Source organism: Aureimonas frigidaquae (genome assembly GCF_001463905.1).
In the GTDB taxonomy this organism is placed as follows: domain Bacteria; phylum Pseudomonadota; class Alphaproteobacteria; order Rhizobiales; family Rhizobiaceae; genus Aureimonas; species Aureimonas frigidaquae.
The window spans coordinates 54,133-166,130 of sequence record NZ_BBWR01000017.1 but is presented as its reverse complement, the minus strand read 5'-3'; the positions used below and the strand labels follow the sequence as shown (position 1 = coordinate 166,130).

Genomic DNA, 111,998 nt, shown 5'->3' with positions numbered 1-111,998 from the left:
GGTCCGGCGGACCATCGACAATCATGAACGGGCTGGATCCTCGTCGGAACGGCAATCACGAAACGATCACGCGGACGAGCTTGGCACGTATGAGCAGTTGCAACAAGTCGGGCTACGCCTTCCGCCGTAGGAATGGCGGCAAAGGCCTTGCTACTGGGCTGTTGCGGCGATGATATCTTCGATCGACATGGGCGCTTCGACCATTGTGCGTTGCACCGAAGCGGCACGCGACGGGATGGCGGCAACGCGGGTGACGGGCACGGCCGCAGTTGCGGCGGCTGCCGCGGCGATGGTGCGCGGCGCAAAGCGGGGCAAAGGCCGTTCCTGCAGCATGGCCTGCGTTTGCGTCGGGTTGCGGCGCTTTTCGTAAAAGGCGTTGCCACCTGCAATCGCGACATAGTGCATGTTGTTATAGGGGTAGGAATAGCCCGCCGTGTGGAAGAACAGGGCGTTCCGGCCGACGCCACCATGCCGGGCCCCGCGCATGACCTTGCGGGCCGTCGCCTCCGCCAGCTCACGGCCCGCCCCCATGGGCTTGGACAGAACGCCCGGCGCGAACTGGTTCTTCTGTCCGACGACGCCACAGACCGTCGTCGGGTATTTGCCGGAATTGACCCGGTTCATCACGACGGTTCCGACGGCCACCATCCCCTCCTCGCTGGAGCGGTTGGATTCGAAATACATGACGCGTGTCATGCATTCGTGCTCGGACATGCCGACCTGCTTGACCGAGGCGCAGCCGGAGACCAAGGCAAGAATGGACAGAGCCAGAATACGCGGGGCGACACGCTGCATGTTGGTTTTAGCATCCGGGGCCAGAAGACTGCGCCTGACCCTACGCCTGCAGCCTTAACGGCGCGTTGACGAAGACCCGATCATTTGAGCGTTTCCGCCGCATCGACGATGCGGAACGAGACTTGCGGCCGGCCCTGATAGTGATCGAGCGATACCGAGCCGGCCAGATGCAACGGCCTGTCGCCGCCGCCGAGCAACCGTTCGCCCAGCGGCGTGCCGGCCGCCCGGAAGGCCACGGCCGAAATGCTGGCGCCATCGGCCGCCTGGAGCCGCGCGCGCACATGCCCTCCGGCGCCGAAGGGCTGCGCACCGGCAATGCGGTGCCGCGGCAGGGCGAAGACGGGTTGTGGGTGGCCCGATCCGTAGGGGCCGGCCTGATGCAGCGTTTGCGCCAGCTCCACCGTCAACCCCCTGGCGCTCAGCGCGCCATCGAGCCGCAGCCCGTCCGCGGCACGCAGGGCGGCAACGCGCCCTTGCGCGGCGGCCTGCGCATAATCCCGGAAATCTCCCAGCCTATCGCGGCGAATGGTCAGGCCGGCCGCCATGGAATGACCGCCGCCCTTTTCTAGAATGCCGCGATCGAGCGCGCCGCGTACCAAGGCGCCCATGTCGAAGCCTGCGATGGAACGCGCCGAACCGGTGCCGCGCCCGGCCCCGTCGAAGGCGATGGCGACGGCCGGGCGGTTGAAGCGCTCCTTCAGCCGCGCGGCGATGAGGCCGACGATCCCGGGGTGCCAGTCCGGCTGCGCCGTCACCAGGACGGCGGGGCCGTCTCCGGCGCCCATCTCGGCCAGGACTTCGGCCTCCGCCTGGTCCAGCATGGCACGCTCCATGTGCTGGCGCTCTTCGTTGAGCGTGTGGAGGCGCGCGGCGATATCCTCGGCATCGTTGGCATCGGTTAGCGTCAGGAGGCGGCTGCCGAGCGCAGCATCGCCGATCCGCCCGCCCGCATTGATCCGCGGCCCGAGCAGGAACCCCAGATGATGGGCCGAGATTGGCCCGGACAGGCGCGCGGCACGCGCCAGCGCCGCAAGGCCGGGATTGCGCTGGGCGCGCAGGACGTCCAGCCCCCGCACGACGAGCGCGCGATTGAACCCGATGAGCGGGACCACGTCGCAGACCGTCGCCAGCGCGGCGAGGTCGAGCTCCTGCAACAGATCCGGCAGGTCGGTGCGGCCCTTGGCGCGCAACTGACGCGATACGGCCGCCAGTGTCAGGAACACGACGCCGGCCGCGCAGAGATGCCCCTGCCCCGACAGGTCGTCCTGCCGGTTCGGGTTTACGATGGCATGGGCCGGCGGCAACTGTGCCCCGACCTGGTGATGATCGAGGACGACCACATCGGCCCGGCCGGCCACGGCCGCGATGGCATCCGGGCTCGTCGTGCCGCAATCCACGGTCACGATCAGGCTGGCACCGGCATCGGCAAGCGCGCGCATGGCTTGCGGGTTGGGCCCATAGCCTTCGGCCAGCCGGTCTGGGATGCGGATCGGCGCATCGATGCCGAAGTGGCGCAGATAGCGGTGCAGCAGCGCGGCCGATGCCGCGCCGTCCACATCGTAATCACCGAAGATCGCCACCCGCTCGCCCGACGCGACGGCGCGGGCGATGCGGGCGCTGGCCGCGTCCATATCGGTCAGGCTGGCCGGATCGGGCATCAGCTCCCGGATGGTCGGGGCCATGAAGCGTGCGGCATCCTGTGGGGCCACGCCACGCGCGGCAAGCACGCGGGAGACGAGGTCCGGCAGGCCGTGCGCCTGGGCCATCTGAGTTGCCAGGGCTTCCGAGCGGGCATCCAGCGCATGCAGCCAGCGGCGGCCCGCCAGGGATGCCTCGACATTCAGGAACAGGCGCTCGGCGGTGACGTCCAGCATCAGACCCCGAACTTCTCCTTGTCGTAATGGCGGGCGCGGATGTGGCGGACCGTCCGGGAATAGGAGCGCATCACCAGCGTATGGGTTTCGATCCGGTTGCCGTAAAGGCGCACGCCGTTCAACAGGTTGCCGTCGGTGACGCCCGTCGCCGCGAAGATGACATCGCCCCCGGCCAGGTCGTCCAGCGTGTAGATGCGATAGGGATCCTGCACACCCATCTGTTCGGCGCGCGCACGACGCTCGTTGGTGTTGAGCTGCAGGCGGCCTTCCATCTGGCCGCCCATGCAGCGCAGGGCAGCGGCGGCCAGCACCCCTTCGGGCGCGCCGCCAATGCCCATATACACGTCGATCCCGGTCTCCTCGGAATCCGTCGTGTGGATGACCCCGGCGACATCGCCGTCACCGATCAGCCGGATCGCCGCGCCGAGGGTGCGGATTTCCTCGATGAGCTGCGCGTGGCGCGGCCGGTCCAGGATGCAGGCCGTGATCTGGGCCACCGGCACGCCCTTGGCCTCTGCCAGGGCGGTCAGGTTCTCGGTCGCGCTGCGCCGCAGGCTGACGACGCCCGGCGGGTAGCCCGGGCCGATGGCGATCTTTTCCATGTAGACGTCGGGCGCGTTCAGGAGGCTGCCCTTGGCGGCCACGGCGATGACCGTCATGGCGTTGGGCAGGTTCTTGGCGCAGATGGTCGTGCCTTCCAGGGGATCGAGCGCGATATCGACGGCCGGCCCGTCGCCAAGCCCGACCTCTTCGCCGATGAAGAGCATGGGCGCCATGTCCCGCTCCCCCTCGCCGATGACGATACGCCCGGCGATGTTCATGCGGTTGAGCTCCCGCCGCATGGCATCGACGGCGGCCTGGTCGGCCGCCTTCTCGTCACCGCGGCCACGCCACATCGCCGCCGCGACCGCCGCCCGTTCCGTAACGCGCGCGATCTCGATGGACAGGACACGGTCGAGCGGATTGTCCTTGTCGGTCATGAACCCTGTCTCCCTGCCGGCTCCGGCGTCCTCAGGCAAGCGTTTCGATGCGGATCATCCGGGGTTCTTCCCGCAGATGCCCGTCACGGCGCACGGCTTCCAGCGCTTCGCGCACGGCCGCTTCGGTGGTCTCGTGCGTGATGAGGATGACCGGAGCGACCGGGCCGTCCTCATGGTCCTTGCGGCGCTGAACGATGGATTCCAGCGATATCATATTGTCGGCCATGCGGCGGGCGATGGCGGCGAAGGCGCCGACCTCGTCGGCCACCTGAAGGCGGATATAGTAGCCACCCTCATGCGCCCGCATCCGTGCACGACGATAGGGCTGCAGTTTTTCGCAGGCAATGCCCAGCGTGGGCACGGTCTTGCCGGCCGCCACGTCGAGTATGTCCGACAGGACGGCCGAGGCCGTCGCCGCGCCGCCGGCCCCCGGGCCCGCCAGGAGGACCGAGCCGAGAAGATCGGTATCGACCGCAACGGCATTGGTGACGCCGTCGACCCGCGCCAGCGCGCTGTCGGCGGGAATCATGGTCGGGTGGACCCGCTGCTCGATCCCCGTTTCTGTGCGCTGCGCCACCGCCAGGAGCTTGATCCGGTAGCCGAGATCGGACGCCGTCCGGATATCCTCCAGAGAGATGGACTCGATCCCCTCGATAAAGATGGAGTCGAGGTCGATCTCGCAGCCGAAGGCGAGAGAGGTCAGAATGGCGAGCTTGTGGGCGGCGTCGAAGCCGCCAATGTCGAAGGTGGGGTCCGCCTCCGCATAGCCGAGCGCCTGCGCCTCGCGCAGGACGGTGTCGAAGTCCACGCCCTCGTGTTCCATGCGGGTCAGCATGTAGTTGCAGGTGCCGTTCAGAATGCCGAACACGCGGGATACCGCGTTGCCACGCAGCGATTCCCGCATGGTCTTGATGATCGGGATGCCGCCGGCCACCGCCGCCTCGAAGAGGATCGTCGTGCCATGCCGCTCGGCCAGGCGGGCCAGCGCCACGCCGTGATGGGCCAGAAGGGCCTTGTTGGCGGTGACCACCGGGAGCCCGCGTTCGAGCGCGGCCGTCACGCTGGCAAGCGCCACGCCCTCGGCTCCGCCGATCAGCTCCACGAAAAGATCGATATCGGCCTCTGCGGCCAACCGCACGGGATCGTCGAACCACTCGACGTTCGACAGATCCACGCCACGGTCACGGCTGCGATCACGGGCGCTGACGGCGCGGACGGTGATGGCGCGGCCGATCATGTCGGTGAAGTGCTCCCGCCTGCCGGCCAGAATGCGCGCGACCGATGCGCCGACGGTACCAAGCCCGGCAAGGCCGAGCTTCAGGGGGCGATCCATCATGATCCTCTACGTCTGAAGGCTTCGAGGCGCCGCCCCGAAGCCATGTCGTTCCAATAGGGCCGGCGGTGGAAACGCCGCAGGGCGGCAGCCACCAGCCATGCCGGGTCAGGCGCCGGCCGCCGACACCTTCTGCCCCGCATTCTCCTCGCTTGCAAGGAACCGGCGGATATTGCGGGCGGCCTGGCGGATCCGGTGCTCGTTCTCCACCAGGGCGATGCGCACGAAATCGTCGCCATGCTCGCCGAAGCCGATGCCAGGCGCCACGGCGACGTCCGCCTTCTCGATCAGGAGCTTTGAGAATTCGAGCGACCCCATGTCCCGGTAGCGCTCCGGAATCGGCACCCAGGCGAACATGGTGGAGGACGGCGGCGGAACATCCCAGCCCGAGCGCCCGAAGGATTCCACCAGCACGTCGCGGCGGTGGCGGTAAATGTCCCTCGCATCGCGCACAATGTCGTCGCCCGCGTTGATGGCCGCCGCGGCCGCCACCTGGATGGGCGTGAAGGCGCCGTAGTCCAGATAGGATTTCACCCGCGCCAGCGCCGCGATGAGCCGCTGGTTGCCGACGGCAAATCCCACGCGCCAGCCCGGCATGGAGAAGGTCTTCGACATGGAGGTGAACTCCACCGCCACGTCCATGGCCCCCTCGACCTGCAGCACCGAGGGCGGCGGCGATCCGTCGAAATAGATCTCGGCATAGGCGAGATCGGACAACAGGATGATCTCGTGCTTCTTCGCGAAGGCCACAATCTCCCGGTAGAAGTCGAGGTCGGCCTCGTAGGCCGTCGGGTTGGAGGGATAGTTCAGGATGATGGCGATGGGCTTGGGGATGGAATGGCGTACGGCCCGGTCCACCGCACGCAGGAACTCCTCGTCCGGGCGCGCCGGGATGGAGCGGATCGTGCCGCCCGTCATCAGGAAGCCGAAGGCGTGGATCGGATAGGTCGGGTTCGGGCACAGGACCACGTCGCCCGGCGCCGTGATGGCCTGCGCCATGTTGGCGAAGCCTTCCTTGGAGCCCAGCGTGGCGACGATCTCCGTATCCGGATTGAGCTTCACACCGAAGCGGCGGGCATAATAGCCCGCCTGCGCCTTGCGCAGGCCGGCAATGCCCTTGGATGCCGAGTAGCGGTGGGTGCGCGGATCGCGAATCACTTCGCACATCTTGTCGACGACGAAGGACGGCGTCGGCAGATCGGGATTGCCCATGCCCAGATCGATGATGTCGACCCCGCGGGCGCGCGCCGCCGCCTTCTTGCGGTTCACTTCCTCGAAGACATAGGGCGGGAGTCGTCGGACCTTGTGAAACTCTTCCATCTGGCTTGTCCTTGCGCCGCTTTCCTGAAGGGGTGCCCGGCCATCCACGGGGACGGCGATCACGAAGCTGACCGGGGTTACGGGGCTTCGTCACGGCGCCGGTCGAACCGGCATCTGCCCCTAATTCGCGTTGGCCTGTCCGGCTGCCCGCACACGGGCCGCGGTAGCCTCGAGCTCCGCCACGTTGCGCTGGTAGGTGGGCCCGGAGGACGGTGCCGACCCGCGCGTCGCTGCGTCGGCGTAGCGTGCGCGCGTCTGCGCCACCGTCTCGTTGGAGACCTGCTGCGTGGCGGCGGAGGGGTAGGCGCCGATGAGCGGGTAGCCATTCGCGTCCAGCCGCTGGGTCGACGGGCCGGGCTCCAGCCTGTCCAGAACGGGAGATACACGCAGCGGCTCGTCGTTCTGCGGCAGGTAGCTCTGGCAGGCGGCGAGCATCGGCATGCAGAGGATCACCCCTGCGGCCAGATACCGTCTCGTTGCCCGTGCCGACATGGCAGCCCCCTTGCGCGCTTACCCTTCCATAATCCGGGAGAGGGCAAGCTGCAAAGCCGAAAAATTTCGGAGCCGCCGCGCCGACATGGCAGAATGGCGCTCCCCGGCAGGGCGGGTGCGCGCTATAACCCCGGAGGGGGCCGCGCGCCACGGCAACGGGAGATGGTCATGGCCGATGCGACGGACAAAACGCAGGATGGTGCGCAGGCCTGGACCGTGCGTGATCCGGAAGCCTTCGCGCTGAACATGGCGCGGGCGGTGGAGCAGGCCGGAAAGGCCGCCTCCGCCTGGCTCGCCCCGCGCGAAGGCGGGACGCTGAACGATCCGACGCCGGCCATCTACGAAGAGGCCGTGTCCAGCCTTTCGGAAGTGGCCGCCTACTGGCTGTCGGAGCCGAGCCGCGCCTTCGAGGCGCAGACCCGGCTGATGGCCGGTTTTTTCGGCCTTTGGGCGCAGTCGGCGCAGCGCCTGGCCGGCGACGACACGCCCGCCGCGCACGACCCGCTCGAGCGCGACAAGCGCTTTTCCGACCCCGAATGGCGGCAGCATCTCTTCTTCGACTTCCTGCGGCGCGCCTATGGGCTGACTGGCAGCTGGGCGCGGGATCTCGTCACGCGTGCCGAGGGCCTCGACCCGCAAACGCAGGCGCGCGCTCGCTTCTACCTGAACCAGCTTCTGAACGCGGCCTCCCCGTCCAACTTCGTGGGGACCAATCCCGAACTCTACCGGCAGACCCTTCAGGAAAACGGCGAGAACCTCGTGCGTGGCATGACCATGCTGGCGCAGGACGTGGCGCGCGGCAAAGGCACGCTGCGCCTGCGGCAGACCGCATCGGCCGATTTTGCCGTGGGCCAGAACCTCGCGCAGACGGAAGGCGCGGTGATTGCGCAGAACGCGCTCTGCCAGATCATCCAGTATGCGCCCAAAACGCCGACGGTCTTCCGGCGCCCGATCCTCATCGTGCCGCCCTGGATCAACCGCTACTACATATTGGACCTGAACCCCGAAAAGAGCTTCATCCGCTGGATGGTGGAGCAGGGCCACACGGTCTTCGTCATATCGTGGGTGAACCCCGATGCCAGCCATGCCGACAAGGACTGGCTGGCCTATATCGAAGATGGGATCCTTTTCGGGCTCGACACGGTCCGCGCCGCGACGGGCGAGGACAGCGTCAACGCCATCGGCTACTGCGTGGGCGGAACGCTCCTGTCGGCGACTCTCGCCTTGCTGCGGCGGCGCGGCCGGGATGGCATCGCCACCGCGACACTTCTGGCGACGCAGGTCGATTTTGCCGAGGCGGGGGAGCTTCAGGTCTTTGTGGACGAGAAGCAGATCGCGGCCATCGACGCCACCATGTCCGGCACGGGAACGCTCGATGGCGGCCTGATGGCGACCGCCTTCAACCTCCTGCGCTCGCAGGAGCTGATCTGGCCCTATATCGTCAGCAACTACATCAAGGGCACCGAACCGCCGCCCTTCGATCTTCTGTACTGGAATTCCGACGCGACGCGCATGACGCGGGCGAACCACCTGTTCTACCTGCGCAACTGCTACCTGGAAAACCGGCTCTCCCAGGGCCGGATGGAGCTGGACGGCGCGCCGGTCGACCTGTCGCTCGTCGACATCCCCATCTACAGCCTTGCCGCACGAGAGGATCATATCGCGCCGGCGCGCAGCGTCTACACGGGCACCCTCGCCTTCGGCGCACCGGTGTCCTTCGTCGTGGCCGGCTCGGGCCATATTGCCGGCGTGGTGAACCCGCCGGCGCGGGGCAAGTACCAGTTCTGGACGGGCGAGGCCCCGGCCGCCGGCACGCGCTTCGATGACTGGCTCGGCGCGGCGCAGGAACATCCCGGCTCCTGGTGGCCGCATTGGCAGGACTGGATAGCCGGGCATGCCGGGGAACGGGTCGATGCGCGCGCACCCGGCATCGACGGCGCGGTGCTGGAGCCCGCGCCGGGCCGATACGTGCGCGGGGCTTGAAGCCGGTCGTCATCGGTGCGACATGGGTGAGCAACGCTCGGTGCACGGCATGCGAGCGATGCCCGAGAGAATGCTGGACGCCGTATGATCACCTACCTGGACGCCGAAGCCAATCCGCAGCGCAATACCGGCTCGATCCGCCTCTATGACGAAGCGGCCTTCGAGGGGATGCGGCGGGCCTGCCAGCTCACGGCCCGTTGCCTGGACGCGCTGGCCGACATCGTCCGGCCTGGCCTGCCGACACAGGCGATCGACGATTTCGTCTTCCGCTTCGCGCTCGACAATGGCGCCCTTCCGGCGACGCTGAACTATCGCGGCTACATGAAGAGCGTCTGCACCTCGATCAATCATGTCGTCTGCCATGGCATTCCGAACGAGAAGCCGCTCAAGGAAGGCGACGTCGTCAACATCGACGTGACGCTGATCGTCGACGGTTATTACGGCGACTCTTCTCGCATGTACCCTGTCGGGCGGATCAAGCGCGCGGCCGAGCGCCTGTGCGAGATCACCTATCGCTCGCTCCAGCTGGCGATCGAGGAAGTGCGCCCCGGCGCGCATCTCGGCGATATCGGCGCCGCCATCCAGGACTATGCGGAAGGCGAGCGCTGCTCGGTGGTCCGCGACTTCTGCGGCCACGGCGTCGGCCGCCTGTTCCACGATGCGCCGAACGTCCTGCATTACGGCCGCCGCGGCGAAGGCGCGGAGCTGCGCCCGGGCATGATCTTCACCATCGAGCCGATGATCAATCTCGGCCGCCCGCATGTGAAGGTCCTGTCGGATGGCTGGACGGCCGTCACACGCGACCGTTCGCTGACGGCGCAGTACGAGCACACGGTCGGCGTGACGCAGACGGGCTGCGAGGTCTTCACCTATTCGCCAGCGGGGCTCGACACGCCCGGCATCGCTCTCGACCCCGTCAACGTCTGAGACACGGCCCATGGCCAAGCGCGTGAAGCCCGGGGTCGGGGAAGCGGTCGGCTATCCCTTCATCGGCCGGCCCCTGCCCGCCGACACGATGACGGCCGAGCCGCCAGCACCTCCGGAGCCGAACGACGCGCGGCCGGAAGTGGCAGGCGATGCCCCCGCTGCCGAGCCGCACCATGTCGGACACCGGGACAGGCTGCGCCAGCGTTTCGCGCAGGCCGGACACGCTGCCCTTGCCGATTACGAACTGGTCGAGCTGATCCTGTTCCGGTCGATCCCCCGGCGGGACGTAAAGCCCTTGGCCAAGGCGCTGATCGCGCGTTTCGGCGGCTTGCCCGAAATCGCCGGGGCGAGCCTGGAGCGGCTGATGGAGGTGGAGGGCATCGGCCATGCCACGGCGCTGGACCTGCGCATCGTATCGGCCTTCAACCAGCGTGCGGTGCGGGCGGCCGTGCGTGGCCGTGACATGATCTCCTCCAGCCGGGAGCTGATGCAGTATCTGCAGGCCGATATGGCCTTCCTGCCGCGCGAGCATTTCCGCATCCTCTATCTCGACAATCGCAACGGGCTGATCCGCGACGAGATCCAGCATGCGGGCACGGCCAACTTCACGCCCGTCACCACGCGTGAGATCATCCGCCGCGCGCTGGAGCTTGATGCGGTGAGCATGGTCCTGTGCCACAACCATCCGTCCGGGGACGTCACGCCGTCCATGGCCGACATCGAGAAGACGCAGGAAATTCTGGAAATGGCGCGCGCCGTGCAACTGCGCGTGCACGACCATGTCATCGTCGGCCGCGGCAATGCCTACAGCATGCGCCAGGAAAGCCGGTTGAAGTCCCTCTTCGGCTAGGACCCGCCGCAAAGGCGGGCCCTCTCTTGCCTGTCACTGCACGCTGTACTGCGCGGCGATCCGCAGCTCGCGCGGGCGGATCAGGCCCTGATGCATCACCCGCACGGAGTGGATCGTGGCCTGAACCTCCGCCCGCCAATGGTCCAGGAAGCGGTGGAGCCGCGGGAATTCGGGCGCCAGATCCTCGAATTGCCACAGGAAGCTTTGGAGGAAGTCCGGATGGTCGGGCATCCGGTACAGGACTTCGGCCGTGGTGGACGAAAATCCCTCGAGGAGTTTGACGAAGGCAGGGTCTGCGACGCGACTTTGCATGGACAATGGCGCTCCTTTCCGTACCAGGCGGCGCGGGCCGACATGCCCGTGCCGGTGCAACGCTGCCCCCGGTTTGGAAGAGCTTAACCCCTTCAGCGGGGCAGCGGGTCCATGTTCCGTCAGTTCACGCCATTGGGCAAGAGGCCACCGCTCGCAAGCGCGGCGGCATGCGTATCGACATCGAGCGAGGCCGGCGGGCCGATCTCCACCTGTATGAGATCGTCCCTGCCTTCGAACAGACGCCGTGCCCCGGCATCGCCCGTCAGCCCGTCGACGGCCGTCTCCAGGCCGGCTGGCAGGATGACCGGGTTGCGCAATGCGCCGCCATCCGTCGCCACGGTGATGCGGCCCGGCCGAAAGGCGGCCTTCAGGGCGAGAAGATGCTCCGCAGTGATGCGCGGCATGTCCGCCGGCATGATGAGGATGCCGTCCATGCCCGGGCATGCGCTCGCAAACCCCAGCCGGACGGAACCCGAGAGGCCGTCCGCATAGGCGGCATTGACGATGCAGGCGACCGGCAGATGGCCGATCCGCTGCGCCATGGCATCCGCCCTGTGGCCAAGGACGACGACGACGCGCTCGAACCGTGCGGCGACGACGTTGCCGACGACATGCTCGATCAGGCTGGTTCCGTCATAAATAAGATCGAGCTTGTGATGCGGCGCCATGCGGAGCGATCGGCCTGCCGCCAGCACCACGGCGGCGATGCGCGGATCGTCCGTCATGCCGTAGGAGTGGCAGCGGGCTTGGCGCGCCCGGCGCGGCGCGCGCGCACCAGCGATGCCAGGATCGACACGGCGATCTCGGCCGGCGTCAGCGCCTGGATGGGCAGGCCGACCGGCCCCTCGATCCGCGCCAGGACCTCGTCGCAAAGGCCGGCCCGGCTGAGCCGCTCCAGGCGGGCGGCATGCGATTTGCGGCTGCCGAGCGCGCCGACATAGAAGGCGCCGGCCCTGAGCGCAGCCGTCAGGGCCGGGTCGTCGATATCGGGCGTGTGGCTGAGCGCGACGAGCGCCGTGGCCGCATCGAGCGGGCGCTCTGCAAAGCGATCCAGCGGCCAGGCATCGACCACGCTGTGCGTTCCGAAACGGGCCGTATCTGCGAAAGCGCCGCGCGGATCGACGATCTCGACGTCGAATCCGGTGAGCTCCGCCATGGGCGCAAGAGCCTGGGCAATATGCACCGCCCCCACGATGACGAGCCGTGGATCGGGCTCGTAGACATTGATGAACACATCCTCGCCCGGCAGCGTCGCACATGTGGCGCGCTGCATGCGCGCTTCAGCAATGGCGCCTGCAAGCGGGTCGGTGCCGAAATCGCGCTCCAGCACCAGGCGGCTCTGCGCATTGGACAGGGTGGTGACGACCGCCGCGGTGCGGCGCGCGCGGCGCTCGGCGTTCAGGCGCAGAAGAAGCGCATGATCCATCAGGCCAGCTTTTCAACCAGAATGCGGATACGGCCCCCGCAGGCAAGGCCAGCCTGCCAGGCGCGCTCATCCGCCACTCCGAATTCCAGGACGCGCGCCTGGCCACTTTGGATCACGTCCTGCGCCTCCACGATCACCTCGGCTTCGACGCAGCCGCCGGAGACCGAGCCTTCGAAGGCGCCGCTGGAATCGATCAGGAGATGGCTGCCGGCCGGGCGCGGCGAGGAGCCCCAGGTCTCCACGACGGTTGCCAGGGCAAGCCCATGGCCCTTTTGTGCCCAGCTCTCGGCAATGTCGAGTACGTCCATCGGCTGCCCTTTCCACTTGGAAGGGCCGTCGTGGCCCCTAGAAGCGGTGAAACTGGCGTTCCTTGTAAAGAAGGCCAGAGGCGCCGGGCATCACGTGCAGTCCCACGACTTCACCGAACAGGATGCGATGGGTGGCCACGGTGGTGGATTGCGTTACGCGGCAGTCGAAGCTCGCCAGCGCGGCCGACAGGACCGGCGCGCCGGTCACGAGCGGCTGCCAGTGGCCGAGCGCGAAGCGCTCGTCCTGGGCAAGCCGCCCCTCCCCCGCAAAGGCGCGGGCGATCGGCTCCTGATCGGCTTCCAGCACGTTGACGGCGAAGACACCGTTTTCGGCAAAACGCTCATTGGCGGGATTGGAGCGGTTCAGGCAGACGAGAAGCATGGGCGGCTCGTCCGATACCGAGCAGACGGACGTCACCGTGGTGCCGCGCAGTCCGAAGGGGCCGTCCGTGGTGACGACGTTCACCGAAGCCGCAAAATGGCTCATGGCGTTGCGGAAGTCGAAGCGATCGATCAAGGGGCCTGTCAGCAAATCCATTTCCAAGTCTCCCCTGGCACGGCCTGGCCGCATAGGCCATTGGCGGGTCTGTTCCGCCAGACGCTTGCCCCGGGAATTACAGTGGGTTGTTTCCTTCGCCTGCGCAACTTGCCCTTTCGGTGGATCGGGATGTCCGTGGGCGGTAGGTCTTGTCCTTTGCTCGATCATGCTTTCAGCATATACCGGCCGGATAATCCAGCATCGCAGTTCCGCTATCGCACCCGCCCCTGCGCGCAGAGAGACCATCGCCAGAGCATGAACAGGTTTCACCTCACGCTTGCCCTTCTGCCATCCCTGATGGGAGCCGCCCTGCGCGATGCTCCGGCGGCCGAGATCGGCGTGGCCGCGCCCCTGTCCGGCCCGCAGGCAACGCTCGGGCGCCAGCTTCTGGACGGCGTGCGCGCACACGCCACCGGGGTGGACATCCTGCCGGTCGATACGCCCTGTACGGCGGAGGGTGGGCAGGATGCCGCCCGACAGTTGCAGGCGGCCGGCGTGGCGCTTGCCATCGGCTTTCTCTGCACCCAATCGGCAGAAGCCGCCTTGGCGCCCCTGTCGCAGGCCGGCATCCCGACGCTTCTGGTCGGGCCACGCAGCGCCCGCCTGACCGCCGAGCGTGACCGCCGCGGGCTCCTGGTTTGGCGTCTTGCGCCCCGGCCCGGTGCGGAAGCTGCCGCCATGGCGCAGCTGATCGCCGAAGACTGGGCCGATGCGCCCTTCGGCATTCTGGACGACGGGTCGATCACCGCACGCAACGCGGCAGACGAGTTGCGCGGCCAGCTTGCGCGGCTGGGCCTCGAGCCCGCTTTGTCCGAGACCTACCGCCCGGCGGAAGACCGTCAGGTGACGCTGGCGCGCCGCATCGCGCAGAGCGGTGTAAGCCGGCTCGTCGCGCTCGGCACGCCGGCCGACACGGCCATCATCCTGCGCGACGCGGCCGCGCAAGGGCTGGAGCTGGCAATTCTGGGCGGCGAGAACCTCCTTGACGAGCCGGGTGATATTCCCCTGCCGGACGGCGTGCGTGCCGTGGCCCCGCAGGGTTTTGCCACCATGCCGGCGGATGATGCGGCCGAACGGCGCGAGGGCTACGCCCTGCAGGGTGAAGCGGCCGGCGCGCTCGCCCGCGCGGCCCTGGCGCAGGGCGATGTCGCGGCCGCCCTGTCCACGCTCGACCTTGCCACCCCGCTCGGCCAGATCCGCTTCGACGCCGACGGAGAATCGGGCAAGCCGGACTACAGGGTGCTGACGTGGCGGCAGGGGCGGTTCGTGCCAGAGGACAACGGGGACGGCGCATTATGAATGGTTGGATGCCGGGCCCGCGCAACGCGCTCATTGATATTGCCGGCATCGCCGTCGGGCATGCGCATGACGAGGCTTTGAAAAGCGGCGTGACGGCGATCCTCTTCGAACGTGCCATGACGGCGTCCGTCGCCATCCATGGCGGCGCGCCCGGCACGCGGGAAACGCCGCTTCTGGATGCCGAAAACCTGGTCGCGGGCATAGACGGCATCGCCCTGTCGGGCGGCTCCGCCTTCGGGCTGGATGCCGCATCGGGGCTGCAGGCATTCCTGCGGGCGCAGGACCGTGGCTTCGAGGTGGCGGGAATGCGCGTCCCCATCGTGCCGGGGGCCATCCTGTTCGACCTTATCAACGGCGGAAACAAGGATTGGGGCCTGTTCCCACCCTACCGCGAACTCGGGCTTGCCGCCGCCGAACGCGCCGGTGCCGATGCGCAGACGGGCTCCATCGGCGCGGGCTACGGCGCGACGACGGCGGTCTGCAAGGGCGGGCTTGGCACGGCGTCGATCCGCCTGCCGAGCGGGGTCACGGTTGCCGCGCTGGTGGCCGTCAACGCGGTCGGCTCGCCGCTCCTGCGCGGCACGCGGCATTTCCGGGCCGCCGCCTTCGAACTCGGGGCCGAATTCGGCGGTCTTGGGCGCCCGGCCCGCGCGGTGCAGGATGTGGGCGCGCCGGCCACCAAGCTGAACCCGACGCCAGGCGGCAACACGACCATTGCCGTGGTGGCGACCGATGCGGTCCTGGACAAGGGCGGCGCCAAGCGCCTTGCCGTCGCCGCTCATGACGGCTTTGCCCATGCGCTCTGGCCGGCCCATACCGATTTCGATGGCGATCTCGTCTTCGGTGTGGCGACCGGCGGCAGCGGCATCGCCCCGGATGCGGTCGGCCGGATCGATCTCGGCGCCGCCGCTGCGGCCACCATGGCGCGGGCCATCGCCCGCGGCGTCTATGCGGCCACGCCCGCCCCGGGCGACCTCACGCCCACCTGGTCCATGCTGCCGCCCTGAGCGCCCCTGCGGCGATTGAGGCCGGGCGCGCTGTCTGTTAGAGAGCGCGGACGCCCTCCCCTGTTAAAAAAAGCCAGAGTTGCTCCGCCGATGATCCCTCGCTACTCCCGCCCCGACATGGTTGCCGTCTGGTCCCAGGAAACCAAGTTCCGGATCTGGTTCGAGATCGAGGCGCATGCCGCGGATGCGCTGGCGGAGCTCGGCGTCATCCCGGCCGATGCCGCCCGCACCATATGGGAAAAGGGCAACGCGGCCGAGTTCGACGTCGAGCGGATCGACGAGATCGAGCGTGAGACCAAGCATGACGTCATCGCCTTCCTGACGCATCTGGCCGAGTTCGTGGGGCCGGATGCACGCTTCGTCCATCAGGGCATGACCTCGTCCGACGTGCTCGATACATGCTTCAACGTGCAGCTCCAGCGCGCCAGCGATATCCTCCTGGCCGATCTCGACGCGCTCCTGGCGGCGTTGAAGCGGCGCGCCTTCGAGCACAAGGACACGGTGACCATCGGCCGTAGCCACGGCATCCACGCCGAACCGACGACCTTCGGCATCAAGCTCGCCCTCGCTTATGCCGAGTTCGACCGGTGCCGCGCGCGCCTCGTGGCCGCCCGTGAGGAAATTTCCACGGCCGCCATTTCCGGCGCCGTCGGCACCTTCGCCAATATCGACCCGCGGGTCGAGGAGCATGTCGCCAAGGCCATGGGGCTCAAGGCCGAACCCGTCTCCACCCAGGTCATTCCGCGGGATCGCCATGCCATGTATTTCGCGGTGCTCGGCGTCATCGCCTCATCCGTCGAGCGGCTGGCGGTCGAGATCCGGCATCTGCAGCGCACCGAGGTGCTGGAGGCGGAGGAGTATTTCTCGCCCGGGCAGAAGGGCTCCTCGGCCATGCCCCACAAGCGCAACCCCGTTTTGACCGAAAACCTGACCGGGCTTGCCCGGATGGTGCGCTCCTATGCCTTCCCGGCCATGGAGAACGTGGCCCTGTGGCATGAGCGGGACATTTCCCACTCCTCGGTCGAGCGCATGATCGGGCCGGACGCCACCATTACGCTTGACTTCGCCCTGGCCCGCCTGACGGGTGTCATCGACAAGCTGCTCGTCTATCCCGAGCGGATGGACCGGAACCTCAACCAGTTTCGTGGCCTGGTCCACTCGCAGCGCGTGCTCCTGGCCCTCACACAGGCCGGCCTTTCGCGCGAGGATTCCTACCGGCTCGTGCAGCGCAACGCGATGCGCGTCTGGGAACAGGGCGCGGATTTCCTGACCGAGCTCCTGAACGATGCCGAAGTGCGTGCCGCCCTGTCGGAAGAGGAGCTGCGTGAAAAGTTCGACCTCGGCTACCACACCAAGCATGTCGACACGATCTTCACCCGTGTCTTCGGGACTGCCACGGCCTGACCATCGGAACCATGGCGGTTTTGCGGCGTTTTGATGGAAAGCCGACCCATTCGGAGCCTATCGCCATGGCCCTTCAATCGACCTTCCTGACCAGCACCATCGTTGCCGTCACGCTTCTGGGCCTGGGCCTTATCTAAGGCTGACAGCCCGGCCGGCATTGCAAAGGGGGGCCGCCAACGGCTCCCCTTTTTATTGGCGGCCCGATCCGCCCTCAGGCGGAAAGGCGTTCGTCTTCGGGACGGTCCGGCGTATGCGTGGGGAGCTTGAGCGTAGCCTGCGGCCCGTCGATATCCATAACCAGCATCTGGTGGTCGGAAAAGGGCATATCGATGATGCGCACCTTGCAGCGTTGCTCGAGTCCGCCCGATACAAGGCACGGATCGAGGCTGGCGCGCCAGGGACCCAGGCGGAAGGTGGGGCCGAGCCCGGCATTGAGGTAGGTGAAGCGGCCATCGCGCAAAAGCGGCTCGAGTTCGCGCGCACCGCCGAACATGTTGAAATCACCCGTGACGATGGTCGGCGTATCGCGCTCGGCAGCCCATTGGGACAATTGTTCGAGCTGGCGGGCCCGCACGCGCCGCAGGAGCGAGCAATGGGCCAGGAGCACGCGCACGCCCGGCAGGTCGATATCGTAGACAAGGCGCTTCTTCCCGTCGTCGAGGTAGCGGGCGGTGAACGGCAGGTGGCCGGTGGCCAGGAAGGCGCTGGATTTCCCGCGGGAGACCGAAAGGCGACGGAAACGCCGGTCGGCGCTGTACTTGCCATCGATGCGCACGGTGCGGTGGTGATCCTCGCACAGGATCGGAAACTGGTCGAAGAAGCCGTTGGTGAGCGAGCCTTGATCGATTTCCAGGAAACAGGACAGATCGGGCTGCAGCTCGCGCAGGCGCGTCTTCAGGAACTGAAGCGCCCGCACCTGCGCTTCGCGAGGGGTGAAGATGTGGTGATGGACCCGCCCCAGATGGTGCCGGATCGATCCGTCGATGTCACGCGCGTAACCGAGATTTGCGTAGACGATCCGCACCGGCGCTCCTTCCACCCCGAAGATACTCAGCCGGCACAAGCGGCAGCGGGTCAGATATTGTCCCCGGACAGTGGCAATTCAACGTCCGATCGCCGCTTCGCACCATGCCTGCCCCATTTTCCTCCGCCTCGGCACGACCCACATATGCCCCCGAGCGCATGAGAAACGGTACCGATGCAAGCCGACGCACAATTCTGGTCCTACTGGTCCATCGCGACCGGCCTTATCAACTGGGCGATCATCTTCGGAGCGCTCATCTACATTCCCTTCCGGCGCTCTCCCACGGCGGCGCAGGCCTGGATGATCCTGATCTTCTTTCTGCCGATCATGGGTCTCGTCCTCTACCTGATCCTCGGCCATACCGAGCACCCGCACTGGCGCCGCGACCGGCTGGCCAGGCTGCCGGCCATCCTGCGCCGGGCCATGGGCGAACTGTCGCTCGATGAGACCTCCGGCTGCGAGGATCTGGCGCCGCGCCATGCCATGTCATCGGCGCTCGTGCAGCGCCTGGGCGGCCAGCCCTGCCTGTCGGGGAACCACGTCGAGCTCGATGCCGAATATGACAGCGTGGTGGACCGCATCGTCGCCGATATCGATGCCGCCCAGCATCATGCCCATCTGATGTTCTACATCCTGATGTTGGACGAGGCCGGCGAGCGCGTCCTGTCGGCGCTGGAGCGGGCGGCCGCACGCGGGGTCACCTGCCGCCTTCTGATCGATGCCGTCGGATCCTCCGCCCACCGCCGCAGGATCGCCCGGCGGCTGAAGGACAGCGGTGTCGCTCTGCGCATCATACTCCCCTTGCGCATCTGGCACCGCGGCACGCGGGCGGACCTGCGCAACCACCGCAAGATCGTCGTGGTGGACGGGCTCGTGGGCTGGGTCGGCTCGCAGAACATGCATCGCAGCGAGTATGAGCCGAGCGTCTTCTACCGCGAGGTCATGGCGCGGGTCGTCGGCCCCGTCGTCCTGGAATTGCAGGCCGTCTTCATCGGCGACTGGTACCTGGAGACGGAGGAGGATATCGGCTCGCCCGACCTCATGCCCTTCAGCGGGCCGGGCGATCATGCGGGCAGCATGCGGGCCCAGGTGCTGCCGACCGGGCCGGACTATCCCGGCGCGCAGGTCGACATCCTGTTCACGGACCTCATCTTCAACGCGCGGGAGCGCGTGGTGCTGGCCACGCCCTACTTCATCCCCAACGAGCCCTTGCTCCAGGCCCTGCGCACGGCCGTCTCCAAAGGCGTGGACGTGACGCTTTACGTCACCTACACGACCAACTCGCTCCTGGTGGATCACGCGCAGCGGTCCTATTACGACGAGCTTCTGGCCGCCGGCGTGCGGGTCATGCTGTATCGCGAGCGCTTCCTGCATGCCAAGCACCTGTCGATCGACGACGACATCGCGGTGATCGGCTCGGCCAATATGGACCGCCGGTCCTTCGAGCTGAACTCCGAAGTGACGCTGCTTGTCTATGACCGGGTGCTCGTCCAGCAGCTTCGGCGGATCGAGGGGGACTACGCCTTGAAGAGCCACCGGCTGGACATGGGGGAATGGCAGGCCCGCGGCTTCCTGCCGCAGTTGGCCGAGAACGTCACGCGGTTGATCAGCCCGCTTCTCTAGACGCTGGCGCCGTCTTGACTTTGCTAGCCCGGGCGCACATCTGCCGCCCTATGCGCGTATCAGAAACCGATATCCTCATCGTTCCGGGTTACACCGGATCCTCCGAGCAGCACTGGCAGACCCGCTGGGAGCGCAAGCTGTCCACGGCGCAGCGCGTTGTCCAGGCGGAATGGTCCAAGCCCGTGCGCGAGGACTGGACACGCACCGTGGCCGATGCGGTCAATGCGACGCACAAGCCCTGCGTGATCGTCGCCCATTCACTCGGCGTGGCGGCGGTGGTGCAGGCCATGCCCCTGTTCCAGCGGCCCATTGCGGGCGCGTTCTTCGTCGCGCCGCCCGATGTCGCCAATCCGGCGATTCGCCCGCAGCATCTGATGACCTTCGGCCCCTATCCGCGCGATCCGCTGCCCTTCCCCTCCGTGGTCGTGGCCAGCCGGAACGATGAATTCTCCAGCTTCGAGGCGGCCGAGGACATCGCCGCGGCCTGGGGCTCGCTCTTCGTCGATGCGGGCGAAAGCGGCCATATCAACGCGGCCAGCGGCCACGGCCCCTGGCCCGAAGGGCTTTTGACCTTCGGCAAGTTCCTGTCGCACCTGACGGCGCCACCGCATCATCACTGACGCGGCGGCGGCCGATCAGTCCGCCAGCGTATCGGACAGCGCCTTCAGCCCTGCACCGAAGATCCCCAGGTCGGAGGATATGGTGACGAGGTCGCAGCCGAGCGCCCGGGCGCGCCGGGTTTCGGGTGCGTCGAAAACATAGAGCGCGGTGAACTTGCCCGCGTCCCTGGCGCGGGCGGCAATGTCGGCGATGGCGTCCTGCACCTGTTGGCCCGCATGATCGAGCCTGCCGCCGCTCAAGGCGATGGACAGGTCCGAGGGGCCGATGAAGACGCCATCCAGCCCCTCGACGGCCAGGATCTCGTTCAGCGCGGCATAGGCGGCCGGCGTCTCGATCATGGCGAAGGCCAGTGTGTCATGGTTGGCCCGCTGGAAATACTCCGCACCGCTCGCATAGCGGTGGAGTTGCACGGCCCGCGTCGGCCCGTAGGACCGGCTGCCGAGCGGCGGATACTTGGCGACTGCCACCAGCCGCCGCGCATCTTCGGCCGTTTCGATCATCGGCAGGATCACCCCGGCCGCACCGAAATCGAGCACCCGGGACACCAGCGGGTAGCCGTCGACGGGAACGCGCACGATGGCAGGCGTGCCCATATGGGCGGCGAGCTGGATTCCAGCCGCGACGCTCGCCTCGTCATGCATGCCATGCTGCATGTCGAAGGCCACGGCGCCGAACGGACCCTGGAGCAGCCGCTCCAGGATGATCACATCCCGCATGGAGGACCAGCCGGAAACGATGAAATCGCCGCCGGCCAGCCGTGCCCGAAGGCCGCTCGCCCCCATGATCAGGCGCTCTTGACCTGGGCTTCCGCTTCCAGGAGCAGCTCGTCCATCCGGCGGCGGATCTGATGTTCCGACTGCGTGACCCCGGCGGCGGCGAAATCGGCCACGATCTTGGCTTGCACATCGGCATCGCCATGCGATTGGAGGTCGGCCTTCACGACGTCCAAGGCATAGGCATCGGCCTCTGCTCCCGACAGGCCGAGCTTCTCGGCGGCCCAGAGCCCCAGGAGCTTATTGCGGCGTGCCTCGACCCGGAAGCGCAACTCCTGGTCATGGGCGTAGCGGCTTTCGAATTCCTGCTTGCGATCGTCGAATGTCATGCGGGAGCACCCTTTTCTGTCGGCCGATACGGGCCTGCGCGTCCGGTATTTAGAGGATGCCCCCGGCTTTTTGAAGCGCGGACGGACTTGCGGGGCGCCCCGGCAGGGAAATTCCGGGTAACGATTGTGAAAATGCGTCATTTGGTCTATGCAGCGCCCTGAGATGGTTTTTCCCGCCGCAGCCTCCCAAAGCGGCGCATCAGCACGATCGAGCAAACGCAAAATGACACGTCGCCGCCGGATCTACGAAGGCAAGGGCAAGATTCTCTATGAAGGCCCCGAGCCGGGCACACTCGTGCAGTTCTTCAAGGACGACGCGACCGCCTTCAACAAGAAGAAGCACGAGGTCGTGGACGGCAAGGGCGTCCTGAACAACCGCATCTCGGAATATATCTTCAGCCACCTGAACCGGATCGGCATCCCGACGCACTTCATCCGGCGGCTCAACATGCGCGAGCAGCTGATCAAGGAAGTCGAGATCATTCCGCTCGAAGTGGTCGTGCGCAACGTGGCGGCCGGCTCGCTGGCCAAGCGTCTGGGGATCGAGGAAGGCACCGTCCTGCCCCGCTCCATCATCGAGTTCTATTACAAGGCCGATGCGCTGGACGACCCGATGGTGTCGGAAGAGCACATCACCGCCTTCGGCTGGGCGACGCCGCAGGAAATCGACGACATCATGGCGCTCGCCATCCGCGTCAACGACTTCCTGTCCGGCCTCTTCCTCGGCGTTGGCATCCAGCTCGTCGACTTCAAGATCGAGACGGGCCGCCTCTTCGAAGGCGACATGATGCGCATCATCGTGGCCGATGAGATCTCGCCCGATTCCTGCCGGCTGTGGGACGTGCAGACCCAGGACAAGCTGGACAAGGACCGCTTCCGCCGCGACATGGGCGGACTGGTGGAAGCCTACCAGGAAGTGGCCCGGCGCCTCGGCATCATGAACGAAAACGATCCGCCCCGCCCTTCCGGGCCGGTGTTGGTCAAGTGACGCCAAGTCCTGCGTCGCGATCGGCGCCGGCTCTCAAACTCGTTTACTCGCAAGGCAGGCTGAAACAGTGATCAAGGCGCGTATTGTCGTCACCCTGAAAAACGGCGTCCTGGACCCGCAGGGCAAGGCCATCGAGGGTGCGCTCGGCACATTGGGCTTCGACGGTGTCGGCGGCGTGCGCCAGGGCAAGGTCTTCGACATCGAGCTGGACCGTACCGACCCCGCCGCGGCCGAGGCGGAGCTCAAGGCCATGTGCGAAAAGCTCCTGGCCAATACGGTCATCGAAAACTACGCAGTCGAAATCCGCTGATCGGGCGGCGCTCGCCGCCGCCTGCGTGCCCGGAGCTGAACAGCCATGAAATCCGCCGTCGTCCTTTTGCCCGGCCTGAACCGGGACCGTGACATGATCGCCGCCCTGACGCGGATCGGCGGCACGGCGCCGCTGACCGTCTGGCAGACGGATGTGGAGATTCCCGCCGTCGACCTGATCGTCATTCCCGGCGGCTTCTCCTTCGGAGATTACCTGCGCTGCGGCGCCATCGCAGCGCGCTCGCCCGTCATGCGCGCGGTGGCCGATAAGGCGCGTGCCGGCGTTCCCGTGCTCGGTGTCTGCAACGGCTTCCAGATCCTGTGCGAAACGGGCCTTCTGCCCGGTGCCCTGATGCGCAATACGAGCCTGAACTTCGTCTGCCGCGAGGTGAAGCTGAGCGTCGTCAACGCCAATACGCGCTTCACCACGGCCTATACCGAGGGCCAGGTCATCCGTTGCCCCGTCGCCCATCACGACGGGAACTACTTTGCCGATCATGACACGCTGGAGCGCCTGGACGGGAATGGGCAGGTCGTCTTCCGCTACGCAGAAGGGACCAACCCCAACGGCGCGGTGCGTGATATTGCCGGCATCGTCAACGAGGCCGGCAACGTGCTGGGCCTGATGCCGCACCCGGAAAACCTGATCGAGCCGGAGCATGGCGGCACGGACGGCCGCGGCATTTTCGAAAGCGCCCTCGGTCTGGCTGGACGGGGCCTGGCAGCGTGACATCCGCCCTGCGGCCTCTCCTCCTCTGCGCAACCGCGCTGATCCTTGCGTCCTGCGGGGCGCCCCAACGGGAAAGCCAGCTTGCCCGGCCCGCCGAACCGGCGCTGAAGGTGATGGAGCGGATCGCCCTGTCCGCGCGTGACTGCTGGTTCCGCGCCAAGGACCCGGCCTTCGCCGGCTACAGCATGGCGCCCGAACTCGATTCGCATTCCGGCCGCCCGCGCTTTCTGATCGTGCCCGCGCGCAATCCGGGTGGCCTGCCGCTTCTGGTCGTGGAAGGCCAGGGCACGCCGGCCCGCATCCAGACATTCGGCCCGCTCCTGAACGGCCCGCAGGGCCGCCGCATCGCGGCCGATGTGGCGCGGTGGCAGGCCGGCACGCGAAGCTGCGACAATGCCTGACCGGGCGCGGTCGGCGCTGGCCCTCGCCATGGTGGGTGCCGCCCTCCTGACGGGCTGCGCCGCAACCCCGGTGCGCGGTATCGAACCGCCCCTCGCCGCGCCCGCGCCGAGCCGGATCGAGAGCCGCTACGCGCTCGAGACGGCCCGCACGCTGTATCGCGGACGGGCGGTCGAACAAAACCGCGTCTTCGTCGACAGTCCGGCCGGACCCTTCGGGATCTGCGTGCGTGCCCCCGGCGCCAAGGGATACGAGCATATGCTGCTGGTCCTGCAGCGGCGTATTGTGGATGATTACATTCCGCAGGCGGCCGACGACGTGCTCGTCCTGCGGGGTCTCCAGGACACAGCGCCCTGCCGGCGCCTCCAGACCGGCTGGGTGTCCGGCCGCTGACGGACGCCCCCGTTCATGCCGGACGGGACATGACAGACACTCCACTGATCCGCCGGCCGCGTTGCCGGGGGGATGCGCCAACCATGCTGCAGGAAGCTCGTGCCGATGACCGACACACCCATCACGCCAGACCTCATCGCCGCGCATGGCCTGAAGCCGGACGAGTATGAGCGCATTCTCGGCCTGATCGGTCGCGAGCCGAGCCTGACCGAGCTCGGCATCTTCTCGGCCATGTGGAACGAGCATTGCTCCTACAAGTCCTCCAAGCGCTGGTTGCGGACGCTGCCGACGCAAGGCCCCCGCGTCATCCAGGGACCGGGCGAGAATGCCGGCGTGGTCGATATCGGCGATGGCGACTGCGTCGTCTTCAAGATGGAAAGCCACAACCACCCCTCCTATATCGAGCCCTATCAGGGTGCGGCCACGGGCGTGGGTGGCATCCTGCGCGACGTCTTCACCATGGGAGCGCGGCCTATCGCGGCCATGAACGCGCTGCGCTTCGGTGCGCCCGATCATGAAAAGACCCGTCATCTGGTGGCGGGCGTGGTGGCCGGCGTCGGCGGCTATGGCAACAGCTTCGGCGTGCCGACGGTGGGCGGCGAGGTCAATTTCCATCCGCGCTACAATGGCAACTGCCTGGTCAACGCCTTTGCGGCGGGTCTGGCGCGCACGGATGCGATCTTCTATTCCAAGGCGGAGGGTGTCGGCCTTCCCGTCGTCTATCTGGGTGCCAAGACGGGCCGCGACGGCGTCGGCGGCGCCACCATGGCATCGGCCGAGTTCGACGAGAAGATCGAGGAGAAGCGCCCGACCGTGCAGGTTGGTGATCCCTTCACCGAAAAGTGCCTGCTGGAAGCCTGCCTCGAACTCATGCAGACTGGGGCGGTCATCGCTATCCAGGACATGGGTGCGGCCGGCCTGACCTGCTCGGCGGTCGAGATGGGCGCCAAGGGCGATCTCGGGATCGAGCTCGATCTGAACGCCGTCCCCGTGCGCGAGACGGCCATGACGCCCTACGAGATGATGCTGTCGGAAAGCCAGGAGCGCATGCTCATGGTGCTCGAGCCGGCCAAGCGGGACGTGGCCGAAGCGATCTTCCGCAAATGGGGCCTCGATTTCGCCGTCGTGGGCCGGACGACCGACGATCTGCGCTTCCGCATCCTGTTCGACGGCGTCGAAGTCGCCAATCTTCCGATCAAGGAGCTGGGCGACGAAGCGCCGGAATACGACCGCCCCTGGGTGGAGCCGGCACAGCGCGAAACCATTGCCGCGCAGGCGGTGGCCGAGCCGGCCGACTATGCGGCAGCGCTTCTGACCATTCTGGGCTCCCCGGACATCGCGTCCCGCCGCTGGGTCTTCGAACAGTATGACACGCTGATCCAGGGCAACTCGCTGCAGCGGCCGGGCGGCGATGCCGGCGTGGTGCGGGTCGACGGTCACGAAACCAAGGCGCTCGCCTTCTCGTCCGACGTCACGCCCCGCTATTGCGACGCGGACCCTTACCAGGGCGGCGCGCAGGCCGTGGCCGAATGCTGGCGCAACCTGACCGCCGTCGGCGCGGAACCCCTGGCGGCGACCGACAATCTGAACTTCGGCAACCCTGAAAAGCCGGAGGCCATGGGCCAGTTCGTCAAGGCGGTGCAGGGTATCGGCGCCGCCTGTTCGGCGCTGGACTTCCCCATCGTATCGGGCAACGTCTCCCTCTACAACGAAACGCACGGCCAGGGCATCCTGCCCACGCCGACCATCGGCGGTGTCGGGCTGATCGCTGATCGCAGCCGCACGGCGCGCGTCGACACGCTGGCAGAGGGCCAGGCACTGCTTCTGATCGGCGGCATGGGAACGCATCTCGGCGCCTCCATCTTCCTGCGTGAGATCGCCGGCAGCGAAGCCGGGGCGCCGCCGCCGGTGGACCTTTCCGTCGAGCGCCGGAACGGTGATTTCGTCCGCGGCCTCATCGCTTCGGGCCGGGTGCGCACCTGCCACGATCTGTCCGATGGCGGCATGGCTGTCGCGCTCGCCGAACTGTGCATGGCGTCGGGCGTCGGCGCCTCGATCAGCCTGGGCGGCGGACCGCGCCATGCCGAACTCTTCGGCGAGGACCAGGCCCGCTACATCGTCGCGCTCGGCGAGGAAGCGGCCGATGCGGTCATTGCAGAGGCTACGGCAGCCGGCGTCCCGGCAATGCGGCTCGGCCGTGCGGGCGGAAACCGCCTCACGATCGAGGGTGTCCTGGACGTGGCCGTGTCGGACATGACCATCGCGCATGAGAGCTGGTTCCCGAACTACATGTCGGGTTCGGGCGCCATGCGTGACGTTGCGGCCTGAGGCGAAGGGCTTGCCGACATTGCGGGCACGGCTTCGAATGCCTATCCTTTACGGGATGGGGTCGGGCCGACCCGGCCGTGCCAGCCGCTGAAAGGGAGTTGCAATCCATGCCAATGAACGCCCAGGACATCGAGAAGATGATCAAGGACGGGATTCCGGATGCAGTCGTCACGATCCGCGACCTTGCGGGCGACGGCGACCATTACGCGGCTGAGGTTGTGGCAGAGAGCTTTCGCGGCAAGACGCGGGTGCAGCAGCACCAAATGGTGTATCAGGCCCTTCAGGGAAACATGGGCGGTATCCTGCACGCGCTGGCGTTGCAGACAAGTGCGCCCCGACAGGAAGACGAGGCTCGGAGCTGAAGATGAGCGGTATTCAGGAATGGATCGACAACGAAGTGAAGACGAATGACGTCATCGTCTTCATGAAGGGCACCCCCGCCTTCCCGCAATGCGGCTTTTCCGGGCAAGTGGTGCAGATTCTGGACTATCTCGGCGTGGAGTATAAGGGCGTCAACGTCCTTTCCTCCGACGAGTTGCGCAACGGGATCAAGGAATACGGCTCCTGGCCGACCATTCCGCAGATCTACGTGAAGGGCGAATTCGTGGGCGGCTGCGACATCATGCGAGAGATGTTCCAGTCGGGCGAATTGCAGGATTTCCTGAACGGCAAGGGCGTTGCGACCGGCAGCAAGGAAGCCGCCAACGGCTGAACCGTCAAAGGTCCCCATCAAAAGTCCATGACAGTACGAAGGGCGGGCGCCGAGCGTCCGCCCTTTTTCGTTTGCGTGCCGTCAGCTGCGGCCGATCAGCCGGGACAGCGCCTGCCAGCCATCGGCATCCGGCGCGACCATCAGCCCGCCGGTGACATCGCCCGGACGATAGGGCGACCCATCGAGCCGCCGGACATAGCCACCCGCTTCTTCCGACAGGAGCGCGCCGGCCAGGTGATCCCAGGGCATCAGCTTCACGTAATAGAGGTAATGGAGCGCGCCACTGACCGCGAGGCGGTATTCCTGCGCGGCAGTCCGGTAGCTGCACAGGATCCGCGTCTGGCCGAAGCCTGTCAGCGCACGCAGCCGCTCCTCCGGGTCGAGCTGGCTGGTCGATGCCGCCCCGATCATTTCCTGCGTGGGCGCGGGCGCAGCAAAGGAAAGCCTGTGCCGCTCACCGTCGGGACGCTGCAGGAAGGCGCCGGCTCCGCGCTCGCCCAGGACGAAATCATCCCCGAGCGGATCGTAGATAATGCCGGCAATGGTTTCGCCACGGCGCACGACCGCGGCCATGACGCCGAACATCGGCGCGCCGGCCGCAAAATTGGCCGTGCCGTCGATCGGATCGACCACGATGGCAAGGTCGGATTGCGCCACCCGCTCGATCAGACCGGGATCGGCGGCAACGCCCTCTTCACCGACAAAGGCCGCGTCCGGAAAAGCATCGCGGCAGGCGGCGGCGATGGCGCGCTCGGCGGCCTCGTCCGCCTCGGTCACGAGATCGACCGCCGAGGTCTTCTCGCGAATGTCGCCGGGGCTGAGGCGCCGAAAGCGCGGCATGATTTCGGCCTTGGCCGCATCCCTCAGAATGGTGGCGAGACGCTCGGTATCGAATGCAGTCACGATGGCTCCTTCGGCTTGGGGACCAGTGCGGCGAAGTCGAACTGCCGCGGGTCGAGAAGATGGCTCGGATTGATGTTGCCGAGCGCCTTGGCGATGGTCTCGCGCCGCCCTGGATGGCTGCGCTCCATATCGGCCAGGAAAGCCTTCATGGCGTTGCGCTGCAGCCCGTCCTGGCTTCCGCACAGATCGCACGGAATGATGGGGAAGCGCATGGCGGCGGCAAAGCGCGCTATGTCGTCCTCGGCGCAGGCGATCAGCGGGCGCAGCACGAGCATATCGCCCTCGTCGTTCAGGAGCTTGGGCGGCATGGCGGCGAGCTTTGCCCCATGAAAAAGGTTCAGGAAAAAGGTTTCCAGGCTGTCGTCACGATGGTGGCCGAGAACCAGGGCCTCACACCCCTCCTCCCGCGCGATGCGGTAGAGGTTGCCCCGCCGCAGGCGCGAGCAGAGCGCGCAATAGGTGGACCCCGCCGGCACCTTCTCCTTCACCACCGAATAGGTATCGCGATACTCGATACGGTGCGCGATCCCGTTGGCGGTGAGAAAATCCGGGAGGACATGCTTGGGGAAACCCGGCTGCCCCTGATCCAGATTGCAGGCCAGAAGGTCGACCGGCAGGAGGCCACGCCATTGCAGATCCAGGAGCAGCGACAGGAGTATGTAGGAATCCTTGCCGCCGGAAATGCCGACCAGCCAACGGGCCCCGGGCCGTGCCATGGCATGCCGGGCGATCGTCTCACGTGTTTCACGCAGCAGTCGCTTGCGCAGCTTGCGGAAGGCCACGCTGTCCGGAACATCCCGAAACAGCGGATGCGCGCCGGCTTGCGCGCCGTCCTGCACGTCGTCGAGCTGATCGAGCATTGGCGGATCCTCACTTGCGAGCTCCCGCAATAAGCGACCCCGAGCCGAAGGGAAAGGGTGGCCCGGCATTCGGGCCGGTGTTTCCGCCGCTAATGGCTATGTTGGCTCTGCAGCCAGACGCGCGAATCCGGCTCCGGCATGGGGCGCGCCAAATGATAGCCTTGCAGGAAATCGCAGCCGAGGCCGACGAGGGTTTGGCGTGCTTCTTCGGTTTCGACGCCCTCCGCCACGACCTCGATATCCAACGCATGGCCGAGGCCGATCAGCGCCTTATAAAGCGAGCGGGCTTTGCCATCCGCGTCGAGATCGGCTGCGAAACTGCGGTCGAGCTTCAGCCGGCTGATCCGAATGTGCCGAATGGCCGCCAGGGACGCGTACCCGACCCCGAAGTCGTCAATGACGATCCGCGCCCCGGCGTCGGCCAAGGGTTTGAAACGGGAGCGCACGACGCTCGTGTCGAGCGCGGTTTCCTCGGTAATCTCGAGTTCCAGCCGGTTTAGCGGTATGCCGGCGTGGCCGAGCTCTTCCATGACGATCTGGTCGATCGGCACACGCGCCGCCTCCCGCGGGGAAACATTGATGGCGACACGCATGTCGGACCACCCCTGTGCGGCCAACCATTCCAGCATGGCCGTCGCCCCGCGAACCACACGCAGGAAAAGCTGCTCGCTCTGATCGGTCCGCACCGCCACCGAAACGAGCAAGGACGGATCGATATGCCCATGGCGGGAGTGGTTCCAGCGGAGCAACGCCTCCAGCGAATCGATGCTGCCGTCGGGCCGGGCAATCGGCTGGAACCACAGCTCGATCATTCCGCTGCGCAGGGCATCCGGCAGTTCGCGCTCCATGTCGCGTTCCAGCTCCATGCGCTTCTGCAACGAAAGATCGTAGATACGGTAGCGGTTGCGACCTGCCGTCTTGGCCACGTAGAGGGCCGCGTCGGCATTGGCGAGCATCTCGCCGACCGTGCCGCGATCGGCCACATACACGCCGACGCTCCCACTGACCGGGCTGGATTCGAAGGTTTCGAAGGGCGCCGAGATGCGGTCGAGCGCGGCCTGCGCAATTGCACCGAGCGCCTGTGTATCGACCGGCATACCCCGCAGGACGAGCGCGAACTCGTCGCCGCCCAGCCGGGCGATATGCGCATGTGGCGGCGTCGCCTCGCGAAGCCGCCGAGCCACCTTCCGCAGGACACGGTCGCCTGTTGCATGGCCGTAAACATCGTTGACGACCTTGAAGTCATCGAGGTCCAGAAGCATCAAGCAGACCGGACCGCCCCCTTCACGCAGGAAATCCTCGAGGTTCCGCAATATGCCGCCGCGGTTCAACAGCCCGGTCAGTGCGTCATGCGTTGCCCGATGCAGCATTTCTCGCGCGGTCGCAGCGGAATGCTCGTTGGCCTGTTCCAGCGAATGGGCCAGCGCCCGTGCTTCGTGCTTGAGCCGGGAGAGATCGCGGAAGGATCTGTCGCCTTCACGCGCAGCCAACAAGAGAGCCGTCAGATAGATCGCGATCGTGCCGCTCAGCATGACGGAATTGAAATGACCGGACCAGAACAGGCAGACCGTCGCAGCGATCAGCGGCGGCGATATGAAAAGCGCCGGAACCGGCCAATAGGCCGTTCCATAGGTGACCGAGCCAGCCGTGATGCCGGCCAGGAGCGTCAGATAGAAGACCGTTTCCGGGGTGGTGAAGCCGCTCGACAAGACCGCCAGCAATGACCAGACGATACCCGACGCAAGGGCCGCGACACGGTGTAGGAAGAAATGCCGGTCGATGCCCACGCTTTCGGCTTCCCCGGCAGATGGCACGGGCCAGGCGCACAGGGCAAATCGCACCAGGTTGACCGCCAGCGACAGGGAGAACCAGATCAAGCCCTCCGTCTCGAGCCCGGCGCGCACGGTGACGGCAAGGGCGGCAAGACCGAGAGCGATGTTGACGAGGATCGCGCGCCGCAGGGCGCCACGCATGGTGTGGAGCTGATCGCGCTGAATCAAACTCTGCAACGAGGCCGCCTGGCCGGGAACGCTGGTCAAGGACAAGGCCTTCAATTCGGAATGGTCCGAAGGACAGTCTACTACCTAAAGGTGTAAGAGATTTGCCGAATTCCCCCGTCCGAGGCAAGGGCGTTTCCTGCGGTTTCGCAAGCTTTTAACACGGCGCAAAAAAGCCGCCCGGTTGCCCGGGCGGCTTCACACGATATGCGGCGCGGGGCCGCTGATGCGATCGGTTAACGCGAGTAGAACTCGACGACCAGGTTCGGTTCCATCTGAACCGGATACGGCACGTCGCCGAGGCCCGGAACGCGGCTGAAGGTCGCGACCATCTTGTTGTGATCGACCTCGATGTAGTCCGGCACATCGCGCTCGGCGAGCTGGACCGATTCAAGAACGATCGTGAGCTGCTTGGACTTCTGACGGACCTCGATCACGTCACCGGCCTTGCAGCGGTAGGAACCGATATTGGTCCGCACGCCGTTCACGCTGACATGGCCATGGTTCACGAACTGGCGCGCAGCGAAGATCGTCGACACGAACTTCGCGCGATAGACGATGGCGTCCAGACGGGATTCCAGAAGACCGATCAGGTTTTCGGAGGTGTCGCCACGACGGCGGGCAGCCTCTTCATAGATGCGGCGGAACTGCTTTTCGGACACGTCGCCGTAATAGCCCTTCAGCTTCTGCTTGGCGCGCAGCTGCGTGCCGAAGTCGGAAAGCTTGGACTTGCGGCGCTGGCCATGCTGGCCCGGGCCGTACTGGCGGCGGTTGACCGGGGACTTCGGACGGCCCCAGATATTTTCGCCAAGACGACGGTCAATCTTGTACTTGGCGGATTCGCGCTTGCTCATCGCATTTCCTTCGAGGATGAACCCGACAAACCATTTGGCGGGTTGAGGAAACGCACCCTCCTTTGCCTTCGAGAAGGCTGACAGAGCGGCCGAAGCCGTTCACGGGACACGTAAAAAACCGGCGGACCTTGCGGCCCGCCGATGTGGCACCGATTAGACGAGGAAAGGCTTCAAGTCAAGCCAGTGGTCTGCGCTGTCCCGACCGCCTGGAGATGAACCAGACCGCGTGCACGACGCCGGGAATATAGCCCAGCAGCGTCAGAATGATGTTGATCCAGAAATGCTTGCCGAGGCCGGTCGTCAGGAACACCGCGAGCGGCGGCAGGAAGATGGCGATGACAATGCGCAGAAGGTCCATGAGTTGGCAATCCGGTCCTGATGGGTCTTGGTGCAACCTAAACTCCCGCTCGACACTTTCCGTTCCGAAGCCGAACCGGCACGGAGGACCGTCATGTTGCGATCGGCAGGGATATGGGCCGGATTGGCTGCGCTCGTCACGAGCGGTCAGTCGCTGGCCGATGACGGGTTTCTGGCGCGCTTCGACGGGCGCTTCAAGGGCGGCGGCACCATCCAGCGCGATGTCGACCGCACGCCCCGCAAAGTCACCTGCACGCTGACGGGGAAGCCCTCCGGGCCAGACAGTCTGACGATTTCCGGCCAGTGCCGGGCTGCGGTGATCGTCACCCGCCCCGTATCGGCACAGATCCGCTATGATCCTGCGAGCGGCAGCTATTCCGGAACCTATGCAGCATCGGCGACGGGGCCCGCGCGCCTGACGAACGGGCGGCTGCAGGGTTCGACGCTCAGCTTCGACGTCACCTATGCCAAGCCGATCTATGGCGATAGATCGGCCCGCATGACAATCGGCAATGCCGGCGACGGAACCCTCTCCATGACGGTCACCGATCAGATCGACGGACGCAGCGTCCAGACATCCGCCATCACCCTTGCGCGGTGAGCCCGAACCCGTGCACCAGCCGCCGGGTGGCATAGTCCGGCGGGCCGGCGGTGAAGACGGCCCGGTCGAACCCCTCCGGCAGGTCGGGCGCCGTATGGCCGATGACCTTGGCAGCCTGCCGGGCGATCGCCTCGGCCGGGTCCAGCCAGTCCACCGGCCAGGGCGCGACCTTGCGGAACGCCCCGACGAGGAAGGGATAATGCGTGCAGGCCAGGACGACGATGTCCGTGCGCCGCCCGTCCCGTTCTACGAAACAGGGCGCGATCTCTGCACGCAGGGCATCCGGGTCCAGGGCCCCGCCGCGCAGATGCGCTTCCGCCATAGCGGCGAGGCGCGAGGCGCCGACGAGTTCGACAGCGCAATCGCGGGCGAAGCTCTCGATGAGGCCGCGCGTATAGTCTCGCCGGACCGTGCCGGGCGTCGCCAGGACGCTGACGAGGCCCGAGCGCGTCTGCTCGGCCGCAGGCTTGATGGCCGGGACGGTGCCGACGAAGGGAATGTCGAAACGGGCGCGCAAGTCCGGCAGGACCAGCGTTGACGCGGTATTGCAGGCGATCACGACCGCCAGCGGGGCATGCGCATCCACAAGGCTGCCGAAGAGCGACAGGATACGCGCCTTTAACGCGTCTTCGTCCCAGTCTCCATAGGGGAAGGCCGCATCGTCCACGACATAGAGATAGCGCCGGTCCGGCATGCGCACGCGCAGTTCGCGCAGGACGGTCAGGCCGCCGACGCCGCTGTCGAAGACGATGATGGGCCGGCCGCTCATTGCGTCTGCCCGGCTCGGGTCAAGGCCCGGATGACACCGCGCAAGGCCCTGATCTCGGGCTCGGAGAATTGCGCCCGCGTCAGCATGTTGCGCAGATTGTGGATCATGGTGTCCCGCTTTTCGGGCGGGAAGAAATAGCCCGTGCCCTCGAGCGCGCCTTCCAGATGCTCGAAGAGGCGGAATAGATCCGACTTGTCGGCGGGGGCCATGTCCGGCGCGAAGAAGCGCGGCCGCCCCCCGAAAGGCGTTCCCGAGCGCATCCACTCATAGCTCATGAGCAGAACGGCCTGGGCGATGTTCAGCGAGGCGAAGGCCGGATTGACCGGAAAGGTCACGATCTCGTCGGCAAGATCGACCTCTTCGTTCGACAGGCCGAAGCGTTCGCGCCCGAACAGGATGCCGCAGCCCTGCCCCGCCTCCATGCGCACGCGCAGGTCGGCATTGGCCTCGTCCGGGCCGCGGACGGCCTTGGTCGAGTAGCGGGGGCGCGCGGTTGTGGCCAGGACGAAGCTCAGATCGGCGATGGCATCCTCGACCCGGTCGAAAACGCGCGCGGCCTCGATCACATGGTCGGCGCGCGAGGCTGCCGCCACGGCCTTCTCGTTCGGCCAGCCATCGCGCGGATTGACGATGCGCAGGTCCGACAGGCCGAAATTGGCCATGGCCCGGGCCACCATGCCGATATTTTCGCCGAGCTGCGGCTCCACAAGCACGATTGCCGGCCCGCCCGCCATGATCGCTGCCGTTCTGTCGGTTCCTGCCACAGCCATTCCCCATACCCAAGCGTATCAAAAGGACCTGATAGCCTGTCGGTGCGGCGCCGAAAAGCGCCGCTTTGCTTTGCAGGTGCGAAGCACTTTGCTATAGCCGCCGGACAGTTGAGGGCCGCGGGCCGGCCCGAACACGCCGTATCAAACCGGAGGAATGGCATCGATGGCGAAAATCAAGGTTGCAAACCCGGTCGTCGAACTCGACGGCGACGAGATGACCCGGATCATCTGGCACTTCATCAAGGAGAAGCTGATCCACCCCTATCTCGACATCGACCTCGAATATTACGACCTGTCGGTTGAGAACCGCGACGCCACCGATGACCAGGTGACGGTGGATGCCGCCAACGCCATCGCCCGCCACGGCGTGGGCGTGAAATGCGCCACCATCACGCCCGACGAGGCGCGGGTGGAGGAATTCAAGCTCAAGAAGATGTGGCGCTCCCCCAACGGGACGATCCGCAACATCCTGGGCGGCGTGATCTTCCGCGAGCCGATCATCATGAAAAACGTGCCGCGCCTGGTGCCGGGCTGGACCAAGCCCATCGTGGTGGGCCGCCACGCCTTCGGCGATCAGTACCGCGCGACCGACTTCAAGTTCCCGAGCGCCGGGACCCTGTCCGTCAAGTTCGTGGGTGAGGACGGCAGCGTCATCGAGCACGAGGTCTTCAAGGCGCCCTCCTCCGGCGTCGCGATGGCCATGTACAACCTCGACGATTCCATCCGTGATTTTGCGCGCGCCTCCCTCAACTATGGCCTGATGCGCAACTACCCGGTCTATCTGTCGACCAAGAACACCATCCTCAAGGCCTATGACGGGCGCTTCAAGGACATCTTCCAGGAAATCTACGACGCCGAGTTCAAGGCCGAGTTCGAGAAGCGGAAGATCTGGTACGAGCACCGCCTGATCGACGACATGGTCGCCTCCGCGCTGAAGTGGTCCGGCGGCTATGTCTGGGCCTGCAAGAACTACGACGGCGACGTGCAGTCCGATATCGTCGCCCAGGGCTTCGGCTCGCTCGGCCTGATGACGTCCGTCCTCATGACGCCGGACGGCAAGACGGTCGAGGCGGAGGCCGCCCACGGCACGGTCACCCGCCACTACCGCCAGCACCAGAAAGGCCAGGAGACCTCGACCAACTCCATCGCGTCGATCTTCGCCTGGACGCGCGGCCTGGCACACCGCGCCAAGCTGGATGACAATGCCGATCTGAAGGCCTTCGCCGAGACGCTCGAGCGCGTCTGCATCCAAACGGTGGAAGCCGGTCACATGACCAAGGACCTGGCCCTCCTGATCGGTCCGGACCAGCCCTGGCTGTCCACGACGGGCTTCCTCGACAAGATCGACGAGAACCTGAAGACGGCCATGGCGGCCTGACCCGGCCGGCCCGATACGGAACGAAAAAGTCCCGGCGGTTCGAACCGCCGGGGCTTTTGCATGTCGGGCCTTTCGCCGCCCTCAACGCATGACGGGCATGGAGAATTCCGCGCCGGACTTGATGCCCGACGGCCAGCGGGAGGTGATCGTTTTGGTGCGGGTCCAGAACTTGATCGAGTCCGGCCCGTGCTGGTTCAGATCGCCGAAGGATGAGCGCTTCCAGCCGCCGAAGGAATGGTAGGCGAGCGGCGTTGGGATCGGCACGTTCACGCCGATCATTCCCACATTGACGCGCGCTGCGAAGTCACGGGCGGCATCGCCGTCACGCGTATAGATGGCAACGCCATTGCCGTATTCATGCTTCATGGGGAGCGACAAGGCGGTCTCGTAATCGGGCGCGCGGACCACCGACAGGACCGGGCCGAAGATTTCCTGACGATAGATGTCCATATCGGGCGTTACCCGGTCGAACAGGCATGCGCCGACATAGAAGCCGTCTTCGTAGCCCTGGAGGCGGAAGCCGCGTCCATCGACCTTGAGCTCTGCACCTTCCGCCACGCCCTTGTCGATCAGGGACAGGATCTTCTCCTGCGACGCCCGCGTAACCACGGGGCCGAAATCGGCGGTCGTGTCCGTATAGGGTGCGATCTTCAGCTTCTCGACGCGGGGGATCAGCCGCTCCACCAGCGCGTTGGCCGTGGCCTCGCCTACCGGCACCGCTACCGAGATGGCCATGCACCGCTCCCCGGCCGAGCCGTAGCCCGCGCCGATCAGCGCGTCGGCGGCCTGGTCCAGATCGGCATCCGGCATGATGATCATGTGGTTCTTGGCGCCGCCGAAGGTCTGCGCCCGCTTGCCGTGCCGCGCAGCCTCGCCATAGACATAGGCGGCGATGGGCGTCGATCCGACGAAGGACACGGCGGAAATGTCGGGATGCTGGAGGATCAGGTCCACGGCTTCCTTATCGCCGTTCACCACGTTCAGTATGCCCTTGGGCAATCCCGCCTCGATCATCAGCTCCGCCAGCCGCATGGGAACGGAAGGGTCACGCTCGGACGGCTTGAGGATGAAGGCGTTGCCCGTGGCGATGGCGGGGGCGAACATCCACATCGGAATCATGGCCGGGAAGTTGAAGGGAGTGATGCCTGCGCCGATGCCGACCGGCTGGCGCATCGAATACATATCGATGCCCGGGCCGGCGCCTTCGGTATATTCGCCCTTCTGCAGATGCGGCACGCCGATCACGAACTCGCAGACTTCCAGCCCCCGCTGGATATCACCCTTCGAATCCTCGACCGTCTTGCCGTGCTCGGCCGACAGGAGCTCGGCCAGCTCCTGCATATTGTCGTTCAGAAGCTGGACGAACTTCATGAAGACCCGCGCGCGGCGCTGCGGATTGGTCGCCGCCCAGGCCGGCTGCGCCGCCTTGGCGCAAGCAACCGCCGCGTCGAGATCGGCAGCCCCGGCCAGGGCCAGAGTGGCGCTCGCCTGCCCGGTCGCCGGATTGAAGACCTCGGTCGTCCGCGTGGACGTTCCGGCGACACGCGCGCCGTCGATGAAATGGCCGATCTGGCTCATGGGTCCGTTCCTCCAACCATGTGATGGGAAAGACCCTACCTGTCCCTGGCTTGATTTCAATATCAGTCCGCGCGTAACCATTGTGCGGAAATTATAGTCGAGGGCGCCACGGCCGATGGACTGGGACGATTTGCGCATATTCCTGGCCGTCGCGCGCGAGGGGCAGATTCTGGCGGCGGCGCGGCGCATGCAGCTCAACCATGCGACGGTGGCCCGGCGCCTCGACCGGCTGGAGGCCGCGCTCGGCCACCGGCTTTTCCTGCGCCGCTCGAGCGGCTGCGACCTGACGGCCGACGGCGCCGCCTTGATGGTCCATGCGGAGCGGATGGAAGCCGAGATGCTGGCGGCGGAGGCCAGCTCGCGCGCCAGCGCAGGGCGGGTGACAGGAACGGTGCGCATCGGCGCACCGGACGGCTTCGGAACGGATTTCCTGGCGCCAAGGCTCTGGCGCCTGCAGGCCGCCCATCCAGGGCTGACGCTGCAGCTCGTCCCGGTGGCGCGTGCCTTCTCCCTGTCCCGCCGCGAAGCCGATATCGCGGTGACGATCGAGCGCCCGGCTGAGGGGCGGCTCGTCAGCGGCAAGCTGGTGGATTACGGCCTCGGCCTCTATGCCGCGTCCCGCTACCTGGACGGGCGGGGCACGCCGGCATCCCTTGCCGCCCTGGCAGAGCATGCGCTGGTCGGCCATGTGGAGGATCTGAGCTACAGCCGGTCCCTCGCCTATGCGGAGGATCTGGGGATCGACTGGCCGGCCGGCTGCGAGATCGCCTCGGCCATGGGGCAGCTCGCGGCCGTTTCAGCCGGTGCGGGCATCGGCATCCTGCATCATTTCATGGCGCGGCCACGGCCCGAGCTTCGGGCCGTCCTGCCGCATTTGAGCGTGCGGCGCAGCTACTGGCTGGTGACGCACCAGAGCACGGCCAACGCCGCAGCCGTGCGCCTGGTGGCCGATGCCATCCGCACCCTCGTCCAGGAGGAGCGATCCATCTTCGCCTGACAGGCGTATCAGGCGGCCGTCTTCTGCAACTGGCTTTCGGCGGGCTTCTGCAGGTTGGTCAGCATGTCGTCCACCAGGCGCCAGCGGTCCATGGCCCCGGCGCAGAGAGCGGGGAACAGCCATTGCGGATCGCCCGATTCCACCTTGACCCGCGGCAATGCGTAAGGCTGCCGCGCCGTATCGGCACGGATGGCGCCATGCAGGCTGGAGAAGCCCGTCGTGTAACCGGCCTCGCCCACACAGTCGATCACCTGGGGCGTCATGTCCTTGGCGGTCCCGAAGGGATAGGCGAAGGAGTGCACGGCGGTCCCCATCTCGTCTTCCAGGCGCCGCCGGGAATCCACCAGCTCTGCCATGGCCTCCGCCCGTGACAGGCTGCCGAGGGAACGGTGGGAGACCGTGTGCGAGCCGATGGAAACCCCGGCTGCCTGGATTTCGCGTATCTGCGAAAAGCTCATCAGATCGAAGCCGGTCGGACGGCCGGCCAGTATATAGGCGACGGACGGCACGGCATATTTCTGCAGGATGGGCACGGCCACCGTGCGCACGGATGGATCGCCATCGTCGAAGGTCACCAGGACCGAGCCGGACGGCAACTGACGCTTGCCCGCGACGAAGGCCTCCACATCGGCAAGGCTGACCGCACGGCCGGAGGCGGCCAGGTAGGCGACCTCCCGTTCGAACTGCGCCGCCGAGACGGTGAAGGGCGCGCGGTGCCCGTCTCCGAAGCGGTGATAGGTCAGGACGCGGAGCTCAGGCCCTGGCCCTCCAGATGGTGGGACGACCCGTCCTGCGCCTCCGACGGCCAATCTGGCCGCCTTCTTGGCGATCCATCGGTTGAGGGCGATGCTGTCTGCGGGCATGTAAGCCTTCCTTCCAAGAGGCGGGAGGTGTCGGAGCGGCGGTCGGCAGCGATGCCCTTCAGCATCCGGCCCATGAAGAGCGGGTTCCCGATCAGGTAGCGGCGCGCCTTCCAGGGCTGCCGCAGCATGAGATGGACCCATTCGATGCCGCTTCGGCGCATCCAGAGCGGGGCGCGGACGAGGCCGCCGCCCCAATATTCGAAGAGCCCGCCCACGGCGACCATCAGCGCATCGGGCGCGAGGTGGCCATAGCGGTCGATCCAGTTTTCCTGCAGGGGATTGCCCATGCCCACGAGCACGAGATTGGCGCCCGACCGGCGCACCTCGCCGGCAACGGCCACGCTGGCCGCCTCGTCGATATAGCCATGATGCGCGCCGACGAAGGTCACCTTCGGAAAGCGCGCGCGTGCCGCCGCAAGGATCGCGTCGATGCGCTCCGGCGCGCTGCCGATCAGGAAGCAGCGGATCCCCTCGCCCGATTGCAGCATCAGCGGCACGAGATCGGTGCCGTTGACATTGTCCTCGAGGCGGATGCCCCGTGCCTTGGCAGCCCAGCGCACCCCTGTCCCGTCGCCATAGACGACATCCGCGCGGCGCAGAACATCGCGATAGGCGGCGTCGGCGCAGGCATTGTTCAGCGTATGGGCGTTGACGAAATAGAGCGACCTGCGGCCCGGCCGGGCGATCAGCTCGGCAAAGCGCCGGCGTGCCGCCTCCATCGTTTCATTGACGATGGTCACGCCCAGAATTCGACAGTGATTCACCGGCATCATCCCTGGATGGGGCCGGCGCAGCCTGCGCCGGTTCAGGGGGCGAGAATGCCATTGCCACCATTGCGACGACAATCGTCCCCCTCCAACGGGCGGCGGAGGCGGGCTTCACTCTTTCGGCGTAAGTCGCCATCATTCCTTGGTGATGCCGCAGGATCCGGTCAGTTGGTCAGGGCTGCGGGCGCAGCGCGGCGCGTCACCTGCGTCGGCGCAACGTCGGAAATGCCGAGGCGGTGCCGAATCGCCCCCCGATCGCCGATCAGCGTTTCGATCGTCTGCTTTTCGAGCGAGGACAGGAACGCGTTCAGCGCATCGCGCAGCGCTGAGTTCAGCGCGCAGCTGTCGACGAGCGGGCAATCGACCACCCCCGTCTCGAAGCATTCGGCCAAGGAGAAGCTCTCTTCCGTCACCACCACGACGGCGCGCAACGTGATTTCCGAGGCAGGCTTGGCCAGGCGGATGCCGCCATTGCGCCCGCGCAGCGTCTCGATGAAACCGGCCTCGACGAGAGGCTGCAGGATCTTGAACAGAAAAAGCTCGGAAACCGAATAGGCCGTGGCGATCTCGCCGACGCGGCTCAAACCGTCGCCCTTTGCAGCACAGTACATCAGCATGCGGATGGCATAATTGGTCTGGCGCGTCAGGCGCATCGATCTTCTCCTGAGCTGGCCCCGGTAACCCTGCCGGCGCCCGAAGGTATTAGAACAATTCCAAAGTCATGGGAAGACCGCTTCACCCAAAGGCGGTACAAAATTGGAGTCTTTCGTTCAGATTATCAAGCCCGTGCGGATCCTGGGGACACTTGCCCACTGGCACCCATTAAGGCCGTTGATCATTCCTATAAAAAATGCTGCTACTTTGATCGTGCCTCTTTCCAAGGCGGAACCGGCCGATGGCGCAAAGGGAGTCGGAGCGCGTACGCGTTCGATAGGGATAAAAACAAAAATGGAATATTTCCTCCAACAGCTTGTCAACGGCGTGACACTAGGGTCGATCTACGGCCTGATCGCCATTGGCTACACCATGGTCTACGGCATTATCGGCATGATCAATTTCGCCCATGGCGAAATCTTCATGATCGGGTCTTTCATCGCGCTGACGACGTTTCTCGTCCTCGTGTCCTTTGGCATCACCTTCCTTCCGATTGTTCTTCTCATCATCATCATCGTGGCGATGCTGTTCGCCTCGCTCTGGGGGTGGACGGTCGAGCGGATCGCCTACCGGCCGCTGCGCGGCTCCTTTCGCCTTGCGCCGCTGATCACCGCCATCGGCATGTCCATCTTCCTGCAGAATTTCGTCCAGGTATCGCAGGGCGCGCGCGTGAAGCCGCTGCCGCCGCAGATCCAGGGCAGCATCCAGCTCATGGACGGGGTCCAGATCTCGTATATGCAGCTCACCATCATCGCCGTGACCCTGGTGCTGATGACGGTCTTCACGCTGATCATCTCCCGCACCTCGCTCGGCCGCCAGCAGCGCGCCTGCGAGCAGGATGCCAAGATGGCGTCACTCCTCGGCGTCAATGTCGACCGGACCATCTCGCTGACCTTCGTCATGGGCGCGGCCCTCGCCTCCGTCGCGGGGCTTATGTACCTGCTCTATTACGGCGTGATCGACTTCTACATCGGGTTCCTGGCCGGGGTGAAAGCCTTCACGGCGGCCGTGCTCGGGGGCATCGGCTCCCTGCCGGGTGCGATGCTCGGCGGCCTTCTGATCGGCCTGATCGAGACCTTCTGGTCGGGCTACTTCTCGGTCGAATACAAGGATGTCGCGGCCTTCTCGATCCTTGCCATCGTCCTGATCTTCATGCCCTCCGGCCTGCTTGGCCGCCCTGCCGTCGAGAAGGTCTGATCGATGTCCGCGACCAATACGACACGCCCCGAGGGCGCAGAGATCGCCGACGAACAGCGCCGCGACGCCATGCGTGGCGAGCCGCCCTTTGCCCCCGAACCGGCCCGCAGCAGCAAATTCGCGACGGCGCTGAAGGAATCGATCGTCACGGCGCTTATCGTCGCCGGGCTCGGCCTGTTCTTCCTGCTCCTGCGGACCGATACGGCGCCGGGCGGCCTTGCCCTGTCCTATCGCTGGGACTTGTGGCTGACCTTCATCGCCATCGCCTTCTTCGGCCGCCTGGTGCTGAGCCTCCTCCTGTTCCAGAACGAGGGCAGCCTGTCGGACCGTGTCGGCGGCGTGAAGCTGTCGGCCAACGTCGCCTCCAGGCTCGGGAAGATCATCGGTGCGGCGCTGTTCCTTCTGGCGCTCACCTTCCCCTTCGTCATCGGCTACATCCTGCCGGGCCGCGAGCGGTACATGATCGACCTCGCCATCCTGATCGTGACCTATGTCATGCTCGGCTGGGGGCTCAACATCGTGGTGGGCCTGGCCGGGCTTCTCGATCTCGGCTACGTCGCCTTCTACGCGGTGGGCGCCTATTCCTTCGCGCTGCTCGCGATCAACTTCGATCTTGGCTTCTGGGTGTGCCTGCCGATGGCCGGGCTCTTCGCCGCCATGTGGGGCGTGATGCTGGGCTTCCCGGTCCTGCGCCTGCGCGGCGACTATCTGGCCATCGTCACCCTGGCCTTCGGTGAGATCATCCGCGTCGTGCTCCTGAACTGGGGCGAGTTCACGGGCGGCCCGAACGGGCTTCTCGGCATTCCGCGGCCGACCTTCTTCGGGCTGGAGTTCGGCCGGGGCGAAGGCTCCTTCGCCGACTATTTCGGCCTGGAGCCGTCCACGCTGCACCGCTTCATCTACCTCTACTACATCATCCTCCTCCTGGCGCTGTTCACCAATTTCGTGACGATGCGGCTGCGCAAGCTGCCGATCGGCCGGGCCTGGGAAGCCCTGCGCGAGGACGAGATCGCCTGCCGCGCGCTCGGCATCAACACGACCAACGTCAAGCTGACGGCCTTCGCGACGGGGGCCATGTTCGGCGGCTTCGCCGGCTCCTTCTTCGCCACCCGCCAGGGCTTCATCTCGCCCGAGAGCTTCACCTTCCTGGAATCGGCGATCATCCTGGCCATCGTGGTCCTGGGTGGCCTCGGCTCGCAGATCGGCGTCGTCATCGCCTCCATCGTGATGATCGGCGGCATCGAACTCCTGCGGAACCTGACGGTGCTGCAACTCGTCTTCGGATCCAACTTCGATCCGACCGAGTACCGCATGCTGATCTTCGGCGTCGCCATGGTGGCCATCATGGTCTGGAAGCCGCGCGGCCTCGTGTCGTCACGCTCGCCATCGGCGGTCTACAAGGAAAAGAAAAAGATCGGCGCCGACATGGTGGCCCAGGGCGAGGGTCACTGACATGATCGCCCCCACAGAACAGGTCAAAATGGCAACGAGCCGCAACTGGACCGCCGATCCCGTCCTGACCGTCGAGCATCTGACCATGCGCTTCGGCGGATTGACGGCGATCGACAATCTCTCCTTCGAGGTCGGGCGCGGCGACATCACCGCCCTGATCGGCCCGAACGGCGCCGGCAAGACCACCGTCTTCAACTGCGTGACCGGCTTCTACAAACCGACCGAGGGGCGGATCACCCTGCGCCGCGGCCGCGACATACCGGCCCGCGCCGTGGAGGAGCTGACCCGCAGCGGGCGCCAGAGCCTGAAGGTCGACAAGGGGGAGCTCTTCCTCCTGGAGCGCATGGCCGATTTCCGCATCACCCATACGGCCGGCGTGGCCCGGACCTTCCAGAACATCCGCCTCTTCGGCGGCATGACGGTATTCGAGAATCTCCTCGTCGCCCAGCACAACAAGCTGATGGTCGCCTCCGGCTACACCTTTGCGGGGCTGGTGGGCCTGCCCTCCTACCATCGCGCACGGGAAAAGGCGCAGGATCTGGCAGTGGACTGGCTGCGCCGCACGGCGCTCCTGGACCGTGCCGACGATCCGGCGGCCGATCTGTCCTATGGTGACCAGCGCCGCCTGGAGATCGCCCGCGCCATGTGCACCGACCCGGCGCTTCTGTGCCTGGACGAGCCCGCCGCCGGCCTGAACCCGCGCGAATCGGCCGAACTGAACGAACTCCTGCGGTCGATCCGCGATCAGGACAGCGTCTCCATCCTCCTGATCGAGCACGATATGGGTGTGGTCATGGAGATTTCCGACCACATCGTCGTCCTGGATTACGGCAAGAAAATCTCCGACGGCACGCCGGACAGCGTGCGCAACGATCCGCATGTCATTGCCGCCTATCTGGGCGTCGACGACGAGGAAGTGGACGCCGTCGAGGAGCGGCTGCAGGAGGGCGATATCGATGCCGCCGCCGCGGTGGTGAGCACGAGCAACCAGGAGACCCTTCGATGAGCGCCGCCAATCCCGCAACGCAGGGCGCAGCGGCCCCCCTCCTGTCGATTCGCGGCGTGGAGACCTTCTACGGCAAGATCCAGGCCCTTCGGGGCGTGGACATGGAGGTCAACGAGGGTGAGATCGTCACGCTGATCGGGGCCAATGGCGCCGGCAAATCCACCCTCATGATGACCATTTGCGGCAATCCGCGCGCACGCTCGGGGCAGATCCTCTACCGTGGCGAGGACATCAGCGCCCTGCCGACGCACGACATCATGAAGCGGCGGATTGCGCAGTCGCCGGAAGGACGCCGCATCTTCGGGCGCATGTCGGTCATGGAAAACCTGCAGATGGGCACGACGCTCATCGGCACGGAGCATTTCGATGCGGACCTCGAGCGCATCTTCACCCTGTTCCCGCGCCTGAAGGAGCGGATCGATCAGCGAGCCGGGACGCTGTCGGGCGGCGAGCAGCAGATGCTGGCCATTGCCCGCGCGCTGATGAGCCGGCCCAAGCTTCTCCTGCTCGACGAACCATCGCTCGGCCTGGCGCCGATCATCGTCAAGCAGATCTTCGAGGCGATCCGCGAGCTCAACCGCACCGAGGGGCTGACCGTCTTCCTGGTGGAACAGAATGCCTTCCATGCGCTGCGTCTGGCGCATCGGGGCTATGTGATGGTCAACGGCACGATCACCATGTCGGGCACGGGCCGCGAACTTCTGGCGCGAGAGGAAATCCGCAGCGCCTACCTCGAAGGCGGGAGGCACTGATGCAGCCGGAAATGACCTTGCTCTGGGAAGTCACCTTCTTCGAGTTCCTGCTCGTCACCGTGGTGATCGGCGGCGGAATCGCCTTCATGATCGGCCGGTCCACCGCCCTCACCTGGAGCGGCTGGGCGATCATGGCCTTCTATGTCGCGCTCCTGACCCTCGCGGTTCGCTTCATCCACTTCAGCCTCTTCGACGGCACGTTCTTCCTGCCGTTCGATACGATTGCGACGGCGCTTCACTACGCGCTGATCGACTACGTCGTTCTGTTCCTCCTGGCATCGTTCGGACGCCTGCGGACCCGCTCCCAGCAAATGGCGCGGCAATACCGCTTCCTCCGCACGACCGCGACGAATTGAGCAAAAGGTTTGGCGCCGCTCAAGTTTTTGACGAGCGGCGGCGCCGATACCATTCCCTTTGACGAAAGCATGATCTTTAATCCATGGCCTGCCCGGCATCGTCACCTTGAGAGCCTGCCAGGGTCAGCGTCGTAACAACTCGGGAACGTCACAGATGAAAAAAGCGCTTCTAGCCGGTGTGGCCCTCAATCTCGTCCTGTCGGGCGCGGCTCTCGCGGATATCACCATCGGCGTCGCGGGCCCGATGACGGGCCAGTACGCGACCTTCGGTTCGCAGCTGCGCGTCGGCGCCGAGCAGGCCGTCAAGGACATCAACGCCGCCGGCGGCATCAACGGCGAACAGCTCAAGCTTTCCGTCGGTGACGATGCCTGCGATCCGAAGCAGGCCGTGGCCGTCGCCAACCAGTACGCATCCGAGGGCGTGGCCTTCGTGGCGGGCCATTTCTGCTCGGGTTCCTCCATCCCCGCCAGCCAGGTCTATGCCGAAGAAGGCATCGTCATGATCAGCCCGGCTTCGACCAATCCGGACTTCACGGACAAGCGCCCGGCCGACGGCATCTACCGCGTCTGCGGCCGCGACGACCAGCAGGGCGAGGTTGCCGGCGCCTACATCGCCAAGAACTTCGCCGACAAGAACATCGCCATCCTGAACGACAAGTCCGCCTATGGTAAGGGCCTGGCGGACGAGACGCAGGCCGCGCTCGAAGCGGCCGGCAAGAAGCCGACCGTCGTCGAAGCCTACACCGCCGGTGAAAAGGACTACACCGCGCTCGTGTCCAAGCTGAAGCAGGCCGATATCGGCCTTGTCTACATTGGCGGCTACTACACCGAGGCGGGCCTGATTGCCCGTCAGATGAAGGAGCAGGGCGTGACGGCGACGATCATGTCCGGCGACGCCATCGTGACCGACGAGTACTGGGCCATCACCGGCGATGCCGGCGAAGGCACGCTGATGACCTTCTCTCCGGATCCGCGCAAGAACCCGATCGCCGAGCCGGTCGTCAAGGAGATCGAGGCTGCCGGAAACTCGGCCGAGGGCTATGCGCTCTACACCTATGCCGCCATCCAGGCCTGGGCCGACGCCGTGAAGGCCGCCGGCTCCACCGATTACGAGCCGGTCGTCGAAGCGCTCGACGCCGGCAACTTCTCCACCGTGATCGGTGACCTGAAGTTCGACGACAAGGGCGACGTCACCCTGCCCGGCTACGTCATGTATGTGTGGAAGGACGGCAAGTACGACTACGTTGAGACCGCGGCCGCCCAGTAAGGCGCGCGTCACAGACTGGAAACAGAACGGGGCGGCCATGAGCCGCCCCGTTTTATTCGGGCCATAGGCCCGGCGTCCAGTGTTCGCTCGATCAGACCATCAGGCTGCGAATAACGGGATAGGCCAGGCGGTAGCGCTTATAGGCCGCATCGAAGGCCTCCGTCGCTTCGGGCCGGGGCGCAAAGCGCTGGGCGACCGGCGGCTCGATCATGACCGCGGCAGGATCGGCGGCTTCGGCCGCACACAGGCCCAGCCGTGCCGCCCCGAAGGCGGCTCCGTAATCGCCCGCCGCGGGCAGGACGATCTCACGGCCGAGCGTATCGGCCAGGATCTGCAGCCAGCTCTGCGAGCGCGAGCCCGCGCCCACCGCGATGAGCTGGCGCACCGTCCTGTCGCCGCCGGCTTCCAGGCAGTCGCGCATGGAGAAGGCGACCCCTTCCATGACCGCACGGGCAAGGTCTGCCTGGCTGGTTTCTGCCGAAAGGCCCACGAAGGCGCCACGCACCGTCGCGTCATTGTGCGGTGTGCGCTCGCCCGACAGATAGGGCAGGAACAATAGGCGCGATGGCCCCTCGCCCAGGCCGGCATCGGCGACGGCGGCGGCCAGTGCCGCGGGCTTGACCTGCGTGACGCCCGAAAGCCATTCGAGCGATCCGGCCGCCGACAGGGTCACGCCCATCTGGTGCCAGAGACCCGGCAGCGCATGACAGAAAGTATGGACGGCCGTCTCGGGTGCGGGGCTGTAATCGGCCGATGCGGTGAAGAGCACGCCGGAGGTGCCGAGCGACACGAAGCCGCTACCGGGCCTCACGACGCCAACGCCGCAGGCGGAGGCGGCATTGTCGCCCGCGCCGCCGGCCACCACGATGCCGGCCGGCAGGCCCAGCTCCGCCGCACGGTCCGCGCGCAACTGGCCGGCCGGCGCCGAACCTTCGACAAGGCCGGGCATATAGGTTTCATCCAGGCCGCAACGCTCCAGCATCCGGGCCGACCACCGCCTGGCGCCGGTTTCGAGCCAGGCGGTACCGGCGCTGTCCGACATGTCCGACAGGGCCTCGCCCGTCAGCCAGAGGCGCAGGTAATCCTTGGGCAGAAGAACGCGGCGCAAAGCCGCGCGGATCTGCGGCTCGTTGCGAGCGACCCACAGGATCTTCGGCGCCGTAAAGCCCGGAAAGACGATATTGCCGGTGATCGCGCGCGCCTCATCATCGTCGAGCTCGGCGGCTTCCAGGTGGCTGCGCGTATCGTTCCACAGGATGCAGGGTCGCAGCGGCACGTCGTCCGCCCCTAAGAGGGTGGCGCCGTGCATCTGCCCCGACAGGCCGATGCCGCGCACGGCGCTGAGCGCTTCCGGCGCTGCGGCGGCCAGTTCCGCCAGCGCGGCGCGCGTGGCGTCGATCCAGCTTTGCGGGTCCTGTTCGGCCCAGCCGAAGTGCGGGCGTTGAACGCTCAAGGGCGCGTGCGCCGTCGCGACCGGGTTCTGCCGGTCATCCACGAGGAGGGCCTTCAGCGAAGACGTTCCGAGATCCAATCCGAGATAATAGGCCAAGTCGCTACTCCCACCTCTCCCTTGCGGTCCGCAAAATAGGCTATACGACGCCACGGAACCATTGCCCGGAGGGACCGGATCGTGAGTCGCATTGTCTATGTCAACGGCGCCTATGTGCCTGAAGAAGACGCCCGCGTCTCTATCTTCGATCGTGGTTTTCTGTTCGGCGACGCCGTCTACGAGGTGACGAGCGTCCTGAACGGCAAGTTGATCGACTTCCCGTCCCACATGCGGCGGCTCACCCGGTCCTTGAGCGAGTTGAGCATGGCCGCCCCGGCCGGCACGGACGAACTCCTGGCCATCCACCGCGAACTCATTGCGCGCAACGGCCTGTCGGAAGGCGGAGTGTACATGATGGTCACGCGCGGCGCCGCCGACCGTGACTTCGTCTTCCCGCCGGACGGCACGCAGCCGACGCTCGTGCTCTTCACCCAGGCCTGGAACGAGGTCCGGTCTCCGGAGGTGGAGAATGGCCTGCGCGTGGCCTTCGTGCCCGATCTGCGCTGGGGCCGCCGCGACATCAAGACCGTGCAGCTCCTGTGGCCGTCCATGGCCAAGATGGAAGCCCGGCGCCTGGGCAAGGACGATGCCTGGCTGGTGGAAGACGGCATGGTGACGGAAGGCACGTCCAACAACGCCCATATCATCGACCGGGAGGGGCGGCTCATCACCCGCGCTTTGTCCAACAGCATCCTGCACGGAACGACGCGCGCCAGCGTCCTTCGGCTGGCCGACGAGGCGGGGCTGACGGTGGAGGAGCGCAGCTTCTCCTGCGATGAGGCGCGCGCTGCCGCCGAGGCTTTCATCACCTCCGCCGGACATTTCGTCATGCCGGTGACCGAGATCGACGATGTTGTCATCGGCGATGGCCGGCCCGGTCCGCTGACCCTCCGGCTGCGTCGCCTGTATATGGAAGAAGCCGCCCGCACCGCGCTTTAGGAAACCTCACGCATGGATACGCGCATGGAAACCCGCGACATCGTCCAGATTGCCCTCTTCGCCGCCCTGATGGCGGTTCTGGGCCTGTTCCCGCCGCTCATGCTGCCGGCGATCGGCGTTCCGATCACGGCGCAATCCATGGGGCCCATGCTGATGGGCGGCATCCTCGGCGCCCGCAAGGGCGGGCTGTCCATGCTCCTGTTCATACTCCTGGTCGCCATCGGCCTGCCGCTCCTGTCCGGCGGGCGTGGCGGGCTGGGCGCGCTGATCGGCCCCTGGTCGGGCTTCATCTATGGCTGGCTGGCCGGCGCCGTGGTCACGGGCATCCTCACCGAGCGCGTCTACCGCCGCCTGAACTACCCGCTGGCCTTCGTCTCTTCAGCAGTGGGCGGCATTCTCGTCGTCTACGGCGTGGGCGTAACTTGGTACGCAGTCGCCTCCGGCGTTCCGATCCCGGCCGCCTTCGTCACCTCTGCCATGGTGTTCCTTCCGGGCGACATCATCAAGGCCGGGCTGGCCGCAGCCATCATCGTGACCGTGCGCCGCGCCTATCCCTTGATCCGCAATCCGCACGGCGCCGCACGGCCTTGATCCGGCTGCGGGACGTCTGGCTGACGCGCGGCGAGCGCGTCGTCCTGTCCGGCCTGACCATCGACCTGCCGGAGCGGCGGGTCGGCATTATCGGCGCGAACGGTTCGGGCAAGAGCAGCTTTGCACGGCTTTTGAACGGCCTTCTGTTGCCGGACCGAGGCGATGTCCGCATCGGCGCCCTGGATACGCGCGCCGACGGGCGCGCGGTGCGGCGCAAGGTGGGGTTCCTGTTCCAGAACCCGGACAACCAGATCGTCTATCCGACGGTCGGCGAGGATCTCGCCTTCGGCCTGCGCAGCCACAAAATCGCGAAAGAGGAACATGCCGCCCGCATTGCCGAGGCGCTGGCCGCGCGCGGATTGTCCGGCATGGAAGACCGGCTCGTGCACGAATTGTCGGGTGGCCAGAGGCAGCTTGTCGCGCTGGCCGGCATCCTGATCCTGCAACCCGATGTCCTGGTACTGGACGAGCCGACCGCGCTGCTCGATCTTGCCAATACGCGCCGGCTCATGCGCACGCTCGATGCGCAAGCAGCGCAGATCGTGATGGCGACGCACGATCTTTCCCTCCTCGACCATTTCGAGCGTGTCCTGTGCTTTGAGGATGGCGCCATCGCCTTCGACGGGGCGCCGGATGCCGCGCGCCGGTATTATGTCGAGCGGAACGCATGATCGCCGGCCTGTACATTGCCGGCGACAGCGTCCTGCACCGCGCCAGGCCCGGCCACAAGCTGGCAGCGCTGGCGCTGGGGGCGACACTGGCGATGCTCCTGCCAGGGCTTGCCGCGGCTTGCGGGGTGCTTGTCTGCGTGCTTCTTCTCTATGCGCTTGCCGGCCTGCCGCTTCGGGTGCTGGGGCTGCAGCTTCGCCCTCTCCTCCCCGTGCTCATCCTGATCGGCGTGACACAGGCCCTGATGGGCGATGCGGCGGCGGTGCCGGCCGTGCTGGTCCGGCTGACGGCGCTGATCCTCGGCGCGGGGCTCGTCACCCTGACGACGCGCAGCCTGGATATGGTCGCCGCGCTGGAGCGGGGCTTGCAGCCCCTGCGCTTCATGTTGCGGCCCGACCGTGTCGCCCTGGCGGTTTCCCTGGCGATCCGCTTCATCCCCGTGCTGGCGGCCATCCTGGCCGAGGTGCGCGAGGCGCAGAAGGCGCGCGGCCGTGAGGGTCACTTCCTGGCACTGGCGGTGCCCATCACCATACGGGTCCTGAAGATGACCGACGAGGTCGCCGAGGCGATCGACGCCAGAGGCTGATCACGGTTGCGGCGCACAATGTCGCGCTTGACTTGCCGGGCTCTGTCGGCGGATTTTGGGATCATGACAGCGATTCGATCCATCTGCGTCTATTGCGGCTCGTCCGCCGGACGCGTCCCCTCCTATCTCGACGCCGGAACCGCCCTCGGCACCGCCATGGGCGAAGCGGGCATCCGCCTTGTCTATGGAGGCGGCACGCGCGGCATCATGGGCGCGGTGTCCGAAGGCGTCATCGCCGCGGGCGGCCAGGTCACCGGCATCATTCCGCGCTTCCTGATCGACATGGAAGCCACGGAAAGCGAGTTGAAGCGCCTCGACGAGCTGATCGTCACATCCGACATGCACGAGCGCAAGCACGCGATGTTCGAGCGTTCCGATGCCTTCGTCGCCCTGCCGGGCGGCATCGGCACACTGGAGGAACTGGTTGAGATCATGACCTGGGGTCAGCTCGGCCGCCACCGCAAGCCGATCGTGATCGCCAATATAGACGGGTTCTGGAACCCGCTGGCCAAGCTCATCGACCATATGAGCGCCGAAGGCTTCATCCACACCTCGCACCAGGTGCGGCCGCTGGTGATCGACCGGGTGGAGGATATCATACCCGCTATCCAGGCGGCAGCCGCTCACGACGCGGCGGATGGCGGCCGGGAAGAGATCATAGAGAAGCTTTGATCGAGGCCTCGCGGCGCTCGCGGTTCTGCCGCCGGCCATCGGCGACGAGCGACCATGTGTAGAGTACCAGCGCCGACCAGATGAAGCCAAAGGCCACCAGCCGGCCGAGCCCGAAGGGCTCGCCGAAAAGGAAGACAGCCGTCAGAACCAGAAGCGTCGGCACCATATATTGCAGGATGCCGATGGTCGACAGGTTGAGCATCCGCGCGCCGGCCGCATAGAGAATCAGCGGGATCGCGGTGAGCGGCCCCGAGCCGATCAGCAGCGCCGTTGCGCTCGGCGAAGACAGGAAATGGCCCTCGCCCCGCACCGTCAGCCACAGGATGATGGCGAAGGCCGGCAGAAACAGGATCATCACTTCCAGAAGGAAGCCTTCCGCCGCCCCGATCGGGATCATCTTGCGCAGGAGCCCATAGGTGCCGAAGGTCAGAGCGAGGATGAGCGAGATGATCGGCAAACCGCCGGCCGCCACGGTCATGATGCCGACGCCGATGCTGGCGAGCCCGATGGCGAAGAGCTGGACCCGGGTCGGCCGCTCGCCCAGGAAGATCGCCCCCAAGAGAATGCTCACCAGCGGATTGATGTAGTAGCCGAGCGCCGCCTCGACCATCTGGTCATGGGCGACGGCATAGACATAGGTTCCCCAGTTCACGGTGATGATGCTGGCCGTCAGCGCGGCCAGCCCGAGGTAGCGGGGCTTCAGAAAGGCCCGCATGCCGCGCAGAAGGCCGCGCCACCACAGGAGGCCGGCGGCGAAGGGGACAGCCCAGACGATTCGGTGCGCCACGATCTCCAGCGTCGGGAACTGGCCGAGCGCCTTGAAGTAAAGCGGAACGACCAGACCCCAGATGAGGTAGGCGCCAATGGCCGCCGCAAAGCCGCGGCGCGTATCGTCGCGCGCGGTTGATCCTGTCTGTGGTGCGTCTTGCATGAATTGGCCCTGGGCGGTCGCGCCTCGATACTGTTCGCTCTAGCACTTTCGGTGCAGCCGCGGGATGCAATATCGTCATGCAATCGATCAGCGTGGCTTATGATGAGCGCGTCGGCTCCGCATCGTGATCCGGGTGCTGGTAGCTCTCCAGCGCGGCAAGCCAGGGAAGCGCCGCATGGTCCTGCGTGGTATCCCGCATCGGAAGCGTGGGAAGGCTGTCGGCATAGGGCAGCTTGCCCTCCACGCCGAACTGGATGGTCGGCACGATGGCCGCCGGATCGTCGAAGGCGCCGATGGCCAGCGCCACGCCATCGGGCGCCTCGTAGGTCAGGGGCGTCCCACAGGCCGGGCAGAAGCCACGCTCCACATGCGAGGAGGAGCGGAACCGCGCCGGCTCCGCCTTCGTCCAGCGCAGGCTTGCCTGCCCGATGCTCACCAGCGGCGCGAAAAGGTTTCCGAAAGCTTTCTGGCACATGCGGCAATGGCAGACGGACGCATCGCTTAAGGCACCCTCGACGGTGAAGCGCACCGCGCCGCACTGGCACCCGCCCTTGAAAAGCGGCCTGTTGTCCAAGGTCATGTCTTTCCCTCCAGTTGGCCCGCGAAGCGGTTGGTGGCGTCCACGAGGCAGGTGAGCGTGCCGGGCTCGGAGAAGGCGTGACCGGCATCCTCGACGATCCGCAGCACGGAGCCTGGCCATGCCTTATGGAGGGCCCATGCCGTCGTGGGGGGCGTGACGACATCATAGCGCCCCTGCACGATGGTGCCCGGCACGCCGATGAGCCGGCCTGCTTCTTCGATGAGCTGTCCGTCGCGCAGGAAGACGTCGTGGTGGAAGTAATGGTTCTCGATCCGCGCGAAGGCGATCGTCGCCTCGCCTGCCGGGCCGGAGACGCCGGACGCCATGGGTATGCTGCGCATGGACACCGTCTTGGCTTCCCAGTCGGTCCAGGCGCGGGCGGCCTCGGCCCGCACGGCCCGGTCGGGTGCTGTTAAAAGCGCGCGATAGGCGGCAATGGGATTGGCGCGGCCCATGGGCGACAACGGCGCCAGGAAGCGTTCCCACTCCTCCGGAAACAGGTTGCTGGCGCCGGAGCGGTAGAACCAGTCGAGTTCCTGCCGCCGGCCGGTGAAGACGCCCCGCAGGATCAGCCCCATCACCCGCTCGGGATGCGCCTGCGCATAGGCGAGCGCCAGCGTCGCCCCCCATGAGCCGCCGAAGACCAGCCAGCGCTCGGCACCGGTCAGGCGGCGAAGGCTTTCGATATCGGCCATGAGATGCGCCGTGGTGTTCGCCTCGAGCCGGCCGAGCGGTGCGGAGCGGCCGCAGCCACGCTGATCGAACAGGAGAATACGGTAGCGCGCGGGATCGAAGAGCCGGCGGTGGACCGGGCCGCAACCGCTGCCGGGGCCACCATGCAGGAAGACGACCGGAATACCGTCCGGATTGCCACAGAGTTCGTAATACAGGACATGGCCGTCGCCAACGTCGAGCCGCCCTTGCCGGTAAGGCTCGATTGCGGGGAACAGCACGCTGGCGCCATCCTTCATCGATTCACTTCCCAATCGGTCCGGCGCTCCCCGGTGGCGGGGTCCCGGCCATCCTTGAGCTGGATGCCATCGGCCGCCAGCTCCGCGCGGATCGCGTCGGCCGCCGCGAACTCCTTGCGCTTCAATAGATCGAGACGCTCGGCGATGCGCGCAAGATGGTGCGGCGCAAGTTCGTCGGCGCGCAAGGCTTCGATCCCCATCAACCGCAGACTGGCCAGCGCCTCCACCGGCTGCCCTGCATCGAAGAGTTCATGCACCCGCGCCAGCGCTGCAGAGGTGGACAGATCGTCCTTCAGCGCATCGAGGAAGGCGTCGTCGGGCCGGGCATCGTCCGGCAGGCTCACAAGCCCCGCCCCCCGCGCCAGCCGCTCCCAGCGGTCGAGTTCCCGCACGGATTCGGCAAGGCGCGCGGCGGTGAAATCGAGCGGCTCGCGATAATGCGTCTTCAAGAGGGACAGGCGGACAGCATCGCCGGGCCACCGCCGGCCGCCGACGCGCTCGGTCTGGAGAATGTCGTGGATGGTGATGAAATTGCCCTCGGACTTCGACATCTTGCGGCCTTCCACCTGCACGAAACCATTGTGCAGCCAGACATTGGCCATGCGATCCGTCCCGTGGGCGCAGCAGGATTGGGCAATCTCGTTCTCGTGGTGCGGGAAGATCAGGTCCAGCCCACCGCCATGAATGTCGAAGACCGGGCCCAGATGCACCTCGCTCATGGCCGAGCACTCGATATGCCAGCCGGGGCGGCCCTTGCCGGCAATGCCTGCCGGTGATTCCCAGCCCGGCTCTTCCATCGTGGACGGCTTCCAGAGGACGAAGTCGGTCGGGTCCTTCTTGTAGCCTGCCACCTCGACCCGGGCGCCGGCAATCATCTCGTCCAGGCTGCGGCCGGACAGGCGGCCGTAATCGGGCATGGACGGGGTATGGAAAAGGACGTGATCCTCCGCGACATAGGCATGCCCCCGTTCCACAAGACGTTCGATCATGGCGCGCATGGCGTCGATATGATCGGTCGCCCGCGGCTCGATCGTGGGCGCCAGCGCGCCCAGCGCCGCAATGTCCGCATGGAACTGGCGCGTCGTTTCCTGCGTCACGCGGGCGATGGCCGCGTTCAGTGGAAGATCGGGAAAGTCGCGGGCCGCGCGCGCGTTGATCTTGTCGTCCACATCCGTGATGTTCCGGGCGTAGATCACTGCCTCCGCCCCATAGAGATGGCGCAGCAGGCGGAACAGAAGATCGAAGGCGACGACCGGACGGGCATTGCCGATATGGGCGTAGTCGTAGACGGTGGGGCCGCAGACATACATGCGCACGCGGCGCCGATCTTGCGGCAGCTCGGCCGTCGACCAGTCCAGCGGCCGGAACGCTTCCTTGCGCCGTGTCAGTGTGTTGGTGAGGTTCAGGCCTCTAAATCCGTCGTCCATGCGTATGCCCCTATCGTCCAGACCGGATTGCTAGACCATTTCGGCACGCGGCGAAACGTTCCCGCGCCATGCTGCGCCTGCGCGTTAAGACTTTGTCTTTTTCTTGCGGGCCGTGGCTGAGTTGTGACATTCACGGAACATTACACGGTTTTTACTTTTTGTTAGCTGTGTTCAGCAATATTCGCGCGCACATTGCCCAATTGCCGACGCAGTTTAAGTCTTGGTTGCAGGCCGGGACGAAAAGCCAACGGAACAGATCGATGAAGATGAATATCCAGACCCACAAGCCCTTCCGCTCCAGGCGCGAGCGCGAGCAGGAGGTGGACCTGGTCAAGAAGTACCGGGGAATCGGGATCGCGGCCGTTGCCGCCGCGGGTTCGCGGACGGACGCAATGGCCGCTCCGGTTCGCAAGCCGGCCCCTGCCACGGTCGAAGCCGTCGATTGATCGCCTGGCGGATCAACCGGGCGGACGCTCGCCTCCCGGCGCTTGCCGATCGGCTGGCGCCTGCACGTCCGGCGACAGGTTCGCCACGGAATTGACGCGGTCGGACACACGTTCGATGGCCAGTTCGGCCGTGGGCCGGCGCATGCAGATGGCGGCAGCCTCGTCTGCGCCCACGCTCAGGCAATCCAGCCATCCCGCCTCCCCGTCCGGCGCCAGCAGAACGGGTTCACGCGGGCCCAGCGGCGCAAGTCGGCCGGTCGACGTGCGTGTCAGCAGCGCGACCGTATCGATCTCTCCGCCATCGGGCGCCATGTAGGTTTCGAGCAGGCCCGCAAGGGCCATCATGCGCCCGTCTGCCGGCTGCACGTAATGCGGAACCGCAGCGCCCTCGGCAGGGCCTTTGACCCAGGCGTAGAAGCCGCTGGCCGGTACGATGCAGCGGCGGTACAGGAAGGCGGCGCGAAAGGCGTTGCGCTCCAGAACGGTTTCGGCCCGTGCATTGTACAGAAGCGGTGCTGCGGACGGGTCGCGGCACCAGGACGGGATCAGCCCCCACCGCGCCAGCATGGCCTGGTGCCCGGGCCGGTATGCTTCCGGGCGCTGCCCCTTGCCGCCGATGACGATGAGGATCGGCTGCGTCGGGGCGATGTTGTAACGCGGTGGAAACGGCTCCACCTCCGCAATGGCGAAGCGCGCGGCGACGGCGGCGGCAGGATGGGTCAGGCTGAAGCGTCCGGTCATGCCCCATGGTTCGGCCGGCGCGCCGCCGCGGTCAAGCGCGCAAGGACGGAAAGGCCAGGATGCGACAAGAGCCCATGGACCAGAATGCGGTAACGGCCGCATCCGCCTGCCTTGCCCTGGGCGACCGGTTCGTCCTGGTGCGCCGCGCTCACGCGCCCATGGCCGGGCTATGGAGCTTTCCGGGCGGTAAAGTGCAGCCGGGCGAAACGCCTGGCGCCGCGCTGGAGCGGGAGATCAGGGAGGAAACCGGGCTCGTGGTCCGCGCCATGGGGTTCATGGCCGTGCACAGCGTCCTGACCCATCGGATCGGCGTTCACTGGGCCTGCGCCGAAGGCGTGCCGCAGGCCGGCGGCGATGCACAAGCCCTGCGCCTGGCCAGGCTGGACGAGATCCGGGCCCTCGATGCGGCAGGCCAGACGACGGGCGGCCTCGGGGATTTCGTAACCATGGCCATCGGTTTCATGGCTAGGACGGCGGAACCGCTTGCAGATATGCCCGCCGATGGGCGAGGCTCACCGGCATGAACACGCGCTCTGGAAAAGGTATCTGTCTGGCGCTGGCTGCAATCATGCTGGCCGGGGGTGCCCATGCGCAGGAGCCGGCGACGGCTGCGCCGGCAGCACGCCAGGAGCCTGCGCCCTATATGCGGCCGCTCGGCCGGCTGGCCGGCATTCTGGGCTCCATCCACTATTTGCGCACCCTGTGCGGGGCCGACGATGCCAATAGCTGGCGCGACAGCATGAACGAGATCCTGGCCACCCAGCATCCAAGCGATGCGGAGCGCCGCGTGCTCACGGCGCAGTTCAATGGCGGCTACCGGGCGTTCGAATCCACCTATCGCGATTGTACACCATCGGCGGAACTGGCGGTCCGGCGCTATCTGGACGAGGGGGAAAGCCTCGCCGCGGACATCGCATCGCGCTATGGCAACTGACGACAGGCGGTGCGCCCCGGCGGCGTGCTCGAGCTTAGCGGCGGCCCTCTTATCCAAGCGTTAACGGCGGGATGGCACTTAACGTTAAATCGCGCTTGTTGCGCGCATGCCCTTTTCAAGGGGCCCATTTGCAGCTTAAACGGTTCCTTAAAGCAGAATGAAGGGCGTGCTTGATGATCGATCTGCATGGGGCCGAACTGGACGAAGCCGTGGCCGCCGAAAAGAAGCAGGTCGCCTTCGAGTATCACAACGAGGCCTGGGCCGACGGGATCTCGGACGGCATCGAAGCTGAAATCCTGGCGGAGACCGCCATTTCGACCGCATTGACCGAGCTGGTGCGCCGGCATGGCGAAGCCGAGGTCCTGGAGCTTGTCGATGCGTTACGGACGCGGATCGAGCATGGCGAGTTCCGCGGTGACCGTAATCTTCAATAGACGTGTCGCGGCGCTGAAGGCTCCCCTTGCCTGGCTTGCCGCCTGTCTGACCCTGCTCCCGGCGGGGGCGTCGAGCTTTTCCCTCATCCAGCCCGAGGACGGGATCTTTCAGCGGCGGGACGGCATCGTCACCGTACCCTTGCCGCCGCTGCCGGACCAGCGCCGCCCGGCCGAGCCCTCGGCCCGCGATTTCGACGATGGCGATCCTCTGCCCAATACGCGCGGGCCGGCACATATACCGGGCTCCTCCATCGGTGACGATCGTCCCGAGCCGGAGGCTCCCTCCCCCGACGGTGCGCCGGACGATACCACCGCGCCGCAAGGCATGATCCCCTTTGCCGATGATGGCGCGCCGCTGCCCGTTGCCTACGGCGACGATGGGCTGCCCACGCCCGTGCGCGATCTGCGCCACAAGCTGATGGAGATTGCCCGCAGCGGCGACGTGGAGAAGCTGCGGCCCTATCTTGAAACCGGCGCAGAGCCGACGGCACTGTCGCCGCAGCCCGTCGAGGGCGATCCCATCACGCTGTTGAAGGACGCCTCGGGCGACGGCGATGGCGTGGAGCTCATGGCCATCCTTCTGGAAGTGCTCGAAAGCGGCCATGTGCGCATGGACCCCGGCGAAGAGAGCGAGATCTTCGTCTGGCCCTATTTCACGCAGGTTCCGATGGACTCGCTCGACAAGCGCCAGCTCGTCGAGCTTTTCGAGCTCGTCACGGCGGGCGACTACCAGCGCATGCTGGAAGTCGGCGCCTATGATTTCTACCGCGTCGGCATATCGCCCGCCGGCCGGCTCGAATTCTTCCTGATGGCGGATTAGGCGGGGCCGATCAGCCCCGCGGCAGGCATTCGACGAAACGCGCCGGCGCCCCGCGCGCAGCTTCGACAAGCTCACCCTCCCACATGACCTTCGCGCCCCGCACGAAGGTGCCGACCGGCCAACCCGTGACGCTCACCCCGTCATAGGGCGTCCATTGCGAGCGCGAGCCGATCCAGCCGTTGCGGATCGTCTCACGGCGCTTCAGGTCCACGATGGTCAGGTCCGCATCGTAGCCGACGGCGATGCGCCCCTTGCCGGCCAGCCCGAAAATGCGCTGCGGGCCTGCCGAGGTCAGATCCACGAAGCGGGACAGGCTGAGGCGCCCCTGCGCCACATGATCGAGCATGATGGGGACGAGGGTCTGCACCCCGGTCATGCCGGAGGGCGAAGCCGGATAGGGTTTGGCCTTTTCCTCCAGCGTGTGGGGGGCATGATCCGAGCCGAGCACATCCACCACGCCACTGGCGATTCCCTGCCAGATGCCGTCCCGATGCGCCGCCGAGCGCACCGGCGGGTTCATCTGCAACAGGGTGCCGAGGCGTGCATAGTCGGCATCGCTCATCGTCAGATGGTGGGGCGTTGCCTCGCAGGTGGCATAGTCCTTGTGGTCGGCCAGATAGGCGATCTCCTCGGCCGTGGAAATGTGCAGCACATGGATGCGCGCCCCCGTTTCCCGGGCAATGCGCACGAGCCGCTGCGTCGACTGCAGGGCGGCGACGACATCGCGCCAGACGGGATGCGAGGCGGGATCGTTTGCGATGCGCTCGCCCATACGCTCGCGCAGGCGATACTCGTCCTCCGAATGGAAGGCGGCGCGGCGGCGCGTGCGACGCAGGATCTCCCGCACGCCGGCATCGTCCTCCAGAAGCAGGCTGCCCGTGGACGACCCCATGAAGACCTTGATGCCCGCAGCTCCTGGCAACCGCTCCAGCTCCGCCACATGGGGCGCGTTGTCCCGTGTGCCGCCAACCCAGAAGGCGAAGTCGCAATGCATGCGGTTTCGTCCGCGGGCGACCTTGTCGGCGAGGGCTTCCTCGCTCGTAGTCAAGGGATCGGTGTTCGGCATTTCGAAGACGGTCGTCACGCCACCAAGGACCGCCGCGCGCGAGCCAGTCTCCAGGTCTTCCTTGTGGGTCGGCCCCGGCTCGCGGAAATGGACCTGGCTGTCGATGACCCCCGGCAGGATGGTGAGGCCCGTGCAGTCGATCACCTCCCCCGCGGCGTCGGGCGCAATGCTGCCGATATGGGCGATCCGCCCGCCGACAATGCCGAGATCGGTCACGGCCTGGCCGCTCTGATTGACCACGGTCCCGTTCCTGAGAACCCTGTCGAAGACTTCGGCCATGCCTGTTCCCTCTGTGGCGATTGTCGGCCCCTGCGCGATACAGCCATGGGCGCGGTTGCGCAACCGCTGCTCCTTGGCCATATCTGACGCATCGCTACAGGACACGACCATGCCCTCTGCCCCACTTCAAGACCGCGCGACGCTGTCCGTCACCGGGCCCGACGCCATCCCCTTCCTGGACAATCTCGTCACCGCCAAGCTCGATGACCTGGCCGCCGACGAGGCGCGGCCGGCCGCCCTCCTGACACCGCAGGGCAAGATCCAGTTCGACTTCCTAGTATCGCCCATCCCCGGCGGCCTGCGGCTCGACGTGGCGGCAGGCGCCCGCGACGCGCTGGCCCGCCGGCTTGCCCTCTACAAGCTGCGGGCGAAGGTCGAGATCGCGCCGCTGGACGAGGCCGTGGCCACCGCCTGGGACGAAGCGCGGGAGGGCGTGCGCGATATGCGCTTTCCCGATCGTTCGGTCCTGCGCCTGTACGGCCCCGCCGCCAGTGGCGCGCATGGGGATGCTGGCGACTTCCGCGCCTTGCGGATCGCGGCAGGGGTTGCCGAGGCAGAGGCCGACTTTCCCGCCGCCGACGTCTTCCCGCACGATGTCCTTTTGGACCAGAATGGCGGCGTGTCCTTCCGCAAGGGCTGTTACGTCGGGCAGGAGGTCGTCTCCCGCATGCAGCACCGCGGCACGGCGCGGCGCCGCATCATGGTGCTGCGAGCGGAGCGGCACATCACCCCCGGTGCCAATGTCGAGGCTGGCGGCAAGACCATCGGGACCGTCCTGTCCTCTGCCGACACGGTCGCCATGGCGATGATGCGGATCGACCGGCTTGCCGACGCCCTCACCGCGGATCTGCCGCTGACGGCGGACGGCGCTCCGGTCGAGGCGGAGGTGCCCGCATGGGCCGGCTACAGCCTGCCACAGCCCGGGACGGCGGAAGAGGCATGAGCCGGGCGGCGGCACCGCGCGTCTGGCAACGCATGCTGTCGGGGCGGCGCCTCGACCTGATCGACCCCTCGCCTCTCGATATCGAGATCGAGGACATCGCCCACGGCCTGGCGCGCGTTGCGCGCTGGAACGGCCAGACGCGGGGTGCGCACGCCTTCTCGGTGGCGCAGCATTCGCTGATCGTGGAGGCCCTGGCCGGGCGCCGGCTTGCCGATCCGCGATGGCGCTTGGCAGCCCTCCTGCATGACGGGCCGGAATATGTGATCGGCGACATGATTTCGCCCTTCAAGGGCGTTCTCGGCAACGACTATCGCAGCATCGAGACCCGGCTCCAGGGCGCCATCCACCTGCGCTTCGGACTGCCGCGCGCCGTGCCGAAGGATGTCGCACGCGTCATCAAATCGGCCGACAAGGTTTCCGCCTATTACGAGGCGACACTCCTGGCCGGCTTCACGGAGGCGGAGGCCAGGTCCCTGTTCTGCCGGCCACCGCAGGACGGGCCGGAGCCCGAATGGTTCGCGCCGCGCCCGGCGGAAGAGGTCGAGGCGGCGCTGGTCGCACGTTTCCACGCGCTGGACGCGGCCCTGAATGCCGGCTCGCAGGAGCCGGCCATTGCCGGGTAGCGCATCGCAAGACGGAGTTGATCCATGTCCTATCTCGTCGTGTCATCCCTGGCCGACCTGCCGAAAACCGTCGCAGAGCATGGCGCGCTGCATCTGGTCACCTTGATCAACGCCGACACGCCTGTGACCCGGCCGGACACGATCCACGCCGAGCGGCATCTGTTCCTCGGCATGAACGACATCGCGGCACCGATGGACGGCATGACCTTGCCGGGAGAAGACCATCTGGACCAGCTCATTGCCTTCGGCCATGCCTGGGACCGGCACCAGCCGCTCGCCGTCCATTGCTGGGCCGGCATATCGCGCTCGACGGCGGCTGCCTATATTCTGGCACTGGCGATCAATCCCGCGCTGGACGAGGATGCGTTGGCACGTGAGTTGCGCCGGCGTGCGCCATCCGCCACGCCCAATCCCCGGCTGATCGAACTGGCCGATCGCAGGCTCGAGCGCCAGGGGCGGATGATCGCGGCGATCCGTGGGATCGGCCGAGGCGCGGACGCTTTTTCCGGAACGCCCTTTACCCTGCCGCTGACGCTTTAGCTGCCCGCCCCAGGGCCGCAATGAAGCCGGACCGGGCATGCGGCTCGGCCATGTTGCGGGGGATCCAGATGTTGCGGTTCAGGAAATGGCCCGTCAGCGCGAAGCCGTCGAGAAGATCCTGCAACGTGGCCGGGCCATCCTCCACGATGCAGGCGGGCAGCGGCAAAAGCCGCTCGGACCATGGGGCGCCCGCCTGTGCCGTCACGGCACGCCCCGTGCGCGGAGACACGAAGGCAAGGCCCCGCGTTTCGCCCGTCAGCGCACAGGCCGTCAGGTCGAGGCCGAGCCCCATTTCCTCCAGAAGCGCCAGTTCGAAGCCCAGCATGGCCCCGCCGGCACGATCCGGCGCATCGATGATGGTCAGGATGTGCAGGCACGCATCGTAGAGGCGCTCATGCGGATCGCGTTCGGGCAAAAGGCGCATATGGGCCGCGAGGAGCTGGACGCCTTGCAGTGCAAGCGCGCTGTCCATCACGCTGGCCGCCCGCATTTCGACCGGCTCGAGCGTGAGCGTACCCAGATGTTCGTCCAGCCGGGCGCGCCAATTGGCCTCCACCCGGTTGCCGGGCTGCAGCACGGGCTGCTGCCGGCGGGAACGCCCGCCGCGCACCAGGCCGAGATGGCGCCCGCGCGAGCGCGTCATCAGTTCGGCGACGACGCTCGTTTCACCGTGGCGGCGAACTCCGAGTATGATGGCCTCTTCACGCCACTCCATCGCCGCCACTCGTATAGGTTGACGTCAGGACGAGAAATCCAGCCCCATCTCCCGATAGCGCTCCGGATCGTTGCTCCAGTTCTCACGCACCTTGACGAACAGGAACAGGTGGATCTTCTGCTCCGCCGCCTCGGCGATCTCCACCCGCGCCGCCTGGCCGATGGCCTTGATCGTTTCGCCCTTGCGGCCGAGGACGATGGCCTTCTGGCTGTCCCTCTCCACGTAGATGGTCTGCTCGATCCGCACCGAGCCGTCGGGACGCTGTTCCCAAAGCTCCGTTTCCACGGTCGAGGCGTAGGGAATTTCCTGGTGCAGGCGCAGGAAGAGTTTCTCACGCGTGATCTCAGCGGCGAGCTGGCGCATCGGCAGGTCGGAGATCTGATCTTCCGGGTAGTACCAGGGACCGTGCGGCAGCGCCTGCGCAAGATAGGCCATCAGGTCCGCGCAGCCCGAGCCCGTCAGGGCCGAAATCATGAAGACGCGCTCGAAGGGCATGCGCTCGGACAGGTCCTGCGTCAGAGCCAGGAGCTTTTCACGCTTGATCCTGTCGACCTTGTTCAACAGGAGCACGACCTTCTGCCGGGCATTCTTGAGCCGCTCCACGATGGTTTCGACATCGGGGGATATGCCGCGTTCGGCATCGATGATGGCCAGGATCAGATCGGCATCCTTGGCGCCGCCCCAGGCGGTTCGCACCATGGCGCGGTCCAGGCGCCGGCGCGGCTCGAAGACGCCCGGCGTATCAACGAAAACGATCTGCGTCTGCCCTTCGATGGCGATGCCGCGCACGAGGGCCCGGGTCGTCTGCACCTTGTGCGTGACGATGGAGACCTTCGTCCCGACGAGCTGGTTGACGAGCGTCGACTTGCCCGCATTCGGGGCGCCGATCAGGGCCACGAAACCGGAGCGCGTTTCGACGGGCGCCGCTGCGTCGCCGGGGAGAGTAGGTTCGTTCAAAGTGCTGACTTCTCTTCTCTTCATGCACACATCCTGCCGCATTCTACGCGACATGGCGGCAAAAATCTTCAACCTTCCGGCCAGACGCCTTCGCGCATCAGGATGGCTTCGGCGGCTTGCGTTTCGGCCTGCCGCTTGGAGCGGCCCTGCCCGGTCGCCGGTTCGACGCCCTCGACCGTGGCGCTGACCGTGAAGACGGGCTCATGATCCGGCCCGCTTCGATCCAGAAGCGCATAGGATGGCGGCTTGCCGACCCTGCGATGGGCCCATTCCTGCAGTTCCGTCTTGGGGTCACGCCGGCCGGCGGCCTTGAGCGTCAGGCGGTGTTCCCAATGTTTCAGGACGAAGTCCCGGGCCGCTGCATAGCCATGATCGAGATAGATGGCGGCGATCAGCGCCTCGACCACGTCCGCCCGGATGTTGCGCGTGCGCTGAGCCGACAGGTTGTTCAACTCCCCGCCATGGCGGATGAACCGCGACAGGCCGATCTCGTCCGCGACCGCACCGCAGGTCTCGGCCGAGACGAGGAGGTTGAGCCGTACGGACAGTTCACCCTCGGGCGCTTTGGGGTAGATCTGAAAAAGCCGTTCCGCAATGGCGAGGCCCAGGATGCGATCCCCCAGGAACTCGAGCCGTTCGTAATTGGCGTCCTCCCGCCCGTGGCGCAGGCTCGCATGGGTCAGCGCCATCTGCAGCCGCCGCCGGTCGGCGAAGGTCAGTCCGATCAAGGTTTCCAGGCTTTGGAGCGCGTCGGTCAAGGCGACGGCCCCGTCAGCTCAGCCAGGTGAAGAAACGCCCGACGCGCAGATCCGTCGGCCAGCGCCAGAACTTCAGGGCCCAGTCACCATCGAGCGAGAAGAAGATGATCTGCGCCTTGCCGACCAGGTTCTCGAAGGGGACGTAGCCGACGCTGCCGCGGCTGTCGTCGGAATTGTCGCGATTGTCGCCCATCATGAAATAATGACCGTCCGGCACGACGAACTCGCGGGTGTTGTCTGCCATGGTGGTCGTCTTGTCGAGCGTGATGTAGCTGACGCCGTTGGGCAGCGTCTCGCGATATTGCGGGACCTCGATGCCGCTGTCTTCGGTGAAGAAGCCGTCCGGCTCCTTCGGGACGGCCGTGCCGTTGATGTACAGAACGCCATCGCGCATCTGGATCCGGTCACCCGGCAGGCCGATCAGACGCTTGATGAAGTCGACATCCGTATCGCTCGGCTTGCGGAACACGATGACATCGCCGCGCTCAGGCTCCGAGCCGAGCACCCGCCCTTCGAAAAGGTCGGGCGAGAAGGGCAGCGAATAGCGGCTGTAGCCGTAGCTCCATTTGGTCACGAGCACGTAATCGCCCACCAGGAGCGTCGGCATCATCGAACCGGACGGAATCGAAAAGGGCTGGACGATCAGGGTGCGGATCACCAGCGCCAGCGCAACGGCCTGGACGATGGCGACGACCACTTCGAAGAAGCTCGAACCTGCTTTTTTCTCGGCCTGCTCAGCCATATGCATTCCTTTGTCTGCCGCACCCGCCGCGGCCGGTTCCATGCTCTAAAGTGTTGTCCGCTTTTGGGCAATCACCGCATTAACCTTTCGTCCCGGCCGGCACGGCCTCGATGATGACGAAGGCCTGGGCCAGGGGGTGGTCGTCGGTGATGGTCAGGTGGATGCGCGCTTCCATGCCCTGCGGCAGCATGCGGGCGAGTTGCGCGGCGGCGCCACCCGTCAGCGCCATGGTCGGCTGGCCGGACGGCAGGTTGACCACGCCCATGTCACGCCAGAAAACCCCGCGCGACAGGCCGGTGCCGAGTGCCTTGGCACAGGCCTCCTTGGCGGCAAAGCGCTTGGCATAGGATGCCGCACGCTGCTTGCGCCGGTTGGAGCGTGCCTGTTCGACGGGCGTGAAGACCCGGTTTTCGAAACGGGCGCCGTGGCGCTCCAGCGCCGATTCCACCCGCCGGATATCGATGAGGTCGCTGCCGATCCCGATGATCATCGACCATCCAGTCGCGTCTTGCCGCGGCCGGCCTGGTAGGTCTTCACCGCGCTGTACAGAATGCCATAGGCGATGACCGCCGCGACGATGCCGATGATGACCGAGCCGATGAGCATGGGTTCCAGATAGGGCTTCCAGATGGCATCGACATCCATCGACGCCAGGGCCTCGCCAATGCCCTTCGGGGACGCCACGGGCACGCCGCCGGTGATCAGCCGCCCGAGCTCGTAGGTGCCGGCCCAGATCATCGGGAAGGTGAGAGGATTGGCGAGCGCGGTTCCGAGCACCGCAGCGGCCATGTTGCCCGACAGGCAATAGGCGATTGCCAGCGCCATGACGATATGGCCGCCAAGGAGCGGGCTGAAGGAGGCAAAGACCCCGGCCGAGAAACCCGCCGCGATGGCGTGTGGCGTGGCCTTCAGGCGCAGCACGCGCTTCTTGAAATAGCCGAGCGAGCGCCGCCAGGAGCGGCGTGGCCAGAGCCACAGGCGCACCCGTTCCTGCAGTGTTTCGGGTTTGCGGCGTCGGAACAGCATGGCAGGGCCTAAAGCGAGCGGCTGCCCGGCTTGACCGGCGGGATCGCGGCCAGCTCGGGCGGAAGCGCATCCGCCGGATAGGCCGGCACCTCATATTGCGCAAGCGCGATCAAAGGAACGCCCACATCCGACTTGCCGGCAGAGCGATCCACGATGCAGGCCGCGGCGACCACCTCGACACCGATCTCGGCCAGCGCCTCGATGGTCTCGCGGATGGACAGGCCGGTGGAGACGATATCCTCCACGATGACCACCCGTGAGCCCAGCGCCACCTCGAAGCGGCGGAGCCGGAAACGCCCGTTCTCCCGCTCGACATAGATGGACGGCACGCCGAGATGGCGTGAGGTTTCATAGGCCGGAATGAGGCCGCCAACGGCGGGGCCGACGACGTAGTCGATCGTACCGGACACCTCTGCCCGGATGCGCTCCGCAAGGGCCCGGCACAGCCGCTCGGTCAAAGCGGGGTGCATGAAGACGCGCGCCTTCTGCAGGAAGATCGGGCTGCGCAGGCCGGAGGTAAGGATGAAATGCCCTTCCAGATAGGCACCGGCCTGGCGGAAGATATCGATGACCTCGGATTGGTTCACGCTGCTTCATCCTTCATGCGGGGGGTCGTGCTTTCAGCCGTTGACGCGGACGACATCGGTGACGCAAGCCTTGCCGCGAAGCTGGTTGAGGGTCCGGTTGAGATGCTGGAGGTTCCATACCTCAAGGTCGATCAGCATGACAGCGATATCCGGCGCCGACGACACGGTCATCAGCCGCGAGATGTTGGCATCGTTCAGCGCCGTCGTCTCGGCGATCTCGGCCAGGGCGCCCGGCTCGTTCAGGGCCGAAATGCGCACTCGCGCCGGAAAGCGCATGGTCATTTCGGCATCAAGGTCCCAGCGTATGTCCACCCAGCGCTCCGGCTCGTCCTCGAAGGCGGCCAGGGCGGGCGACTGGATGGGGTAGATGGTGATGCCCTTGCCGGCTTCCAGAATGCCGATGATGCGATCCCCGGGGACCGCACCGTCCGGGCCGAAATGGACGGGCATGTCGTCGGCCACGCCGCGGATCGGCAGTGACGCGCCGGGTGCCCCCTCCCCCTGTTCCTCGCCGGGAATGCGGAAGATCATGCCGGTGGCGCTGCGCAGGCTGAACCAGCCGCTTTCGTCGGATTTCACCCCCGGCCGTGCCGCGCGCGTATCCTGATAGTCCGGGTGGACGGCGCGCAGCACGTCGGCGGAGGCGATCTCTCCGCGGCCCACCGCCGCCAGCGCGTCCTCCACCTCGCGGTGGCCGAGCTTTGCCAGAAAGGGCTTCAGCCCATCGCGGGAGAAGGTCTTGCCGGCCCGCTGGAAGCTGCGCTCCAGAATCTGTTGGCCGAGCCCGGAATATTGCCGCCGGATCGCCATGCGCGTCGCCCGCCGGATGGCCGAGCGCGCCTTGCCGGTGACGGCGATGGTTTCCCAGGCCTGCGGTGGCGTTGCCGCCTTGGACCGGATGATCTCGACCTCGTCGCCGTTCTGCAGCTCGGTGACGAGCGGCATAATCCGACCGTCGATCTTGCAGCCCACACAGGTATCGCCGACATCGGTATGGACGGCATAGGCAAAATCGATGGGCGTGGCGCCGCGCGGCAGGGCGATCAGGCGTCCCTTCGGCGTGAAGCAGAAGACCTGATCCTGAAACAGTTCGAGCTTGGTGTTTTCCAGGAACTCTTCCGGCGTATCGCCCTGGTTCAGAAGGTCGATGGTGCGCCGCAGCCAGGCATAGGCGCTCGATTCGTTGGCGAGCCGGCGGTCCTGCTCGTCGCCGTCGATGCCGTCCTTATACAGTTCGTGGGCGGCGATACCGTATTCGGCGATCTCGTGCATGGCGCGGGTGCGGATCTGCAGTTCGACGCGCTGGCGGGACGGGCCGACGATGGTCGTGTGCAGCGAGCGGTACCCGTTCTGCTTGGGTATGGAGATGTAATCCTTGAAGCGGCCCGGCACCATCGGCCAGGTGCAGTGGACGATGCCGAGCGTGCGGTAGCACTCCTCCTCGGTCTCCACGATGACGCGGAAGCCGAAGATGTCGGACAACTGCTCCAGCGACAACGCCTTGCGCTGCATCTTCGAAAAGACCGAATAGGGCTTCTTCTGGCGTCCGGACACGTCGGCATGGATGCCGCTTTCGGCAAGCCGGTCCGACAGGACGCGCTCGATCTCGTCGATCGTGCCGGCATGCCGCTCCTTCAGCTCCTCGAGGCGCGCCGTGACGGTTTCATAGGCTTCGAGGTTGGTATGCTTGAAGGAGAGATTCTCCAGCTCCTCGCGCATGTCCTGCATGCCCATGCGCCCGGCCAGCGGCGCATAGATATCCAGCGTTTCCTGGGCGATCCGCGCCCGCTTCTCGGGCCGCATCACCCCGATCGTGCGCATATTGTGCAGCCGGTCGGCCAGCTTGACCAGGAGGACGCGGATATCGTCGGCGATGGCCAGCAGCAGCTTGCGCAGGTTCTCGGCCTGCTCGGCCTTTTTGGAGACGAGCTCCAGGCGCTTGAGCTTGGTCAGGCCTTCGACGAGCTGGCCGATCTTGGCCCCGAAGAGATGGTCGATCTCCTTGCGGGTGGCGTCGGTATCCTCGATCGTATCGTGCAGAAGCGCGACGGCGATGGTCGCTTCGTCGAGATGCAGATCCGTCAGGATGGCGGCGACTTCGAGCGGATGGGAAAAGTAAGGATCACCACTCGCCCGCTTCTGCGCGCCGTGCTTCTGCATGGCATAGACATAGGCCCGGTTCAGCAGAGCTTCGTCGAGGTCGGGCTTGTAGGCCGCTACGCGTTCGACGAGTTCATACTGACGCATCATGGCAGGCGCTCGGATCCGGTCGTTCGACAAAGGCAAGAAGGCGTGCCGGTGATTCCGACACGCCCTCCCAACATATAGGTCCTGTTACCCGCCGGCCGAAAGACCCCTGGCCTGCCATGATGCGGCGGGTGACCGGCGATCAGTAGTCGTCGTTCTTTTCCGGCGGAACCAGACCCTCGATGCCGGCCAGGAGATCGTCCTCGGACATGCGGTCGAAGGTGATCGATTCCGGCTCGTCGTCCTGACCCGCCTGGGTGATCGCCGCCTGCGGCTGGGCAGGCTGGGCGTTCGGAGCCGGCTCCGGCTCGTCCACCTCGACATGCTTCTGCAGCGAGTGGATCAGGTCTTCCTTCAGATCGTCGGGCGACAGCGTCTCATCGGCGATCTCGCGCAGGGCAACGACGGGGTTCTTGTCGTTGTCGCGATCGATCGTGATGGGCTGTCCCTGCGAAATCTGGCGTGCACGATGGCTGGCGAGGAGAACGAGTTCGAAGCGGTTCTCGACCTTATCGACGCAATCTTCTACGGTGACGCGGGCCATGCCTGTCTCCTCGGTCAAAGAGATTGAATGGGTTGAAGCCGCATCCTTTAACGCCTTGCCCCCGGCATGACAAGGGCTCGGCGGACAAGGCGCATCATGCAACTGCACCGGTGCCCTGCAAAGAATACGGGAATGTGCCTGTCCGACCGGCAAACGAACGCATTGGCTTTTGCCCCGATTACGGTTATCGTCGCCGCAATTCCAGGACGCAGCAGCGATTACGCGCCCCGGCGGACGATTTGCGACAAAATAATTTTCATGACGAAGGTCTTATGCACGTTTTCGATTCCCGCGAGAAGATTGCCCTGTTCATAGACGGCGCGAACCTTTACGCGACCTCCCGAAACCTTGGTTTCGACATTGACTACAAGAAGCTTCTGACCGCGTTCCAAAAGCGTGGCTATCTCTTGCGTGCCTATTATTACACGGCGCTTGTCGAAGACCAGGAATACTCCTCCATCCGCCCGCTCGTCGACTGGCTCGACTACAACGGATACAAGGTCGTCACCAAGCCGGCGCGCGAGTTCACCGATGCGTCCGGCCGGCGCAAGATCAAAGGCAACATGGATATCGAGCTTGCGCTCAATGCCATGGAGCTGGTCGAGACGGTGGACCATTTCGTTCTGTTTTCCGGCGATGGCGATTTTCGCTCGCTCGTGGCTGCGCTCCAGCGCAAGGGCCGCAAGGTTTCGGTCGTCTCGACCCTCGTCTCGACCCCGCCCATGGTGTCGGACGACCTGCGCCGCCACGCCGACCACTTCATCGACCTGAACTCCCTGCGCGCGGAAATCGGCCGCAATCCCGCCGAGCGGGAAGCACGCCTGGCACGCCGCGCCGAGGCGGAAGCCGATAGCGAAGACGAGCCCGACTGAGCCGCATCATGGCCACGACCCTGCCGGCGGCGGCCTATCCTCCATCGGACTGCCCGATCTGCCCGCGCCTGGCGGCTTTCCGCCACGAATGGCGCGCGAAAGAGCCCGATTGGTTCAATGCGCCGGTCCCACCCTTCCTGCCCGTGGGTGGCGCCGCGAGCGTGCGGCTCCTGATTTCAGGACTGGCTCCGGGCCTGCGCGGTGCCAATCGCACCGGCCGCCCTTTTACAGGGGATTATGCCGGCGACCTTCTCTACAGCACCTTGAAGAGCTTCGGCTTTGCGCGCGGTACCTTCGAAGCGCGGCCCGACGACAGCCTGGAGCTCCTGGAGGCTGCAATCGCCAACGCAGTGCGCTGCGTGCCGCCCCAGAACAAGCCGACCGGGCCGGAAATCAATGCCTGCCGCCGCTTCCTGACGCCGGTCCTGGATTCCCTGCCGGCGCTGACAGTCATCGTCACGCTGGGGCGGATCGCACATGAAAGCACGTTGCGGGCCCTTGGCCTGCGCATGGCCGATGCGCCCTTCAAGCACGGTGCGGCAGCGGATGCCGGGCGATATCGCATCATCGCCAGCTATCATTGCTCGCGCTACAACACCAATACGGGCCGTTTGACGCCAGAGATGTTCCACGACGTTTTCCGCGCCGCGCGCGCCGCCGTGGACTCTGCGCAGGCGCGCTGAGCGCCGACGCAGCCGTCAGGCGCGGCTCGCATCCTTCATCAGGCGCTGCTTCTGACGGTTCCAGTCCCGCTCCTTGATGGCCTCGCGCTTGTCGGGCGCGTTCTTGCCCCGCGCCACGGCGAGTTCCAGCTTGGCCATGCCGCGATCGTTGAAATAGATCTTCAGGGGAACGAGGGTCATGCCATCGCGCTGGACGGCCCCAGCCAGCCGGTTGCGCTGCGTCTTGTGCACCAGCAGCTTGCGCCGCCGCTTGGGCTCGTGATTGAAGCGGTTCGCCTGGAGATATTCGGGGACGAAGGAGTTGATCAGCCAGATCTCCCCGCCCTCTTCGGTCGCGTAGGATTCGGCGATGGTCGCCTTGCCCTGGCGCAGCGACTTCACCTCGGTTCCGGTCAGGACGAGGCCCGCCTCCAGCGTGTCGATGATCTCGTAATGGAACCGCGCCTTGCGATTCTCTGCCACCACGTTCGCCTTGGAGTCCTTGGCCATGCTTGTCCGTTTCGTGCTCGGAAAGGGCCGACGGGCCCTTTCCTCAAAGTCGTTCCGATGCTCTGCAGATGGGGCGTCGGGCCGATCGTTTCAATTCAGGAGCCCGGCGTGGCGGAGCGCCGCGTCGATGGCCTCTTCGGTCGCCCGTTCGATGGATACGAGCGGCAGCCGCAGCGTATTGCGGGCGCGCCCCAGGCGCGACAGCGCATATTTGGGGCCGCCGGGATTGGGCTCCAGGAACAGCGCCTTGTGCAAGGGCATCAGCTTGTCCTGGAGCGCCAGGGCCTTGGCGTGATCGCCCGACAGGCTGGCTTCCTGGAACTCTGCACATAAGCGCGGCGCGACATTGGCCGTCACAGAAATGCAGCCGCGCCCGCCATGCGCGTTGAAGCCGAGTGCGGTCGCGTCTTCTCCCGAAAGCTGGACGAAGTCCGGCCCGCAGGCCAGCCGCTGCTCCGACACACGGTCCAGCTTGGCCGTCGCGTCCTTGACGCCGGCGATGTTGGAGAAATCCTTCGCCAGCCGGGCCATCGTGTCCACGCTCATGTCGATCACCGACCGGGGCGGGATGTTGTAGATGTAGATCGGCAGCGTCACCGCCTGTGCGATCTGCGCATAATGGGCATAGAGGCCGCGCTGGTTCGGCCGGTTGTAATAGGGCGTCACGACCAGGACGCCGTCCGCGCCGGCCTCCTGCGCGGAGCGGGCCAGATCGATGGCTTCGACCGTGTTGTTGGAGCCGGCGCCGGCCATGACCGGAACCCGCCCTCCGGCCACCTCGATGCAGATCTCCACCACGCGCTTGTGCTCGGCATGGGTCAGCGTCGGGCTTTCGCCGGTCGTGCCGACGGGAACCAGACCATGGGTTCCTTCGGCGATCTGCCATTCCACCAAGTCGCGGAAGCCCGCTTCGTCGAGGCTGCCATCCTCGTGGAACGGCGTCACTAGCGCCGTCATCGACCCTCTGAACATGCTGATCATTCTCTCCTGCCGAATGCATGACGCAGACCGCCAGCCGGCAACGGGCCTTTAGCGCACAGCGCCTTTGCCCGCCTGTTGCAGTCGGTGGCACCATAGTAAAGCCGCAAGATTGAAACAAGCGTAACGCGGAGCGCCACCTGTCGTGATCGTTCCGTGACGCTGAGATTTACGGACTCTTCACCTTGGCATGAGAGTTTTGCGCTGCTTAATTTTGAAGACGAGCGCCCGGCATAGCGTGCCCTGCTCGGCCCGAAAGGTTCCGATGAGCGTGCATTCCCGATTCCGCCATTTCGCCCTGCAAACTGCCTTGGCCGGTGTGTTCGTGACCGGCGCGTGGGCGCAATCCGTCCTGCCCGCAGCCGGACCGATGCCGACCCTGCGATCGGGCGCGGCGCCATCGCCCGCCCGGTCGCCCGCACAGGCGCGCGCGCCGATCGATTCCGAGCGGTTCGGCGGCTCGGTGCCGACCCCGCGTCCGACGCCGAACTTCCCCGGCGCGGCGGCGGCGAGGCCCGCCCCGGCCGAGGCGGCGCCCGCAGCCGCGGCTTTCACCTCGTCCATCGCGGCCACCAGCCGGCCGGCTGCCGTGCGCGCCATCAATGGCAGCCTGAAGGAAGGGCTCGACGCCACCCACAACGATATTCCGCGCGCCCGCGCCATCCGCGCGAGCATGGCGCCCAATTCGCTGGACCATAAGATCCTGACCTGGGCGATCGCCCTGAAGGGCGGCCCGGCCGTGCCGGCCACCGAGATCGCCGCCGCCATGCAGGAGCTTGCCGGCTGGCCCGGCATGCAGACCCTGCGTGAGAATTCCGAGCGCGCCTTGTACCGGGAAAACCGGCCGGCCCGTGACATACTGGCGGCCTTCGGCAACAGTGCCCCGCAGACGCCTCAGGGAACGATGGCGCTGGCCAAGGCCCTGATCGAAAGCGGGCAGGCCGGCCGCGCACGCGGGTTGATCACCCAGCTGTGGCGCACCGAGCAGATGGACCGCGGCACCGAGCAGCAGGTCATGACGACCTTCGGCACGCTCCTGACCAAGGACGACCACAAGGCCCGCATGGACATGCTGCTCTATGCCGGCCGCGTGAACGATGCCCAGCGCTTTGCCGGGCTCGCCAATTCCGAAACGCTGTTCCGCGCCCGCGCGGCCTCCATCCGCGGCGATGCCAATGCCGACGCGCTTCTGGCTGCCGTTCCGCGGAGCCAGCACAGTGATCCGAGCTACATGTTCACCCTGGCGGAGAACCTGCGCAAGAAGAACCGGGTCACCGAAGCCGCGAAGATCATGATGAGCGCCCCGCGTGACCCTGCGCAGCTGGTGGACCCGGACGCCTGGTGGAACGAACAGCGCATTATTTCCCGCATGCTTCTGGAGCAGGGCAACCGGCGCGAGGCGTACCAGCTTGCGGCGCGCCATTCCGCTCAAGGCACGGTGGCGCGGGTCGAGGCGGATTTCCATGCCGGATGGTACGCCCTGCGCGCCCTGGGAGATCCGGCGACGGCTTCGCGGCATTTTGCGAAGGTGGCGGAGGTGTCGACGCGCCCCCTAACCCAATCGCGCGCCTATTACTGGATGGGCCGCGCGGCTGAAGCCGGCGGACCCGGCAATGCCCGGCAGTATTACCAGAGGGCCGCGCGGTTCGGCGCCACCTATTACGGACAGCTCGCAGCGGCCAAGCTTGGCGCCCGACCGGGCGAAATCAGCTACCCGCGGCCGAGCAATGCTGACCGGCAGCGCTTCCAGAATCGCGATGCGGTGCGGGCGCTCGTGCGCATGCACCAGATCGGCTCCGACTGGCGCGCGGCGCAGCTCTATCGTTCCCTCGCGGACGAGCTGGACAACCCGGGCGAACTGGCGCTTCTGGCCAATCTGGCCGAGCAGAGGGGCGATCATGCCATGTCGCTCGATGTCGGCAAGCGCGCATATGCGCGCGGCATCGATGCCCCTGCCCTCGCCTTCCCCGTCGGAGTGATTCCGGACAGCGCACGCATTTCGGCGGCGGGCAAGGCGCTGGCCTATGCGATCGCCCGGCAGGAAAGCGCCTTCAACCCCGGCGCCAAGTCGCCGGTGGGGGCGCTTGGCCTGTTGCAGCTCATGCCGGCAACGGCCAAGACGCTGGCGCGGGAAACAGGCGTCGCCTATTCCGAAGCACGGCTCCTGAACGACGTGTCCTACAATGCGCAACTGGGTTCGCGTTATCTCGGCCAGCAGATCGACGCCTTCAACGGCTCCTATGTGCTGACCTTCGCTGCCTACAATGCCGGCCCGCGCCGCGCCCGCGAGTGGATCCAGCGCTTCGGCGATCCGCGCGGCCAGTCCGTCGACGAGGTCGTCGACTGGGTCGAGATGATTCCCTTCACCGAAACGCGCAACTATGTGCAGCGTGTGATGGAGAACTACCAGGTGTACAAGATGCGCCTCGGCGCCGGCTTCTCCATCGAGTCCGACCTGCGCAACGGCCGCCAGGGCTGAGGCCCTCCGCCGGAGGCCTTACATTGTTGCGCACTCCGTCGACGCGCGTGCCGATAAACAGCGGGGCACCGAGTTGGGCTGCGTTGGTGGCATACCGGGCAGCCAATTCGATCGCACCGGCGAAGCATCCTCTGCCAGACCCGGCATTTCGTGCAGACCATCTGCAGATCTTACGCGCGACGAGGCCGGCCCCCGACTTCCGGGAGATATAAGGGATACGCTCGGGTCTCACCTCGACACCCGGACGCCGGCCCGCTCCGCTTAAGCGGAAAGCTACAAGGCCGGTCAGGCCTCCGCGGCGGGTTCGGCCCGCAGAGTGCGCGCCTGGCGTCCGCTGCTTCGTATCGCCAGCGGTCATTCCCCGAATGCGAAGGAAATCCGGGCGTTCAGTCCTTCGCCGATGGTCGTGCAGACTTGCGACTGCACGCTTCGGCACCCTGACGAAAAGAAGACGGCTGGAGATGCCGAGGCTCCCCGACTTCTGTCAAATGGTCAGAATGGATGCTGCGCCGGAAGCTCAGGGGCCGGAGGCTTGGTCGTATTCGCAAACGCCGCGGAGATCGGCTTTACGGTACGCACTCGTGAAGGCCTGAACTACAGTGGCGCTGCCGGATGGCAATGCTCGCACTCGGCGTCCCGCCGCCTCGTAGCGGCACGGTCACGTGCGCGGCAGCGGTTCATTACCTTTGCCAGATGGCGCGGCCGCAGCCGCCAAGCGACAGAGACCTTTGGCGTCCCGCCAAAAGAAAAGGGCCCGGCAATGCCGAGCCCTTTCCGTTCCGATCGGATGATCCGATTAGAAGTTGCGCTGGAAGCGCAGGAAGCCAGAGGTCTGGTCGTCTTCGGCAACGCCGCCGAAGTCGATGTTCTGGTACTTCACTTCGGCCAGCACGTTCATGTTGGCGGTCAGGTCGTAGCCGATATCGCCGACGACGGCCCAGTACTGAGCGGAGCTCAGCGTGACGCCTCCCGGAGCGGTCGGGTCGATGAAGAGGTAGTCGAAGGTCTCGCCATAGCGGCCGGACACGCCAGCCGTCACGCGGTCGAACTTCTGCGAGTAACCTGCACCGACCGACCACTCGAGGACCAGCGGGAAGGAGCCCGGGGTCGGGTTGTCGAGGTCCGGGTTGCTCGGGATGATGCCGCCGGCGGTGGTGAAGCCGCTGATGATGGCATAGCTCGTCGGGTCGGACGCCCAGTGACCATCGACCTTCAGGGTCGAGTCGGCAACCAGGAGGTCGGACAGCGTCAGGCCGGCCTTGAGGGCGAAGGCATCGTTGCTGCCGTCGACGTCACGCCCCGGGATGAGCGGGAAGAAGTCGGTCAGAGGGCCGAGGTCTTCAGCGTTGAAGGTCTCGTCATAGACGGCCGACAGGAACACGCCACCCCAGGCGCCGGTGTAAGCCAGCTTGCCATGGACGTCGGGAGCGATGTCGCCCGTGCCGTCGTCTTCCAGGCCGAGCGTGGCAGCGAAGCCGCCGGTCGCGAAGGTGTAGGAGATCTGGTTGGTGTTGAAGTCACCGACCGGGAGATCGTCGTCGGTCGGCAGACCGTCTTCGATGCCGCCGATGTCCGAGGACCACAGCGTGTCGCGGTAACCGGCGAGGAAGCCGCCGAGCTGCAGGTAGCCCTGGTCCATTTCGAAGGCAGCAGCGCCGTCGGAGCCGCTGTTCTGGGCCTGCAGGCGGATGAAGGCGCGCAGGGTGCCGAGCTCGGTCTCTTCACGAACGTCGAAGTTCAGACGAGCGCGAACCGAAGAAAGCGACTGGTAGTCATCGCCTTCCGAGTTCGTGACCGGCGAGCCAGCAACGTTGTACTGGAAACGCAGGTAACCGCTGGTCTTGATGCAGGTTTCGGTGCCCGGGATGTAGTAGTAGCCCGTGCCGTACACGTCGCAAACGCGAACGTATTCGACCGGCTCCGGCTCAACCATGACGACGGCGTCGGCGGCACGTGCGCCGGAAACTGCGACGAGGGCCGCAGCGGAGCCAAGAAGAAGGCTCTTAATGTTCATTGTCCTGACCTCCAGTCAAGTTCACAAGGGTGGGGTCGGGCCTTGATAAAGGACAGCCGTCCCTGCCCCTTCCCCTTGAAAGTGGCAGGTTCGTCCCCCCGCCGTCTTTCACCCCCTCACCATATCTACCGGTTGTCCTGACGCAATCTAGAAAACCTCCAGTTGAGGCCTCTGGAACCTGTTGGCCACAGTTCTGTTGCGAATCCGCCACGTTTGCGTTTACCCGCCGTTAGTAATTACGGCAAAAATGGGGCGACGCGCGTCTCCATACCGCGTTTTCCGGCCCTTGACGCATTTATGGACCTGCATCGAGCGGTGAACGCAACTGTGCCGTGCCGTTTGGAAGGGAAGAACGCGGCCCTGAAAGGTGGCAGTCCGGTCACATTTGCGCTGCGCTGCCCGAACCAGCCCAAACCGGGTCCGCAGCGCCACAGCTGCAGAAACGAAAAAAAAGGGGCCCGTCGCAGGACGGACCCCTCTCGCTCGATGTAGGCGGCCGGGTGGCCGCCCATGTAAGACGTCTTAGAAAGAGCGCTCGAGGCGCAGGAAGCCGTTCACCTGATCGGAGGTGACCTTCGCGACGTCCGGCGACGACAGTGCCGGCCGCTCGATGTTGCGGTAGCTGACTTCCGTCAGAACCTTCAGGTTCGTTGTCACCTTGTAGCTGACATCGCCCACGAGGTTCAGGACGTTGGCCGGCTCACCACCCACGCGGACGTAGTCGTCGAAGGTCTGGCCGTACTGAGCAGCGGCAGCGACGCCGAGCTTGCCGAAGCCAACGTCATAGCCGACACCCGCCGTCCACTTGAGCGGGAGAGCGCGCAGCGTACCGGTGTTGAGCGTGGCGTAGTCGGTCTTTTCCGGAGCGAAGTGACCTTCGACCTTCAGGGTCGAATCGCTCAGGCCAACATTCTTGACCCAGGCACCGGCCTTGATGGCGTAGCCGGCATCCGTCGGAGCCGTCACGAACGGGTAGATCTGAGCCTGGGAGTCATAGACACCCGCGACGTAAGCGCCACCCCAGCCCGCGCTGTAGGCGAGCTTCGCGACGACGTCGACATCGCTGCTGGTCGTGCGCGAGGTGGAAATGGCGCTGCGCGTGAAGGTCGGGTTCTCGACGCTCAGCGTGCCGGAGAAGCCGTCCATCGCGACGGTGTAGGAGATCAGGTTGGCCTTCTTATCGCCGACGGCGAGATCGCCATCCGTAAGCAGGCCATCCTCGGCACCGCCGATGTCGGACGTCCACAGCGAGTCGTAGTAACCAGCCGTCAGACCACCGAGCTGCAGATAGGCGAGATCGACGCTGACGTTGCCGCCCGTCGTGCCACCGAGGTTCTGCGCAGCGGTATCGCCCTGCAGACGCACATAGCCGCGCAGCGTGCCGAGTTCAGTCTCTTCACGGGCGTCGAAGTTCACGCGACCGCGGACCGTCGAGGAAGCCGCATAGCCGCCGCCCGACTCGACACCGCTCGTCTCGAAGGCTTCATTGCCGGCGAAGCCGAGCTGGTAGCGCACCAGGCCGCTGACCTTCAGGCAGCTCTCGGTGCCCGGGATGTAGAAGAAGCCAGCGCCGTACACGTCGCAGACGCGGACGTACTCGGCCGGCTCCGGCTCGGCGGTGACGATGGCATCGGCGGCGCGTGCGCCGGAAACTGCGACCAGTGCCGCAGCGGAGCCGAGAAGCAGGCTCTTGATGTTCATTTCTGACCTCCAGTCAAGTTTTCAGTCGGGCCGGGCTTGCGCTGAAGGGCAGCCATTCTGCCCCGTCCCCCGAAGGTTCGGATGTCCGATATCCTTCTGTCTGAAAACTATGTCCTTTGGTTCTTTATAACAATCAGGATCTACGGAATGACGGCTACGCGGCAGCCGTCACGAGCCGGCATGTTGCGTAGACGGCACAAATCACTGACCGCAGGTTTAATTTCCTAATATGGCTGGCGGGAATTTCAAACTTGGGGTTATCCGCTACAGCAGGGTGCTGCTGCATCTCAATGCGACTTGAGGTTATTTGTACTGGGACGACTAACCCGAAAGTTGCGTTGCGCCCGTTACCCAGAGGGGCCGAGGTGGTGGCGCGCGCGCCGCTCGGCGCTCGACTCAGATGCGGTGAATCGGCGCGCCCAGGCCGGTAAAATCGCGCTCGCGGCAGGTCAGGACGAGCACCTGCATCATCTCCGCGGCGCGCGACAGGGCCAGGTGCATGCGTGCAAGACGCTTCTCGTCGGTGTTGACGAGCGCATCGTCCAGGATGAGCGTCACCGGCAGGCCGGCATCGCGCAGGGCTTCCGCCATGGCCATCCGCGTGACGATGGCGATCTGCTCGCGCGCACCCTGGGACAGCTTCCTGAAGTCTTCTTCCACGCCGTTACGCGTCAGGCTGCGGATTTCGAGCGTGGCATCGTCGAAATCGAGATCGCCGCCGGGCTGGACGAGGCGCAAATACGGTGCAACGCGCCGCTTGACCGGCTCCAGCCACGCATCGCGCGCGGCGCTGCGATGGGTGTTGAGGGTGGACATGAGAAGGCGGGCCGCATCGGCCTCCAGCCGCAGCCGCGCCACGCGCCGGCCCAAAGCCTCCGCTTCGCCTTCCAGCCGAGCGATTTCCTCCTCGAGGGCGGCTGCGCCTTCGACGCGCAATTCGCCTTCCAGGCCATGAATCTCCTGCGCAAGATCGCGCAGCGTGCGCGAGAGCTGGTCACGCGCCCGCCCGGCGCGATCGCGTTCGAGCCTGACGGCTTCGCCGTCCGCCTGGTCGAACTGGCGTCGGCGCGCCGACAAGACCGCCTCACGCGCCGCCAAGGTTCGTTCGCTGTCCGCCAACGCATCCTCGAGCGCGCTGTCGGAGGCGGCGTCGAAAGCGGCGTGGTGCTCGGCAGCGAGGGTTTGCGCCCGGCTCTGCGCGTGTTCCAGCGCCGCCTCCAGCCGCGCCAGCCGGACGGCCTGTGCGGACTGCTCGGCCCGGCGCTCGGCAAGGCCTGCCTCTGCCGCTTCACGCTGCCGCGTTGCGGCGAGCCTTGCCCCGCGCAGCGCTTCGAGATCGGGGGACGGCGTCTGCGCCTGGGCGGCGCGTGCGTCGGGGCTGAGCTCCGCGATGCGCGCGTCCAGCGCCGGCACGCCCTCCGGTACGAGGCCGGAGAGTTCGGCCTGCAGGCGGCGCCGCTCCTCCACCCGCTCGCGGCGCAGACTAACGGCCTGCCGCGCTGCCTCGAGCGTCTGAAAGCCGGTCCGCGCGGTCAGCGCCTGCCAGTCCGCCGCCAGCGACGATACTGTGTCGGCAAGGTCACGCGCCTCGCCCCCGGCCGTGACAGTGATGGACCCATAACCGGCGATGTGGAAACGCGCGGTCCCCGCCACGCGAATCTCCGCCATCGGCTCGATGACGCGGCCATCCGCGTCCGTCGCCGCCCCGGCCGCCCCGTCTGCCGGCTCGAAGCGCAGGACGGGCGACGCTGCATTCTGTCGGATCTGCGCCTCGCGCAGGGCCTGCGACAGACGCTCCATCCGGGCGACATCGTCCGGCGACGGTGCGGTGGGGTCGTCTTCCGCCCGCAATGTCGCCAGCCTGTCGAGGACGGCCTGGGCTGCGGCCCGCTGGCGGCTCAACGCTGCGGCCTTGCGACCGCGCTCCATGAGGCGCATCTGCGCCAGCGCCTCCTCGTCCCGCTGCTCGGCAAGACGCTCCTCATCCACGGCGGCGGCGCGGGCCGCCTCAAGCGCGGCAAGGCCATCCGCCAGGGCGGCGGACTGCCGGCGGCAGGCATCGGCCTCGGCCAGGGCATCGGCGGCATCCTGCTGCGCCTGTGCCTGCGCCTTCTGCAGCGCCCGCCGCTCCTGCAGCCGTTGCAATGCGTTGAGGCTGGCGGAGCGCGCATGGGCGCAATCACGTTCGATCTGCTGCAGCTCGCCTTCTGCGGCGGCCATCAGCCGGGCAGCCTCTTGCGCCCGCAGCAGCGCCGCTTCGGCGGCTGCCACGGCGCCGCTCTCATCATACCGGGCGAGCCTGGCGCGCCGGTCGGCCAGCCGTTCGAGCTTGTCCTGATAGTGCCGGTAGAGAAGACGCTTGGCGTCCAGCGCAGCCAGAACGGAAGCCGCCTCGTCCTCCGCCAGTTTCAAGGGTGAGTCGGAGCGTGTCCGCAGCCCTGCCGTCCAGAACCTGTCCTGCAGGGCGCGGGCCGCCGCCAGCATGCGGCGTCCGTGCTCGCCGCCCACCACGTCCCCGACCTCGCCCTCCAGGGACGCGGCCAGGAGATCGCGGCCATTGCCGATATCCAGCCCGGCAGGCGAGCGCCCTTGATCGACCCAGATGAGCCCGAAGGCGCCCGGATGTTCCGTCTTGGCGGTCTGACGCGCGGGGTGGGAAAAGCGCAGGAGCTCCGCTAGGCGTTCCTCCACGGCATCGCCGGACAGGTGTCCGCCCGGCCAGGACAGTTCCGCCGACGGCCGGGTCAGGAAAGCCTTGCGCAGCGCATAGTCGACGCCGCCGATCGTGAAGCGCAGGGCGATCTGCGGCCGGCCGGCGCCGTCATACGGGGCGAAATCGCGGGTCGTGTCCGACTGCTGCCGGTGCTTCTGGAAGAACGCCGCCCGCAAGGCCTTCAGAAGCGTCGACTTGCCGGCCTCGTTATCGCCGACGATCACGTTCAGGCCCGGCGCAAGATGATCGATCGTCACCGAACGCAGGGCGCCGAAACTTTCGACCTCCAGGGAGTGGATAATCATGACTCAGCCTCCCCGGCCGCGCATATGCTCGACATAGGCCATGCGCAGCGCCAGCGCCGCGGCGTCCCGCTCGGGGTCGGCCGGATCGGCCGCCTGGCGCCGCAGGGCCTCCATGGCGCTGCGCACGAAGCCGGACACCGAGATGCGGTCGAAATCGTCCTCGTCCGGCTGATCGAACAGCTCGGCATCGTCGACGCGCAGATCGAAGAGGTTGCTCGCCCAGTGGGCGAGCCGGCCCTCCAGCGCAACCCGCGCCTCCAGGCCGAGGCTTCCGGCGAGCGTCAGGTTGACGAGACAGCGCAGCGGGCTTTCGAACGCGCCGAACGCTTCGTCGAGCGGCGCGATGTCGCCGTGCAGTGCCAGGCTCATATTGACCCAGCGGAAACGTGCGGTCGCAAGCTGCGTCACCTGCGGCGCCGCTCCGGGCCCTTCCAGTTCCACAAATGCGACATGGCCCGGCTGGTTCGCTGGGTAGCGGTCCGGCTCCGGCGTGCCGCTATAGTAGGTCCGCGGCGCGATGTTGAGGAAACCGTGCCAGTCGCCGAGGGCGAGATAGTCGAGCCGCGCCCGCTCGGCGCGATCCTCGGCGATGGGGTTGGCGCTTTCCGCCTTTTCGGGAAGCCGGTTGGCGACGGCGCCATGCGCCAGGCCCACCCGCGCATGGCCCGGCGGCGTGGCAAGCGTGTCGAAGCCTTGCGTCAGATCCTGCCCTTCATGCCGCCGGGTCAACGGGGCCGGCAGGATCGACAATCCGGCCGCCGGCAGATCGATCGCCTCATGTGTGTCGGCGATAATCACCCCCGAGGGCAAAGCACCGCCCGCCCGCAGGCGGCTCCACACAGACACGGGAAGCGCGGCATCGTGATTGCCGGGCAAAAGGACCCACGGCCCGGCAAATCCGGACATGGCGTCGAGCGTGCGGGCGATATCGCGGTCGGCGACGGTGTTGTCGTCGAACACGTCGCCGGCCACCATCACGGCGGCGCAATCCTTTGCACGCGCCAGTTCGGCGATGCGAGCGACGGCCGCAAAACGCTCCGCCCGCAACTCCCCCCGCTTCTCTGCATCGAAGCCGCCGAAAGGCTTGCCGATCTGCCAGTCCGCCGTGTGGATGAAGCGAATCACGCGATCTTCCCGGTGGTATCCATGCGGTAAGGGCCTAAAGCCTCACCGCCGCTCCATCAACCGCCGGAACGCCGCTTGCGGTCCGGGCGTTCACCTTCGATCCGGGGACGGGACATGGCCGAGCATGACCGAGGCGCAGCTCAAGACCTATCGCGCGAAGCGCGATTTCAAGAAGACGCGGGAGCCGGCCGGCGGTGCGCCTTCGGCGGAGGGCCTCGCCTTCTGCGTGCAGAAGCATGATGCGACGCGGCTTCATTACGACTTCCGCATCGAGTGGGAGGGCGTCTTGAAAAGCTGGGCGGTGACACGCGGCCCCAGCCTGAACCCGGCCGACAAGCGGCTTGCGGTGCGCACCGAAGACCACCCCATGGATTACGGCGATTTCGAAGGCACCATTCCCAAAGGAGAATATGGCGGCGGCACCGTTATGCTGTGGGATCGCGGGCGATGGGAACCGGTGGGAGACGCGCGCAAAGGCTTTGCCGACGGCAATCTGAAAATGGAACTCCACGGCGAGCGGCTGCGTGGCCGGTGGGCGTTGATCAGGATGAAGCCGCGCGATGGCGAAAAGGGCGAGAATTGGCTGCTCATCAAGGAAAAGGATGACGAAGCCAGCCCCCACCGCGACATTTTGAAAGAGCTGCGCAGCGTGAAGACGGGCCGGACCATGGCCGCCATCGCGGCCGATGCGCCCGCCGAACAGCCTGCCGAGCATACGGCGGAGGATACGACCGAGCCCGGGGCCAAACCCGCCGGGCGCAAGCGCAGCTCCGCCGCGAAAGGCTCGGCCGGCCTTCCCGCCTTTCGGGAGGTGCAGCTCGCCACGCTGGTGGACGCGCCCCCGCCGGGCAAGGACGTGCTGCACGAGGTCAAATATGATGGCTACCGAGTGTTGATCGCCCGCGCGGACGATGATGTGCGCCTGTATACGCGCAGCGGGCTGGACTGGACGCAGAAGTTCCGTTCGCTCATTCCCGCCATCAAGGCCCTGCCTGCCCGGCGCTTCCTGATCGACGGCGAGGTCGTCGCCTATGACGATACCGGACGCACGGATTTTTCAGCGCTTCAGGCGGCACTGGGCGATGGCGGCCAACTGGACTGCTTCTGTTTCGACCTGCTGGAGCTGGAGGCGGAGGACGTGACCGGCCTGCCGCTGATCGAGCGCAAGGCGCGCCTGGAAGGGCTGATGTCCAGGACTGCCGGATCGCAGCTTCATTACAGCCCCCATGTCGTGGGCCATGGGGCACAGGTCCTACAGGAACTCTGCAGCAAGGGCATGGAGGGCGTCGTCTCCAAGCGTGCGGATGCACCCTACCTGCCGGGCCGCAGCAAAAGCTGGCTCAAGGCCAAGTGCAGCCTGCGGCAGGAATTCGTCATCGGCGGATTTGCAACGTCCGACAAGGCCGGACGCGCCTTCGCCTCTATCCTGGTCGGGGCCTATGACGGCGTTCGGCTCGTTTATAAGGGGCGGGTCGGCAGCGGCTTCGACGAAAAGATGCTGGTCGATCTGTCGGACCGTTTTGCCAAACTGTCCGTGGCGCGCGCGCCCTTCGATTCCGTTCCCCGAGCCATCGCCCGCACGGCGCGCTACGTGCGGCCGGAGCTGATCGCCGAAATCGAGTTCGCCGAGCTGACGCGGGAAGGCCATGTGCGCCACGGGGTCTTCAAAGGGCTGCGGGAGGACAAGGAGGCCGATACGGTGGTCGAGGAAAAGCCGGATGATGCCCCCGCACCCCGTACACGGCGCAAGAGCCGGGGCGACGGCAAGCCTGTCGACATCTGCGGCGTGCGGCTCACCTCGCCCGACCGGGTTCTGTTTGCCGAGCAAGGTGTCACCAAGAAAGACCTTGCACAGTATTATGCGCGGGTTGCCCCGCCGATGTTGCCCTATGCGGGTGGGCGGCCGGTGTCCCTCGTGCGCTGCCCGCAGGGCGACGAGCGGCATTGCTTCTTCCAGAAGCACGATACCGGCGGTTTCCCCGATGCGATGGGCAAGGTCGAACTGGCGGAAAAGGACGGCGGACGGGCGACGTATCTATCGATCGACGACGCAGCAAGCCTTGTGGCGGGCGTGCAGATGGGAACGATGGAGTTCCATATCTGGGGCGCCCGCAATGACGATGTGGAGAAGCCCGACCGGCTGGTCTTCGACCTCGACCCCGACGAGGGGCTCGGCTTTGCCGCAGTGCGCCAGGCCGCCAAGGATCTTGCCGAGCGCCTCGACGGGCTGGGCCTTCGCTCGCTCGTCCTCCTGACGGGCGGCAAGGGCGTTCACCTGGTCCTGCCGCTGCAGCGCCGGCAGGGCTGGGACGAGACGAAAGCCTTTGCGCGCGGCTTTGCACAATCCATTGCGGAAGACGCGCCGGATCGCTTCGTGGCCACCATGTCCAAGGCGCGGCGCAAGGGCCGCATCTTCATCGACTGGCTGCGCAACGAGCGCGGCTCGACGGCCATCTCCCCTTATTCGACGCGCTCGCGCAGCGGCGGGCCCGTCGCGACGCCCATTACATGGGAGGAGCTCGATACGGTGAGCGGGGCCAATCACTTCACCGTGCCGGATATGGCCGCACGCCTTGCCGGACCGGACCCCTGGGCCGACTATGCCGGGATTCGGCAGTCCATCACCCGCAAGGCACTGTCTGCGGTTACTTGATAAACGCCGCCCGCTGTCGCAACGTCCCACCCGCATCACGGGGGGAATGCAGGGCCATGGCAATCTACGAACTCGGCGATATCGCGCCGGAACTGCCGCAGGACGGCGATTTCTGGATTGCGCCCGGAGCGCATGTTGTGGGTCGCGTGCGGGTGGGGCGCCGTGTCGGCATCTGGTTCGGGGCGATCCTGCGCGGCGATAATGAGTGGATCGAGATTGGCGAGGGATCCAACATTCAGGAAAATGCCGTCCTGCATACGGATCCGGGCTATCCGCTGAGCATCGGCGCCGGCTGCACCATCGGGCACGGGGCCATCGTGCATGGCTGCACCCTGGGCGACAACACGCTGATCGGCATGGGTGCCACGGTGATGAACGGCGCGCAGATCGGGCGCAACTGCCTTGTCGCCGCCGGCGCCGTCGTGACCGAGCGCAAGGAGTTTCCCGATAACGTGCTGATCATGGGGGCGCCGGCCAAAGTTGTCAGGCCCATTGATGCGCAAGGGCAGGACGCGCTGCGCCAGTCGGCGCTGACCTATCAGAACAACTACCGGCGCTTTGCCGCAAATTTGAAACGCCTGGAGGATGAGGGACAATGAGTGCCTTTTTGAAAGATGTCATCAAGGCCCTGCCTGCCACCACCCCCTTCGTCGGCCCGGAAGCTCTGGAACGCCGGCTGGGGCTGACCTTCAAGGCGCGGATCGGCGCCAATGAAAGCACCTTCGGGCCCTCCCCCCGCGTGGTCGAGGCGATGAGCCGCGCGGCTGGCGAAAGCTGGGCCTATGGTGATCCGGAGCAATATGCGCTCAAACACGCGCTCGCCCTGCATCACGGCGTGGAGATGGCCAATATCGCCATCGGCGAAGGGGTGGATGGGCTCCTGGGGCTGACGGTCCAGGCCTGCGTCGACGCCGGGGACAGGGTCGTCACCTCGCACGGGGCTTACCCGACTTTCAATTACCACGTCTCGGCGCATGGCGGGGTGCTGGATTTCGTGCCCTACCGGCAGGATCGGGAGGATCCGGAAGCATTGCTCGAGCGCGTGCGGCAGGCCCCGCCGAAGATCCTCTATTTCGCCAATCCGGACAATCCGACCGGTTCCTGGTGGGATGCCGGAACGGTCACGCGTCTGATGGACGAAACGCCGGGTCAGACGCTGCTCGTCCTGGACGAGGCCTATAGCGACCTTGCCCCCGCGCAGGCGCTGCCGCCGATCCTTCCCCTGCGCCCGAATGTCCTGCGCTTCCGCACCTTCTCCAAGGCTTACGGCATGGCCGGCGTGCGCGTCGGCTATGTGATCGGGCCTTCGGAGCTGGTGTGCCAGTTCGACAAGATCCGCAACCATTTCGGCGTGTCGCGCATGGCGCAGGCCGGCGCCCTGGCTGCCCTGGCGGATCAGGAATATCTGCGCGCGACCATCGCCCGGATCGAGGCCGCGCGCGATCGGCTCGGTGCGATCGCAAGGAACGCAGGGCTTGTTCCGCTGCCGTCGGCAACCAATTTCGTCGCCATCGATTGTGGGCGTGACGGTGCATTCGCGCGCGCCGTCCTGCAGGGAATTCTCGAACGGGGCATCTTCATCCGCATGCCCGGTGTCGCACCGCTGGACCGCTTGATCCGCGTAACCGTCGGCACCCCGCACGAGATGGACCTGTTCGAGGCGGCGCTCGGCCAATCGCTCGCAGACGCGGTCCATACGCATGACCGGCAATCGGTCGCATCAGGAGGAACACGATGACGCCCGCATGGTCCACAATCGCCGCCCTTTCGGTTCTTCTATCCTTCGGCGCTGCGGCCCCGGCGGCTGCGGACGAAGCGCTGCTGGGCGGCTGGAAGACCGAGAACGGGACGGTGGTCGTCTTTGCCCCGTGTGCCGATGCCTTCTGCGCCACGGTCAAGACCGGCAGCTTCGCCGGGCAGCAGATCGGGCGGATGCAGGGTTCCGCACCGCGCTATACGGGCACGGTAACCGATCCGCGCAGCGGCAAGACCTATGAGGGGAGCGCCACGGTCAACGGTACCAAGCTCGCGCTTCAGGGCTGTGTCGCCAAGGTCTTCTGCCGAACGCAGAACTGGACGCGCTAGCCACCATGTCCTGCAGTCCGCCGCGCCCCGCTGTCAGCGGAACGCGGCGGCGTCGATGGGTCAGCGGGCGCGCTGATTGAACAGGACGCTCTGTGCGTTCTTGTCCTCAGAAATGTTGGAGCGGCGCTCCTCGCCCACGGCGAGGCCTTTTTGCACGGCGGGCCGGCTCTTCACGCGCTCGAACCAGCTTTTCAGGTTGGGGAAATCGTCCAGCGACTGGCCCTGCCGCTCATGCGGGACGATCCAGCCGATCGAGGCCATGTCGGCGATGGAATAGGCGTCGGCCAGATAGTCCCGCCCGGCGAGCCGACGGTCCATCACACCATAGAGGCGGTTGACCTCGTTCGTGTAGCGGTTGATCCCGTACTCGACCCGTTCCGGCGCATATTGCCGGAAGTGGTGCGCCTGCCCGGCCATCGGGCCGAGCCCGCCAACCTGCCAGAACAGCCATTCCTCCACGGCCACGCGCTGGCGCTCGTCCGTCGGGTAGAAGCGCGCGAACTTGCGGCCGAGATATTGCAGGATCGCCCCGGACTCGAAGACCGAGATCGGCTTGCCGTCCGGCCCTTCCGGATCGACGATGGCCGGCATCCGGTTGTTCGGGGCAATGGCCAGGAACTCCGGCTTGAACTGGTCACCCGCGCCGATATTCACGTAATTCACCGTGTAGGGAACGCCGAGTTCCTCCAGCATGATGCTGATCTTCCAGCCATTGGGGGTCGGCCAGTAGTGGAGTTCGATGGGCGCTGACATAGGGCTGCCTTTCCAAAATGATGCCCGAATGGGGTGCGTATCTAGGAGGCGCAAAGGCGCGTGAACAGGTTTGCGACAGCCGCAGGCTTTACGTTTCACTAACCGTTTACCCGTTCCGCGGGTACCGACGGGCTTCAGGCAGGGTTAAGGTTGCAGCCGTTAGCCTGGACGTCCCTGCAGAAAGGAAAGAGGTCATGATCATTCGCCTGGCATCCCTTACCCTTCTCCTCGGCCTCTTCGCCTATGGCTTCTCCAGCCTGGCAACCAAGGGTGACGAGCATCGCTTCGCCTTCAGCGGGCACTCGAGCTGTTATGACCAGGGGATCGTCTGCGCTCCGCAAACCAGCGTGCGCTGACCAAACCTGTCGGTGGCTTTGCAGCGCGTGCCGCTGACTGTATGGCTGTGGGCATGACCGACCGTTTCCTGCCCGCCGATCCCACCCCGATCGAAACGCCGCCCGTCGAACAGGGCCGTCTGTTCGACGATCCCGACGCCGCCGTGGCGGCGCTGACCCGGCTCTATGAGCGGTCGGTGGAGTTTCTTCTGGCACGGTTCCGCGATGTGCTCGACGCCGGCGGCTCTGACCGGCGCTACCGGGCCTTCTATCCGGAAATCTCGCTGACGACGACGGGGCACACCCGCATCGATTCCCGCCTGTCCTTCGGCTTCGTTTCCGGGCCGGGTCACTACGCCACCACCATCACGCGGCCGGATCTGTTCGGAGATTATCTGCGCAAGCAGATCGAGCAGCTCATGCACAATCACGGCCAGCCGCTGCGCATCGGCCATTCACAGACGCCCATTCCACTGCATTTCGCCTTTCCCGAAGGCAGCTACGTGGACGGCGCCGCAGCCGAGCGGCTGAACAAGCCGCTGCGGGACCTGTTCGACGTGCCCGATCTCGGCGCCACGGACGATCGCATCGTGAACGGCAATTTCGAGCCGGCCCCCGGCGAGCCGCTGCCGCTCGCGCCCTTTACCGCCCAGCGCGTGGACTATTCGCTGGCGCGGCTGGCCCATTACACGGCAACGAGCCCACGCCATTTCCAGAACTTCGTCCTGTTTACCAACTACCAATTCTATGTGGATGAATTCAGCGCGCTGGCGCGCCTGCGGATGAGCGAAGGCGGCCACGGCTTCGACAGTTTCGTGGAACCGGGAAACGTCATCACCCGGGCGGGCGAGGAAGCCCCGGCCAGCGGCATCGGCCCGGCGCGGCTGCCGCAAATGCCGGCCTATCACCTGACGAAGCCCGACGGCAGCGGGATCACCATGGTCAATATCGGCGTCGGCCCGTCCAACGCCAAGACGATCACCGATCATGTCGCCGTGCTGCGGCCGCATGCCTGGCTGATGCTGGGGCACTGCGCGGGGCTGCGCAACACCCAGCAGCTCGGCGATTACGTGCTCGCCCACGCCTATGTCCGCCAGGACCATGTTCTGGATGCCGACCTGCCGGTCTGGGTTCCGGTGCCGCCGCTCGCCGAAGTGCAGGTTGCGCTGGAAAAGGCGGTCGAGGACGTCACCGGCCTGGAAGGCTACGACCTCAAGCGGATCATGCGCACCGGCACGGTCGCCACCATCGACAACCGGAACTGGGAATTGCGCGACCAGACGGAACCGGTGGAGCGGCTTTCCATGTCCCGCGCCATCGCGCTGGACATGGAATCGGCCACCATCGCGGCGAATGGCTACCGGTTCCGCGTGCCCTACGGCACGCTCCTCTGCGTTTCGGACAAGCCGCTGCACGGGGAGCTGAAGCTGCCCGGCATGGCGACGGATTTCTACAAAAGGCAGGTCGCCCAGCATCTGGAAATCGGCATGCGCGCCCTGCAGAGCCTGTCCGAGATGCCGCATGAAAAGCTGCATTCCCGCAAGCTGCGCTCCTTCTTCGAGACCGCCTTCCAGTAGGCCGCGGGCCTACATTTCCTGATAGACCGGACCTTCCCCACCCTGCGGCACCGTCCAGGTGATGTTGCCGTTCGGATCCTTGATCTCGCAGGTCTTGCAGTGGACGCAGTTCTGCGCGTTGATCTGGTAGCGCGGGCCGCCCTCGCCCTCGATCCACTCATAGACCGCCGCCGGGCAGTAGCGCTCCGACAGGCCGGCATAGACATCGTGCTCGGACGTCTTCTGCAGGAGGGGGTCCTTGACCCGCAGGTGGACGGGCTGGTCTTCCTCGTGATTGGTGTTGGACAGAAAGACGCTCGACGTCTTGTCGAAGGTCAGGATGCCATCGGGCTTGGGATAGGCGATCGGCTTGTGGCGCGCCGCCGGTTCCGTGGACTGCGCATCGCTCTTGCCATGGCCGAGCGTGCCGAAGAGCGAAAAGCGCGCGAGCGCGTTGGTCCACATGTCCAGCCCGCCGAGCGCCACGCCCAGGAGCGTGCCGAAGCGCGACCAGAGCGGCTTCACATTGCGCACGGCTCGCAGATCCCGGCCGATGGGCGACTGCCGCCACCCGTCCTCGTAGGCGCTCAGCTCGTCCTGGCTGCGGCCGGCCGCCAGCGCCTCTGCCGCCGCTTCGGCTGCCAACATGCCGGAGGTGACGGCGTTGTGGACGCCCTTGATGCGCGGCACGTTCACGAAGCCGGCCGAGCAGCCCAGGAGGACGCCACCGGGAAAGGCGAGTTTGGGAACCGACTGGTAGCCGCCTTCGCTGATGGCGCGGGCGCCATAGGCGATGCGTTTGCCGCCCTGCAGGAGCTCGGCGATGTCGGGGTGCGTCTTGAAGCGCTGGAACTCGCCGAAGGGGGACAGATAGGGGTTGCGGTAGTTCAGGTGGGTGACGAAACCCACATACACTTTGCCGCCATCCAGATGGTAGACGAAGGACCCGCCACCCGTATCGTTGCGCAGCGGCCAGCCGAAGGAATGCTGGATCAGCCCCGGGTGGTGCTTCTCCGGCGAAACCTCCCACAATTCCTTCACGCCGAGCCCGAACTTGGCCGGCTCGCAAGCCGCGGCAAGGTCGTAGCGGGCGATGACGGATTTCGCCAGCGAGCCGCGGACCCCCTCGGCGATCATGACATAACGGCCCATCAGGGCCATGCCGCGCTGGTAGTTCGGCCCGGGCTCACCCGCGCGCGTCAGCCCCATATCGCCCGTCGCCACGCCGACGACGGCGCCCGTGTCGTCGTAGAGGATCTCGGCGGCGGCGAAACCTGGATAGATTTCCACGCCGAGGCCCTCGGCCTTCTCCGCCAGCCATTTGCAGACCAGCCCGAGCGAGACGACAAAGTTGCCGTGATTGCTCATCAGGCGCGGCATCAGCGCGCCGGGCAGGCGCAGGGCGCCCTGCGGCCCATACAGGTAGAAGCGATCCGCCGTCACCTTCTGGCGGATCGGCGACTCCTCGTCTCGCCAGCCGGGAAGCAGGCGGTCGAGCGGGCCGGGATCGAGCACGCAGCCGGACAGGATATGAGCACCGACTTCGGCCCCCTTTTCCAGAACGACGACGGACAGATCGGGCGAAAGCTGCTTCAGCCGGATCGCCGCCGACAGACCGGCCGGTCCGGCGCCGACGATGACGACGTCGAACTCCATGCTTTCGCGCTCCGGCAGTGCGTCCGGCAAGGGCTGATGCGACATTCCAGGGTCTCCAGACAGGTTCCCGAGGTGGTTTGGAATCTTTCCACACCCCTTGGCAACCGCCTTTTTCCTGTTGGAGCGGCGGGCGGCTGTCAATAAGATGGGGCGATGAGTTCCACCCACCACCCGGCCGGCCCGCAACAAGCCGCCATCGGCGCGCTCCTGCGCTGGATGCGCATGGCCGGCATCGACGGTGCGACGGGCAACGCCCCGCGCGACCGCTTTGCCGAAACGCAGGCCGAGGCGCAGCGCCGTCAGGCCGCCGCGCCGCGCCCGCCGGCTGCCGCCGCCCAGCCGGCCCATCCTGCAAGCGGCGCCTTACCGCCCGTGGCCGGCGCCCGCGCGATCGAACGCCCCGCCGCCCCACCGGCGGCCTCCACGCCCGAATGGCCAAGCATAGGAAGCGGGATCGCAGCGGACGATGCCCGCGAGCGCGCCCGCACGGCGCAAAGCCTTGCCGAACTGCGGGACGCCTACGCCGCCTTCGAAGGCTGCGCGCTGAAGGCGACGGCGCGCACCCTCGTCTTCGGAAACGGCGCAGAGAATGCCGAACTGATGCTGATCGGCGAGGCGCCGGGGCGGGAGGAGGACACGGCCGGCGAGCCGTTCGTCGGGCGCTCCGGCCAATTGCTGAACCGCATGCTGGCGGCCATCGGCCTGGAGCGGGACGCGGTCCGCGTGACCAACGTCATCGCCTGGCGGCCGCCCGGCAACCGCGCACCGACGCCGGCCGAAACGGAAATGTGCCTGCCCTTCGTTCTGCGCCAGATCGAACTTGTACAACCCAAGGTCATCGTCTGCCTGGGGTCCCCTTCGGCCAAGGCGATCCTGTCCTCCAATGACGGGATCATGCGCATGCGCGGCCGATGGACGGATCTCACCTTACCGGGCCTTGCTACACCGTTGCGCGCCACCGCCATGCTGCACCCGGCCTATCTCTTGCGGCAGCCGGCGCAGAAGCGTCTTGCCTGGCGGGACCTTCTGGCCGTGCAATCGGCTTTGGGCCTTTCAAGCCATGTCGGAAAGGCGACATGATCTGTCGGTAATGCGCTGGCGATGACGGGCTGCCCCGCCTAGTGCTGAGCGTGTGATTCGACGCGCAGCCTGCGTGGCTGATCCGAACGACCTGACGGGTTAAGACATGCGTGCGCAACTCCTGCCGATCATTTCTCTTCTGTCCTCGACCTTCTTCCTGATGGTCGGGGCCGGGCTGCAGGGTATCCTCCTGCCGGTGCGCGGCTCGCTGGAGCGCTGGTCCGCCTACGAGATCGGGCTACTAGGCACGGGATATGCCGTCTTCTTCACGGTCGGCTGCCTGGTGGCGCCGCGCCTGGTGCGCAGCGCCGGCCATGTGCGCACCTTCTGCAGCCTGGCGGCACTTCTGGCGGTCGCCGTGCTTCTGCATGCCATGATCGTGCATCCGATCGCCTGGATATTGCTGCGCGGCGTGTCCGGCTTTGCCCTGGCCGGGTCCTACATGATCATCGAAAGCTGGCTGAACGAGCGCGTCACCAACGAATCACGCGGCAAGATCTTCTCGCTCTACATGATGATCTCCATGGCGGCGATGATGTCCGGCCAGTACGTGCTGCCGCTGACCCAGCCCCTCCTGACCGTGCCCTTCATGATCTGCGCCATCTTCTTCTGCATGGCGGTGATCCCCAACGCCCTGTCCCGGGCGCAGTCACCCAAGCCGCTCACGCAGGTGCGGCTGGATCTGAAGGCGATCTTCCGCAATTCGCCGGCGGCGGCCCTGGGGGTGTTCCTGGCGGGCGTGCTGGCAGGTGCCTGGACCAATATGGCGCCGGTCTTCGGCACGGAAATCGGCTTTTCCACGGCCAGCATCGCGACGCTCCTGGTGGCGACCATGGCCGGCGGCATGATCTTCCAGTATCCGCTCGGCCGGCTGTCGGACCGGGTGGACCGGCGCATGGTGATGACGGCCATCGGGGCGATAGGCGCGGTCGTGGCGACCATCGCCATCGGCCTGTCGACGACGACGCCGGGCGTCCTGTTCTTCCTGGCCTTCCTGCTCGGCGGGATGATCTACCCGGCCTATTCGCTCGCCGTCGCCCATGCCAACGACTATGCCGACGCGGCCGACTTCGTGAAAATTTCCGGGGGCATGCTAATCCTGTACGGCTTCGGCACGATGGGCGGCCCCCTGCTGGCTGCCTGGCTGATGGAAAGCTACGGCCCCATGGGCATCTTCGTCGCCACGGGCAGCGCGCACCTGGTCTATGCGGCCTATTCGCTCTACCGCACGACGCGGCGGCAACCCGTGCCGGCCGAGATCCGGGAGGACTTCCAGTCCACCCCGCTGGCGCGCACCCAGACGCCCGCCACCTTCGCGCTCGATCCGCGTGGATCGGACCTAAGCGAGGCCATTCCCAACGACGACGACATACCGCCGAGCCCGGTCACACCGCAGCCGGAGCCGGCCAAGCCGACGCCGCCGGAGCCCGACCCGAACGCCCCCGAAAACCTGCCGGCCGACAGGATCAGGGAGATGGTGGGCTGACCTTGCGTGCCCGCCGCCGCTCCAGGCCCAGCCGGTGCTCGCGGAAGATGATGAAGAGCCCGGCCCCGATGACGATCATCGCCCCGACCAGGGTGTTCGCCCGGACCTCTTCTCCGAAGAGATAGTAGCCGAGCACGATGGCCATGATCATGGATGTATATTCGAAGGGGGCGATGGTCGAGGCGTCGGCATAGCGGTAGCTTGCCGTCAACAGGAGCTGCGCGACACCGCCGCACAGGCCCGCCCCGATCAGCAGCGCTGCCTGCGGGCCGTTCGGCAAGACCCAGCCGAAGGGTATGGTCACCAGCGATATGAGCGTGCTGGTGAGCGAGAAGTAGACGACGATCGTCGCCGTCTTCTCGCGGGCGACGAGGCGCCGGACCTGGATCATGGCGATGGCCGCCATGGCCGCACCGCCGAGGGAAGCGAGGACGCCCACGGCATGGCCGGCGTCGAGATCGGCCCGCGACATAGAAAAACTCGGCGCCGCAACCACGATGATGCCCGACAGGCCAACCAGCACGGCGATCCACCGGTAGGCGCGCACGGTTTCGTGCAGGATCAGCGCGGCGAAGACGACCGTCAAAAGCGGCGACGCGTAGGACAGGGATATCCATTCCGGATAGGGAAGCTGCGACAGCGCAAAGAAGCCGAGCCCCATGGAGGTGACGCCGACGACGCCGCGGATGAAATGGCCGCCCAGATCGTCCGTATGGAGCGCCGTGCGCAGATCACCGAGCCACCAGAGATAGATGGCGACCGGCAGCAGCGCGAAGAAGGACCGGAAGAACACCATCTGCCCGGCGGGGACCGTATCCCCCAAGGCCTTCAGGCAGGTCTGCATTCCCACGAAGATGAGCACGGAGATCACCTTCAGGCCGATACCATGGAGCGGTCTCGCCTCGGGACGGAGGGGCGCGGTCGGGCTGGCCATGGCAGGAGCTTTCGCAGGCGGCGGGAGGGCGGACGGGTATTGCTATGCCGGTCTTAGTGTCGGCGTGGCGGCGCGTCGAGGCATCGGCCGATAAACTTGGGCTCCGGCCGTTGGCAATTCGTGAGCACGGGTTTAACGAAAACGGGCTGACCGATGCACAGCGCAGCCGAAAGGAAAGAGCATGCGGAACGAGGACGGAGCCCCGGTTCGGCTCGAGGATTACCGCCAGACCGATTTCGCCATCCGCCATGTCGATATGACGATCCGCCTGTTCGAAGGCCATGCGGATATCACCACCCGGATGGATCTAAGCCGGCGGGACGGCGCGGATGTCACGGCGCCTCTGATGCTGGACGGCGACGAGCTCGTCCTGACGGGGCTTTCCCTTGGTGACGAACCGCTCGACGCGGCGCGTTTCGATGCCGGCCCGGACGGACTGACCATCCGTGACCTTCCCGCAACGGGAGAGTTCCGCCTGACGATCGGCACGCGCGTCGTGCCGGAAACGAACACCAAGCTCATGGGCCTCTACCGGTCCAACGGCATCTGGTGCACCCAGTGCGAGGCGGAAGGCTTCCGCCGCATCACCTATTTCCTGGACCGGCCGGATGTTCTTGCCACCTACCGCGTGCGGCTGGAAGCCGACCGGAACGCCGCGCCCGTCCTTCTGGCCAATGGCAATCCGGTCGAAGGCGGGCCCTTGCCCGGCGCCTCAGAGGGTGGCGACCCGGCGGACGCGCTGCGTCACTTCGCCGTCTGGGACGATCCCTTCCCCAAGCCGTCCTACCTCTTCGCCATCGTCGCCGGCCGGCTCGACTCCCTGCATAACAGCTACACCACGGCGAGCGGACGGGATGTCTCCCTGACGATCTACACCGAGCCCGGCCTCGCGGAGCGCGCGGGCTATGCCATGGATGCGCTGAAGCGCTCCATGCGGTGGGACGAGCGGCGGTTCGGCCGGGAATACGACCTCGACGTCTTCAACATCGTCGCCATCTCCGATTTCAACATGGGCGCGATGGAGAATAAGGGCCTCAACGTCTTCAATCACAAATACGTTCTGCTCGATCCCGACACGGCGACGGATGCCGACTATGCCGGCGTCGAAACCGTCATTGCGCATGAGTATTTCCACAACTGGACGGGCAATCGCATCACCTGCCGCGACTGGTTCCAGCTCTGCCTCAAGGAAGGGCTTACCGTCTATCGCGACCAAGAGTTTTCGTCGGACGAGCGGTCGCGGCCGGTCAAGCGCATCGCCAGCGTGCACGGGCTGAAGGCCAACCAGTTCCCGGAGGACCAGGGGCCATTGCAGCACCCGGTGCGGCCCGTCGCCTACCGGGAGATCAACAATTTCTACACGGCGACCATCTACGACAAGGGCGCCGAACTGGTCCGCATGATCGCGACGATCCTGGGGCAGGATGCCTTCCGCAAGGGGATGGATCTCTATTTCGAGCGGCATGACGGCGATGCCGCAACGGTGGAGGATTTCATCGCCTGCTTCGAGGATGCATCGGGCGCAGACCTGACGCAGTTCTTCCTCTGGTACCGCCAGGCCGGGACGCCGCAGCTCGAGGTCCGCCAGATCTTCGACGAGACATCCGGCCGCCTGACGCTGGAGTTGCGGCAATCGCTCCAGGCGGGCGCTGCCGGCACCGGCACGCTCCCCATGCACATTCCCGTGCGATTCGGCCTGGTCGGGCGCAACGGGGGCGATCTTGCACCCGCGCTTCACAGCGCCGACACACGTGTGGAGGCGGACGTGATCCACCTGACGCAGGAGCAGGCGACGATCGTCTTCGAAGGGTTGGACGAACGCCCCTACCTGTCGATCCTGCGGGACTTCAGTGCCCCGGTGCAGCTTGCCTATAAAGAGTCGTCGCAGGACCGGCTCGCGCTGGCGCGGCTGGACCCGAACCCCTTCGGCCGCTGGCGTGCCTTGACCGACATGGTGGGCGATGCGCTGGCAGCGGCCGTGCGCTCCGGCGGCGCAGGCACGCCGGACGAGCGGATGCTCGATGCCATGGTCGAGGCGGCGCAGGACGAAGCCCTCGAACCCGCGCTTCGGGCGCAGATGGCAAGCCTGCCGGGCGAGGCCGAGATCACCCGCCTGGTGGCCGACAATGTCGATACAGACCGCGTTCACGATGTGCGCGTAGAGATGCTCGCCGCCCTGGGGCATCGCGGCAAGGCGGCGTTCGAGCGGCTGCGCGCGGCGCTCGACACGCAAGAGGCTTTTTCGCCATCGGCCGACAGCGCAGGGCGCCGCGCCCTGCGCAACACGCTGCTGGCACCCCTGTCGGCGGCGCTCGGCACGAGCGAGCTGGCGCAGGAGGCTTTTGCGGCATCGCGCAATATGAGCGATCGTCTGGCCGCACTGACCGTACTCGCCCACCAGTTTCCGGAGGATGCCGCCACGCGGCAGGCCCTCGCCGCCTTTTATGACCGCTTCGAAGAAGACCCGCTGGTCCTGGACAAGTGGTTCATGCTGCAGGCCAGCGCGCCGCATGCCGGCACGCTGGCGCGGGTGGAGGCGCTGGTCGCCCATCCGAAGTTCCGGCTCGCCAATCCGAACCGCGCGCGCGCCGTCCTGGCGGGGGTGGCGGGCCTCAACCCTTACGTCTTCCACCAGGCCGACGGCGCCGGCTACCGCTGGATGGCCGGCATGCTGGCGGAGCTCGACGCGCTCAATCCGCAGACGGCCGCCCGCATGGCGACGGCCTTCCGCTCCTGGCGCTCGATGGAGCCCGGGCGGCGTGCGGCGGCGCAGGAGGCCCTGCGCCAGTTGCAAGCGCGTCCAGGCCTGTCGCGCGATCTGAAGGACATTCTGGACCGCACGCTTGCGTGAAGCGGCAGGCGTTCAGCCTTTGGCAAGCAATTTGCGCCTTGGGCGGCTGGACAACCGATTCGGCCTCTGATTCATTGGGGCCGATTCGGGGGCGCAAACGCGGACGAACGCGGCGGGCGCATGGCGGCATACGGGGGTACGAGCCATGGTTGCGGACGCTGGTAAGGCATCTGCCGGAGGCGCCGCCAGACGCTTTACGCCCATGCGTTCGACGGTCCGCTCGCTGGAAGGTGTCGCACATCGCCTGACGCGGTTCCTGGGGGATCCGGCCGCCAATCTGGCCGGTTGGGAGCCGCTGCTTCGCAAGGCCATTCCCTTCCTGACGGTCCTGTTCCTGCTGGTCCTGGCCTTTACCCGCTTCGTCGCGCTGATGGAGCATCGGCACGACGTCGAGAACGCGGCGCGCGAAAAGCTGAGCGCCAATGCCACGCTGATGCGGCTCGTGGATTCGACGCTCGAGCTGCCGGCCGCGGCAGACCGGGCGAACCGTCTGATCGGCCAGTCGCTCCCGCCGGAATTTTCCGCGCGCGGCGCGCGGGTCCTGGTCACGGATCTCTCCGGCCGCGTGGTGGCGGCGACATCGTCGGCGAGCGACATGGTCGGACGCGATGCCACCTCGGTCCTCGGCCCGGCCGAGGCGCTGCTCGTCTTCGGCGAGGAAGCGGGCGTCATGCGCACCGAGGTCGGCGGCGAGATGTCGCTTGTGGCCGGCGCCGTCCTGAAGGCGCCGCTCGGCGCCGCCATCCTTATCCAGCCTGAACCGCTCCTCTATGCCGACTGGCGGCGGATCGCCTCCATCAGCGTCACGCTCTTCGCCATGACGGGCGTGGTCCTTCTGGCGATCCTGTTGGCTTACTTCCGGCAGTCCGCGCGCGTGGCGGCAACCGACGCCATGCTTGCCGAGGCGCATCAGCGCGTGGATACGGCCCTGTCACGCGGGCGCTGCGGACTCTGGGACTGGGACCTGGCGCGGGGGCGCATGTACTGGTCCCGCTCCATGTACGAAATTCTGGGCATGCGGGCGCAGGAAGGCGTCCTGTCCTTCGGCGAGGTATCCCGCCTGATCCACCCGGAGGATGGCAGCTTCTTCGAGATCGCGCGGCAGATCGCCTCCGGCAAGCTCGTCAATATGGAGCGCTCCTTCCGGATGCGCCGCTCCGACGGGCAGTATATCTGGCTGCGCGCCCGCGCCGAGGTGGTCCGCAACACCCAGAACGATATCCGCCTGATCGGCGTGGCTGTCGATGTGAGCGAGAACCAGACCCTGGCCCGCATGACGAGCGAGGCGAACACCCGGCTCCAGAACGCCATCGAGAACGTGTCCGAGACCTTCGTCCTGTGGGACAGCCAGGACAAGCTCGTCCTGTGCAATTCCAAATATCAGGAAGTGTTCGGCCTGTCCGACCGGGACATCATTTCCGGCACCCCGCGGGAAACCATCCTGCAGCGCTCCCGCAAGCCCATTGCCGAGCGCAAGCTCACCTCCCCCAGCTTCGTGGCCGGCGAGCGCGCATCCGAAGCGCTCCTGGCCGATGGCCGCTGGCTGCAGGTGTCCGAGCGGCGGATGGGCGATGGCAGCTACGTTTCCATCGGCACCGACATCACCCAGCTCAAGCTCCACCAGGAGCGGCTGAGCGACAGCGAGCGCCGCCTGATGGCGACGATCAACGACCTTTCGGCCGCGCGGCGCGATGCCGAAGCCAAGGCACGCGCGCTGGCCGAGATGAACGAGAGCTACAGCGTCGAGAAGGACCGGGCCGAGAGTGCCAACCGGGCCAAGACCACCTTCCTGGCCAATATGAGCCATGAGTTGCGCACGCCGCTCAACGCGATCATCGGCTTCTCCGAAATCATGCGCGACAGCGCCTTCGGGCCGATCGGCAACGAAAAATACAGCGAATACGCGTCCGACATCCACCAGAGCGGCCACTACCTCCTGAAGCTCATCGACGACATCCTCGACATGTCGAAGATCGAGGCGGGGCGCATGGTCATGGCGCGGGAGGAGATCGACGTCGGCGCCGTGGCGGGCGAGGCGCTGCGCATCCTGGACGTCCAGGCACGGGCGCGGCGGCTCGACGTGCGCCGCGAATTGTCGGGCGGCATGTCGATGCAGGGCGACCGCCGGGCCGTCAAGCAGGTGCTGCTCAACCTCATCTCCAACGCGGTCAAGTTCACGCCCGAAGGCGGCACGATCCGCCTGCGCACGCGCGTGGCGGGGGGCAGCGCCTATATCTCCATCGCCGATACGGGCATCGGCATTCCGCCATCGGCGCTCAACAAGCTCGGCCGGCCCTTCGAACAGGTGGAAAACGAGTTGACCCGGACCAACAAGGGCACGGGCCTCGGCCTTGCCATCGCCCGCTCGCTGGTCGAGTTGCAGGGCGGCTCAATGCGCATTTCAAGCCGGGTCGGGCATGGAACGGTCGTCTCCTTCCGCATGCCCCTCGCCACCACGCCGGGTGCCGCGGCCACTCAGTCCTGAGGTGGCTCGGGGAGCAGTCGATCGAAGATTGCCCGAACGGCCGCGGCGCGTTCGCCAAGGCAGGGCTCGATCTCTTCAATACCGGCCAGGTCGAGCGCCTGCGCCATGCGCTCTGCCAGTCCACGCGGAAGATCCTCGACCTTGCGGGCGCTGCCGCTGCCCAGCCGGTTCAATTGGACGATCCGGGTAAAGGCGCGGATGGCGTCCGTCAGATGCCCATCGCCAAGGTCGGGCCGTGCCCGCTCCAACGCGGCCAGGATGTCGGCCGTCGGCGCGCCGACCATATCGGCCGGAACCGCCTCGGCCAGCACGGCCCATTGGGCCATGAATTCCAGGTCGATCAGGCCGCCCGGCAACAGCTTCAGGTCGAGCGGGCCGCGGGCCGGCTTGTCCCGCTCGATCCGCCGCCGCATGGACGACACGTCGCCAGCGAGCTTCTGATCCGTGTGGTGTACCGCGATGGCCTCGCGGATGATGGAGGCCACCTCGCAGAGTAGCCCGGCATCGCCCGCGATGGGGCGCGAGCGCGTCAGGGACATGCGCTCCCAGGTCCAGGCCTCGCTGGCCTGGTAGCGCCGGAAGGAATCGACATGCGTGGCGAGTGGCCCCTTGTTGCCGGAGGGGCGCAGGCGAAAATCGACCTCGTAGAGGACGCCCTCCGCCATGGGAGAGGACAGGGCCGCGATCAGCCTCTGCGTGAGCCGCGTGTAGTAGGTGGATGTCGGCAGCGGGCGCTCGCCATCCGACTCCTCGGCCTCGGCATCGTGATCGTAAAAGAGGATCAGGTCCACATCGGATGAGGCGGTCAGCTCGCGGCTGCCCAGCCGGCCAAGGCCCTGAAGGGCGATCCGGCCACCCGCCACCCGGCCGTGGCGGGCCGCAAACTCGTCTTCCACCGAACGCAGCAGGGCGGGAATGATGACCTCCGCCAGATCGGTGAAGGCGTAACCGGCCTCCTCCCCCTCGATGGCGCCCGATAGCAGGCGCACGCCGATTCGGAACTTCTGCTCGGTGGCGAAGATCCGCAGCCGGTCGAGCCGGTCCTCGTGGCTGGGTGAATCCGCCAGGAAGGCGGCCAGTCGTTCGCCGATCACCGTGCGGGTCGGCATTTCTCCGTAGAAATTGGGGTCGATCAGCGCATCGAAGACATGCGGGCGGTGCGAGATCGTCTCCGACAGTCCGGGCGCCGAGGTGATGATCAGCGCCAGAAGATCCAGGAGCCTTGGATTGGACGCGATCAGTGCGAAGAACTGCACGCCGGCCGGAAGACCGGCCAGGAAGCGGTCCAGCATAGCGATGGCGCTGTCGGGATCGCGCCCGCCGGCAAAGGTCGAGAGAATGGTCGGCAGCGCGGCTTCCAGCCGCTCGCGCGCCGCGTCCGAGCGCATGGCACGGTAGCGCTTGGCGCCCCACCCCGCCACGATATGCGCCACGTCCTGCGGGCGCTGGTAGCCCTGCTCCGCCAGGACGTCGAGGGCCTCCCGGTCGGTCTCGTCCGACAGGAGGGCCGTGACGGGGTGCTCGCGCCCCTGCCCCCGGCCATCGAAGAGCGTGGCGAAGTGGCGGTCCACCGTCACAAGGCATTGCGTCAGCGCCGCACCGAAAGCCTTGGCATCCGCAAAGCCGGCCAGGCGCGCCACGCGTTCCAGATCGTCCGGCGCGTCCGGCACCGTGTGTGTCTGGTCGTCGGCGAGCATCTGCAGGACATGCTCGATATGGCGCAGGAACCAGTAGCAGCCCGTCAGCTCCTGCGCGACGGATGCGGCGATCCACCCCCCTTCGGCCAGCCTGGCCAGGGTATCGACGGTGCGCCGCTGCCGCAGTTCCGGGGCGCGGCCCGCGGCGATGAGCTGCTGCGTCTGCGCGATGAACTCGATCTCCCGGATGCCGCCGCGTCCGAGCTTGACGTTGTGCCCGGCAATGGCGATGCCGCTGAAGCCGCGGTGCCGGTCGATCCGGTCCTTCATGTTCTGGATGTCGCGGATGGCGGCGAAGTCGAGGTAGCGCCGGTACACGAAGGGCGTGATCGCCGACAGGAACTCACCCGCAGCCGCCGCATCGCCGGCAATGCAACGCGCCTTGATCATGGCGGCGCGTTCCCAGTCGCGGCCGGCGCTTTCATAATAGATGAGCGCTGTCGGCACCGGAATGGCGAGCGGCATGGCGGATGGATCGGGGCGCAGCCGCAGGTCCATCCGGAAGACATAGCCATCGCCCGTCCGCTCGCCGATCATGCGCACCAGCCGCCGCGCCACGCGAGAGAACATCTCCACGCTTTCCGCCGGATCGACGACGGCCGGCACTTCGGGCTCGAACAGGAGGATCAGGTCGATATCGCTGGAATAGTTGAGTTCCCGCCCGCCGAGTTTGCCCATGCCCAGCACGAACAGGCCGCACCCGCGTTCCGGCTGCTCCTTGTCGGGCAGGCGCAACTGACCCCGCCGGTCGAGATCTAACAGGCAGAAGCGCAGCGCCCGGCGAACCGTCGCCTCGGCGAGGGCCGAGAGCTTGCGGGTGACGAAATCCTCGTCTTCCACCTCGAACAGATCGAGAAGGGCGAGGATCAGGCTGAATTCGGCCTTGGCGATGCGAAGGGCTGACATCTCCTCCTTCTCGCCGGCATCCGCCGGGATCGGCTTGCCCAGTTGCGCCAGGATATCCTCAAGCCGCGCCTGTCCCTCATCGCGGGTCAGCGGCTCCAGCCAGTCCGGCCGCGACAGCATGAGGCGGTTGAGATAGATCGACAGATCGAGCACGGCACCGAGCCTGTCCCGTTCCGGCGAGGGCTCGCCTAAGAATCGCTGCAGCCCCGTGCAGCCGGCTTCCTCGGCCCGTAGGGAAAGGTCGGCCAGGAAGGCCTTGGCCCGCGCCGCGTCGAGGGGCGAAAGCATGCCCGGCCCGGTCATCAACAGTCCCGTCATTCACATCCCCCCGGCATGCCCCCGGACGGCAAGCTCAGGATGCTGCAAGTCCGTCCGGTATGTCGATCACCACCCGGAGCCCCGGCGCGGCATCCTCTATGCGTACCCGCCCGCCATGCAGGCGCGCAATGGCCTGGACAAGCGAAAGGCCGAGCCCCGAGCCCGGACGGGTGCGGCTGCGATCCAGCCGGTAGAAGCGCTCGAAGACGCGCTCCTTCTGATCGTCCGGGATGCCCGGCCCGTTATCGGCAACACTGATGCGGCAGAACCCGTCCTTGGCGCTCACACGCACGCTGACCTGCGGCGCCGGATTGCCGGTCCCGTATTTCAGGGCATTGTCGATCAGGTTGGCCAAGGTCTGGGCGATCAGCTCGCGGCTGACCATGGCCGGAACCGGCAGCGGCGCATCGATGGACAAGGTGGCGCCGGCTTCCTCGGCGACGGGCTCGTAAAGCTCGGCCACGTCGGCGGCCATGGCGGCAAGGTCCACCTTCACCTTTTCCACCGGGTGGGACCCGGCCTCCACACGGCCGATCATCAGGAGCGCGTCGAAGGTGCGGATCATCTGGTCCGCCTCTGTCACCGCGGCGTCCAGCGCCTGGCGCGGATCGGACGAGCGATCGATCAAGGCGGCCTCGGCCCGGTTGCGCAGGCGCGTCAGAGGCGTCTTCAGATCATGGGCAATATTGTCGGAGACCTGTCGCAGCCCCTCCTGCAGCAGGGCCACCCGGGCCAGGAGCGTGTTCATGTTCTCCGACAGGCGGTCGAACTCGTCCCCCGCACCGGTGACCGGGAGCCGTTCCGACAGGTCACCGGCCAGGATACGGCGGGACGAGCGGGACATTAGGTCGAGCCGCTGGAGCGCCCGGCGCCCGACCAGGAGCCAGGCAAAGAGCGCACCCGCGCCCATGAGCCCCAGCGCCAGAACCAGCGCGTCGCGCACCACCAGGCGGATGCGGTCGAGATCCGTCGTATCGCGGCCGACCAGAATGCGCATGCCGTTCGGCAGGGAGACGACCTCCGCCACCGCAAGATGGTAGCGATCCTCGGAATCCTCCGTGAAGCGCTCATAGCCGAAGGGCACGGAAATAAAGCCCGCGCGGTCCAATATGCCGGGATCGAGGCTCTGGACGTTGCCCGACAATATCCGCCCCGTCGCATCGGTGACGAGATAGAGCGAGGCGCCGGGTTGGCGCGAACGCTGGTCGATGGAGCGAACGAGCCCGACGATCCCGCCCCTGGCATAGACGCCGCCGAGCTCGCGGATCTCGTCGGTGATGACGGCGCGGCTCTGCTGCTGCAGAATGCCGGCCGCCGTGGCGGTCACGTAGACGACGAGCACCACGGCGAAGATGGCGAAGAGCGCCAGGAAGATGGCCGACAGGCGGACGGATGTCATCCGCATGAGTGCACGCAGGCGCTTCACGCGCGTCAGTCCGCCCGCATGATGTAGCCGGAGCCGCGCACCGTATGCAGGAGCGGGCTGCCGAAATCACGTTCGATCTTGGAGCGCAGGCGCGAAATATGCACGTCGATCACGTTGGTCTGCGGGTCGAAATGGTAGTCCCAGACATTTTCCAGGAGCATGGTGCGCGTCACCACCTGGCCGGCATGCTTCATCAGATATTCGAGCAGACGGAACTCCCGCGGCTGCAGGATGATCGGCTTGCCGGCACGCCGTACCTCGTGCGAGAGGCGGTCGAGCTCCAAATCGCCCACACGGTACAGCGTTTCCTGGTCCTTGCCTCCCCGCCGGCGGCCCAGCACCTCGATCCGCGCCAGAAGCTCGGAGAAGGAGAACGGCTTGGTAAGGTAGTCGTCGCCGCCGGCACGCAGGCCGGTGACGCGGTCATCGACCTGGCCGAGCGCCGACAGGATCAGAGCCGGCGTGTGGTTGCCCTTGCGCCGTAGCTCCGAAATGAGCGACAGCCCGTCACGCCCCGGCAGCATCCGATCGACGATCCAGGCGTCGTAGCCATGCGTATCGGCCATATGGAAGCCGGTATCGCCATCGCCCGCACGGTCGGCCACATGGCCGGCCTCGCGCAGCGCCTTGACGAGATAGGCCGCCGCCTCGTTGTCGTCTTCGATCAGCAGGATTTTCATGGAAAAAGCTGTAGCGTCGTTTCGCGCCGCTGGAAACTCGCTCGCGGGCTGCAATTGCATGGCATTCACTCCCTCGGTGGACCGACGTGAATGAACGAAGGGGGCGCCTTCGCATGGAACGCGCCCCCTTCGCCGTGCTCGTGAGCCGGCCGTCAGCCCTCGGAGATGGGCAGCGCCACGAAGCGGTTCTGATCGCCCGTGCGGAGCTGGAACAGCGCCGCCTTGCGGCCTGAGTCCGAGGCTGCCTTGATGGCCGCTTCGACATCCTTCTGGCTCGTCACTTCCGTGCCGTTGACGGCCACGATCACATCGCCCACCTGGACGCCCTTCACGGCCGCTTGCGACTCCGGATCGAGATCGGTCACCACCACGCCATTTCCATCGTCCGACGGTGCGAGCTTCAGCCCGTAGCCGGTCAGCGCCGACGGATCGGTCGGCACCCGCGACGGGTTGGCGGCCGAGGCCGATTCGTCGAGCGAAGACAGATCGCCGAGCTTGACCTTGACGTCCTCTGCGCTGCCATTGCGCCAGACCGTAATGTCGACTTCCGCGCCCGGCTGGAAGTTCGCGATGTCGCGGGCCAGCTCACGCGGATTGTCGATGGTCTGACCGTTGACGGCGGTGATGACGTCGCCCGTCCGGATACCGGCCTTGGAGGCCGGGGTCTCGTTGTCGGGAAGGGTCACGATGGCGCCCTTGTCCTGCGCCAGCCCGACCGCATCGGCAATGTCCTTGCTCACTGGCGCGATCTGCACGCCGAGCCAGCCGCGCTGCACCGATCCCTTCTCCCGCAGCGAATTGACGACGCTGGAGACGGTCGTCGCCGGAATGGCGAAGGCGATGCCGACATTGCCGCCGGAGGGCGAGTAGATGGCCGTGTTCACGCCCACGACCTTGCCCTCGAGATTGAAGGCCGGCCCACCGGAATTGCCGCGGTTCACGGCCGCGTCGATCTGCAGGAAGTCGTCATAGGGACCGGCGCCGATATCGCGGCCTCGGGCTGAGATGATGCCAGCCGTCACCGAGCCGCCGAGACCGAAGGGGTTGCCCACGGCCACGACCCAGTCGCCCACATGCATCTTGGTGTCGTCGGCAAAGTCCACATAGGTGAACTTCACATCGGGCTCGTTCACCTTCAGGACAGCCAGGTCGGTGCGCTGGTCGGTACCGACCAGTTCGGCGTCGTATTCCTTGCCGTCATCGGTCACGACGGTGAAATTGTTGCCGTCGGAGACGACGTGATTGTTGGTGACGAGGTAACCATCCTCCGACACGAAGAAGCCGGAGCCCTGGGCCATCGTCTGGCGCGGCTGCTGTGCGCGAGGGCCTTCGCGGCCGCCCGGCATGCCCGGCGCGCCTGGCGTGCCGAACTCGAAGAAGCGGCGCAGCGGGTGATCTTCGGGCAGGTTATCGAAAGGCGACTGGAAGTTCTCCGTCCCGCGGGAAGCCACGGGGCGCGTCTCGCCGCGCACGCGCACCGACACGACCGCCGGGGAAACCTTCTGCACCACGTCCGCAAAGCCGAACTGCACGGCCGGAGCCTGAACGGTCACCGGTTCGGCCTGGCTCGGCAGCGTGTTGGTCAACACACCGCCCATGGCGAAACCCGCCACACCGGCCGCAAGGGCCGCGGCGCTGACCTGACGCTTGTAACGGGAATTCACGAGTTTGAACATCGAGCGACCTTTCGAGATGTTGCCTCTTTCGGGAAGGTGCGGCCTTCCCTGTCGCGCTCAGATGTAGGGTTTCCAGACTTACGGCATGTTTTCTGCCGCATGAAATCTTCGTAAGGTTGACCGGCGCTTCAGCCCCGCTCCCGGCGCCGGACGATCGCCTCCAGGGCGCGCTCCTCCTCCGCGCTCAGGCCGTTCTCGGACCCCGTCGCACGGCGGCTGGACAGCCAGAGGTAGAGCCCGCCCGACAGGAGCAGAAGCACCGGCAAACCCCAGAGCAGGAGCGTGCCGAGGCGCAAGGGCGGCCGCAGCAGGACGAATTCGCCGTAGCGCGCGACGATATAGGACATGACCTCGCCATCGCTGTCGCCGGCCTCCAGCCGGTCGCGGACCAGGACGCGCAGGTCCCGCGCCAGCGGCGCATCGCTGTCGTCGATCGACTGGTTCTGGCAGACGAGGCAGCGCAGGCCGGCGGAAATGTCCCGGGCCCGCGCCTCCATGGCGGGATCGGCCAGGATTTCGTCCGGTTGTACCGCCATAGCCGGTGCACAGAGCCCAAGGAACAGGGCCAGCATGATGAAAAGCCGCCTCATGCCGGTACGTCCGACACGCGGCGGCTGCGCCGCGACGGCGCCCCGATGCGCAACCGGCGGTCGGCGAGCGACACCATGCCACCCAGCGCCATCAGGACCGTCCCGTACCAGATCAGCGTCACGAGTGGCTTGTACCAGACACGCACCACGTTGGCGCCGCCATTGGATTGCGCATCCCCCAGCGAAACATAGGTCTGGCTGAAGAGATGGGTGTAGATCCCCGCCTCCGTCGTCGGCATTTGCCGCGCCGGATAGAAGCGTTTGGCGCTTTCGATCGTCACGGTACGGCTGCCCTCCCGAACCAGGGAGAAGATGCCGACCATGTCCTGGTAATTCGGCCCCTCACGCTCTTCCATGGCCTCGAAGCGCAGGCTGTTGCCGCCGACGGCGATGCTGTCGCCGGGCTGCATGACGGTGACGGTCTCCGTTTCGAAGGCGCTGACGGTGACGATGCCGAGCAGGGTCACCCCCAGCCCGAAATGGGCGAGCGCCGTTCCGAAGGCCGAGCGCGGCAGCCCTTTCAGGCGGCGCCAGGCCACGCCCGACGATGCCTTGGGCAGGCCCGCGCGGTAGGCGAGATCCGTCAGGCTGCCGGCCATCAGCCAGACGGCAAGGCCGAAGCCGAAGGCGGCGAGGATGCGTACGCCCTGCGTTACGGCCAGCGTGACGATGACGACGGCAAGCGCCAGCCCCACCGCCAGGTAGAGGCGCTGCGCAGCTCCGGCAAGGTCGGCCCGCTTCCAGGCCAGGAGCGGCCCGAAGGGGACGGCCAGGAGCAGCGGCACCATCAGGGGGCCGAATGTCAGATTGAAGAACGGCTCGCCGACCGAGATCTTCTCGCCGGTCAGCACCTCGAGGATCAGGGGATAGAGGGTTCCGATCAGCACCGTGGCCGTGGCGGTGGTCAGGAACAGATTGTTCAGGACGAGCGATCCCTCGCGCGAGATCGGCGCGAAAAGGCCGCCGCTCCCCAGCTCGCTGGCGCGGAAGGCGAAGAGCGCGAGCGAGCCGCCGATGAACAGGGCCAGGATCCCCAGGATAAAGACGCCGCGCTCCGGATCCACGGCAAAGGAATGGACCGAGGTCAGAACGCCGGACCGCACCAGGAACGTGCCGAGCAGCGACAGGGAGAAGGTCAGGATGGCCAGGAGCACGGTCCAGATCTTCAGGGCCGAGCGCTTTTCCATGACCAAAGCCGAATGCAGGAGCGCCGTGCCGGACAGCCACGGCATGAAGGAGGCGTTTTCGACCGGGTCCCAGAACCACCAGCCGCCCCACCCCAGCTCGTAATAGGCCCAGTAGGAGCCCATGGAAATGCCGGCCGTCAGGCAGATCCAGGCCGCCAGCGTCCAGGGGCGGACCCAGCGCGCCCAGGCGGCGTCGATCCGCCCCTCGATCAAGGCCGCGACGGCAAAGGAGAACGAGATCGAGAAGCCGACATAGCCGAGGTAGAGAAGCGGCGGATGAATGGCGAGGCCGATATCCTGCAGGATGGGATTGAGATCCTGGCCTTCCATCGGCGCGGGAAAGATCCGCGTGAAGGGATTGGACGTCATGAGGATGAAGGCCAGGAACGCCAGCGTGATCCAGGCCTGGACCCCCAGAACATTGGCTTTGAGCGTTGCAGGCAGGTCCCGCCCGAAACTTGCCACCAGGGCGCCGAAGAAGGCGAGGATGAGCACCCAGAGGAGCATCGACCCCTCATGGTTCCCCCAGACGCCGGTGATCTTGTAGAGCATCGGCTTGAGGGAATGGGAATTCTGGACGACGTTCAGCACCGAGAAATCGGAGGTGATGTAAGCCATGGTAAGCGCCGCGAAGGCAAGGCTCAGCAGGGCGAAAATGCCGATGGCCGTGTTGGAGCCCAGCTCCATCAAACGGGTGTTGCCGCGCCGCGCGCCGATCATCGGCAGCACCGACTGGACCAGCGACAAAACCGCCGCCAGCACCAGCGCGAAATGGCCGAGCTCGACCGTCACGAGCCGGTACCCCGCCCGACGCTGGCTTGCGGCAGGGGCTCACCCTCCTGCCAGATACCCCGGGCCTTCATATCGTCGACGACCTCTTTCGGCATGTAGTTTTCGTCGTGCTTGGCGAGCACCGTATCGGCCAGGAACACGCGGTCCGGGCCGAGCGTGCCTTCGGTCACCACGCCCTGCCCCTCCCGGAACAGGTCGGGCAGAAGCCCCGTATAGACCACCGGCACGCTTTCGACCGTATCCGTCACGCGGAAGCGCACCGTGTTTCCGCCGCGCTCGACCGAGCCCGTCTCCACCAGGCCGCCCAGCCGGATCCGCTGCCCCGTATCCGGCGCCCGCGCGGCGACCTCGGTAGGCGAGTTGAAGAAGGCGACACTGTCCGAAAGCGCCGTCAGGACGAGCCCGGCAGCCACGGCGACAACCCCGACCATGCCCGCAAGGGTGGCGAAGCGCTTCTGCTTGCGTGTCATGGCGCGCTCCTTTCCTGTGTCGGCGTCAGGCCGAGCTCCTGGCCAAGACCGGTGATCTGCGCGCGCTCGGGCGAGCCTTCCGCAAAACTGTCCTGCGCCTTCGACACGGCCTCCCGGGCGCGTGTGCCATCGCCCAGGACGCTATAGGAGCGGATCAGCCGCTTCCAGCCCTCGATATCGTCTGGCTCCGCCTCCAGCCGCGCGGCAAGCCCGTCCACCATGGCCGCGATCTGCGCCTGGCGTTCCTGCTCGGGCAATTGCGCCATGGCGGCCACGGCATCCTGCGACGGGGGCGGAACCGCCGGACCGGAAGTCGCACCGGCAACGCCGCCAAGGCGTCCGCGCGCATCGTCGAGCGCAGCGCGGGCCAGCGGCATCCAGGGGGCAGTGTCCGGGCTGCCCGCGATGAGCGCTTCCCAGGCCGGGGCGGCCTCTGCGAAGCGATCCTCCTGGCTGAGTTGCAGCGCCAGGAAGAATCTGGGAAGCAGGATCTGCGGATCGAGGGCGAGCGCCGCGCGGAAGGACGCCGCGGCCGCATCGGTAACGCGGCCCTCCGCCTGCATGACCTGCGCTTCGCCCAGGCCGCTCAGGCGTGCGGGGCTCGGGCCGAGCAGTTCGGACGCGCGGCCGAAGGCCGTCACGGCTTTCTGCGCATCTCCCATCCGAAGATAGATCGGGGCCAGAACGTCCCAGCCCTGGCCTTCCTCCGGATTGGTGGCAAGCCGCGCCTCCGCCCGTGCGACGAGGGCGGCGACATCGGTCGGCGCAGGCTCTGCCGCCCGCAGGGCAAGCGGCATGTCGCCGGCCTGCGGCGTGCCGAAGTTCCAGTAGCCGATGAGGGCCAGGAGCGGCACGACGATCAGAACGGGTATGGCCAGGGCGGGGGCGCGGGCGGCGGTCCCGTCCGACATCTGCCGGGCGGCGCGATCCGCCTTGATCAGGCGGCGTCCAATCTCCGCACGTGCGATGCGCTCTTCCTGCGTGCCGATGGCGCCGCGCCGCAGATCGGCGCTGAGCTCGTCGAGCTGCGCAGCATACACGCTCACATCATGTGCCGCACGCGAGGGCATGGACACGGGTTGACGGCGCAGGAGGGGCCAGACCGCTGCCAGCGTCACCACCAATGTCAGCGCGCCCGCGATGATCCAGAACATAGGGTTCGTTTCCGTTGCCGGCACCTCGGTGCGACCTACCCCGGACCCGGGTGGCGCCAGGGGCAAATCCTGACCGTGCTTTAGCAAAGCGGAGCGT

Annotated in this window: 110 protein-coding genes (1 of these 110 running past the window's edge); 51 read left to right on the top strand and 59 right to left on the bottom strand. The window is 66.4% G+C overall.

Features of this window, described 5'->3' with window-relative positions; genetic code table 11:
- From AUL30_RS16920 to AUL30_RS16890, 7 genes are all read right to left on the bottom strand, one after another.
- Positions 1-25 carry the 5' portion of an FAD-dependent oxidoreductase gene (locus AUL30_RS16920; RefSeq protein WP_062229071.1) on the bottom strand. 1,571 nt of this gene lie to the left of the window's left edge, so 25 of the gene's 1,596 nt are visible here — the first part of the coding sequence; it begins with the start codon at positions 23-25; its stop codon lies off the left edge, out of view.
- A gap of 125 nt (positions 26-150) precedes the next feature.
- On the bottom strand, positions 151-795 hold the full coding sequence (locus AUL30_RS20325) for a cell wall hydrolase (protein ID WP_407638288.1): 645 nt from the start codon (positions 793-795) through the stop codon (positions 151-153).
- An 80-nt stretch (positions 796-875) separates the two neighbouring features.
- Positions 876-2,669 carry a single-stranded-DNA-specific exonuclease RecJ gene (gene recJ / locus AUL30_RS16910; protein ID WP_062229070.1) on the bottom strand — a complete coding sequence of 598 codons (1,794 nt, stop codon included), beginning with the start codon at positions 2,667-2,669 and terminating at the stop codon, positions 876-878.
- Complete coding sequence (gene glpX, locus AUL30_RS16905; RefSeq protein ID WP_062229069.1) at positions 2,669-3,649, bottom strand: class II fructose-bisphosphatase; 981 nt, start codon at positions 3,647-3,649, stop codon at positions 2,669-2,671. The genes recJ and glpX overlap by 1 nt, the downstream gene beginning before the upstream one ends.
- Before the next feature lie 31 nt (positions 3,650-3,680).
- Positions 3,681-4,982, bottom strand: a complete 1,302-nt coding sequence (locus tag AUL30_RS16900) for a homoserine dehydrogenase (protein WP_062229124.1) — start codon at positions 4,980-4,982, stop codon at positions 3,681-3,683.
- Between the two features lie 108 nt (positions 4,983-5,090).
- Positions 5,091-6,302, bottom strand: coding sequence for an LL-diaminopimelate aminotransferase (locus AUL30_RS16895; RefSeq protein WP_062229068.1), 1,212 nt, complete (start codon positions 6,300-6,302; stop codon positions 5,091-5,093).
- A gap of 120 nt (positions 6,303-6,422) precedes the next feature.
- Positions 6,423-6,743, bottom strand: coding sequence for a hypothetical protein (locus tag AUL30_RS16890; RefSeq protein WP_157070258.1), 321 nt, complete (start codon positions 6,741-6,743; stop codon positions 6,423-6,425).
- 219 nt (positions 6,744-6,962) lie between these two features.
- Between AUL30_RS16890 and phaC the strand changes: the two genes are divergently transcribed.
- From phaC to radC, 3 genes are all read left to right on the top strand, one after another.
- Entirely contained in the window at positions 6,963-8,777 is a 1,815-nt protein-coding gene (gene phaC / locus AUL30_RS16885) for a class I poly(R)-hydroxyalkanoic acid synthase (RefSeq protein ID WP_083508027.1), read from the top strand.
- Positions 8,778-8,861: 84 nt separating this feature from the next.
- Positions 8,862-9,704 (top strand): type I methionyl aminopeptidase, encoded by an 843-nt coding sequence (map, locus tag AUL30_RS16880; protein WP_062229065.1) that lies wholly within the window; start codon positions 8,862-8,864, stop codon positions 9,702-9,704.
- 88 nt (positions 9,705-9,792) lie between these two features.
- Complete coding sequence (gene radC, locus AUL30_RS16875) at positions 9,793-10,554, top strand: RadC family protein (RefSeq protein WP_062229123.1); 762 nt, start codon at positions 9,793-9,795, stop codon at positions 10,552-10,554.
- A 33-nt stretch (positions 10,555-10,587) separates the two neighbouring features.
- Here the strand turns inward: radC and AUL30_RS16870 are convergent, their stop codons facing one another.
- From AUL30_RS16870 to AUL30_RS16850, 5 genes are all read right to left on the bottom strand, one after another.
- Positions 10,588-10,866, bottom strand: coding sequence for a hypothetical protein (locus AUL30_RS16870; RefSeq protein WP_062229064.1), 279 nt, complete (start codon positions 10,864-10,866; stop codon positions 10,588-10,590).
- A 119-nt stretch (positions 10,867-10,985) separates the two neighbouring features.
- The gene (locus tag AUL30_RS16865) at positions 10,986-11,591 is read right to left on the bottom strand and encodes a nucleotidyltransferase family protein (RefSeq protein ID WP_062229063.1); all 606 of its coding nucleotides are present in this window, start codon (positions 11,589-11,591) and stop codon (positions 10,986-10,988) included.
- Positions 11,588-12,292, bottom strand: a complete 705-nt coding sequence (locus AUL30_RS16860) for an XdhC family protein (protein WP_062229062.1) — start codon at positions 12,290-12,292, stop codon at positions 11,588-11,590. The genes AUL30_RS16865 and AUL30_RS16860 overlap by 4 nt, the downstream gene beginning before the upstream one ends.
- Positions 12,292-12,600, bottom strand: coding sequence for an XdhC family protein (locus tag AUL30_RS16855; protein WP_062229061.1), 309 nt, complete (start codon positions 12,598-12,600; stop codon positions 12,292-12,294). The genes AUL30_RS16860 and AUL30_RS16855 overlap by 1 nt, the downstream gene beginning before the upstream one ends.
- 37 nt (positions 12,601-12,637) lie before the next feature.
- Positions 12,638-13,138 carry a flavin reductase gene (locus tag AUL30_RS16850; protein ID WP_062229060.1) on the bottom strand — a complete coding sequence of 167 codons (501 nt, stop codon included), beginning with the start codon at positions 13,136-13,138 and terminating at the stop codon, positions 12,638-12,640.
- Positions 13,139-13,393: 255 nt separating this feature from the next.
- Between AUL30_RS16850 and AUL30_RS16845 the strand changes: the two genes are divergently transcribed.
- The 3 genes from AUL30_RS16845 (at position 13,394) to purB (ending at position 16,848) form a co-directional block, all read left to right on the top strand.
- Positions 13,394-14,437 (top strand): ABC transporter substrate-binding protein, encoded by a 1,044-nt coding sequence (locus AUL30_RS16845; protein WP_062229059.1) that lies wholly within the window; start codon positions 13,394-13,396, stop codon positions 14,435-14,437.
- Positions 14,434-15,444, top strand: a complete 1,011-nt coding sequence (locus AUL30_RS16840; RefSeq protein WP_062229058.1) for a P1 family peptidase — start codon at positions 14,434-14,436, stop codon at positions 15,442-15,444. Before AUL30_RS16845 ends, AUL30_RS16840 begins: the two co-directional genes overlap by 4 nt.
- Before the next feature lie 90 nt (positions 15,445-15,534).
- Positions 15,535-16,848, top strand: coding sequence for an adenylosuccinate lyase (purB, locus tag AUL30_RS16835; RefSeq protein WP_062229057.1), 1,314 nt, complete (start codon positions 15,535-15,537; stop codon positions 16,846-16,848).
- Between the two features lie 211 nt (positions 16,849-17,059).
- Here purB and AUL30_RS16830 read toward each other — a convergent pair whose 3' ends face one another.
- Entirely contained in the window at positions 17,060-17,872 is an 813-nt protein-coding gene (locus AUL30_RS16830; protein ID WP_062229056.1) for an endonuclease/exonuclease/phosphatase family protein, read from the bottom strand.
- Between the two features lie 174 nt (positions 17,873-18,046).
- Between AUL30_RS16830 and cls the strand changes: the two genes are divergently transcribed.
- Entirely contained in the window at positions 18,047-19,495 is a 1,449-nt protein-coding gene (gene cls, locus AUL30_RS16825; protein ID WP_062229055.1) for a cardiolipin synthase, read from the top strand.
- A 50-nt stretch (positions 19,496-19,545) separates the two neighbouring features.
- The gene (locus AUL30_RS16820; protein ID WP_062229054.1) at positions 19,546-20,115 is read left to right on the top strand and encodes an RBBP9/YdeN family alpha/beta hydrolase; all 570 of its coding nucleotides are present in this window, start codon (positions 19,546-19,548) and stop codon (positions 20,113-20,115) included.
- Between the two features lie 15 nt (positions 20,116-20,130).
- Here the strand turns inward: AUL30_RS16820 and AUL30_RS16815 are convergent, their stop codons facing one another.
- Positions 20,131-20,898 (bottom strand): HpcH/HpaI aldolase family protein, encoded by a 768-nt coding sequence (locus tag AUL30_RS16815; RefSeq protein ID WP_062229053.1) that lies wholly within the window; start codon positions 20,896-20,898, stop codon positions 20,131-20,133.
- 2 nt (positions 20,899-20,900) lie between these two features.
- Complete coding sequence (locus AUL30_RS16810; RefSeq protein WP_062229052.1) at positions 20,901-21,218, bottom strand: DUF1476 domain-containing protein; 318 nt, start codon at positions 21,216-21,218, stop codon at positions 20,901-20,903.
- Positions 21,219-21,441: 223 nt separating this feature from the next.
- Here AUL30_RS16810 and purC point away from each other — a divergent pair, with 223 nt between their 5' ends.
- From purC to grxD, 8 genes are all read left to right on the top strand, one after another.
- On the top strand, positions 21,442-22,206 hold the full coding sequence (purC, locus tag AUL30_RS16805) for a phosphoribosylaminoimidazolesuccinocarboxamide synthase (RefSeq protein WP_062229051.1): 765 nt from the start codon (positions 21,442-21,444) through the stop codon (positions 22,204-22,206).
- A gap of 67 nt (positions 22,207-22,273) precedes the next feature.
- Positions 22,274-22,516, top strand: coding sequence for a phosphoribosylformylglycinamidine synthase subunit PurS (gene purS, locus AUL30_RS16800; RefSeq protein WP_062229050.1), 243 nt, complete (start codon positions 22,274-22,276; stop codon positions 22,514-22,516).
- 45 nt (positions 22,517-22,561) lie between these two features.
- Complete coding sequence (gene purQ / locus AUL30_RS16795; RefSeq protein WP_062229049.1) at positions 22,562-23,245, top strand: phosphoribosylformylglycinamidine synthase subunit PurQ; 684 nt, start codon at positions 22,562-22,564, stop codon at positions 23,243-23,245.
- Positions 23,242-23,646 (top strand): hypothetical protein, encoded by a 405-nt coding sequence (locus tag AUL30_RS16790; protein ID WP_062229048.1) that lies wholly within the window; start codon positions 23,242-23,244, stop codon positions 23,644-23,646. Before purQ ends, AUL30_RS16790 begins: the two co-directional genes overlap by 4 nt.
- Positions 23,639-24,037 (top strand): hypothetical protein, encoded by a 399-nt coding sequence (locus AUL30_RS16785; protein WP_062229047.1) that lies wholly within the window; start codon positions 23,639-23,641, stop codon positions 24,035-24,037. The genes AUL30_RS16790 and AUL30_RS16785 overlap by 8 nt, the downstream gene beginning before the upstream one ends.
- Before the next feature lie 72 nt (positions 24,038-24,109).
- On the top strand, positions 24,110-26,365 hold the full coding sequence (gene purL / locus AUL30_RS16780; protein ID WP_062229046.1) for a phosphoribosylformylglycinamidine synthase subunit PurL: 2,256 nt from the start codon (positions 24,110-24,112) through the stop codon (positions 26,363-26,365).
- A 107-nt stretch (positions 26,366-26,472) separates the two neighbouring features.
- Positions 26,473-26,727, top strand: coding sequence for a BolA/IbaG family iron-sulfur metabolism protein (locus AUL30_RS16775; protein ID WP_062229045.1), 255 nt, complete (start codon positions 26,473-26,475; stop codon positions 26,725-26,727).
- 2 nt (positions 26,728-26,729) lie between these two features.
- Positions 26,730-27,077: a Grx4 family monothiol glutaredoxin gene (grxD, locus tag AUL30_RS16770; protein ID WP_062229044.1), complete on the top strand. Its 348-nt coding sequence runs from the start codon at positions 26,730-26,732 to the stop codon at positions 27,075-27,077.
- 81 nt (positions 27,078-27,158) lie between these two features.
- Here the strand turns inward: grxD and AUL30_RS16765 are convergent, their stop codons facing one another.
- The 5 genes from AUL30_RS16765 to AUL30_RS16745 all read right to left on the bottom strand — a co-directional run bounded on the left by AUL30_RS16765 (position 27,159) and on the right by AUL30_RS16745 (position 32,049).
- Positions 27,159-27,983, bottom strand: a complete 825-nt coding sequence (locus AUL30_RS16765) for an inositol monophosphatase family protein (protein ID WP_062229122.1) — start codon at positions 27,981-27,983, stop codon at positions 27,159-27,161.
- The gene (gene ttcA / locus AUL30_RS16760) at positions 27,977-28,840 is read right to left on the bottom strand and encodes a tRNA 2-thiocytidine(32) synthetase TtcA (protein WP_062229043.1); all 864 of its coding nucleotides are present in this window, start codon (positions 28,838-28,840) and stop codon (positions 27,977-27,979) included. Before ttcA ends, AUL30_RS16765 begins: the two co-directional genes overlap by 7 nt.
- A gap of 89 nt (positions 28,841-28,929) precedes the next feature.
- Positions 28,930-30,879 carry a putative bifunctional diguanylate cyclase/phosphodiesterase gene (locus AUL30_RS16755; protein ID WP_062229121.1) on the bottom strand — a complete coding sequence of 650 codons (1,950 nt, stop codon included), beginning with the start codon at positions 30,877-30,879 and terminating at the stop codon, positions 28,930-28,932.
- Positions 30,880-31,073: 194 nt separating this feature from the next.
- Positions 31,074-31,691, bottom strand: coding sequence for a 30S ribosomal protein S4 (gene rpsD, locus AUL30_RS16750; RefSeq protein WP_062229042.1), 618 nt, complete (start codon positions 31,689-31,691; stop codon positions 31,074-31,076).
- Positions 31,692-31,866: 175 nt separating this feature from the next.
- Complete coding sequence (locus tag AUL30_RS16745; protein ID WP_062229041.1) at positions 31,867-32,049, bottom strand: YqaE/Pmp3 family membrane protein; 183 nt, start codon at positions 32,047-32,049, stop codon at positions 31,867-31,869.
- 93 nt (positions 32,050-32,142) lie between these two features.
- Here AUL30_RS16745 and AUL30_RS16740 point away from each other — a divergent pair, with 93 nt between their 5' ends.
- A complete protein-coding gene (locus AUL30_RS16740; protein ID WP_157070256.1) occupies positions 32,143-32,649 on the top strand; it encodes a hypothetical protein in 507 nt (168 codons plus the stop codon).
- On the opposite strand, the gene murI is transcribed toward AUL30_RS16740, so the two are convergent.
- Positions 32,633-33,418, bottom strand: coding sequence for a glutamate racemase (gene murI / locus AUL30_RS16735; protein WP_062229039.1), 786 nt, complete (start codon positions 33,416-33,418; stop codon positions 32,633-32,635). The genes AUL30_RS16740 and murI overlap by 17 nt on opposite strands.
- Positions 33,415-34,182 carry an RNA methyltransferase gene (locus AUL30_RS16730; RefSeq protein WP_062229120.1) on the bottom strand — a complete coding sequence of 256 codons (768 nt, stop codon included), beginning with the start codon at positions 34,180-34,182 and terminating at the stop codon, positions 33,415-33,417. The genes murI and AUL30_RS16730 overlap by 4 nt, the downstream gene beginning before the upstream one ends.
- Positions 34,183-34,351: 169 nt before the next feature.
- On the opposite strand from AUL30_RS16730, the gene AUL30_RS16725 reads away from it, so the two are divergent.
- The gene (locus AUL30_RS16725; RefSeq protein ID WP_062229119.1) at positions 34,352-35,566 is read left to right on the top strand and encodes an NADP-dependent isocitrate dehydrogenase; all 1,215 of its coding nucleotides are present in this window, start codon (positions 34,352-34,354) and stop codon (positions 35,564-35,566) included.
- 81 nt (positions 35,567-35,647) lie between these two features.
- Here the strand turns inward: AUL30_RS16725 and AUL30_RS16720 are convergent, their stop codons facing one another.
- Entirely contained in the window at positions 35,648-37,144 is a 1,497-nt protein-coding gene (locus AUL30_RS16720) for a CoA-acylating methylmalonate-semialdehyde dehydrogenase (RefSeq protein WP_062229038.1), read from the bottom strand.
- Between the two features lie 115 nt (positions 37,145-37,259).
- Between AUL30_RS16720 and AUL30_RS16715 the strand changes: the two genes are divergently transcribed.
- Positions 37,260-38,141 carry a LysR family transcriptional regulator gene (locus AUL30_RS16715; protein WP_062229037.1) on the top strand — a complete coding sequence of 294 codons (882 nt, stop codon included), beginning with the start codon at positions 37,260-37,262 and terminating at the stop codon, positions 38,139-38,141.
- Between the two features lie 8 nt (positions 38,142-38,149).
- Here AUL30_RS16715 and AUL30_RS19535 read toward each other — a convergent pair whose 3' ends face one another.
- The 3 genes from AUL30_RS19535 to rirA form a co-directional block, all read right to left on the bottom strand.
- Complete coding sequence (locus AUL30_RS19535; RefSeq protein WP_192843082.1) at positions 38,150-38,950, bottom strand: polysaccharide deacetylase family protein; 801 nt, start codon at positions 38,948-38,950, stop codon at positions 38,150-38,152.
- Positions 38,881-39,768 carry a WecB/TagA/CpsF family glycosyltransferase gene (locus AUL30_RS16705; protein WP_192843081.1) on the bottom strand — a complete coding sequence of 296 codons (888 nt, stop codon included), beginning with the start codon at positions 39,766-39,768 and terminating at the stop codon, positions 38,881-38,883. The genes AUL30_RS19535 and AUL30_RS16705 overlap by 70 nt, the downstream gene beginning before the upstream one ends.
- Before the next feature lie 167 nt (positions 39,769-39,935).
- The gene (gene rirA / locus AUL30_RS16700) at positions 39,936-40,424 is read right to left on the bottom strand and encodes an iron-responsive transcriptional regulator RirA (RefSeq protein ID WP_062229034.1); all 489 of its coding nucleotides are present in this window, start codon (positions 40,422-40,424) and stop codon (positions 39,936-39,938) included.
- 295 nt (positions 40,425-40,719) lie between these two features.
- Between rirA and AUL30_RS16695 the strand changes: the two genes are divergently transcribed.
- The 6 genes from AUL30_RS16695 to AUL30_RS16670 all read left to right on the top strand — a co-directional run bounded on the left by AUL30_RS16695 (position 40,720) and on the right by AUL30_RS16670 (position 46,455).
- Entirely contained in the window at positions 40,720-41,622 is a 903-nt protein-coding gene (locus AUL30_RS16695; RefSeq protein WP_062229033.1) for an ABC transporter permease subunit, read from the top strand.
- 3 nt (positions 41,623-41,625) lie between these two features.
- On the top strand, positions 41,626-43,074 hold the full coding sequence (gene livM, locus AUL30_RS16690; protein ID WP_083508011.1) for a high-affinity branched-chain amino acid ABC transporter permease LivM: 1,449 nt from the start codon (positions 41,626-41,628) through the stop codon (positions 43,072-43,074).
- A gap of 1 nt (position 43,075) precedes the next feature.
- Positions 43,076-44,080 carry an ABC transporter ATP-binding protein gene (locus AUL30_RS16685; RefSeq protein WP_244490877.1) on the top strand — a complete coding sequence of 335 codons (1,005 nt, stop codon included), beginning with the start codon at positions 43,076-43,078 and terminating at the stop codon, positions 44,078-44,080.
- Entirely contained in the window at positions 44,077-44,832 is a 756-nt protein-coding gene (locus tag AUL30_RS16680; RefSeq protein WP_062229032.1) for an ABC transporter ATP-binding protein, read from the top strand. Before AUL30_RS16685 ends, AUL30_RS16680 begins: the two co-directional genes overlap by 4 nt.
- Positions 44,832-45,188: a DUF6867 family protein gene (locus AUL30_RS16675; protein ID WP_062229031.1), complete on the top strand. Its 357-nt coding sequence runs from the start codon at positions 44,832-44,834 to the stop codon at positions 45,186-45,188. The genes AUL30_RS16680 and AUL30_RS16675 overlap by 1 nt, the downstream gene beginning before the upstream one ends.
- Before the next feature lie 154 nt (positions 45,189-45,342).
- Positions 45,343-46,455: a branched-chain amino acid ABC transporter substrate-binding protein gene (locus AUL30_RS16670; protein ID WP_062229030.1), complete on the top strand. Its 1,113-nt coding sequence runs from the start codon at positions 45,343-45,345 to the stop codon at positions 46,453-46,455.
- 91 nt (positions 46,456-46,546) lie between these two features.
- Here the strand turns inward: AUL30_RS16670 and xylB are convergent, their stop codons facing one another.
- Positions 46,547-48,004, bottom strand: coding sequence for a xylulokinase (gene xylB, locus AUL30_RS16665; RefSeq protein ID WP_062229029.1), 1,458 nt, complete (start codon positions 48,002-48,004; stop codon positions 46,547-46,549).
- Between the two features lie 81 nt (positions 48,005-48,085).
- Here xylB and AUL30_RS16660 point away from each other — a divergent pair, with 81 nt between their 5' ends.
- The 5 genes from AUL30_RS16660 to AUL30_RS16640 all read left to right on the top strand — a co-directional run bounded on the left by AUL30_RS16660 (position 48,086) and on the right by AUL30_RS16640 (position 51,461).
- Entirely contained in the window at positions 48,086-48,943 is an 858-nt protein-coding gene (locus AUL30_RS16660) for a D-amino-acid transaminase (RefSeq protein WP_062229028.1), read from the top strand.
- A gap of 24 nt (positions 48,944-48,967) precedes the next feature.
- Positions 48,968-49,534 carry a biotin transporter BioY gene (locus tag AUL30_RS16655; protein ID WP_062229116.1) on the top strand — a complete coding sequence of 189 codons (567 nt, stop codon included), beginning with the start codon at positions 48,968-48,970 and terminating at the stop codon, positions 49,532-49,534.
- Positions 49,531-50,205 (top strand): energy-coupling factor ABC transporter ATP-binding protein, encoded by a 675-nt coding sequence (locus AUL30_RS16650; protein WP_062229027.1) that lies wholly within the window; start codon positions 49,531-49,533, stop codon positions 50,203-50,205. The genes AUL30_RS16655 and AUL30_RS16650 overlap by 4 nt, the downstream gene beginning before the upstream one ends.
- Positions 50,202-50,789, top strand: a complete 588-nt coding sequence (locus tag AUL30_RS16645) for an energy-coupling factor transporter transmembrane component T family protein (protein ID WP_062229026.1) — start codon at positions 50,202-50,204, stop codon at positions 50,787-50,789. The genes AUL30_RS16650 and AUL30_RS16645 overlap by 4 nt, the downstream gene beginning before the upstream one ends.
- A gap of 63 nt (positions 50,790-50,852) precedes the next feature.
- Entirely contained in the window at positions 50,853-51,461 is a 609-nt protein-coding gene (locus tag AUL30_RS16640) for an LOG family protein (RefSeq protein ID WP_062229025.1), read from the top strand.
- Here AUL30_RS16640 and rarD read toward each other — a convergent pair.
- From rarD to cysS, 4 genes are all read right to left on the bottom strand, one after another.
- Positions 51,445-52,392: an EamA family transporter RarD gene (gene rarD, locus AUL30_RS16635; RefSeq protein WP_062229024.1), complete on the bottom strand. Its 948-nt coding sequence runs from the start codon at positions 52,390-52,392 to the stop codon at positions 51,445-51,447. The two genes, AUL30_RS16640 and rarD, sit on opposite strands and share 17 nt — an antisense overlap.
- Positions 52,393-52,489: 97 nt before the next feature.
- On the bottom strand, positions 52,490-52,972 hold the full coding sequence (locus tag AUL30_RS16630; RefSeq protein WP_062229023.1) for a GFA family protein: 483 nt from the start codon (positions 52,970-52,972) through the stop codon (positions 52,490-52,492).
- A complete protein-coding gene (gene pip, locus AUL30_RS16625; RefSeq protein ID WP_244490876.1) occupies positions 52,969-53,925 on the bottom strand; it encodes a prolyl aminopeptidase in 957 nt (318 codons plus the stop codon). The genes AUL30_RS16630 and pip overlap by 4 nt, the downstream gene beginning before the upstream one ends.
- 14 nt (positions 53,926-53,939) lie before the next feature.
- Positions 53,940-55,370: a cysteine--tRNA ligase gene (gene cysS, locus AUL30_RS16620; protein WP_062229021.1), complete on the bottom strand. Its 1,431-nt coding sequence runs from the start codon at positions 55,368-55,370 to the stop codon at positions 53,940-53,942.
- Positions 55,371-55,630: 260 nt separating this feature from the next.
- Between cysS and AUL30_RS16615 the strand changes: the two genes are divergently transcribed.
- Entirely contained in the window at positions 55,631-55,816 is a 186-nt protein-coding gene (locus AUL30_RS16615; protein WP_062229020.1) for a hypothetical protein, read from the top strand.
- A 12-nt stretch (positions 55,817-55,828) separates the two neighbouring features.
- Here the strand turns inward: AUL30_RS16615 and AUL30_RS16610 are convergent, their stop codons facing one another.
- Positions 55,829-56,557 carry an SOS response-associated peptidase gene (locus AUL30_RS16610; RefSeq protein ID WP_062229019.1) on the bottom strand — a complete coding sequence of 243 codons (729 nt, stop codon included), beginning with the start codon at positions 56,555-56,557 and terminating at the stop codon, positions 55,829-55,831.
- A 59-nt stretch (positions 56,558-56,616) separates the two neighbouring features.
- Here AUL30_RS16610 and AUL30_RS20015 point away from each other — a divergent pair, with 59 nt between their 5' ends.
- The 4 genes from AUL30_RS20015 to AUL30_RS16590 all read left to right on the top strand — a co-directional run bounded on the left by AUL30_RS20015 (position 56,617) and on the right by AUL30_RS16590 (position 58,745).
- On the top strand, positions 56,617-57,081 hold the full coding sequence (locus tag AUL30_RS20015; protein ID WP_244490875.1) for an NUDIX domain-containing protein: 465 nt from the start codon (positions 56,617-56,619) through the stop codon (positions 57,079-57,081).
- Positions 57,078-57,491 carry a TIGR02301 family protein gene (locus tag AUL30_RS16600; protein ID WP_083508009.1) on the top strand — a complete coding sequence of 138 codons (414 nt, stop codon included), beginning with the start codon at positions 57,078-57,080 and terminating at the stop codon, positions 57,489-57,491. The genes AUL30_RS20015 and AUL30_RS16600 overlap by 4 nt, the downstream gene beginning before the upstream one ends.
- A 173-nt stretch (positions 57,492-57,664) precedes the next feature.
- Positions 57,665-57,925: a hypothetical protein gene (locus AUL30_RS16595; RefSeq protein WP_062229016.1), complete on the top strand. Its 261-nt coding sequence runs from the start codon at positions 57,665-57,667 to the stop codon at positions 57,923-57,925.
- Positions 57,891-58,745, top strand: a complete 855-nt coding sequence (locus AUL30_RS16590) for a hypothetical protein (RefSeq protein WP_062229015.1) — start codon at positions 57,891-57,893, stop codon at positions 58,743-58,745. The genes AUL30_RS16595 and AUL30_RS16590 overlap by 35 nt, the downstream gene beginning before the upstream one ends.
- Positions 58,746-58,755: 10 nt before the next feature.
- Here AUL30_RS16590 and AUL30_RS16585 read toward each other — a convergent pair whose 3' ends face one another.
- Positions 58,756-60,090, bottom strand: a complete 1,335-nt coding sequence (locus AUL30_RS16585) for a dihydroorotase (RefSeq protein ID WP_062229115.1) — start codon at positions 60,088-60,090, stop codon at positions 58,756-58,758.
- Positions 60,091-60,199: 109 nt separating this feature from the next.
- On the opposite strand from AUL30_RS16585, the gene ygfZ reads away from it, so the two are divergent.
- The 3 genes from ygfZ to AUL30_RS16570 are packed head-to-tail and all read left to right on the top strand — an operon-like array spanning position 60,200 to position 62,196.
- Positions 60,200-61,033 (top strand): CAF17-like 4Fe-4S cluster assembly/insertion protein YgfZ, encoded by an 834-nt coding sequence (ygfZ, locus tag AUL30_RS16580; protein ID WP_062229014.1) that lies wholly within the window; start codon positions 60,200-60,202, stop codon positions 61,031-61,033.
- Entirely contained in the window at positions 61,030-61,656 is a 627-nt protein-coding gene (locus AUL30_RS16575) for an HD domain-containing protein (protein WP_062229013.1), read from the top strand. The genes ygfZ and AUL30_RS16575 overlap by 4 nt, the downstream gene beginning before the upstream one ends.
- Positions 61,657-61,680: 24 nt before the next feature.
- Complete coding sequence (locus tag AUL30_RS16570) at positions 61,681-62,196, top strand: tyrosine phosphatase family protein (protein ID WP_062229012.1); 516 nt, start codon at positions 61,681-61,683, stop codon at positions 62,194-62,196.
- Here the strand turns inward: AUL30_RS16570 and recO are convergent.
- From recO to rpoZ, 9 genes are all read right to left on the bottom strand, one after another.
- Positions 62,174-62,911, bottom strand: a complete 738-nt coding sequence (recO, locus tag AUL30_RS16565; protein WP_062229011.1) for a DNA repair protein RecO — start codon at positions 62,909-62,911, stop codon at positions 62,174-62,176. The genes AUL30_RS16570 and recO overlap by 23 nt on opposite strands.
- Positions 62,912-62,935: 24 nt before the next feature.
- Positions 62,936-63,868 carry a GTPase Era gene (gene era / locus AUL30_RS16560; protein WP_062229010.1) on the bottom strand — a complete coding sequence of 311 codons (933 nt, stop codon included), beginning with the start codon at positions 63,866-63,868 and terminating at the stop codon, positions 62,936-62,938.
- 68 nt (positions 63,869-63,936) lie between these two features.
- Positions 63,937-64,626 (bottom strand): ribonuclease III, encoded by a 690-nt coding sequence (rnc, locus tag AUL30_RS16555; RefSeq protein ID WP_062229009.1) that lies wholly within the window; start codon positions 64,624-64,626, stop codon positions 63,937-63,939.
- A gap of 13 nt (positions 64,627-64,639) precedes the next feature.
- On the bottom strand, positions 64,640-65,368 hold the full coding sequence (lepB, locus tag AUL30_RS16550) for a signal peptidase I (protein WP_062229114.1): 729 nt from the start codon (positions 65,366-65,368) through the stop codon (positions 64,640-64,642).
- A 79-nt stretch (positions 65,369-65,447) separates the two neighbouring features.
- On the bottom strand, positions 65,448-65,858 hold the full coding sequence (gene acpS / locus AUL30_RS16545) for a holo-ACP synthase (protein ID WP_062229008.1): 411 nt from the start codon (positions 65,856-65,858) through the stop codon (positions 65,448-65,450).
- Positions 65,855-66,394 carry a DUF2062 domain-containing protein gene (locus tag AUL30_RS16540; RefSeq protein ID WP_062229007.1) on the bottom strand — a complete coding sequence of 180 codons (540 nt, stop codon included), beginning with the start codon at positions 66,392-66,394 and terminating at the stop codon, positions 65,855-65,857. Before AUL30_RS16540 ends, acpS begins: the two co-directional genes overlap by 4 nt.
- 8 nt (positions 66,395-66,402) lie before the next feature.
- The gene (gene pyrE, locus AUL30_RS16535) at positions 66,403-66,981 is read right to left on the bottom strand and encodes an orotate phosphoribosyltransferase (protein WP_062229006.1); all 579 of its coding nucleotides are present in this window, start codon (positions 66,979-66,981) and stop codon (positions 66,403-66,405) included.
- Between the two features lie 33 nt (positions 66,982-67,014).
- The gene (locus tag AUL30_RS16530; protein WP_062229005.1) at positions 67,015-69,231 is read right to left on the bottom strand and encodes a RelA/SpoT family protein; all 2,217 of its coding nucleotides are present in this window, start codon (positions 69,229-69,231) and stop codon (positions 67,015-67,017) included.
- Positions 69,232-69,370: 139 nt separating this feature from the next.
- Entirely contained in the window at positions 69,371-69,772 is a 402-nt protein-coding gene (gene rpoZ, locus AUL30_RS16525; RefSeq protein ID WP_062229004.1) for a DNA-directed RNA polymerase subunit omega, read from the bottom strand.
- A gap of 272 nt (positions 69,773-70,044) precedes the next feature.
- Here rpoZ and AUL30_RS16520 point away from each other — a divergent pair, with 272 nt between their 5' ends.
- Both AUL30_RS16520 and AUL30_RS16515 read left to right on the top strand, forming a co-directional pair.
- Positions 70,045-70,644 carry a LabA-like NYN domain-containing protein gene (locus AUL30_RS16520; protein ID WP_062229003.1) on the top strand — a complete coding sequence of 200 codons (600 nt, stop codon included), beginning with the start codon at positions 70,045-70,047 and terminating at the stop codon, positions 70,642-70,644.
- A gap of 8 nt (positions 70,645-70,652) precedes the next feature.
- Positions 70,653-71,327, top strand: a complete 675-nt coding sequence (locus AUL30_RS16515; protein WP_062229002.1) for a uracil-DNA glycosylase — start codon at positions 70,653-70,655, stop codon at positions 71,325-71,327.
- A gap of 15 nt (positions 71,328-71,342) precedes the next feature.
- On the opposite strand, the gene smpB is transcribed toward AUL30_RS16515, so the two are convergent.
- Complete coding sequence (gene smpB, locus AUL30_RS16510) at positions 71,343-71,816, bottom strand: SsrA-binding protein SmpB (protein ID WP_062229001.1); 474 nt, start codon at positions 71,814-71,816, stop codon at positions 71,343-71,345.
- Positions 71,817-71,906: 90 nt separating this feature from the next.
- A complete protein-coding gene (gene dapA / locus AUL30_RS16505; RefSeq protein WP_062229113.1) occupies positions 71,907-72,788 on the bottom strand; it encodes a 4-hydroxy-tetrahydrodipicolinate synthase in 882 nt (293 codons plus the stop codon).
- Positions 72,789-73,059: 271 nt separating this feature from the next.
- Here dapA and AUL30_RS16500 point away from each other — a divergent pair, with 271 nt between their 5' ends.
- Positions 73,060-75,273 carry a lytic transglycosylase domain-containing protein gene (locus AUL30_RS16500; protein WP_244490874.1) on the top strand — a complete coding sequence of 738 codons (2,214 nt, stop codon included), beginning with the start codon at positions 73,060-73,062 and terminating at the stop codon, positions 75,271-75,273.
- Positions 75,274-76,069: 796 nt separating this feature from the next.
- Here the strand turns inward: AUL30_RS16500 and AUL30_RS16495 are convergent.
- From AUL30_RS16495 to AUL30_RS16480, 4 genes are all read right to left on the bottom strand, one after another.
- Positions 76,070-77,287 (bottom strand): porin, encoded by a 1,218-nt coding sequence (locus AUL30_RS16495; protein WP_062229000.1) that lies wholly within the window; start codon positions 77,285-77,287, stop codon positions 76,070-76,072.
- Positions 77,288-77,809: 522 nt separating this feature from the next.
- Positions 77,810-78,988, bottom strand: coding sequence for a porin (locus AUL30_RS16490; RefSeq protein ID WP_062228999.1), 1,179 nt, complete (start codon positions 78,986-78,988; stop codon positions 77,810-77,812).
- A gap of 396 nt (positions 78,989-79,384) precedes the next feature.
- Entirely contained in the window at positions 79,385-82,006 is a 2,622-nt protein-coding gene (locus AUL30_RS16485; protein ID WP_062228998.1) for an AAA family ATPase, read from the bottom strand.
- A 3-nt stretch (positions 82,007-82,009) separates the two neighbouring features.
- Entirely contained in the window at positions 82,010-83,131 is a 1,122-nt protein-coding gene (locus AUL30_RS16480) for a metallophosphoesterase family protein (protein WP_062228997.1), read from the bottom strand.
- A gap of 124 nt (positions 83,132-83,255) precedes the next feature.
- On the opposite strand from AUL30_RS16480, the gene ligD reads away from it, so the two are divergent.
- The 4 genes from ligD to AUL30_RS16460 are packed head-to-tail and all read left to right on the top strand — an operon-like array spanning position 83,256 to position 87,869.
- A complete protein-coding gene (ligD, locus tag AUL30_RS16475) occupies positions 83,256-85,784 on the top strand; it encodes a DNA ligase D (protein ID WP_062228996.1) in 2,529 nt (842 codons plus the stop codon).
- 56 nt (positions 85,785-85,840) lie between these two features.
- Entirely contained in the window at positions 85,841-86,383 is a 543-nt protein-coding gene (locus AUL30_RS16470) for a gamma carbonic anhydrase family protein (RefSeq protein ID WP_062228995.1), read from the top strand.
- Positions 86,380-87,522, top strand: a complete 1,143-nt coding sequence (locus AUL30_RS16465; RefSeq protein ID WP_062228994.1) for a pyridoxal phosphate-dependent aminotransferase — start codon at positions 86,380-86,382, stop codon at positions 87,520-87,522. The genes AUL30_RS16470 and AUL30_RS16465 overlap by 4 nt, the downstream gene beginning before the upstream one ends.
- Positions 87,519-87,869 (top strand): DUF2147 domain-containing protein, encoded by a 351-nt coding sequence (locus AUL30_RS16460; RefSeq protein ID WP_062228993.1) that lies wholly within the window; start codon positions 87,519-87,521, stop codon positions 87,867-87,869. Before AUL30_RS16465 ends, AUL30_RS16460 begins: the two co-directional genes overlap by 4 nt.
- 60 nt (positions 87,870-87,929) lie before the next feature.
- Here the strand turns inward: AUL30_RS16460 and AUL30_RS16455 are convergent, their stop codons facing one another.
- Positions 87,930-88,622, bottom strand: coding sequence for a glutathione S-transferase family protein (locus AUL30_RS16455; protein WP_062228992.1), 693 nt, complete (start codon positions 88,620-88,622; stop codon positions 87,930-87,932).
- A gap of 194 nt (positions 88,623-88,816) precedes the next feature.
- On the opposite strand from AUL30_RS16455, the gene AUL30_RS19855 reads away from it, so the two are divergent.
- Both AUL30_RS19855 and AUL30_RS16450 read left to right on the top strand, forming a co-directional pair.
- Positions 88,817-88,978 carry a hypothetical protein gene (locus AUL30_RS19855; protein WP_157070253.1) on the top strand — a complete coding sequence of 54 codons (162 nt, stop codon included), beginning with the start codon at positions 88,817-88,819 and terminating at the stop codon, positions 88,976-88,978.
- Between the two features lie 53 nt (positions 88,979-89,031).
- The gene (locus AUL30_RS16450) at positions 89,032-90,534 is read left to right on the top strand and encodes an AMP nucleosidase (RefSeq protein WP_062229111.1); all 1,503 of its coding nucleotides are present in this window, start codon (positions 89,032-89,034) and stop codon (positions 90,532-90,534) included.
- Between the two features lie 9 nt (positions 90,535-90,543).
- Here the strand turns inward: AUL30_RS16450 and AUL30_RS16445 are convergent, their stop codons facing one another.
- Positions 90,544-92,214: an electron transfer flavoprotein-ubiquinone oxidoreductase gene (locus tag AUL30_RS16445; RefSeq protein ID WP_062228991.1), complete on the bottom strand. Its 1,671-nt coding sequence runs from the start codon at positions 92,212-92,214 to the stop codon at positions 90,544-90,546.
- Between the two features lie 108 nt (positions 92,215-92,322).
- On the opposite strand from AUL30_RS16445, the gene AUL30_RS16440 reads away from it, so the two are divergent.
- Both AUL30_RS16440 and AUL30_RS16435 read left to right on the top strand, forming a co-directional pair.
- Positions 92,323-93,249, top strand: a complete 927-nt coding sequence (locus AUL30_RS16440) for a uracil-DNA glycosylase (RefSeq protein WP_062228990.1) — start codon at positions 92,323-92,325, stop codon at positions 93,247-93,249.
- A 106-nt stretch (positions 93,250-93,355) separates the two neighbouring features.
- Positions 93,356-94,735, top strand: coding sequence for an MFS transporter (locus AUL30_RS16435; RefSeq protein ID WP_083508008.1), 1,380 nt, complete (start codon positions 93,356-93,358; stop codon positions 94,733-94,735).
- Here the strand turns inward: AUL30_RS16435 and AUL30_RS16430 are convergent.
- A complete protein-coding gene (locus AUL30_RS16430) occupies positions 94,716-95,669 on the bottom strand; it encodes a DMT family transporter (protein ID WP_062228989.1) in 954 nt (317 codons plus the stop codon). The two genes, AUL30_RS16435 and AUL30_RS16430, sit on opposite strands and share 20 nt — an antisense overlap.
- A 181-nt stretch (positions 95,670-95,850) precedes the next feature.
- Between AUL30_RS16430 and pepN the strand changes: the two genes are divergently transcribed.
- Entirely contained in the window at positions 95,851-98,520 is a 2,670-nt protein-coding gene (gene pepN / locus AUL30_RS16425) for an aminopeptidase N (RefSeq protein WP_062228988.1), read from the top strand.
- Positions 98,521-98,722: 202 nt separating this feature from the next.
- A complete protein-coding gene (locus AUL30_RS16420) occupies positions 98,723-101,005 on the top strand; it encodes a PAS domain-containing sensor histidine kinase (RefSeq protein ID WP_244490873.1) in 2,283 nt (760 codons plus the stop codon).
- On the opposite strand, the gene AUL30_RS16415 is transcribed toward AUL30_RS16420, so the two are convergent.
- The 8 genes from AUL30_RS16415 to ccmI form a co-directional block, all read right to left on the bottom strand.
- Positions 100,996-103,926, bottom strand: coding sequence for a bifunctional [glutamine synthetase] adenylyltransferase/[glutamine synthetase]-adenylyl-L-tyrosine phosphorylase (locus AUL30_RS16415; protein ID WP_062228986.1), 2,931 nt, complete (start codon positions 103,924-103,926; stop codon positions 100,996-100,998). The genes AUL30_RS16420 and AUL30_RS16415 overlap by 10 nt on opposite strands.
- A gap of 34 nt (positions 103,927-103,960) precedes the next feature.
- Complete coding sequence (locus tag AUL30_RS16410) at positions 103,961-105,331, bottom strand: sensor histidine kinase (RefSeq protein WP_083508007.1); 1,371 nt, start codon at positions 105,329-105,331, stop codon at positions 103,961-103,963.
- A gap of 26 nt (positions 105,332-105,357) precedes the next feature.
- Positions 105,358-106,032 carry a response regulator transcription factor gene (locus tag AUL30_RS16405; protein WP_062228984.1) on the bottom strand — a complete coding sequence of 225 codons (675 nt, stop codon included), beginning with the start codon at positions 106,030-106,032 and terminating at the stop codon, positions 105,358-105,360.
- Between the two features lie 152 nt (positions 106,033-106,184).
- Positions 106,185-107,708: a Do family serine endopeptidase gene (locus tag AUL30_RS16400; protein ID WP_062228983.1), complete on the bottom strand. Its 1,524-nt coding sequence runs from the start codon at positions 107,706-107,708 to the stop codon at positions 106,185-106,187.
- Positions 107,709-107,836: 128 nt separating this feature from the next.
- Positions 107,837-108,298, bottom strand: coding sequence for a cytochrome c-type biogenesis protein (locus AUL30_RS16395; protein ID WP_062228982.1), 462 nt, complete (start codon positions 108,296-108,298; stop codon positions 107,837-107,839).
- On the bottom strand, positions 108,295-110,277 hold the full coding sequence (locus tag AUL30_RS16390; RefSeq protein WP_062228981.1) for a heme lyase CcmF/NrfE family subunit: 1,983 nt from the start codon (positions 110,275-110,277) through the stop codon (positions 108,295-108,297). Before AUL30_RS16390 ends, AUL30_RS16395 begins: the two co-directional genes overlap by 4 nt.
- Positions 110,274-110,747: a cytochrome c maturation protein CcmE gene (ccmE, locus tag AUL30_RS16385; protein WP_062228980.1), complete on the bottom strand. Its 474-nt coding sequence runs from the start codon at positions 110,745-110,747 to the stop codon at positions 110,274-110,276. Before ccmE ends, AUL30_RS16390 begins: the two co-directional genes overlap by 4 nt.
- Entirely contained in the window at positions 110,744-111,901 is a 1,158-nt protein-coding gene (gene ccmI, locus AUL30_RS16380; protein ID WP_062228979.1) for a c-type cytochrome biogenesis protein CcmI, read from the bottom strand. The genes ccmE and ccmI overlap by 4 nt, the downstream gene beginning before the upstream one ends.
- Between the last annotated feature and the right edge of the window lie 97 nt (positions 111,902-111,998).

Excerpts from the sequence above, each read along its gene's own strand:
- AUL30_RS20325 (WP_407638288.1), bottom strand. The coding sequence starts at position 795 with ATGCAGCGTGTCGCCCCGCGTATTCTGGCTCTGTCCATTCTTGCCTTG.
- recJ (WP_062229070.1), bottom strand. The coding sequence starts at position 2,669 with ATGCTGGACGTCACCGCCGAGCGCCTGTTCCTGAATGTCGAGGCATCC.
- glpX (WP_062229069.1), bottom strand. The coding sequence starts at position 3,649 with ATGACCGACAAGGACAATCCGCTCGACCGTGTCCTGTCCATCGAGATC.
- AUL30_RS16900 (WP_062229124.1), bottom strand. The coding sequence starts at position 4,982 with ATGGATCGCCCCCTGAAGCTCGGCCTTGCCGGGCTTGGTACCGTCGGC.
- AUL30_RS16895 (WP_062229068.1), bottom strand. The coding sequence starts at position 6,302 with ATGGAAGAGTTTCACAAGGTCCGACGACTCCCGCCCTATGTCTTCGAG.
- AUL30_RS16890 (WP_157070258.1), bottom strand. The coding sequence starts at position 6,743 with ATGCCGATGCTCGCCGCCTGCCAGAGCTACCTGCCGCAGAACGACGAG.
- phaC (WP_083508027.1), top strand. The coding sequence starts at position 6,963 with ATGGCCGATGCGACGGACAAAACGCAGGATGGTGCGCAGGCCTGGACC.
- map (WP_062229065.1), top strand. The coding sequence starts at position 8,862 with ATGATCACCTACCTGGACGCCGAAGCCAATCCGCAGCGCAATACCGGC.
- radC (WP_062229123.1), top strand. The coding sequence starts at position 9,793 with ATGACGGCCGAGCCGCCAGCACCTCCGGAGCCGAACGACGCGCGGCCG.
- AUL30_RS16870 (WP_062229064.1), bottom strand. The coding sequence starts at position 10,866 with ATGCAAAGTCGCGTCGCAGACCCTGCCTTCGTCAAACTCCTCGAGGGA.
- AUL30_RS16865 (WP_062229063.1), bottom strand. The coding sequence starts at position 11,591 with ATGACGGACGATCCGCGCATCGCCGCCGTGGTGCTGGCGGCAGGCCGA.
- AUL30_RS16860 (WP_062229062.1), bottom strand. The coding sequence starts at position 12,292 with ATGGATCATGCGCTTCTTCTGCGCCTGAACGCCGAGCGCCGCGCGCGC.
- AUL30_RS16855 (WP_062229061.1), bottom strand. The coding sequence starts at position 12,600 with ATGGACGTACTCGACATTGCCGAGAGCTGGGCACAAAAGGGCCATGGG.
- AUL30_RS16850 (WP_062229060.1), bottom strand. The coding sequence starts at position 13,138 with ATGGATTTGCTGACAGGCCCCTTGATCGATCGCTTCGACTTCCGCAAC.
- AUL30_RS16845 (WP_062229059.1), top strand. The coding sequence starts at position 13,394 with ATGAACAGGTTTCACCTCACGCTTGCCCTTCTGCCATCCCTGATGGGA.
- AUL30_RS16840 (WP_062229058.1), top strand. The coding sequence starts at position 14,434 with ATGAATGGTTGGATGCCGGGCCCGCGCAACGCGCTCATTGATATTGCC.
- purB (WP_062229057.1), top strand. The coding sequence starts at position 15,535 with ATGATCCCTCGCTACTCCCGCCCCGACATGGTTGCCGTCTGGTCCCAG.
- cls (WP_062229055.1), top strand. The coding sequence starts at position 18,047 with ATGCAAGCCGACGCACAATTCTGGTCCTACTGGTCCATCGCGACCGGC.
- AUL30_RS16820 (WP_062229054.1), top strand. The coding sequence starts at position 19,546 with ATGCGCGTATCAGAAACCGATATCCTCATCGTTCCGGGTTACACCGGA.
- AUL30_RS16815 (WP_062229053.1), bottom strand. The coding sequence starts at position 20,898 with ATGGGGGCGAGCGGCCTTCGGGCACGGCTGGCCGGCGGCGATTTCATC.
- AUL30_RS16810 (WP_062229052.1), bottom strand. The coding sequence starts at position 21,218 with ATGACATTCGACGATCGCAAGCAGGAATTCGAAAGCCGCTACGCCCAT.
- purC (WP_062229051.1), top strand. The coding sequence starts at position 21,442 with ATGACACGTCGCCGCCGGATCTACGAAGGCAAGGGCAAGATTCTCTAT.
- purQ (WP_062229049.1), top strand. The coding sequence starts at position 22,562 with ATGAAATCCGCCGTCGTCCTTTTGCCCGGCCTGAACCGGGACCGTGAC.
- AUL30_RS16785 (WP_062229047.1), top strand. The coding sequence starts at position 23,639 with ATGCCTGACCGGGCGCGGTCGGCGCTGGCCCTCGCCATGGTGGGTGCC.
- purL (WP_062229046.1), top strand. The coding sequence starts at position 24,110 with ATGCGCCAACCATGCTGCAGGAAGCTCGTGCCGATGACCGACACACCC.
- AUL30_RS16775 (WP_062229045.1), top strand. The coding sequence starts at position 26,473 with ATGCCAATGAACGCCCAGGACATCGAGAAGATGATCAAGGACGGGATT.
- grxD (WP_062229044.1), top strand. The coding sequence starts at position 26,730 with ATGAGCGGTATTCAGGAATGGATCGACAACGAAGTGAAGACGAATGAC.
- ttcA (WP_062229043.1), bottom strand. The coding sequence starts at position 28,840 with ATGCTCGATCAGCTCGACGACGTGCAGGACGGCGCGCAAGCCGGCGCG.
- rpsD (WP_062229042.1), bottom strand. The coding sequence starts at position 31,691 with ATGAGCAAGCGCGAATCCGCCAAGTACAAGATTGACCGTCGTCTTGGC.
- AUL30_RS16745 (WP_062229041.1), bottom strand. The coding sequence starts at position 32,049 with ATGGACCTTCTGCGCATTGTCATCGCCATCTTCCTGCCGCCGCTCGCG.
- AUL30_RS16740 (WP_157070256.1), top strand. The coding sequence starts at position 32,143 with ATGTTGCGATCGGCAGGGATATGGGCCGGATTGGCTGCGCTCGTCACG.
- murI (WP_062229039.1), bottom strand. The coding sequence starts at position 33,418 with ATGAGCGGCCGGCCCATCATCGTCTTCGACAGCGGCGTCGGCGGCCTG.
- AUL30_RS16725 (WP_062229119.1), top strand. The coding sequence starts at position 34,352 with ATGGCGAAAATCAAGGTTGCAAACCCGGTCGTCGAACTCGACGGCGAC.
- AUL30_RS16720 (WP_062229038.1), bottom strand. The coding sequence starts at position 37,144 with ATGAGCCAGATCGGCCATTTCATCGACGGCGCGCGTGTCGCCGGAACG.
- AUL30_RS16715 (WP_062229037.1), top strand. The coding sequence starts at position 37,260 with ATGGACTGGGACGATTTGCGCATATTCCTGGCCGTCGCGCGCGAGGGG.
- rirA (WP_062229034.1), bottom strand. The coding sequence starts at position 40,424 with ATGCGCCTGACGCGCCAGACCAATTATGCCATCCGCATGCTGATGTAC.
- AUL30_RS16695 (WP_062229033.1), top strand. The coding sequence starts at position 40,720 with ATGGAATATTTCCTCCAACAGCTTGTCAACGGCGTGACACTAGGGTCG.
- livM (WP_083508011.1), top strand. The coding sequence starts at position 41,626 with ATGTCCGCGACCAATACGACACGCCCCGAGGGCGCAGAGATCGCCGAC.
- AUL30_RS16685 (WP_244490877.1), top strand. The coding sequence starts at position 43,076 with ATGATCGCCCCCACAGAACAGGTCAAAATGGCAACGAGCCGCAACTGG.
- AUL30_RS16680 (WP_062229032.1), top strand. The coding sequence starts at position 44,077 with ATGAGCGCCGCCAATCCCGCAACGCAGGGCGCAGCGGCCCCCCTCCTG.
- AUL30_RS16675 (WP_062229031.1), top strand. The coding sequence starts at position 44,832 with ATGCAGCCGGAAATGACCTTGCTCTGGGAAGTCACCTTCTTCGAGTTC.
- AUL30_RS16670 (WP_062229030.1), top strand. The coding sequence starts at position 45,343 with ATGAAAAAAGCGCTTCTAGCCGGTGTGGCCCTCAATCTCGTCCTGTCG.
- AUL30_RS16655 (WP_062229116.1), top strand. The coding sequence starts at position 48,968 with ATGGAAACCCGCGACATCGTCCAGATTGCCCTCTTCGCCGCCCTGATG.
- AUL30_RS16645 (WP_062229026.1), top strand. The coding sequence starts at position 50,202 with ATGATCGCCGGCCTGTACATTGCCGGCGACAGCGTCCTGCACCGCGCC.
- AUL30_RS16640 (WP_062229025.1), top strand. The coding sequence starts at position 50,853 with ATGACAGCGATTCGATCCATCTGCGTCTATTGCGGCTCGTCCGCCGGA.
- rarD (WP_062229024.1), bottom strand. The coding sequence starts at position 52,392 with ATGCAAGACGCACCACAGACAGGATCAACCGCGCGCGACGATACGCGC.
- AUL30_RS16630 (WP_062229023.1), bottom strand. The coding sequence starts at position 52,972 with ATGACCTTGGACAACAGGCCGCTTTTCAAGGGCGGGTGCCAGTGCGGC.
- cysS (WP_062229021.1), bottom strand. The coding sequence starts at position 55,370 with ATGGACGACGGATTTAGAGGCCTGAACCTCACCAACACACTGACACGG.
- AUL30_RS16615 (WP_062229020.1), top strand. The coding sequence starts at position 55,631 with ATGAAGATGAATATCCAGACCCACAAGCCCTTCCGCTCCAGGCGCGAG.
- AUL30_RS16610 (WP_062229019.1), bottom strand. The coding sequence starts at position 56,557 with ATGACCGGACGCTTCAGCCTGACCCATCCTGCCGCCGCCGTCGCCGCG.
- AUL30_RS20015 (WP_244490875.1), top strand. The coding sequence starts at position 56,617 with ATGCGACAAGAGCCCATGGACCAGAATGCGGTAACGGCCGCATCCGCC.
- AUL30_RS16600 (WP_083508009.1), top strand. The coding sequence starts at position 57,078 with ATGAACACGCGCTCTGGAAAAGGTATCTGTCTGGCGCTGGCTGCAATC.
- AUL30_RS16595 (WP_062229016.1), top strand. The coding sequence starts at position 57,665 with ATGATCGATCTGCATGGGGCCGAACTGGACGAAGCCGTGGCCGCCGAA.
- AUL30_RS16590 (WP_062229015.1), top strand. The coding sequence starts at position 57,891 with ATGGCGAGTTCCGCGGTGACCGTAATCTTCAATAGACGTGTCGCGGCG.
- AUL30_RS16585 (WP_062229115.1), bottom strand. The coding sequence starts at position 60,090 with ATGGCCGAAGTCTTCGACAGGGTTCTCAGGAACGGGACCGTGGTCAAT.
- ygfZ (WP_062229014.1), top strand. The coding sequence starts at position 60,200 with ATGCCCTCTGCCCCACTTCAAGACCGCGCGACGCTGTCCGTCACCGGG.
- AUL30_RS16575 (WP_062229013.1), top strand. The coding sequence starts at position 61,030 with ATGAGCCGGGCGGCGGCACCGCGCGTCTGGCAACGCATGCTGTCGGGG.
- AUL30_RS16570 (WP_062229012.1), top strand. The coding sequence starts at position 61,681 with ATGTCCTATCTCGTCGTGTCATCCCTGGCCGACCTGCCGAAAACCGTC.
- recO (WP_062229011.1), bottom strand. The coding sequence starts at position 62,911 with ATGGAGTGGCGTGAAGAGGCCATCATACTCGGAGTTCGCCGCCACGGT.
- lepB (WP_062229114.1), bottom strand. The coding sequence starts at position 65,368 with ATGGCTGAGCAGGCCGAGAAAAAAGCAGGTTCGAGCTTCTTCGAAGTG.
- acpS (WP_062229008.1), bottom strand. The coding sequence starts at position 65,858 with ATGATCATCGGGATCGGCAGCGACCTCATCGATATCCGGCGGGTGGAA.
- AUL30_RS16540 (WP_062229007.1), bottom strand. The coding sequence starts at position 66,394 with ATGCTGTTCCGACGCCGCAAACCCGAAACACTGCAGGAACGGGTGCGC.
- AUL30_RS16530 (WP_062229005.1), bottom strand. The coding sequence starts at position 69,231 with ATGATGCGTCAGTATGAACTCGTCGAACGCGTAGCGGCCTACAAGCCC.
- rpoZ (WP_062229004.1), bottom strand. The coding sequence starts at position 69,772 with ATGGCCCGCGTCACCGTAGAAGATTGCGTCGATAAGGTCGAGAACCGC.
- AUL30_RS16520 (WP_062229003.1), top strand. The coding sequence starts at position 70,045 with ATGCACGTTTTCGATTCCCGCGAGAAGATTGCCCTGTTCATAGACGGC.
- AUL30_RS16515 (WP_062229002.1), top strand. The coding sequence starts at position 70,653 with ATGGCCACGACCCTGCCGGCGGCGGCCTATCCTCCATCGGACTGCCCG.
- smpB (WP_062229001.1), bottom strand. The coding sequence starts at position 71,816 with ATGGCCAAGGACTCCAAGGCGAACGTGGTGGCAGAGAATCGCAAGGCG.
- dapA (WP_062229113.1), bottom strand. The coding sequence starts at position 72,788 with ATGTTCAGAGGGTCGATGACGGCGCTAGTGACGCCGTTCCACGAGGAT.
- AUL30_RS16500 (WP_244490874.1), top strand. The coding sequence starts at position 73,060 with ATGAGCGTGCATTCCCGATTCCGCCATTTCGCCCTGCAAACTGCCTTG.
- AUL30_RS16495 (WP_062229000.1), bottom strand. The coding sequence starts at position 77,287 with ATGAACATTAAGAGCCTTCTTCTTGGCTCCGCTGCGGCCCTCGTCGCA.
- AUL30_RS16490 (WP_062228999.1), bottom strand. The coding sequence starts at position 78,988 with ATGAACATCAAGAGCCTGCTTCTCGGCTCCGCTGCGGCACTGGTCGCA.
- AUL30_RS16485 (WP_062228998.1), bottom strand. The coding sequence starts at position 82,006 with ATGATTATCCACTCCCTGGAGGTCGAAAGTTTCGGCGCCCTGCGTTCG.
- ligD (WP_062228996.1), top strand. The coding sequence starts at position 83,256 with ATGACCGAGGCGCAGCTCAAGACCTATCGCGCGAAGCGCGATTTCAAG.
- AUL30_RS16470 (WP_062228995.1), top strand. The coding sequence starts at position 85,841 with ATGGCAATCTACGAACTCGGCGATATCGCGCCGGAACTGCCGCAGGAC.
- AUL30_RS16465 (WP_062228994.1), top strand. The coding sequence starts at position 86,380 with ATGAGTGCCTTTTTGAAAGATGTCATCAAGGCCCTGCCTGCCACCACC.
- AUL30_RS16460 (WP_062228993.1), top strand. The coding sequence starts at position 87,519 with ATGACGCCCGCATGGTCCACAATCGCCGCCCTTTCGGTTCTTCTATCC.
- AUL30_RS16455 (WP_062228992.1), bottom strand. The coding sequence starts at position 88,622 with ATGTCAGCGCCCATCGAACTCCACTACTGGCCGACCCCCAATGGCTGG.
- AUL30_RS19855 (WP_157070253.1), top strand. The coding sequence starts at position 88,817 with ATGATCATTCGCCTGGCATCCCTTACCCTTCTCCTCGGCCTCTTCGCC.
- AUL30_RS16450 (WP_062229111.1), top strand. The coding sequence starts at position 89,032 with ATGACCGACCGTTTCCTGCCCGCCGATCCCACCCCGATCGAAACGCCG.
- AUL30_RS16445 (WP_062228991.1), bottom strand. The coding sequence starts at position 92,214 with ATGTCGCATCAGCCCTTGCCGGACGCACTGCCGGAGCGCGAAAGCATG.
- AUL30_RS16440 (WP_062228990.1), top strand. The coding sequence starts at position 92,323 with ATGAGTTCCACCCACCACCCGGCCGGCCCGCAACAAGCCGCCATCGGC.
- AUL30_RS16435 (WP_083508008.1), top strand. The coding sequence starts at position 93,356 with ATGCGTGCGCAACTCCTGCCGATCATTTCTCTTCTGTCCTCGACCTTC.
- AUL30_RS16430 (WP_062228989.1), bottom strand. The coding sequence starts at position 95,669 with ATGGCCAGCCCGACCGCGCCCCTCCGTCCCGAGGCGAGACCGCTCCAT.
- pepN (WP_062228988.1), top strand. The coding sequence starts at position 95,851 with ATGCGGAACGAGGACGGAGCCCCGGTTCGGCTCGAGGATTACCGCCAG.
- AUL30_RS16420 (WP_244490873.1), top strand. The coding sequence starts at position 98,723 with ATGCGTTCGACGGTCCGCTCGCTGGAAGGTGTCGCACATCGCCTGACG.
- AUL30_RS16415 (WP_062228986.1), bottom strand. The coding sequence starts at position 103,926 with ATGACGGGACTGTTGATGACCGGGCCGGGCATGCTTTCGCCCCTCGAC.
- AUL30_RS16410 (WP_083508007.1), bottom strand. The coding sequence starts at position 105,331 with ATGCGGATGACATCCGTCCGCCTGTCGGCCATCTTCCTGGCGCTCTTC.
- AUL30_RS16405 (WP_062228984.1), bottom strand. The coding sequence starts at position 106,032 with ATGAAAATCCTGCTGATCGAAGACGACAACGAGGCGGCGGCCTATCTC.
- AUL30_RS16400 (WP_062228983.1), bottom strand. The coding sequence starts at position 107,708 with ATGTTCAAACTCGTGAATTCCCGTTACAAGCGTCAGGTCAGCGCCGCG.
- AUL30_RS16395 (WP_062228982.1), bottom strand. The coding sequence starts at position 108,298 with ATGAGGCGGCTTTTCATCATGCTGGCCCTGTTCCTTGGGCTCTGTGCA.
- ccmE (WP_062228980.1), bottom strand. The coding sequence starts at position 110,747 with ATGACACGCAAGCAGAAGCGCTTCGCCACCCTTGCGGGCATGGTCGGG.
- ccmI (WP_062228979.1), bottom strand. The coding sequence starts at position 111,901 with ATGTTCTGGATCATCGCGGGCGCGCTGACATTGGTGGTGACGCTGGCA.